Source organism: Streptomyces sp. CA-249302, from assembly GCF_050936785.1.
In the GTDB taxonomy this organism is placed as follows: Bacteria; Actinomycetota; Actinomycetes; order Streptomycetales; family Streptomycetaceae; genus Streptomyces.
In genome coordinates this window covers 3,815,073-3,929,203 of record NZ_JBNJMG010000001.1, presented here as the reverse complement: position 1 = coordinate 3,929,203, position 114,131 = coordinate 3,815,073, and the positions used below count along the sequence as shown (strand labels likewise).

Here is a 114,131-nt window from a genome sequence, read left to right as displayed (position 1 = left end):
GGCGACATACACCGTCTCCCTCAAGGGCGACCTGAAGGTCCCCACGGCCCCCGGTGTGACGACCGCGGCCGCCCCACTGCCCTCCTGGGTCTGGTGGCTCCCCCTGGCCGGCGCCCTGGTCGCCCTGGCCCTCCTCCTGACCAGCCGCCGCCGCACGACCACGGCCCCGCCCCCCGACCCGGCCCTCGCCGAAGTCCCGCTCCAGATCACGGACCTGAGCAAGCGGTACGCGAAGTCGGCGGACCGTTACGCGGTCCGGGACCTCTCCTTCCGCGTGGAGAAGGGCCAGGTCCTGGGCCTGCTGGGCCCGAACGGCGCGGGCAAGACGACCACCCTCCGCATGCTGATGGGCCTGATCAAACCCGACGCCGGCGAGATCCGCGTCTTCGGCCACGCGATCCGCCCCGGCGCCCCGGTCCTGTCCCGGGTCGGCGCGTTCGTGGAGGGCGCGGGCTTCCTCCCGCACCTCTCCGGCCGCGAGAACCTGGACCTGTACTGGCAGGCGACGGGCCGCCCGCCCGAGGACGCGCACATGGAGGAGGCCCTGGAGATCGCCGGTCTCGGCGACGCCCTGGCGCGCGCGGTCCGCACCTACTCCCAGGGCATGCGCCAACGCCTGGCCATCGCCCAGGCCATGCTCGGCCTCCCGGATCTCCTGATCCTCGACGAACCGACCAACGGCCTGGACCCGCCCCAGATCCGCGAAATGCGAGAGGTGATGATCCGCTACGCGGCAGCAGGCCGCACGGTCATCGTCTCCAGCCACCTCCTGGCCGAGGTGGAACAGTCCTGCACCCACTTGGTGGTCATGGACCGAGGCCGCCTGGTCCAGGCAGGCCAGGTGAGCGAGATCATCGGCTCGGGCGACACTCTGCTGGTCGGCCTGGCGACGGAGATCTCAGACCCGCTGCTGGAAAAGGTGGCGACCCTACCGGGCGTCGAATCGGCAACCCGAACCGACGGCGGCCTGCTGGTTCGGTTGGCTGCGACGTCCCTCAGGGGCGCGGGGAACTGCGCGACAAGCCACGACGAACCCGCAGACGCACCACAACACTCCGAGGCACTCACAGAGCGCACAAACGCAGCTGCCCTCCTAGTAGAACTCGTACGCCTGGAGATCCCAGTCGCCTCCCTCACCCCCCACCGCCGCCTCGAAGACGCCTTCCTGACCCTGATCGGAGGCTCCGCATGACCACCACCACACTCACCGAACGCACCGAAACAGCCTCCGGCTACAAGCCCACCCACACCCTCCCCCTCCGCGTGGAGCTGGCCCGCCAGCTGAAACGCCGCCGCACCCTGGTCATGGCCGGCATCCTCGCCGCCCTCCCCTTCGTCCTGCTGATCGCCTTCGCCATCGGCGGCACCCCGAACGGCCGCAACAACACCATCACCCTGATGGACACGGCCACCGCCTCCGGCGCCAACTTCGCCGCCGTCAACCTCTTCGTGTCGGCCGGCTTCCTCCTGGTCATCCCCGTCGCCCTGTTCTGCGGAGACACCGTCGCCTCGGAGGCCGGCTGGTCCTCCCTGCGCTATCTCCTCGCCGCCCCCGTCCCACGCGCCCGCCTCCTGTGGTCCAAGCTCGTCGTCGGCCTGGGCCTCAGCCTCGCCGCGATGATCCTGCTGCCGCTGGTCGCGCTCGCCGTAGGCACGGCGGCCTATGGCTGGGGCCCCCTCCAGATCCCCACCGGCGGCTCCCTGGACTCCGGCACGGCGGCCCAGCGCCTGCTGATCGTCGTGGCGTACATCTTCGTGTCCCAACTGGTCACCGCGGGCCTGGCGTTCTGGCTGTCGACGAAGACGGACGCCCCGCTCGGCGCGGTCGGCGGCGCGGTCGGCCTGACCATCGTCGGCAACGTCCTGGACGCCGTCACGGCCCTCGGCCACTGGCGCGACTTCCTGCCCGCGCACTGGCAGTTCGCGTGGGCGGACGCCGTCCAGCCCAATCTTCAGTGGTCCGGCATGATCCAGGGCACGGCGATTTCCATAACGTACGCACTCGTGCTGTTCGCCCTGGCCTTCCGCGGTTTCGCCCGCAAGGACATCGTCTCCTAGGTCAACGGAGGATCTCCCACCGGTCTCGACGGGCCATGATCGTGGCCGCTTCGAGATCCATCCGCAACGGTCCGTCACGCACGTTCCGGCCCCCCGCGCCGTCACAGTCACAGACGGCGACGTCCGTCGACCTACGTCAATCGACAAAGGGGGCACGGAAGATGGACCAGCGCGACCGAACACCCGAGCCGGGCACACCGCTCCGCCGCCGACGGCTGTGCGCCGCCCTCCTCGCCCTCACGGCGACGGGTGGCCTGCTCCTCACGGCGTGCAGCGCGAGCGACAACAGCAGCAGCTCCGCGGACCGTTCGAACAGGACCGGCGGCCTCCCGGCGCCGGCGCCGGACGCCACCTCGGCCGACGGGCAGCGCAGCATCACCGGCGACGAGAGCCGCTCACCCTCCGCCGACTACCTCTCCACCTTCGCCCTCGACGTGGACACCGCCTCCTACGGCTACGCCCGCCGCGCCCTGAACGACGGCCACCTGCCCGACCCGTCGACGGTCCGCCCGGAGGAGTTCGTCAACAGCTTCCGCCAGGACTACGAACGCCCCGACGGCAACGGCTTCACGGTCACCGTCGACGGCGCCCGTACCGACAGGTCCAGTTGGTCCCTGGTCCGAGTCGGCCTCGCCACCCGCGCCGCAGAGTCGGCCGACGACCGCCCGCCCGCAGCCCTCACCTTCGTCGTCGACGTCTCCGGCTCCATGGCCGAACCCGGCCGCCTCGACCTCGCGAAGAAGTCCCTCGACACCATGACGGACAAGCTCCACGACGACGACTCGGTCGCCCTGGTCACCTTCAGCGACAAGGCGAGGACGGTCCTGCCGATGACCCGCCTCGGCGACCACCGCGGCCGGGTCCACGACGCGATCGACGAACTGGAGACCCAGGACTCGACCAACCTGGGCGCGGGCGTCGACAAGGGGTACGCCACCGCCGCCGAGGGCCTGCGCGAGGGCGCCACCAACCGGGTGGTGCTCATCTCCGACGCCCTCGCCAACACCGGCGACACGGACGCCGACTCGATCCTCGAACGCGTCTCGCGCGAGCGCCGCGACCACGGCATCACCCTCTTCGGCGTGGGCGTCGGCAGCGACTACGGCGACGCCCTGATGGAACGCCTCGCCGACAAGGGCGACGGCCACACCGCCTACGTCTCGAACGACGCCGACGCCCGCAAGGTCTTCGTCGACCAGCTCCCGCAGAACATCGACCTCACCGCCCGCGACGCCAAGGCCCAGGTCGCCTTCGACCCCGAGACGGTCGCCGAGTTCCACCTCGTCGGCTACGAGGACCGCAAGGTCGCCGACGAGGACTTCCGCGACGACAACGTCGACGGCGGCGAGGTCGGCCCAGGTCACACGGTCACCGCCGTCTACGCCGTCCGCACCCGCCCCGGCGCCGACGGCCACCTCGCCACGGCGAGCGTCCGCTGGCTCGACCCCGACAGCCGCGCCCCGCACGAGGAGTCCGGCCAGCTGGAGACCGGCGACCTGCACGACGACGTCTGGACCGCACCGACCCGCTTCCAAGTCACCGCGGTGGCCGCCTACTTCGCCGACACCCTGCGCACCCACGACTCCGAGGCCGACAACGTGGGCTCCCTCCCCGGCAACCCCGGCCTCGACGAACTCGCCGAACACGCCCACGCGTTGGCGAACAGGACCGAGGACAAGGACGTCGACGACCTCGCCGAGGCCATCGACGAGGCGAGCCTCATGAAATGAGCCGTTCCCCATTGACGATTCCTTACCAGCGAGTAAGTTGTCCTGCCTGTCAGAGCCGACTGGGAGCCGTCATGGGCGTACGCAAGGATCTGCAACGGGCGAAACAGCGCGCCGACCTGGCGGCCCGCACCCGGGTCGAGGTCGTCAGGGACGAGCACGGCGTGGTGCGCGAGGCCCGCACCGCGCCGATGGCGCAGCGGCCCACCACCGGCAGCATCGCCGACCTCCCGTACACCAACGCGGCCGAGGCGCCGGACGCGGTGGTGCTGCGCCGTAAGCAACAGGGCACCTGGCAGCCCGTCACCGCCGCGGCCTTCGCCGATGAAGTCACCGCCGTCGCCAAGGGGTTGATCGCCTCCGGCCTCGAACCGGGCGGCCGGGTCGCCGTGATGTCCCGCACCCGCTACGAGTGGACGGTCCTCGACTTCGCGATCTGGGCGGCCGGCGGCCAGACCGTCCCCGTCTACGCCACCTCCTCCGCCGACCAGGTCGAGTGGATCGTCCGCGACTCGGGCGCCCGTTACGTCGTGACCGAGACCGCCGAGAACGCGGACACGGTGACCACCGCCACCGCCCGCCACCAAGACCCGCCCCGCATCTGGCAGTTGGACGCCGGCGCCCTCACCCGCCTCGCCCAACTCGGCCTGGACGTCCCGGACGAGGAGGTCACCAAGCGCCGTACCGCCCTCACCCCCGACACCATCGCGACCATCTGCTACACCTCCGGCACCACCGGCAAGCCGAAGGGCTGCGTCCTCACCCACGCCAACCTGCACGCCGAGGCCGCCAACACGGTCGAGCTGCTCCACCCCATTTTCAAGGAGGTCACCCGCCAGACCGCCTCCACCCTCCTCTTCCTCCCGCTCGCCCACATCCTCGGCCGCACCCTGCAGATCGCCTGTCTGATGGCCCGGATCGAGATCGGCCACTGCCCGAGCATCAAGCCCGACGAACTCCGGCCCGCCCTCAAGGAGTTCCGCCCGACCTTCCTGGTCGGCGTCCCGTACCTCTTCGAGAAGATCCACGACACCGGCCGCGCGACCGCCGAGAAGATCGGCCGCGGCGCCTCCTTCGACCGCGCGGACCGCATCGGCGTCCGCTTCGGACAGGCGTACCTGAACAGGTTCCTGGAGACCGGCAAGGGCCCCACCCCGGCCCTCTACGCCGCCTGGGCCCTGTACGACCTGCTGGTCTACCGCCGCGTCCGCAAGGAACTCGGCGGCCGCATGCGCTACGCGATCAGCGGCGGTTCCCCGCTCGACCGCAACCTCAACCTGTTCTTCTACGCCGCGGGGATCATCGTCTACGAGGGCTACGGCCTGACCGAGACCTCCGCCGCCGCCACCATCGTCCCGCCCCTGAAACCCCGCCCCGGCACCGTCGGCCAGCCGGTCCCCGGCACGGCGGTCCGTATCGCCGAGGACGGCGAGGTGCTGATCAAGGGCGGCATCGTCTTCGGCGCCTACTGGAACAACCCGGCCGCCACCGACGCCGTACTCCGGGACGACTGGTTCGCCACCGGCGACCTCGGCGCGCTGGACGAGGACGGCTACCTCACCATCACCGGCCGCAAGAAGGACATCATCGTCACCTCCGGCGGCAAGAACGTCGCCCCGGCCGTCCTGGAGGACCGGATGCGCAGTCGCTCACCGGTCGGCCAGTGCCTGGTCGTCGGCGACAACCGCCCCTTCGTGGCCGCCGTGATCACCCTCGACCCCGAGGCGGTCGCCCACTGGCTGTCCGTGCGCAGGCTCCCCGCCGAGACCCCGATGTCCGTGGTGGTACGGGACCTCCGCATCCGCGCCGAGGTGCAGAAGGCCGTGGACTACGCCAACGAGGCCGTCTCGCGCGCCGAGTCGATCCGCGCGTTCGCCCTGGTCGAGGGCGAGTTCAACGAGGAGAACGGGCTGCTGACCCCGTCCCTGAAGGTCAAGCGCCATGCCGTGCACGCGGTGTACGCGGACGAGATCGAGGCGCTGTACAAGAAGTAGCCCGGCATACGGGCGCACGGAAAAGCGGGCCGCCGAGGTGCTCGGCGACCCGCTTCCGCGGTGCTGCTGAGGTCAGCTGCCCTGGGCGCCGTTGCCCGACAGGACCGGGATGTTGTCCAGGATGTGCGACAGCGGCTCGTCGCCCTTGGCCTGGGTGGAGTTCTCGGTGCACTGCTGGTTCTGCGGGGCCGACAGGACCGGGATGTCCTGGACGCCGACGTTGACCAGGGCGAGGATGGACTGGGCGTTCACCTTCGCGGGCAGGCCGATGCAGGGCTTGTTGAGCGTGCCCTGGACGAGCGAGAGCTGGGGGCTCATGTCGCCGTGGGTGGCCTGGTTGCCGTACTTCTGGACGGCACCGTTGCCGTTGGTGGTGGTGACGCCGTCGTCGTTGCCGATGGCCATCGCCGGGGCGGCCGTGGCACCGACGACGGAGGCAGCGACGGCCGCGGCGGCCAGCAGCTTCTTCATGTTTCGTTCCCTTTCGGAGAGCGGACCCCGTTGCAGAGCCGCGTTTTGATCAACCCGCGCCGACCGGTTTGGTTGCGCTGTTTGCCCCGTTCGGCCTATCGCGTACTAAAAAGTGACGATGTTGAAGGCGGGCCGGCGAGCCGTCCGCGCAAAGCAGGCAGCGATGAAGGCATGCGAACGGGCCGCCGAGAACTCGGCGGCCCGCCGCGCGCGCTGGGAGGTCAGCTGTCCTTGGCGCCGTTGCCCGAGAGAACCGGGATGTTGTCCAGGATGTGCGACAGCGGCTCGTCGCCCTTCGCCTGGGTCGAGTTCTCGACACACTGCTGGTTCTGCGGGGCCGACAGGATCGGGATGTCCTGGACACCGACGTTGACCAGGCCGACGACGGACTGCACGTTGCCCTTGAGCGGCAGGCCGACACAGGGCTTGTTCAGCGAGCCCTGGATGAGCGCCATCTGCGGGCTCATGTTGCCGTAGGTGGCCTGGTTGCCGTAGATCTGCTCGGAGCCGTTGCCGTTGGTGGTGGTGACACCGTTGTCGTTGCCGATCGCGAGCGCCGGAGCGGCGGTGGCGGCCGAGACACCGGCGACGGAAGCGGCGATCGCCGCAGCAGCCATAACCTTCTTGATCACTTGCATGGTCCCTTCTGGAGTAACCCCGTCCACCGGAGCGACCTGAACAACTGGCACCGGCCCGCATGGTTGCTCCTGTTCACTCCAATGGCCCATGGAAATCCGGACGGGTGAAGTCGCGTCACCATTTCCCGGATCCCCGGTTGAGGTGGGAGCAGGAATGTGTGCCTCCGTCAGGAAAGGACCGGAGAAATGTTCAAGAAGGCAATGGCTGCTACGGCGGTCGCGGTCTCCGTCGTCGGCGTGTCGGCGACGATCGCCCCCCAGGCGCTGGCCATTGGCAACGACGGCGGCGTCACCACCACCAACGGCAACGGTGCCGCTCAGGTGTACGGCAACGGCGAGACCAAGGGCGCCATGAGCCCGCAGGCCTCGCTGGTCCAGGGCACGGCGAACAAGCTCTGTGTCGGTCTGCCCGCCAAGGCCGACGTGCAGTCCGTCGTCGGCATCATCGCCAACGTCGGTGTCCAGGACATCCCGGTCCTCTCCGCTCCGCAGAACCAGCAGTGCGCGGAGAACTCGACGCAGGCCAAGGGTGACGAGCCGCTGTCCCACATCGTCGACAACGTGCCGGTCCTGTCCGGGAACGGTGCCAAGGACAGCTGACGGCTGACCCCTCGTCAAGAGCCGCCCGGGCGGCCCGCCTTACTCATTCGGGCGGGCCGCCCGAGCTGTTTTCCTGATTTTCTCTACTCCGCCAGAGAAGCGTTTCTGCTCCTTGCGGGTCAAACTGGCAATTCAACACGGGGCGTTCGAGTGAATTATCCCGCGCCTCACGTTCCGTAGTTTCTTCGGCTGTCTATCCCTCGTTTTGCAGCCTGCAGGTCATGCAGTAGGGCGTGACCGCGGAGAAGGGATAGTTCATGAAGAAGACCGCCGCTGTCGTCGCGGGCATGATCATGGCCCTCGGCGTGGCCGCCCCGGCCTTCGCCGACGCCGACGCCCACGGTGCCGCTGTCGGCTCGCCGGGTGTCCTCTCGGGCAACGTGGTTCAGGTTCCGATCCACATCCCGATCAACGTGTGCGGCAACTCGGTCAACGTCATCGGCCTGCTGAACCCGGCCATCGGCAACGAGTGCGTCAACGACTGACGACTTAGCACTCACACACCAGCCGCCCGGCTGTGTCACGGCCGGCCTTGGACGTCTTGTCTCCTTCCAGGGCCGGCTTTTCCCACTTCTTCAAGCAGGAAGACAACGAGATTGCGACAGACCCTGAGCAGGGGAATGGTCGCGGCGGCCGCCGCGACGAGCATCCTGTCCCTGTACGGCGGCGCCCCCGCACTCGCCGACACGCACGCGGGCGGGGCCACCAAGGATTCACCGGGCGTCCTGTCCGGCAACAACGTCGCGGTACCCGTCGACGTCCCGGTCAACGCCTGCGGTGACTCGGTCGACGTGGTCGCCGCGCTCAACCCGACCTTCGGCAACTCCTGTGCGCACGACTCGGGTTCGGGCAAACACCGCTCGCACGAGATGTCGTACGACGACTACGGCTACGGCGATGACGACGACTCGGACGTCACCGGCTACGGCGATCACGGCTACGGCGATCACGGCTATGGCGACCATGGGTACGGCGACCACGGCGGCGGAGGCGGCGGGTACGGAGATCACACGCCCCCGGCGGTGAGCACACGCCCCCAGGTGGTGAGCACACGCCGCCCGGCGGCGGGCACACCCCTCCGGGTGGCGGTGAAAGCACGCCTCCCGGTGGTGGGCACTCCACGCCTCCGGGCGGTGGTGAGTCGACGCCTCCGGGTGGTGGGCACTCCACGCCTCCTGGCGGTGGTGAGTCGACGCCTCCCGGTGGAGGTCACTCCACGCCTCCCGGCGGTGGTGAGTCGACGCCTCCGGGTGGTGGGCACTCCACGCCTCCTGGCGGTGGTGAGAGCACGCCTCCCGGTGGAGGTCACTCCACGCCTCCCGGCGGTGGTGAGTCGACGCCTCCCGGCGGCGGGCACAGCACGCCCCCCGGTGGCGGAGAGACCACACCTCCGCAGCTGCCGCACACCGGCGGTGACGGAGGGGCTCTGCTCGCCGCGTCGGGTGCCAGTGCCGCGATGATCGTGGCCGGGGCCGTGCTGTATCGGCGGGGGCGGCGGGCTGCGGATCATCGGTAGTACGCCAGGTAGTACGCCAGGCAGTGCGACGGGTGCCGGACGGTTTCATGTCCGGCACCCGCGCCGGTTCTACAGGGTCCCGCCCCGCATGGGGACCGGCGCCGCCCCCGCCGTACGACCGCCGACGGACTGACGGCCGATCAGGCCACCGCGCGGCGCCGACCGCAGATGCCGTCGTACGCCCCTCACCAGCGCCCCCGCCGTATAAGTCGCCCCGTGCACGAAGCGCATCGCCGGGCCGTAGCCCGCGGCCGTCACCAGGCCCGCCATGAACAAACCGGGGTACGTCGACTCGAAGTCCCGCCCGACCTCCGGTGAACCGTCCGCCACCGTGCCCAGCGTGGCGCGCAGGTCGGGGGAGAGCAGGTCCAGGCGGTCGCAGGCCGCCGTGAAGCCCGTGGCGGCGATGACGTGTTCCGTCTCCAGGGGCCGGACCCGGCGGCCGGACCCCGCCGAGCGGCCCCTCGTCTCCAGACGTACACCTGCCGGCACCGCACGCGCCGCCGTGACCTCGTGGTCGAGGAGGACCTCGACGGCCGGCTCCACCCGGTCCCGTACCCACCAGGCGCCCGCCGGGCCGAGTGCGTTCGCCGCGATGCGGGCGCGGGTCGGTTCGGGGAGGCGGCGGAAGAGGCCGGGGCGTTCCGAGTAGAACCAGTTGCGCCAGCCGGGGCCCAGGCCGCTGTGCGGGGAGCGGGCCGACTTCCACCACGGGCGTTCCCACGGCGGCGGCACATCGTTCCAGACCAGGCGGTCGGCGCGGGCCAACACCCGTACCCGGGTGCCCTGTTCGGCGAGCAGGGCCGCCGTCTCCAGGGCCGCCTGACCACCGCCGATCACCGTGACGTCCTTGCCGTGGAAGCCCATCAGGTCGCTGTGGTGGCTGCTGTGCGAGACCAGGGCGGAGTCCAGGCCGCGCAGGGCCGCGGGGATCTCGACGAACGGCATCACCCCCACCGCCAGCGCGACCGAACGGGCGTGCAGCACCTCGCCGTCGTCCGTGACCGCCTCGAACCCGCCGGGGCAGGACGCCACCCGGGTCACCGTGCGCTCGTCGACCTCCGGGACGGCATGGCGGGCGAACCACAGCCCGTACTCGGCGAACATCTCCACCGGGATCGGCTCACCGTGCCGGGCGGTCACGCCCCGGCCCTCGCAGTAGACGTCCAGCCGCAGCCGGCCGCCCGGGTCCGAGAGGTTGGAGGCCCACGGCTCCGACTTCAGGAACATGCCCCGGGGCATGTGGTCGCGCCAGGAGGCCATGGGCCGCCCGAAGACACGCAGACGCAGCCCGGCGGCCGCGGCGTGGGACGCGATGGACAGGCCGTACGGGCCCGCGCCCACCACCAGCAGGTCGTACATCAGCAACTGCTCGCTTTCTCGTCGTCGGACAGGTCGGTGAGGGAGGGGGAGACGGGGGGTGCCTGGTGCACCACGTGCGGACGGGGCCGGCCGGTGGAGTCCGGGCGCGGGCCGCGCAGGCGGTCCAGGAGGCGGCCGGAGACGTGGCGCGCCCACAAGGTCCACAGGGCGCGGCCGGGGGCGCGGTCGTCGGGGGCTCGCCAGGCGAGCTCGCGGCCCGCGGGGGAGGGGCGCAGGGCGGCCAGGGGCGCGTAGTTCTCCACGACGAACTCGCGGTCGGGCAGCGGCGCCGAGACCGGCAGCGGACGGTGGGTCAGGTCCAGGTGCTGCGCGCGTACGACGTCCAGGCCGGAGCCGTCGGCGAAGAGGCGGAACTGGGCGCCGGGGCGCGGGTTGAAGTCGAGGAGGTGGTAGCGGCCGGTGGAGCCGCAGCGGCGGAAGTCGAGGTCGAGGATGCCGCGGTAGCCCAGCTCGGCGGTGAGGCGCTCGGCGAGGGCGGTGACCTGGGCGTTGGTCGCCCAGCGGCCCACCGCCGTCAGGCCCGCGCCGCGCGGCCAGGACCGCAGCTTGACGCCGGGTCCGCCGCCGCGGACGGCGCCCGCCCGGTCGACGTAACCGTGGAAGAACCAGTCGCGCTCGGGGCCCGGCGGCAGGAACGCCTGCAGCAGCAGTCGGCTGCCCGCCTCCTCGGTCCGCCGGTACAGCTCGCGCGCCTCCTGCGCCGAGCGCACCACGACCGTGCTGCGCAGGCCGGTCCCGGTCGGCACCAGCCAGGGGCGGCTCCACTTCGCCACCACCGGCAGACCGAGCCGCCAGGCGGCGCTCGCGGCCTGGGCGGGGCTGTCCGGGACCAGCGTCGGCGGGTGCGGGACGTCCAGGGCCGCGCACAGGTCGGCCAGCTCCGCCTTGTCGGCGACGTGCTCGGGCAGCGCGGTCGGCATCGCGGGCAGCAGATAGGCAGGGGCGAGTTCCTCGCGCAGCCGGCCCACCGCGACGGCGCTCGCGTCGTCCATCGGGATCAGTACGGCGGGGCGGGAGATCCGGGCGGCGACCCTTCGCAGCGATACGGCGATCTCGTGCGCGGATGAACCGGGTGGCGGCGGGGGATGCATCTGGCGTACAAATCGGGACCGGGAAACGGGACTTCCCGTGGAATCGGCGACCACATGCACGTCGACCCCCGCTCTGCCGAGCGAGCGCACGGCGCCGAGCGTGCCGTGGTGAAAGGGATTCCGGTCGATCCGCAGCAGAACTGCGGGAACCCGGATGTCAAACAGCGACACGGTCATCAATTTCTTCTCACTCGTTGGCCGTAACGGCGGTGGCGTAATTCCTGTTCATATGACTGAGTGTCAGTAACCGGATCTCAGTAACCGGATCTCAGAAAGGAGCGGGCATGGACCGAAAGAAACGACGTCCTCGGTCCCGTCGGCTGGCCGTCGTCGCGGCGACCGTCGCCGCGTCCGCCGTACTGGCCTCGGGTACGGGGTTCGCCTCGGGGGTGGTGCGGGTCGCCGACCCGCCCGCTCCGACGCCCACGACTCCCGCGCCCGCGGTCCCCGCGCAGCCGACTCCCGTCCCGCCGAAGCAGGACACTCCGGCCTTCGGGGCCTTCCTCAACTCCGACGGGCGGGGCGTGGCGAGCATGCCCGCGCTGAGCGCCTGGCTGGGCGGCGCCGAACTGCGCGTCGGGCACACCTATCTGCCCGGCAACAGCTGGACCGACATCGAGGGGCCCCCGGGCATCCTCAACGTGTGGGCGGACTGGCGGACCGAGAAGGCCGACCGGATGCTCGTCCTGAACGTGCCGATGCTGGACCGCAACGAGGACGGCGTCTCCGACTTCCGGGTGCGCTCGCTGCTCCGGCAGGGCGCGGCCGGCGCGTTCGATCAGCACTTCAAGGCCCTGGCCGAGCGGCTGGTCGAACTGAAGGTGCCGGACACGGTGATCGTGCTCGGCTGGGAGATGAACGGCACCACGTACACCTCTCGCTGCGGGCCGGACCCGGAGGCCTGGAAGAAGTACTGGAACAGGATCGTCACCACCATGCGTTCGGTGCCGGGCCAGAAATTCCGGTTCGACTTCACGCCGACCCGCGGCCGGGACGCCGTTCCCTGGACGCAGTGTTATCCGGGTGACGACACGGTCGACATCATCGGCATGGATTCGTACGACCAGCCGTCCGGGCTGACGTTCGATCAGCAGGTGAAAGAGCCCTACGGACTCCAGGAACACGTGGACTTCGCCAAAACCCACGGCAAGCCCATTTCCTATCCCGAATGGGGACTCTTCCGCAACGGCGACAACGCCGAATACATGAAGCGGATGCTCGCCTGGATGGACGAGCACAAACCGCTCTACAACACGCTCACCGACTACTGCCCGCACGGTGTGTGGCAGTGCGGGGCCAACCCGAAGTCGTCCGCGGTCTACCGTTCGGTCCTCTTCGGCCGCACAGACGACCCGACCCCGACTCCGACCCTGCCCCCGACTCCGGAGCCGACCAAGCCGACGCCCACTCCGACGCCGACCCCGACGCCCGTGCACCCGCCCAACTGCTCGCCGATCGACCTCGGTGACTGGGTCGAGTACTGGCTCGGCGGGAAGCTGTGCCTGCGCTTCGACTGGTGGTCGCGCAGCCGGTGAGCCCGGCGCGGTGGCGGCGGCCGGATCACGGTCCGCCGCCACCGCGCTCCCTCCACTTCCGCACGAGCTGCTTGCCCCGCCCGCGGGCGGCCACGTCACAGACGGCCGCCGCCAGCAGCGGGGCGGTGCGGCGCCGGGCCAGCAACAGCCGCTGGTTCACGACGGGTTCGGGCCGCCAGTGGTGTTTGTACGGCTCGTTCCCGCGCAGCAGGCTCAGCGTGCCGCGCGCATGCCGGGTGCACGCGTCGAGCAGCATCACCGCCACGTCCGCCTTGCGTTCGCGCAGACACGGATGGGCGCCGTACAGATAACCGCCCGCCAGGCACCGCGACAGCAGCGTCAGGTCGACGGCCACCACGTCCTCGTCGAGCCGGAATTCGGTGACCACCGCGTCCCCGGCGGCGACCATCGGCCCGACCGCCCGCACCAGGTGCGTGCCGAACCGCTCCCGCAGGTGCTCGGACGTCACCTTCCGTCCCTGCCACTGGAGTTGGTGGAGTTCCAGCAGCCGGCGCAGCGCCTTGTCCACCTCGTCGGGCTCGACCACGTGCCGCTCGACGCCGAGCGCGGAGAGCTTGCGGAGCTTGGCGCGCACCCGCTGGGCCTTCGCCGAGGGCAGGCGGGCGACCAGTTCGTCCATCGGTACGGCGGGCAGCTCCAGGCAGGTCGAGTCGGCCACCCGGCGGCGCGGCCCGCGCCAGCGGTCGTAGACCCGCTCGGCCGCCCCGCCCGGCCGCACCTCGCGCAGGTCGACGAGGGCGGTGCGGGCGCAGGCCGCGAGTCCCTCGGTGAGCGCGGCGACGGCCGGCTCGCCGCGCCCGTCGTCCAGCAGGACGTCCCCGTAGTCGGAGATCGCCCCGCCGAGCGGTACCAGCGCGGGCACCGGACGCCGTACGAGCATCAGCGGTGCGGCGCCTACGAGTTCACCGTCCTCCCGCACCAGGACCAGGCGCAGCCGGCCGGGACTGCCGTACGAGAGCCACCAGGAGTGCAGCCAGGCGTGGCTCTGGAACGGGGTCGCGGTGGCGCAACTGCCTTGCAGGCGGGCCCAGTCGGGGCCGAGTCCGGCGAAGGCGGTCTCGTCGGTGACGAGTTCGGTCGTGTACGTCACAGCTGGCCGTGGGCTTCGGCGGCGACGGCCGGTCCCGGCACCGGGGCCGGGCGCGCGGTCCCGCCGGTCGTGCGCCGGGGCCGGACCAGCAGCACAAGCCCGCCGAGCAGCCCGCCCGCGCTCGCGCCCACCAGACCGGTCACCGCCGGGGAGGCCGATGAGGGAGCGGTCGGCTTGGTGGCGCGGGCGAAGCTCTGGAGCTCGACGTGGGTGTCGTCCTTGGTGTCGTTCGCGTGCCGGGTCAGGGCACGGGAGACGGCGTTGGCCATGTCGGCGGCCAGGTCGGGGCGGGCGGAGGTGGCGGTGATCGCGACCATCGGCGCGTCCGGCGAGGTCGCCGTCTGCACGCTCGACTGGAGCGTCTTCACCGGAACCCCGGCCCACACCTGAGCGTCCCCGAGCACCGCGAGCTGGGTGGCGACCCGGCCGTATGCCTGCGCGAAGCCCAGCGCGGACGCCGGGTCGGACTTCGCGGTCGGTACGGCGACGACGTAACTGGTGGCCGTGTAGGTGGCCGGCTTCGCGATGCCGTAGCCGCCGCCGAGCAGGCCGCCGGCGAGGACGCCGGCCGCGAGCAGGGTCCAGGGCGGCAGGGTGCGGGCGAGGGCGGCCGGGCGGCGCGATGCGGTGGGGTTCTCGGTCATGAGGAACTGGCTCCCTGGAGTGACGGGGACGACGAAGGGGACACCGCGGCCGTGTACACGCCCATGAGCTGGGCGGCGCTGCGGGTGATGCAGTAGTGGCGGGCCGCGTCGGGGACGGTCCGCGGGCCCGGCTCGTGTGCGCGGGACGCGGCGATGGCCGCGGCGAACTCCGCTGCCCCGCCGGTGACTTGGCGGGCGGTACGGGCCGCGTGCGCGGGCAGGTCCTCGATCGCCGGGCAGGAGGTGTAGAGCACGGGCAGTCCGGCGGCCAGCGCCTCGACGATCGCCAGGCCGAAGGCCTCCTCGGGGGAGGGCGAGGCGAGCAGGTCCATCGCGGCGGCGAGGGAGGGCAGGTCGGGTCCGGGGGTGCCGTCCGGGACGTAGGGGCGTTCGCCCGCGAAGAGCACCCGGTCGGCGACGCCGGCCTCGTGGGCGGTGCGGCGCAGGAGGTTCTCCTCAGGGCCGCCGCCGACCAGCAACAGCCAGTGATCGTCCGGGAGCCCGGCGAGGGCGTGGATGAGGACGTCGAAGCGCTTGCCGGGTGCCAGGCGTCCGACGGCGCCGATGACGTACGCGTCTTCGGGCAGCCCGAGCCGGCGGCGGGTCCGGTGGCGGCGGACCGGGTCGAAGCCGAAGCGGGTCAGGTCGATGCCGTTCGGGACGACCTCGATCCGGGGGGCCGGAACGCCCCAGCGGCGGAGCCGGTCGGCGACCGTGGGGGAGACGGCGACGGTGGAGCGGCCCAGGCGCTCGCTGGCGAGATACAGCGAGCGCACCCCGCGCGAGAGCCTGCGGCCCTCCATCTGGGAGTCGCCCAGGGAGTGTTCGGTGGCGACGATCGCGCGGACGCCCGCGAGACGCGCGGCGAGGCGGCCGTAGACACAGGCGCGGTAGAGGTGGGTGTGCACGAGGTCGTAGCCGCCGGTGCGGATGAGGCGGGTCAGGCGGGGCAGGGCGGCCAGGTCGCGGTTGCCGGCCATGCCGAGGTGCACGACCCGGACGCCGTCGGCGACCAGGCCGTCGGCGACCGCGCCCGGGTTGGTGAGCGTCACGACGTCCGCCTCGACCGGCAAGTGCCGCAGCAGCAACCGGAGTTGCTGCTCGGCGCCGCCGACGCCGAGGCCGGTGATGACGTGCAGGGCGCGCACCTCAGACCCCCTCGACGGGGCGCCGGCGCAGCCGGTGCAGCCGGTGCTTGAGGAAGAGGCGTCCGGCGTGGTCGTTCTGGCCGATGTGCACGCGGGGGAGGGCGTGCGGGCCGTTGAGGGGGCCGGGGTCGATGGCGCAGGCGTAGGCGTAACCGGCGTCCCGGACGGCGTCCACCGCACGCTCGTCGATCGTGCCGTACGGGTAGCAGAACCCGGCGACCTGAGCGCCCGTCAACTCCTCCAGTACGGCCCGGCTTTCGTAGACCTCGGCCTCCAGCGTCGCGTCGTCCGCCTTCGTCAGGTCCAGGTGGGTGAGGCCGTGCGAGCCGATCTCGATGCCCTCGGTGGCCGCGTGCCGGATGCCGTCGGCGGTGAGCAGCGGCTTGCGCGGGCCCTGCGGGTCCCAGGCGTTGTCGCCGCCGAGCCGGCCCGGCAGGACGAAGAGGGTGGCGCCGTGGCCGTAGTGCCGGAGCAGCGGCAGGGCGTTGTCGACGAAGTCGGCGTACCCGTCGTCGAAGGTGAGCGCGACCAGGTCCCGCCCCTCGCCACGGGCCCGGGCGGCGAGCAGCTCGGCCATGGAGACGCCCCGCAGCCGCCGCCGGCGCAGCCAGCGCAGCTGCTTCTCCAGCCGCTCGGGCGTGACCGTGATGCGGTACGGGTCGTCGGAGCAGTCCCCCACGGAGTGGTACATCGCCACCCACGGGACGGGGCCCGGGGCGAGACGTCTGCCGGTGTCTACGGAGTCAACGGCCATGCGAGAGCCTTCGTGTGACGGTGCGTACGGAACGGAGTGCGGGAGTGAAACCCTCGGCGCGCAGAGCCACGCCGAGCAGGACGAAGACGGTGAGGACGGTGGCCGCGCCGGCCGCCAAGGCGGGCAGGGGGGACTCGGTCCGCAGGGCGGTCGCGTGTGCGACGAACGCCCCGGCGACCGTCGCGACCACCGCGGCGCGCACCGGCTTGGACAGCTCCGCCAGCACCCGGCGGGTGCGGATCGGGACGCTCCTGGGGCCCAGGCCGGCCAGCAGCAGGACGGCGGTGACGGTGATGCCGGTGGCGTTGGCGACAGCGATGCCGTCGACGCCCCAGGAGTGCACGGTCAGGGCGCCGATCCAGGAGGTCACGACGATGCCGGCGGCCATCGCGCCGACCGGGTACCAGGTCGGCCGCCCCGCCGAGAAGTACGACCGGACGAGCACCCCGACCAGCGTCTGGCCGAGCAGCCCGAGGGCGTACACCCGCATCACGCCCGCCGTCGCCGCCGTGTCCCTCGCGGTGAACGCGCCCCGCTGGAAGAGGAGTTCGACGATCTGCGGGGCACAGGCGATCACCGTGGCCGCACCGAGCAGCACCACACAGGCGGCCAGCGCGAGATCCCGCTCCACCCGGGTGCGGGCCGTCTCGGTGTCGCCCTCGGCCAGCGCCCGGGCCACCACCGGGAAGGTGACCGTGCACAGCATCAGCGACAGCACCATCGGCATCTGGGCGACCTTCTGCGCGTAGTTCAGATGCGAGATGGCACCGGCCGGGAGGTGCGAGGCGAGGAAACGCTCGATGAGGACCTGCGACTGCCGGCAGAGCGCGAAGAGGAGGACGGTGGCCACGAGCGCGAAGTCGATGGGGCGGGACCCGGACTCGGCAGGAGCCGCCACGCTGTCCTCGGCAGTGACCCGCCCCCGCAACTGCCGCCACAACGACGGCAGTTGTACGACGACCATCAGGCACCCGCCGACCGCCACCCCGGCCGCCGCCGAGCGCACGCCCCAGCGGCCGCCGAGCACGAACATCCCGGTGATGATGCCGGTGTTGTAGGCGACGTAGATCGCGGCGGGGGCGAGGAACCGGCGGTGGGCGCGGAGTGCGGCGCTGCAGTAGCCGGCCAGGCCGAAGCTGAGGACGCAGGTCGCCGTGAGGCGGGTGCAGTCGACGGCGAGCGCGGGGTCGGGCAGACCCGGGGCGAGGGCCTCGACCAGCTGCGGGGCGATGCCTACGAGCAGGGCGCCGACGGCGACGAAGGCCAGCGACAGCCGCGGCAGCGTGGCGCCGACCAGGGCCCGGACGGGGTCGCCCGGGGCGCCCTGGGCCCGGCGGGCCAGCGCCAGGCTGAACGCCGGGATCAGCGCGAAGGCCAGCCCGTCCTCGATGAGCAGCGTGGCCGCGAACTCCGGCACGGTCCAGGCGACCAGAAAGGCATCGGTGTCACTCCCGGCCCCGAACAACCGGGCCAACGCCTGGTCCCGCACCAGCCCGAGCAGCGCCCCGGCGACGGAGAGCACGGCGGTGACGAGGGTGGCCTTGGCGAGGAAGCGGCGGGAGACGGGGGCGAGTCCGGTGACGTCGTCGGTCCGGGCCCGCGCCGGAGGTACGGTCGCCGCACCTTCGGCACCGGCCCGCGGAGTCCGGGAGGGCGTCACCGTCATCGCGTCACGGCCTTCTCGGCGGGCTCGGGAACCGGGACCGTCGCCGCCGGAGTCTCCGGCCGGTCGGCCCCGACCAGCGACCACCAGGCCACCACCCCGAACACCACCGCCGTGAGCACGGTTGACGGCCCGCCGATGTCGGCGTAGGCGAAGTCGATCAGCTGCCAGATCAGCAGCCCGCACGCGACCAGCGCGCAGTCGAGGCCGGCCCCCGAGCCCCGCGCGCGCCACAACCCCCGCAGCCCGCACGCCAGGAGCACCAGCCAGCTGCCCGCCAGGGCGAGCAGGCCGATCAAGCCCTGTTCGGCGAGGACGAGGAGGTACATGTTGTGCGGGGAGAGCAGCGGCTGCTTTCGGTACGCCGCGCCCGCGCCCTCGGTGTCGCTGCCCGACGAGAGGGCCAGCGAGGCATGTCCGTCCCGGTACTCGGGGAAGCCCTTCAACCCGACGCCGGTGAGCGGCTGTTGGCGCCACATGCCGACCGCCGCCGCCCACATGGTGTACCGGTCGGTCACCGACTGGTCCGGCGCGTCCGTGACCTGCGTGATGCTGTCGATCCGCTCCTGAAGCATCGCCGAACCGACCCCGAAGCCCCCCACCAGCACCACGCCCGCCGCGACCGCGACCGCCGCCACCTTCAGCGCCCGCCGCAGCCCCGCCAGCACCAGCTGCACGGCGCAGGTGGCGGCGGTGGCGATCCACGCCCCGCGGCTGAAGGAGAGGGCGAGGGGGAGGAGCAGGGCCAGCGCGCAGGAGGCGGCAACCGCCCGCTGCCTTACGGAAGTCCGGCCCAGCGCCAGCCCCAGCGCGCACACCAGGCCGAAGGAGACGACCGTCGCCATGCCCATCACGTCCGTCGGCCCGAAGGTGCCGACCGCCCGGATCTCCTCGCCCTGGTACGAGGCGCCGGTCCCGGTGACGTACTGGTGGACGCCGATCGCGCCCTGCCAGCCGGCCAGGGCGACGAACGACCAGGCGAGGAGCCGGAAGTCGCGGCGGCCGCGGACCAGGAGGAGGACGGCCGCGGGGACGAGGACGAAGATCTGGAGGTAGCGGCCCATGCCGGTGATCCCCGCGCCCGGCGAGGACGCCCCCATCGCGGCGACCGCCAGACCCAGCACCGGCAGGCCCAGGACGGCCGCGGCCGTGCGGGACAGGGGGCGCCGGCGGTCCCGTACCAGCCGGATCGCGCAGTACAGCACCACCAGCGCGGAGACGGCGTCGGCCGGGCCCGCGCCGCTCTCCCCGGCGGGCGAGATCGGCAGGCCGAGCAGCACGATCACGGCGATCGCCGGGAGGACCGGGGGCCACTCGCGCGCCCGGGGCAGGGACAGTGCCTGGCTCATCGGCGGTCAGCTCCCCGTCGGACGCACGAGCGCGGCCGCGGTGCGCAGCAGGATGCAGATGTCCTGCCACAGCGACCAGTTGTCGATGTAGGCGTTGTCGAAGCGGGCTCGGTCCTCGATCGAGGTGTCGCCGCGCAGCCCGTTGATCTGGGCGAGCCCGGTGATGCCGGTCTGCATCCGGTGGCGGGCCGCGTAGCCCGGGTGGGTCTGGCTGAACTTGCCGACGAAGTACGGGCGTTCGGGCCGTGGGCCGACCAGGCTCATGTCGCCCCAGAAGACGTTCCACAGCTGGAGCAGCTCGTCCAGCGAGGTGCGGCGCAGGAAGCGGCAGAACCACGACATGCGGTGCTCGTCGGCCACGCTCCAGCGGGTCGCCGACTCGACCTCGTCGACCGGGCGGTGGGTGCGGAACTTCAGCAGCGTGAAGGGGCGCCCGTTCCGGCCGATGCGCTCCTGCCGGAAGACCACACCGGGCCCGTCGGTGACCCGCAGCCACACCGCGCACACCAGCAGCACCGGGCTGACCAGCAGCAACAGCGTGCCGGAGACCGCGATGTCCAGCGCCCGCTTGCCGCGGCTGCCGCGCCGGCGCCCGTACCCCATGTCGAGCCGCCGGCAGGCGAACCCGGCGAGCTGCTCCCGGCTCGCGTACGACGGGGAGTCCGCGTCGACCTCCCACACCGCGCACCCCGACTCGGCGAGCGCCCGCAGCAGCGGCCCCTGCTGGGTCCGTACCGACGGGTGTACGGCGAGCACGTCCCGTACGCCGTTCTGGATGAGCGCCCGCTGCACCTCCTGACCGGTCGTCAGGACCGGTAGCCCGTCGGCGCCGTCGGGGTGTTCGGCCACGATGCCGACCGGGAGCACTCCGCAGCGCGGATGGCGCAGGACGGCGGCCGAGACGCGCTGGGCGGTCGCCGCCGGGCCGATGACCAGGGCGGTGCGGGGGCGGCTGAGCAGGGCGGTGCGGCGGCGCCAGTGCGCCAGACCGCGGCCGGCGCAGCTCGCCGTGCACTGGAGCAGGAAGCCCACGACCAGGGTGTGGGCGGAGAGCGCGTGGTGGGGGGCGTACGCGGCGACGAGCGCCGCCAGCGCCATCCAGGCGACCGCGATCCGGCCGCAGACGGCGGGGAGTTCGTCGAGGACGCCGGGGGCCGGTCTCGGCGGATGCGGGCGCAGCAGCATCGACGCGGCGACCAGCAGGGCCAGCAGCAGCGGGCGGTGCTCGGCGCCCGCGAAGGCGACGGCGCCGAGCAGCGCGGCGACCAGGTCCGCGGCGAGCAGCGGCACCGGGGAGGCGGGCCGGGCCGGCGGGCGGCGGGCCGGGAACCGGAAACCGGCGGTGGTGCCGCGCGCGGGCATGACCGAGACGGGCGAGAATCCGAGATCCCGTGCTTGCCCACCGGGCGAGGGGACCGTACTTTCCGCAGTCACGAGTGGATGGACTCCCTGCACTCGGAGGGCACGGCGGGCATCGCGGACGCGTCGGCGAGCAGGTCGCGGTACACGCCCGCCACCGCCTCGGCCGCGTGCCGCACGTCGTGCGTGGACAGGACGTAACGGCGCCCCAGATGGCCGAGCGACTCGCGCAGCAGCGGATCGAGCAGCAGCGCGGCGACGGCGGAGGCGAGGTCCGTCGGTTCCCCGGGGGGCACCAGACAGTGCGACGCGAGCTCCGGCGGCAGGCTCTCGCGCGCCCCGTCCACGTCCGTCACCACCACCGGGCGGCCGCAGGCCATCGCCTCCAGGGGCGCCAGGGCCATGCCCTCCCAGCGGGAGGGGAGGACCACCAGGTCGGCGGCCTGGTACCAGGGGGCCGCGTCGGGGACGGCACCGGCGAGGATCACCGACTCCGGGGCGCGGGAGCGGAGTTCGGGCAGATCGGGGCCGTCGCCGACCAGCACGAGACGGGCGTCCGGCACCTTGTCGTGCACGGCGTACCAGGCGTCCAGCAGGACGTCCTGCCCCTTCTGCCGGCACAGCCGCCCGACGCACACCACCAGGGGCGCCGCCGGATCGACGTCGGGGAGGAGTGTCGCCCGTACGGTGTCCACCGCGGCGGGGTGGAAGCGCTCGGGGTCGATGCCGTTCGGCACGACCGCCCACCGGCCGGCGATACCGGCGCGCACGCCGGTCGCGCGCTCCGCCTCGCTCACGCACACCACCCGGGAGGCCCAACGCGCCCCCCACCGCTCCCACTTCAGCGCCAGCGCCGCCATGCCCCCGTCGACCGCCTCGAACGACCAGGCGTGCGGCTGGAACACCGTGGGGATCCGCCCGCGCACCGCCAGCCGCCCGGCCAGCCCCGCCTTCGCGCTGTGCGCGTGCACCAGATCGGGCCGTACGTCCTCGACCACGCGAGCCAGACGGCGTACCTCTCGAACGAGTGTCGGACCCGGCGAGCGGGTCGCCCGCCAGTGCCGTACGTCGGCGCCCAGCGACCGCAGTCCGGCCGCCAGCGGGCTCTCCGGACAGGCCACCGTGACGTGCAGGCCGGCCGCGAGCTGGGCCCGCGCCAGGTCCGTCACGACACGGGCGACCCCGCCGTCCACCGGCTGGGTAACGTGCAGGACCCGGGGCCGGGGGCCGGGTGGTGACTGGTGCATTGCGCGGTTTCCTCGCTCACGGGTAAGCCTCGGGACTGCCGGCGGGAACGCGCCTCACTGCTGTGCGTCGACGGCGACGAAGAGCGCCCCGGCCCACGCCGCGTCCCGCTGGGAAACGAGCCGGACGGCCAGCTGGTCACCACCGCGTCCCAGAGCCCCGCCGAGATCGAACACATCGGAGTCGTAGCCGAGCGTGTTCGAGTACGCCGGCTCGCGCCGGGCGGGAGTCGCGCCGGGCTCGGTGATCGTGGAATTCAGCACGTCGGCACCGGGGTTGGCGGAGTCGGTCAGCACGGTGGCGGCCCGGCCGCCGGTCGACACGGTGAGCGAGTCGCCCGTACGGCCGCGGTCGCCGTCGTACGCGACCAGGCCGGCGCGGCCGCCGGCGCCCTTGGGGATGCGCACCCCGCGCAGCGACAACTGCCGGCCGGCGCCCAGGGTGTCGAAGCCGTCCCAGAGGGCCAGTCGGCGCAGGGGCTCGGCCGGGTTCTCGTACGCCACGACCAGCGTCCAGCCGCCCCACGCCCCGGCGGCCGACCTGCCCATCGCCACGTTGACCTGCGCCACCGTGTACAGGCCCGAACGGCTCGCCTTCACCAGCTCGGTGACGTCCGCCGAGGCCTGGAAGGCGTCCGCGCCCTGGGCCACCCGGTGGCCGACCACCGTGTCCGCCAGCACCGCCTTGTACTCGCCGCCGGGCTCCGCGATCAGCACCCGTCCGTCGTCCTGCGGCGGCTTCTGCTCGCCCACCCGCAGGTTGCCGCCCCAGTACAGGCGCGCGTACGTCACCTGCGCGCCCTCCGGCAGCCGGAGTTCGGCGCGGGAGGAGTTGTAGGTGTTGGGGTCGCGGTCGACGTCGACGTAGAACATGTCGAAGTCGCCGTTGGCCGCGGTCGCGCCCTCACGGGCGGAGAGGCAGGACGGGGCGGCCTCGCGGGTGGTGACGGTGCGGCAGCTGATGGCCGAGTTGGCCGCGCGGACGATCCCGCCGTGCTGAAGCGCGTGGTAGCGCTCGGCGAACGGCAGGCGCTCGGCCTCGGGGGAGGGAGCGACCGGGGCGGCGGCACACACCGGAGCGCACAGCACTCCCAGGGCAAGAACGCCCACCGTCGCACGGCGCAGCAGCGGACCCGGGGAAATGCGCATGACCGGCCTTGCCCTTTCAGAGGTAATTCATGAATGCGATTGGCTGGCTATAGGGGTGGGTCGGGAGGTGCGCAACTGTAGTCGCTATCCGTATTAATGCGGAGAAACCGGGCAAGTGTGTCGGAATGGTGAAGCTCAGCATGTCGGGGGATCACCCCATTGGCGGCACAACCCACGCGGGCGTCACGCGTTGACACAGCGCCGGGCGTCCGCCCGGATGTTTGTGTCAACCCCCAAGGAGCACCTCTCCATGTCGCGTATCGCGAAGGGCCTGGTCCTTTCCTCCGCTGCCGTCGTGGCCGTCGCCGGCGGTGCCGGTATCGCCTCCGCCGACAGCGACGCGCACGGCGCTGCCGCCCACTCCCCGGGCGTGCTGTCGGGCAACGTCGTCCAGGTTCCGGTCCACGTGCCGGTCAACGTCTGCGGCAACACCGTCAACGTGATCGGTCTGCTGAACCCCGCGTTCGGCAACGAGTGCGCCAACGACTGACGTCGGCTGACGCGTTCGCCTCAGGCGCGCAACCCCTTTGCCGGCCGTCCTCCCCTGGTTCCTGCCACGGGAGGGCGGCCGGTTCGCGTTGCCCCGGATGGGCTACCGCTCGTAGTCGCTCGGTTGCAGGGCATGGTGAGCGCTTTCACGGTGGATACAAGGTCCCTCGCACCACCGAAAGGAACACCCATGCGTGCTCTGCCCGCACGGCGTATCGCGTCCTCCGCTCTCTGCGCCGCCCTCCTCGTCGGGATCGCCGCACCGGCCGCCGTCGCGGTCGACCGCGTCCCGGTCCGGGAGCAGCGCGTCAAGGCCGCGGCCGATGCGCCCGTCCCCGGCGCGGACGCGCTCCTCGCCCAGGTGAAGGGCCTGGGTGACCTCGGCACGGTCCTCACCCCGGTCACCGACCTGCTCAACGCGGTGCTCAAGGCGGACAACGGCCAGCTCCCGGCCGCCGACGCCGACTCGCTCGGCAAGGCCGTCACCGACGCCATCGCCAAGGTCACCGCCGCGGCCCCGGCCACCCCGGCCACGGCCGCGACACCGGCGACCCCCGCGACCCCGGCGCTGCCCAGCACGCCCGCGCTGCCGAGCACCCCCGCGCTGCCGAGCACCCCCGCGCTGCCGAGCACCCCCGCGCTCCCCAGCACGCCGGCCCTGCCCAGCACCCCGGCGCTGCCCACGCTGCCGTCCCTCACCCGGAGCGGCGACGACGCCAAGGCGCCGGCCGCCGACCTCAAGGGCGACGCGCTGGCCGCGCTCCAGAAGGCCGTCGACACGCTGCTGAAGGCGGTCACCTCCGGCGACGTCACCCAGGTCGTCCCCGCCGTCACCGGCGTGTTGACGGGCCTCGTCAACGTCCTCGCCGCCACCCTCCTCGGCGGCGGCCTGCCGGCCCCGAGCCTGGCCGGCCTGCCCGCCCTGCCGAGCCTCCCGGTGGCGGCCCCCGCGCTGCCCGTCGCCCCTCCCGCGCTCCCGGTCCCGCTGCCCACCGGATGACGTAGCGGCGGAATTCCGTACGGCCGTCGGGCCGATCCTTTCCGGGTCGGTCCGACGGCCTTTGTCGTGGGGTCATTCATATGAGGATGGGAAACGCCGATTAGACACACCGTTCATTCGGGTGGGGGCGCAGAAAGTTTCTGCTCACGGGGTTTCCGGTGCGGCCGTCAATCGTTGGGCACGTCGTCAGAATTCCCTCTGGTGACATGAGTTGCCGAAGAAAGGAACGCGATGAAGTCCCTGAAGGCTGCCGCCGTCGTTGCCGGTACCGTTGCCCTCGCCGGCGCCGCCGCGCCCGCGTTCGCCTACAACGCCTCCGACGTGACGCCCACCAGCCTCAACGGCGCTGTCAACACGCTCACCAGTGGGCACCTGGACCCGGTCGACTCGGCGATGCCGCTTCAGCACCAGTCGAACGCGCTCGACACCGAGAACAAGGACTCCCTGCTCAGCACCGTCAAGGGTGCGACCGCCGCGCTGAACAACAACGGCGGGCTGCTCGGCGGGCTTCCGCTCCAGCACTGAACTCCCGCTCGGCGTGGGCCGGTTCCGGATGTCGGGAACCGGCCCTCGGTGTTGTTCGACGCGCGTCCCTCGTTCGTGTGGACAGGGCGGGGGCGATCCCCCGGTCGGGTGAGAACGCGCCCGGCCGCCTTCCGAGGCGTCGATAAGGTCGCGCGGTGACCTCAACCTCAAGTGAAACCCGCCCCTTCAACGCCGCCGACCTGGGCACTCTCGTCGTCATGGCGTGGAGCGGCGAGGCCCCCGACGGCGACATGCCCTACCTCCTGGCCTACCCCCTCGGCGACGCCCCGGCCGGCCCCGAGGCCGCGTCGGCCGCCGTCGCCGGGCTGCTGAAGACGAGCGGTCTGCCGATCGGCGGGGAACTCGTCGACGCCGCCGCCCGGCCGAGCCTGCCGGTGAGCATGCTCGTCGAGGCCGGCACGGCCGTCGTCACCCTGCCGGGCTGCAACGCCCAGTGCACCCCGCCCCCGGAGTGGCTCGCCGCCGTCGGCGAACGCGGCTACGCCTACCTGGTGTTCACCACCCGCCCCTGGCCCGAGGCCGAGCCGGGCAAGCCCGTCGACCCGGAGGAGTTCGCCGCCTTCGCGGGCGCGGAGGAGACCCTCACCGCCGCCGCACACGTCGTCCTGCCGGCGCGCAAACTCCGCGGCTGACGGTCGTGGCCGCGGGAGCGCGCACCGGGGAGCGGACGCGCGCCGGGGGCGCCGGTGCCGGGTTCGCTCTGCTGCTGGTGATCACGGGCGCGGCCGGGCTGCTGGCCTCCTGGGTCATCACCCTCGACAAGTTCAAGCTGCTCGAGGACCCGAACTTCACCCCCGGGTGCAGCCTCAACCCCGTCGTCTCCTGCGGCAGCGTGATGAAGAGCGACCAGGCCTCGGCCTTCGGGTTCCCCAACCCGATGCTGGGCCTGGTCGCCTACGCCGTCGTGATCTGCGTCGGCGTCGGCCTCCTGGCGGGCGCCGCGTTCCCCGGCTGGTACTGGCTGGGCCTCGACGCCGGGTGCCTGTTCGGCGTCGGGTTCGTGTCCTGGCTCCAGTTCCAGTCGCTGTACCGGATCAACGCGCTGTGCCTGTGGTGCTGTCTGGCCTGGGTCGCCACGATCCTCATGTTCTGGTACGTGACCTCGTATGCCGTACGACGTCAATTCCTGCCCGCGCCAAGGTGGTTGAGGGAATTCCTCGGCGAATTCACCTGGGTGCTGCCGCTGTTGCACATCGGGATCGTCGGGATGCTGATCCTGACCCGTTGGTGGGACTTCTGGACAAGCTGACAACTGCTGCACCCGGGGGAATCTTGAACTGATGGCGTCGGCAGTCTCGTTACTCGGTACGCACGCAGAGCCCGCCGAAAACGCGAAAGGGACCGTACCCCTGATGAAGTCGACCACCCGAGGAACCATCGCCGCCGTCATCACGGGCGTCGCGGCCGCCATGGGCGCCGCCGCGAGCCCCGCCGCCGCGGTCGGCACGGTGCCCGTCCCCGTGCCGCTGGAGGGCGCCGAGCAGTCCCTCGGCATGGAACTGCCCAAGATCGGCGGAGAGATCCCGCTGCCGATGCCGGGCAAGCCCGACGGGCCCCGGTACGTCGAGGGCCGCCTCATCCCGGAGCACGTCCTGCCGCAGCTGCCGGTCACCGGCGGGCTGCCCGGCGCGGGTCTGCGCGCCCCCCTGCCGCACATCCTCGGCGACCAGTTCGACCACGTCGGTGTCGCCACCCCTGCCTCCGACCTGCGCACCCTCGCCCCCGGCCTGAACCTGGACGCTCCCCTGAGCCCGCCCAACCCCAACAACGGCCTCCCGGAGCCGAAGCTCCCCGAGGTGGGCGTCCTCGCGCCGGTGCTCCAGACGGTGCCGGCGGCCAACCTGGGCCTGGGCCCGGGTCTGTAGGCGCCGTACGACGGAAAGAACTCTGCGGGTCCGGGCCCTGGCGACGGTCCGGACCCGCCGTCATGTCCCATCTCCCCTTCTCTCCCTCGCCCCCTTCTCTCCCTCGCCTCTTCTCTCCCTCTCCCCTTCTCCTCGTCCTCTCTTGGCCGACCGATGGTGACCGTGCGGGCCCGAGGGCGGTTAGCGCTGCTGAGGATCGAACCCGAGCGCACGAGGAGCAAGCCATGGTTGTCAGCGCAGGCGGAGTGCCGGTGGGCGCGGAGCACGAGGCGACGAGACCGGGGACGCGGCGGGACGTGCTGCGCGGGCTGCTGGCCCCGGCCGTCGTGCTGGCCCTGGCCCCCGTCGTCGCCGCCTCCCGGCCCGCGCGCCGCGAGCCGCGCCCCGGTGAGGACGTCGCTTTCGACGAGACGTACCACGGCCGCCGTATCCAGGGATTCAGGACGACCGCCACCGAGGACGGCCGCGCCTTCGACGGCGAGCAGTGGCAGGTCACCGTGGACGGGCGCCCGCTGCATCTGATGCGCCGGGCCGACGGCACCTGGCTGAGCATGGTCGACCACTACCGCTCGTATCCGACGCCCCTGGAGGCGGCACGCGCGGCCGTCGACGAGATGGGGCCGGGGGAGCAACTGCGCGACATGGCGCCGGGGCCGATGAGCGGCGAGCGGATGGACATGGGGGGACACATCCACATGGGGGGCGACCATGGCGTACACGCGTAAGGACGTCAGCGCGCTGACGAGCGCCGAGAAACGGCGGTTCGTGAAGGCGATGCTGGAGGTCAAACGGCGTGGCCAGTACGACGAGTTCGTGCGGATGCACATCGAGTACTACACCTCCGACGGTGAGGACGGTCTGCGTACGGCGCACATGGCGCCGTCCTTCCTGCCCTGGCACCGGCGCTTCCTGCTGGAGCTGGAGAAGGCGCTGCGCAAGGTGGACCCGTCGGTGACCGTGCCGTACTGGGACTGGACCCGGGAGCGTTCGAAGACGGCCGTGCCCTGGACGAAGGACCTGCTCGGCGGCAACGGGCGCTCCTCGGACCACCAGGTGACCACCGGGCCGTTCGCCTACGCGGCCGGCAACTGGACCATCAAGGAGGGCATCACCGACGGGGAGTTCCTCACCCGGGACCTCGGACGTGCCCGCGACCCGATCGCACTGCCCACCAAGGACGAGCTGGAGTCGGCGCTGGCCGAGCCGGTCTACGACTACTCGCCCTGGGACTCCACGGTCACCAGGGGGTTCCGCAACCGGCTCGAGGGGTGGGGGACCGGGCGGGGCAGCGTCGCCTGGCGCAACCACAACCGCGTGCACCGCTGGGTCGGCGGCGCCATGCTCGGCGGCGCCTCCGTCAACGACCCCGTCTTCTGGCTGCACCACGCCTTCATCGACCTTCAGTGGTACCGCTGGCAGCGACGGCACGGGGGCGCCCGCTATCTGCCGGCCAACCCGCCGGGCCCCGGCGACGAGCAGCACGAGCGGATCGTGGCCCGGCGTCAGAAGATGCCGCCGTGGGACGTGACGCCGGACTCGCTGGAGGACGTGAGCCGGATCTACCGGTACGCCTGACCACCGGGTTCTCTGCTTCCGTACACGGGAAGAGCCCCGGCGCTCGAGGTGCCGGGGCTCTTTCTCGGGTGGGGAAGGCTCAGTTGCCGTACCCGTAGCCACCGTGCTTGTCGTGGTCGCTGACGTTGGCGCAGTGGTTGCCGAAGGCCGGGTTCAGCAGGCCGATCACGCTGACGGTGTTACCGCAGACGTTGACGGGGATGTGGATCGGGACCTGGACGACGTTGCCCGACAGCACGCCGGGCGAGCCGACGGCCTCGCCCTGGGCGCCCGCGTCCGCCATGGCCAGGCCGGCGCCGCTGACGACGACGGCACCGGTGCCGAGCGCGACGGCGGCGACCTTCGCGATGCGAGACATCACGTTCTCCTTTTGACTCGGGGAGTGCGCCGGCACCACTCGCCGCCGCACTCCCCCTTCAACGCGCCCGCTGACGGAGGGTCACGCCGTTCATCGGTGCATCACCCTTTTTGAACCCCTCATGACCACCCGGTCGAGTCAGCCGAGCCGCCGCACGGGTGTTCCGTCGAGGAACGCGCGAATGTCCGCCACGGCCTCTCCGTAGTACGTCTCGTAGTTCGCCCGTGAGACATAGCCCAGGTGGGGCGTGGCGAGCAGGCGGGGCGCGGTGCGCATCGGGTGGCCGGCGGGCAGGGGTTCGGCATCGAACACGTCCACGCCCGCGCCGGCGATACGGCCCTCGTGCAGGGCGGCGAGCAGGGCGTCCTGGTCGACGATCGCGGCGCGCGAGGTGTTGACGAGGTGGGCGGTGGGCTTGAGGAGGGCGAGTTCGGCGGGCCCGAGCAGTCCGCGGGTGCGGTCGCTCAGCGCCAGGTGGACGGTGACGAAGTCGCTGTCGGCCAGCAACTCCTCCTTGGACGCGGCGAGTCGGACGCCCACCTCGTCGGCGTACTCCTTGGTCAGGTTCTGGCTCCAGGCGCTGACGTGCATGCCGAAGGCGAGGCCGACGTGCGCGACCCGGCTGCCGATCTTCCCGAGACCGAGGATGCCGAGGTGACGGCCGTGCAGATCGGCGCCGACCGTCTGCTGCCAGGGGCCGCCGGAACGCAGGGCGTTGGTCTCCTCGACCAGGCCGCGGGCGAGGCCCAGGATCAGTGCCCACGTCAGTTCGACGGGCGGGGTCGAGGTGCTCGCCGTGCCGCACACGGTGACGCCGTGCGCCTCGGCGGCGGCGTAGTCGATGACGGTGTTGCGCATGCCGGAGGCGACGAGCAGCTTCAGCCGGGGCAGGCGGGCGAAGAGCGAGGCCGGGAAGGGAACGCGTTCGCGCAGGGTGACGACGATGTCGAAGTCGGCGATGGCGGCGGCCAGTTCGTCCTCGGTGCCGAAGTGCTCCGGGAAGGAGACGGTCTCCACCTCGCCGGCCACGGGTGACCAGTCGGCGAGCTCGGTCGCCACCTGCTGGAAGTCGTCGAGCACAGCACAGCGGAGCCGCACGGTGGGTCCCTTCGTCGAGGCGTTTCGGGGCAGATCAGCAATGGTGGCGTACGACGGGGGCGGGGGCTGTGTCGGGTACGGCAGCGGCGGTGAGCCCCGCTCGGGGAGCCCACCGCCGCTGTCGTCGTCGTACCGGCGTGTCACGCCCTAGCTCTTCGCCAGGCCGGCCGGCGTGTCCTCGCGGTGGGGTTCGCCGCCTGTCACCCGGGTGGTCCGCTGTCGCGGGGTGCGCAGCAGGACCGCGGCGACGAGGGCCGCGAGCAGGGCGAGGGTGCCGGAGACCAGGAGGCACAGGTGGAGGCCGTCGAGGAAGGCCTCGCCGAGGGCGCCGAGGGCGCGGCCCTGGTCGGCGCCGAGGTTCAGGCCGGCCGCGGCGCCCAGTCCGCCCTGGTCCACCGCCGAGGTGACGGTGGTGACGGTCGCCTGCGGGAGGCCGGCGGCGGTGAGGTGGCCGGGGAGGGCGTCGGTGGCCTTCGTGGTGAGCAGGGTGCCGAGGACGGCCGGGCCGAGGGCGCCGCCGACCTGACGGAAGGCGTTGTTGCCGGCGGCCGCCATGCCGGCCAGGTGGTGCGGCACCGAGGCGACCGCGGTGGCCGTCATCGGGGTGATGACGAAGCCGAGGCCCAGGCCGAGGAGGGCCAGCCGCCAGGCCAGGGAGCCGAAGGAGGTGTCGACGCCGATGCCGGTGAGGGCGAACAGGGCGCCGGCGCTGACCAGCAGGCCTCCGGTGATCAGGTAGCGGGGCTGGACGCGGTGCATCAGCCGGCCGGCGACCGGGCCCACCACCAGGCACACCGCGGTGACCATGAGCAGCCGGTAGCCGGCCTCCAGGGTGTCCAGCTGCTGGACCATGCCGAAGTAGAGGCTCAGGGCGAAGAAGAAGCCGATCAGCCCGAGGAAGGTGATCATCGCGACCAGGGTGGTGGCGGTGAAGCCGGGGCTGCGGAACAGGGACAGGTCCAGCATCGGGCTGCCGCTGCGCCGCTCGACCAGCACGAAGGCGACTCCGGCGGCGGCCGCGGTGAACAGGGCGACCAGCACCTTGACGTCCGTGAAGGACTCCGCGCCGCCCTCGATGACGCCGTAGACCAGTGCGGTGACGGCGAGCGCGGCGGTGAACTGGCCGGGCCAGTCGAGGCGTCGGGAGGCCGAGCCCGGGGCCCGGGACTCGGTCAGGCCGCGGGCCGCGACCGCCATCGCGGCGAGCGAGACGGGGATGGCCGGCAGGAACACCCAGCGCCAGGCGAAGTGGTCCAGGAGCACGCCGGCCATCAGCGGGCCGAGGGCGAGCGCCAGCATCAGGGCGGACGCCCACAACCCGACGAACTTGGCGCGCGCCCGGTGGTCCGGGACGACGTGGCTGATCAGGGCGAGGGTGGTGGGCAGCAGGGCGGCGGCGCCGAGCCCGGCGAAGGCCTGACCCACCCACAGCGTCTGGACGTTCTGCGCGCACAGGGCGACGGTCGCGCCGACGGCGGCGCTGGCGAGTCCGGCCTGGAAGACCTTCTTCCGCCCGTGGACGTCGCCGAAGACACCCGCGGTCAGGATCAGGGCGGCCATCGGCAGGACGAACGCGTCGGACACCCAGGACAGTTGGGAGGTCGAGGCATGCAGGGCCCGCTGGACGGCGGGCAGGCTGACCGAGACGGTGGTCACCGGCAGATAGGCGACGAAGACACCGACGCAAGCCATGACAAGCGTCGCCGCCCGCCGCTCGACCGGCGGGGACACCGAGGTCGTGACGTTCACTGGACTCTCCCTTGCGGTGCGAGGCACCGGGGACGGTTGATACGCCCGACATTTTCAGCCGAATCGGCGAGGAGACGCGGGCCAGGGGGCTGCGGGGCGGAGGAATCCGATGCGCGGGGGCGGAGGGGTGGGGAAATCCGACATCGGAGGGCGTGGCGGGCGATCGGAATCCGAGATCGTGGGGGCAAGGCGCTTGGCCCGATGGCGCCGCGCATCCGCGGAGAAAAGAAAAAGACCAGCGTCTCCGCTGGTCAGAGGGTATTTGCGCCCCCGGCAGGACTCGAACCTGCGGCCAAGCGCTTAGAAGGCGCCTGCTCTATCCACTGAGCTACGGGGGCCGGGTGTGTGGCCGCTGTCTTGGGTGCCCGGGTGTGGGCCGGTCCGTGACGTTGCCGGGGACAAGGATAGGGCTCCCGCATCCGTGTCCCTGTTGCTTCGCCTCCGTGGCTCGATGTGGAGGTTCAGTGAAGCGGTCCTGATAATCGCAGGCAGGTACGAATCGTGCATCGCTTTTGGCCGCTCACGCCCCGGGTGTTGTGCACTCGTTATGCCTGGACTGTGCCCGCGTCCCAGTCATCCCTTCCGTCCCTTGTGTCCGGTCGGCGCGCAGACATGCTCATATGCTTCAGAATTCCCCTAAAATTGGGCATTCTTCGCATGTGGTGACCTTGGACGTACGGCCTCAGCTGCTCGACGCACTCTCCGCCCTGCGCGACCGTGTCGCCGCCGCACGCTTCCCGCTGCCCCTGGCGGGGGCTCCACGCGCGCGTGCCAACCGCGACGAACTGCTCGCTCAGCTAGACGATTACTTGGTGCCCCGGTTGAGGGAGCCCGAAGCACCCCTCCTGGCTGTCATCGGGGGATCGACCGGCGCCGGCAAGTCGACCCTCGTCAACTCCCTTGTGGGGCGGCGGGTCAGCGAGGCCGGCGTGCTGCGCCCGACCACGCGGACGCCCGTGCTGGTGTGCCATCCGGAGGACCATCACTGGTTCAGCGGGATGCGCGTGCTGCCCGACCTCACGCGCGTGTGGGTGCCCCAGCAGGACGGCGCGGAGGATCTGCTGCTGCCCGGGGAGGACCCCGCGCGCGTGCTGCGCGTCGAGACCGCCGACACCCTGCCGCGCGGCCTCGCCCTGCTCGACGCGCCCGACATCGACTCCCTGGTCGCCGACAACCGCGTCCTGGCCGCCGAACTCGTCTGCGCGGCCGACATCTGGGTCATGGTCACCACCGCCGCGCGGTACGCCGACGCGGTGCCCTGGCATCTGCTGCGCACCGCCAAGGAGTACGACGCCACCCTGGTGACGGTGCTCGACCGGGTGCCGCACCAGGTCGTCTCCGAGGTCTCGCGCCAGTACGGCGCCCTCCTCACCAAGGCGGGCCTCGGCGACGTACCCCGCTTCACCGTGCCCGAACTGCCCGAGTCCGCCTGGGGCGGCGGGCTGCTGCCGGCCACCGCCGTGGCGTCGCTGCGCACCTGGCTCGTACACCTGACGCAGGATCCGGCGGCGCGGCAGCACGTCATGGCTCGTACCGCCTACGGGGTGCTCAATTCGCTGAAGGCGCGGATGCCCGAACTCGCCAGTGCCGCCGCCGCGCAGTACGCGGCGGCCCTTCGGCTCACCTCCGCCGTCGACGGGGCGTACGACAGCGAGCACGCGCGCGTGCGAGGGCGGTTGCAGGCCGGGGCCGTACTCGCCGGGGACGCGCTGAAGCGGTGGCGCGCGTTTCCGGTGGACTGCGACGCCGGGGAGCTCCTGGACGCCCTCACGGAGAGCCTGGCCGCGCTGCTGCTGTGCGCCGTGACCGCCGCCGACGAGCGCGTGGACGAGGCCTGGCGGCGCGAACCCGCCGCGGGCGCCCCGGAGCTGGCGGGGCGCGACCCGTCGCTGGAGAGCGCCGAGCACCGTATCGGGATGGCCGTACGGCGGTGGCGGCGGGAGCTCGAGGAGTACGCCGAGGAGGAGGTGCGCGAGCTCGACCGCAGTGTCGCGCCCGATCCCGAGGTGGTCGCCGCCCTGGTGGCCACCGCGTTGCTCGGCGGACGCCGGGCGCGTTCGGCCGGCGAGGGGCTCGCGGAGCGCATCGGCGCGCACGGGGCGCTGCGGTTGCGCGACCGGGGCGGACGGCTGCTCACCGAGCACCTGGACCAGGTGATGAACACCGAACGGGAACGCCGGCTCGCTCCCCTCGACGCGCTCGACGTCCACCCCGAGCCGCAGGCCGAACTCATCGCCGCGCTGTCCGTACTGCAGAAGGAGAGGTGACTGGTGACCGCCGTCACTGACCAGGACCACACCGAGCACGCCGATCACACGGGGGACGCGGTGACCGAGAACGACGACGACAGCGGAAACGGCCACACCAAGGACGCGATTTCCGGGAACGGCCCCCTTGGGGACGGCACTTCCGAGGCCGCGCACCCCGATGCGCCGGACGCCTCGGAGGCCCCTGAAGGGCCCGAACGCGACGACCACGCGCGCGTGGAGGGCGGTAAGACCTCCATGGACGCCACGGACTCCGTGGACGCCACGGACTCCACGGAGGCCACGGATTCCGCGGACCCCTGGGACGACGGGCTCATCGCCCGGCGCGTGACCGAAGGGGCCGCCGCCGAGCACGCGGCCATGGTGGAGGCCCGGGGCCACAACGCGCCGCCCGCGGCCCCGCTCGCGTACGACGGACACCTGCGCTCGCGCCTCGACGCCCTGCGCGAACTGGTCGGGCTCTCCCGCACCCGGCTCGACAGCCGCACCCTCGCCGAGGCCGGCCGGGTCCTGGACGAGGCGGCGGCGCGGCGCAGGCTCTCCGGGCAGCACACCGTGGTCGCCATCGCGGGCGCCACGGGCAGCGGCAAGTCGCAGCTCTTCAACGCGCTCGCCGGGGTGGCGATTTCGGAGACGGGCGTACGACGGCCCACCACGGCCGCGCCCATCGCGTGCAGCTGGAGCGACGGCTCCGCGAGCCTCATCGAGCGGCTCGGCATCCCGCCCCGGCTGCGCAGACGCCCGCTGCAGAGCGCCGAGGCGGAGGCGCAGCTGCGCGGGCTCGTCCTGATCGACCTGCCCGACCACGACTCCGCCGCCGTGCAGCACCGCGAGCACGTGGACCGCATCCTGGCCCTCGTCGACGCCGTCATCTGGGTCGTCGACCCGGAGAAGTACGCCGACGCCGTGCTCCACGAGCGCTATCTGCGGCCCATGGCGGGACACGCCGAGGTCATGTTCGTCGTCCTGAACCAGACCGACCGGCTGCCCGGCGAGGCCACCGAGCAGGTCCTCGACGACCTGCGGCGGCTGCTCGACGAGGACGGGATCGCGCTCGGCGAGTACGGCGAACCGGGCGCCACCGTGCTCGCGCTGTCCGCGCTCACCGGGGACGGCGTCGGCGAACTGCGCGAGGTCCTCGGGCAGTTCGTGGCGGAGCGCGGCGCTCCGGCGCGCCGGATCTCGGCTGACCTGGACACCGCCGCTGCCGGGCTGTGGCCCGTGTACGCCACCCGGCGGCGCACCGGCCTCAGCGAGGAGGCGCGGGACGAGTTCGCCGCCCGGCTCGCGGACGCGGTGGGCGCCACGGCGGCCGGCGAGGCGGCCGAGCGCGCGTGGCTGCGCAACGCCAACAAGGCCTGCGGGACGCCCTGGCTGCGGCTGTGGCGCTGGTACCAGGACCGGTACGAACCGGCCACGGGACGGCTGCCGTTGCGGGCGCAGGCCGACGAGGAGGCCACCGCCCGCCAGCGGGTCGAGCAGGCGGTACGGACGCTCGCCGACCGGGCCTCGGCCGGACTGCCCGCACCCTGGGCGCAGGCGGTGCGCGAGGCGGCCGTACGCGGATCGCAGGGGCTGCCCGAGGCGCTCGACGACCTGGCCGCACGGGCCGGACTGCCACCGGGGCGGCCGCCGCGACCGGGCTGGTGGCCGGCCGCCGTACTCGCCCAGGCGGCCATGACGATCCTCCAAGTCGTCGGCGGGCTTTGGCTGTTGGGGCAGATCATCGGGTTCATGGCGCCGAACCTCGGCGTGCCGGTACTGCTGATGGTGACCGGAATCGTCGGCGGCCCGCTGGTCGAGTGGAGCTGCCGGATGGCGGCGCGGGGGCCCTCCAGGCGGTACGGCATGGACGCGGAACGGCGGTTGCGGGAGGCGGCCGCGGGCTGCGGGCGGGCCCGGGTGCTGGATCCGGTGGCGGCGGAGCTGCTGCGGTACCGGGAGGTGCGGGAGCAGTACGGGCGGGTCGTGGGGGTGGGCGCCACGTAGGCGCCCCGTGGGCCCCGTAGAGGCCTGTGGCGGTGACGGTGGCTCACTCGTCCGGGTGATGGAGTTTTCCACAGGCGGGCGGTGGTCCACAGGGCTCAGCGGGCTCGGCCCGACGGAGGCAGTCTGGCGGTGCGGCGATCACGGAGCACGTGGTCGCCGCGGCAGACGCAGCCGTACGGGACGGGCCCGTACGCATGTCCGCCCGGCCTCGGCGGCCGGGTGAGGGAGGGGTTCGCGATGAACGAGACGATCGTCTGTGCCGTGGGCAACGTGGCGACGCGGCCGGTGTACCGGGATCTGGCCTCGGGACCGTCCGCGCGGTTCCGGCTGGCGGTGACCTCGCGCTACTGGGACCGGGAGAAGAGCGAGTGGACCGATGGCCACACCAACTTCTTCACGGTGTGGGCCAACCGGCAGCTCGCCGTGAACGTGGGGGCCTCGCTCGATGTGGGCGATCCCGTGATCGTGCAGGGCCGGCTGAAGGTGCGCTCGGACATCAGGGAGGGGCAGAACTGGACCTCGGCTGACCTCGACGCGGTCGCCATCGGCCACGACCTCGCGAGGGGCACGTCGGCCTTCCGGCGGGCGAGCAAGCCGGAGATGGGTATGGCGGGGTCGGCGACCCGGCCCGAGCCCAACTGGGAGACACCGCCAGGGGGTTCGGATCCGGCGGTTGTCCAACAGGAGCCGGAGCCCGCTGCGGTGGCGTGATGTCAGACAGTGCCCCGAGCTGACCGGACTGCGGCTTATCGACGAATGCGCTCCGAACGACCCGGTGGATTTGTCGATAAGCCCTGCTCACGGGCCGTGTTGGCGATAACGATTCCGAGTCGGATCTGTTGTCCGACGGTATGACCGGGAAGCGGGGTGCGCCCGCGTCCATAGGATGCCGGGCAAAGCTCTCGTGGCTCTCGGGGCTTCTGATTCTGCCGGTGGGACCGTAACCCCCCACGTCAACGGGTCCTGCTCGAAGGGGAATTTGGTGTTTGCTTCGTTCTCTGCGTTGTCGCCGCGCAGGCGAGGGGCGGCCCGCCTCGCCGCCGTGACCTGGGTGTCCGGGCTCGTCGCCGCCGGTGTGCTCGCCGGGGCCGGGTCGGCCGTCGCCGAGGAGACGACACAGAGCCAGGGCGGGGCGACCGCCACGATAGGCGGCCTCAAGACGTACGGGGAGGCCGTGATCCACGGCGACACCGGCGACCAGCAGGTCTCGGCGGGCCTGTTCGAGATGTCCGTCGACGGGGGCGGCACCCTGCAGACGTACTGCGTCGACCTCCACAACCCCACCCAGCGGGACGCCAAGTACCACGAGACGCCCTGGAGCGGGACCTCGCTGGGGGCCAACAAGGACGCCGGCCGGATCCGTTGGATCCTGGAGAACTCCTACCCGCAGGTCAACGACCTCGCCGCGCTCGCGAGCAAGGCGGGCGTGCGGGGCGGGCTGACCGAGCAGGACGCGGCGGCCGGTACCCAGGTGGCGATCTGGCGGTACTCGGACGGGGCGGACGTCGACGCCGTGGACCCCCAGGCCGAGAAGCTCGCCGACTACCTCCAGAAGAGCGCCGCCGACGTGGCGGAGCCCAAGGCCTCACTCACCCTCGACCCGCCCGCCGTCTCCGGCCACCCCGGCGAGCTGCTCGGCCCGGTGACCGTACACACGAACGCGGCCGGCGTGACGCTCACGCCGCCGGCCGACGCGGCCATCACGGGCGTACGGATCGTCGGCAAGGACGGCAAGCCGCTCACCTCGGCGGCCGACGGCAGCCAGGTCTTCTTCGACGTGCCCGAGGACACCGCGGCGGGCTCGGCCGAGCTGACCGTGCAGGCCTCCACCACCGTGCCGGTCGGCCGGGCCTTCGCCTCCGAGAGCCGCAGCCAGACGCAGATCCTGGCCGGATCGAGCGAGTCGACGGTGTCGGCGACGGCGAGCGCGGCCTGGGCGAAGAAGGGGGCCATACCGGCCCTGTCCGCGGCGCGGAACTGCGCGAAGAGCGGGGTCGACATCACCGCGGCCAACCAGGGCGACGAGCCGTTCACCTTCGCGCTGATGGGGGCCGAGTACAGCATCCCGGCGGGCGGGTCGAGCACGGTGACGATCCCGCTCCAGGAGGACCAGGCGTACGACTTCACGATCACGGGGCCGGGCGGGCTCGAGAAGCGGTTCACCGGGATCCTCGACTGCAAGACGCAGGCCAGTGAGGGCGGCGACGCGGTCCAGACGCTCAGCGAACCGAGCCCGGCCACGGTGGGCGGCACCACCGACGACACCAACCTCGCCGCGACCGGCGGCACCAGCGCGACGCCGCTGATCGCGGGGGTCGCCATCGGGCTGGTGGTGATCGGGGGCGCGGCGCTGGTGCTCACGGGGAAGAAGGAGACGTCGGCGGGGGAGTGAGCCTTCCCCGTGCGTCCATGCCGGGCCCGGGGCTCGGGGCGGCCGTCCGCGCGCTCGGCCAAACGCGTGCGGATCGGCGGCCACGATGGGCAGGATGAGGCCATGACCAAGTCACCGGTACTGCCTGGGGACAACGTCCCGTCCATCCTCTCCCTCTGGTCGCACGACTCGGTACTGTCGATCGGCTCGGTGGGCTCGGTCCTCTCCATCGGTTCCGTCGGCTCGGCCCTGTCCATCGGCTCGATCGGCAGCGCCCTCTCCGTGGGCTCGATCGGATCGGCGCTGTCCCTCATCTCGGCCGGCTCCTGGCTGAGCAAGGGTTCCGTGCTCTCCGCGCACTCCCAGTGGTCGATCCTGTCCTGGCGCTCGTCGCGCGCCTTTCGCTCGGCCGGGGCGGTCGGGGCCGCGGGTGCGGTGGCGGCCGCCGCTCTGCTGCTCGCCCGCCGTACGGCGGGCGGTGACGACTGACAGGGGCGGACACGCCCCCTCGGGGCGACTGGCGCGAGTGCCGGACCGAAGACACCGCAAGCGGCCGTCTACGGCTGGACTCGGTCGAACAGCGCGAGCGCTTCGGTGGGGTCCGGGCTCACGAGGCGTTCCAGGCCGGCCGTCGTGATCTTCGCCCACTTGCCGGCCCGTACCCACATCTGTTCCTCGAAGGCGCGGACGGCCTCGTCCAGATCTTCGGGGCCGGTGGCGATGGACTCGGCGAGTTCGGCGCCTTCCAGCATCGCGAGGTTCGCGCCCGCGCCCAACGGGGGCATCAGGTGGGCGGCGTCGCCCAGGAGCGTCACGCCGGGGACGTGGGCCCAGGTGTGGGACACGGGCAGGACGTGGAAGGGGCGGTGGGTGAACGCCGTGCCACGGCGGAGGAGGTCGAGGACGGGCGCGGCCCAGCCGTCGAACAGGGCCAGCAGGCTCGATCGCACGGCCTCGACGTCGGCCAGGTCCAGGTCCGCGTGCCAGTCCAGAGGCGCGCGGAACTTGGCGTAGACCTTGACGTGGCCGCCGCTGTTGCGCTGGGCGACGAGGGAGCGGTTCACGCCGTACGCGGCCACGGAACCGTCGCCGATCAGCCGGGCGAGGTCGGGGTGGCGGGTGTCGACTTCGTCGAGGCTGGTCTCGACCGAGGTGACGCCGGTGTAGTGCGGCGTCGCCGATGAGACGGCCGGGCGGATCCGGGACCAGGCGCCGTCCGCGCCGACCACGAGGTCGTACGTCTCCTGCCGCCCGTCCTCGAAATGGACCCGCACGCCGTCCCGGGTCCCCGGCACCACCCTCGTGACGCCCCGGCCCCACTGGACGTCGAGAGGGCCGCGCAGCAGGTCGCGGAGTTGCCGGCGGTCGATCTCGGGATTGGCCTGTTCGTCCGGGCGGGGTCGCCAGTCGCGCAGGACGGTCCCGTCCGTGTCCAGGATGCGCATGGCCTGCCCCTCGGGGCGGGACAGCGCCCGGAACTCCTCGAGCAACCCCGCCTTGCCCAGAGCGAGTTGGCCCAGCTCTTCGCGCAGGTCCAGCGTGCCGCCCGGGGGACGGGCGTCGGGCGCGGGATCACGTTCGAGGACGGTGACGGGATGGCCGTGGCGGTGCAGGACACGGGCGAAGGTGAGGCCGGCGGGACCGCCCCCGACGACTGCGATGCGCTCTCTCATGGCGATACACTGTATCGAAAAGGTACGGCGTATCCCAGCGGTACGGTGTGGGCATGACTGTGTGGGACCGGCCGGAGCCGCCGACTCGCCCCGTGCCGCTCGACCGGGAGCGGATCGTCGCCGCCGCCGTCGCGCTGGCCGACGAGGGCGGGCTGGAGGCGGTGTCGATGCGCAAGGTCGCCGCCCGGCTGAACGCCGGCCCGATGCGGCTGTACGGATACATCTCCACCAAGGAGGAGCTGTTCGACCTCATGGTGGACGAGGTCCAGGCCGAGATCATCCCCGAGGAGCAGCCCGGTGACTGGCGGGAGGCGCTGCACACCCTCGCCCACCGCACCAGGCAGACCGCCCTCCGCCACGAATGGCTGGCCGACCTGCTCGGCGGCCGCCCGGCCCTGGGTCCGAACGGCCTCGCCGTCGCGGAGGCCACGCTGACCGCCCTCGACGGCCTCGCCGACATCGACACCGTCATGCGCGCCGTGGAGACCGTCAGCGCCTACTCCACCGGCGCGATCAGACGCGAGATCGCCAACCTGCGCGCCGAGCGCGCCACGGGCCTGTCCAAGCACGACTGGCAACGCGCCTCCGGCCCGTACCTGACGCGCATGCTGGCCACGGGCCGCTTCCCGGCGGTGAGCAAGCTCGTGTACGACGGCACGGACGTGGACGCCGGAACGTCCTTCACGACCGGCCTGGACTGGGTCCTCCACGCGGTGGCCGCGAAACTCACCCGGCCCTGATTGTTCTTGGAAGCGAAACCGCAGGTCAGGGGCGGCTCGTCATACGCGTTTCCGTCCGGGGATGGACGTACGGCAAGATGGGGTGTATCTGCCCACTGCCTGATTTCAAGCTGCCGGACGGTTTCTCTTGGCTGAGTACATCTACACCATGCGCAAGACGCGTAAGGCGCACGGCGACAAGGTGATCCTTGACGACGTGACGCTGAGCTTCCTGCCCGGCGCGAAGATCGGTGTGGTCGGGCCGAACGGTGCCGGCAAGTCCACCGTTCTGAAGATCATGGCGGGGCTGGAGCAGCCGTCGAACGGCGATGCCTTCCTGTCCCCCGGGTACAGCGTCGGCATGCTCCTCCAGGAGCCCCCGCTCGACGAGTCGAAGACGGTCCTGCAGAACGTGCAGGACGGCGCCGCCGAGATCATGGGCAAGCTGCACCGGTTCAACGAGGTCGCCGAGCTGATGGCGACCGACTACTCGGACGCGCTCATGGAGGAGATGGGCAAGCTCCAGGACGACCTGGACCACGCCAACGCGTGGGACCTGGACACGCAGCTGGAGCAGGCCATGGACGCCCTGGGCTGCCCGCCCGGCGACTGGCCCGTCACCAACCTCTCCGGTGGTGAGCGCCGCCGCGTCGCCCTGTGCAAGCTGCTGCTCGAGGCTCCCGACCTGCTGCTGCTCGACGAGCCCACCAACCACCTGGACGCCGAGTCCGTGCAGTGGCTGGAGCAGCACCTCGCCAAGTACGCCGGCACCGTCGTCGCCGTGACCCACGACCGGTACTTCCTCGACAACGTCGCCGAGTGGATCCTCGAGCTCGACCGCGGGCGCGCGCACCCCTACGAGGGCAACTACTCCACGTACCTCGACAAGAAGGCCTCCCGCCTCAAGGTCGAGGGGCAGAAGGACGCCAAGCGGGCGAAGCGGCTCAAGGAAGAGCTCGAGTGGGTGCGGTCCAACGCCAAGGGGCGGCAGGCCAAGTCCAAGGCGCGGCTGTCCCGCTACGAGGAGATGGCCGCCGAGGCGGACAAGATGCGGAAGCTGGACTTCGAGGAGATCCAGATCCCGCCGGGCCCCCGGCTGGGCAGCGTCGTGGTCGAGGTCAGCAACCTCTCCAAGGCGTTCGGCGAGAAGGTCCTCATCGACGACCTCTCCTTCACGCTGCCGCGCAACGGCATCGTCGGCGTCATCGGCCCGAACGGCGCCGGCAAGACCACCCTCTTCAAGATGATCCAGGGGCTGGAGACGCCGGACTCCGGTTCGATCAAGGTCGGCGAGACCGTCAAGATCTCGTACGTCGACCAGAGCCGCGAGAACATCGACCCGAAGAAGTCGCTGTGGGCCGTCGTGAGCGACGAGCTCGACTACATCAACGTCGGCCAGGTCGAGATGCCGAGCCGCGCGTACGTCTCCGCCTTCGGGTTCAAGGGCCCGGACCAGCAGAAGCCGGCCGGCGTCCTCTCCGGTGGTGAGCGCAACCGCCTCAACCTCGCGCTCACCCTCAAGCAGGGCGGCAACCTGCTGCTCCTCGACGAGCCGACCAACGACCTCGACGTCGAGACCCTGTCCTCGCTGGAGAACGCGCTGCTCGAGTTCCCGGGCGCGGCCGTGGTCGTCTCCCACGACCGGTGGTTCCTGGACCGGGTCGCCACGCACATCCTCGCCTACGAGGGTGAGTCGAAGTGGTTCTGGTTCGAGGGCAACTTCGAGTCGTACGAGAAGAACAAGATCGAGCGGCTCGGCCCGGACGCCGCGCGTCCGCACCGTGCCACCTACAAGAAGCTGACCCGGGGCTGATCGATCTTGCGTCACGTCTACCGCTGCCCGCTGCGCTGGTCCGACATGGACGCCTACGGCCATGTCAACAACGCCGTCTTCGTCCGGTACCTGGAGGAAGCCCGTATCGACTTCCTCTTCCGTCCGGAGAAGGACTTCAAGCAGGGGTCGGTCGTGGCGCGCCACGAGATCGACTACAAGCGGCAGCTCGTCCACCGGCACCACCCGGTCGACATCGAGCTGTGGGTCTCGCAGATAAGGGCCGCGTCCTTCACCATCAGCTACGAGGTGAAGGACGACGACCTGGTCTACGTACGGGCCTCGACGGTCGTCGTGCCGTTCGACTTCGAGGCCCAGCGCCCGCGCCGGATCACCTCCGAGGAGCGGGAGTTCCTGGAGGAGTACACGGACGACGAAGAGGAGGAGGCCGTCGCCGCATGACGGTGCTCCACCTTGCCGACGAGGGGGAGGCGGCGGACCTCGCGGCCTTCCTCTCCCGGCTGCTCCACTACGACCGTGGAGCGGCGGTACGTGTCCAGGCGGCCGGCACCGCGCTCGCCGTCTTCGGACGGCCGCCGTCCTTCGAGGTGCTGGCGATCCGCGCGGTACGGCTGGCGAAGCCGTACGAGGACGGGCTGGACGTCACACTCGACGTGACCGTGTCCGCCGGTGAACTCCTGGAGACGGTCGAGGAGTCGGCGGCCACGGCCGTCGTGCCGGGGGCGGTGACCGGGCCGCCGTGGGCGGGCGTGCTGCCGCCGCGGGGCGGCTGGCGGGCCGAGCCCGGGCTGCCCGCGCCGGACGCGCTGCGGGCGATGGTCGGGGTGGCCGTCGCCGAATTCCGGTCCCGGACGCAGGAGTTGGCGCCCGAGGGGCGTACCCGGGCCGAACTCGACCGGATCGGGCGGGACATCTGGTCCCGGACGGTCGGGGACACCCACCTGCCGGTACGCGCCGTGCACGCGGCGCAGTCGCTCGGGTTCCTGCGGGGCGGGGAGTTGGCGTTGTTCTCGTCGGGGGCGTGGCTGCGGCTGCGTACGGCCTACGGGTCGATCGCCGTACGGCGGGCGGGGCTCGGGGCGTTGGACGTCAGCGTGCGCTGACCGGTCTCACCCCTGCTCGCTGTCGTCCGGCCATACGGCGATGTGGTCCGGCTCCAGTTCCAGGGCGACGCGGTCCTTCATGCCCAGTGCCTCGGTGTACTCGGCGGGGAGTTGGAGGCGGCCGGCCCGGTCGAGCATGGCGTACTCGCGGGCGACCATCGTCTCGTGGCCGGTCGTCTCGTCGACCTCGCTGCGGCGCAGGACCTCCGTGGAGGTGCGGCCGTCGCGGATGGCCACCGTGCGGCGCACCTCGCCGGCCACGGCCTGGTCGTGGGTGACGATCACGATGGTGGTGCCGAGGCGTTCGTTCGCGGTGCGGAAGGCGGCGAAGACCTGTTCCGCGGTGTGCGAGTCGAGTTCGCCGGTGGGTTCGTCGGCGAGGAGGACGGCCGGGTTGTTCGCGAGGGCCACGGCGATCGCCACGCGCTGCTGCTGGCCGCCGGACATCTGGTGCGGGCGGCGGTCCCGGCAGTCGGCGATCTCCAGCAACTCCAGGAGTTCCAGGGCTCGTTCGGACTGGGTGCGGCGCGAACTCCGGCCGCCGGCGAGCTGCATCGGGAGGGCGATGTTCTGGGCCGCTGTGAGGTAGGGGAGCAGGTTGCGGGAGGTCTGCTGCCAGACGAAGCCGACGGTGGTCCGGCGGTAGGTCAGGCGGTCCTTCGCGGACATGGTGAGGAGGTCGCGGCCTGCCACCCGGGCCGCGCCGGCGGTGGGGGTGTCGAGGCCGGCGAGGATGTTCATGAGGGTGGACTTGCCGCTGCCGGACGCGCCCACCAGGGCCATGAGTTCGCCCTCGCGGACCAGGAGGTCGAGGCCCTGGAGGGCTTGGACCTCGATGCCGTCCGTGGTGAAGATGCGGACCAGGCGGTCGCAGGTGATGAGGGCGTCATGGCCGTAGGTGGGGCGGTTGCGGGCGGTCGTCGCACGGGCCGCCAGGTCGGCGAGGGTGGGGTTGGTCGTGGTCATCGGGGTGTCTCCTGGATGGGGACTCGTCGGCTACGGCTCATCGCGCATCTCCCGCTCTCAGTTCGGCGACCGCTCCCTGTCGTCCCGTCCACCACGCCTGGACCCCCGCGACTCCCACCGTCACCAGCACGATCGCCGCCGCCGGTAGCGCCAGCGACATCGCGTCCGTCCGCAACACCGCCTCCCCGGCCTCGGTCCGGTGCGCGGCCAGGGCGATCGTCGTCACGTCCACGCCCGGGGAGAGCAGACGGATCGTCGCCCAGCCGGTCAGGGCACCGCCGGCTGCCGCCAGAGCCGCCTGCGGGAGGGACTCCAGGATGAGCAGGCGGCGGCCCTGGGCGCGGGTCAGGCCCATGGTGCGCAGGCGGGCCAGCAGGGCCGTGCGTTCGGGGGCCGCTCTGAGCAGGGAGAGGAGAAGGGCCAGTACGGCGTAGCCGGCGCCCGCCGCCACCGCCGCCGCGTAGACCCGTTCCGCGCCCGACTGGAGGGGCGAGTCGCCGTAGCGGGCGCGTTCCGTGGAGCGGAGTTGGATCTGGGCCGAGGTGCCTGCTGCCTCGCGCAGGGGGGAGAGCCTGAGGTGGGAGCCCGTGAGGAGGAGGGCGGACGGGCGGGCCGCACGCGGGGTCAGGATCGCGCGGTTCACCACCAGGAAGTCCGCGCCGATCACCGCCGGCGTGCGGTCCACGACCTTGGCGATGCGGACCGTGATCGTACTGCCGTCCTCCAGGCGCACCGGGAAGGAGCGCGTCCCGTAGCGGGAGGCCACGGACGGGGAGGCCAGGGCCGGTTGGGGGTCGGTGGCCGCGTGCTTCGTCAACTCGCCTGCGGCGAAAGCCCCGAGACCCGTCCGTGCCGCCAACTCCGCGTAGTCGTCCGGGTTCACGCCCGCCACCGGGACCGTGTGTTCCCCGTCCCCCGGCTTCGACTCGTACGAGAGGCTCACCGCCGACACGGCCCGCACGCCCGGCGTCCGGCGGATGCGGTCGGGCAGGTCCGTCGGCAGCGGTACCGGGGTCTCGACGCGGGCGTCCGCGCCGACGGCGAAGAGGGCCGCGCGGTCGCGGGCCTCGTGGACGCCGGCCAGGACCGAGCCGCCGAAGGCCGCCGTGGTGAGCGCGGTCAGCAGGGCCAGCAGCGGCAGCACCGCGGAGGCGGAGGTGCGGCCCGCGCGGGCGAGCGACAGATGGGTCACCGTGCCGCGCAGGCGGGCGGCCGGGCGGGCCAGGGCTCGCAGTGGGAGCGGGTAGAGGCGGATCAGCAGGAGCGCCGCGACCGTCGCCGTCAACACCGGGGCCAGGGAGGAGAGTTGGCCGCCGGAAGTGCCCGTGCGGCGCAGGGTCTCCACCGCGCCGAGGGCGACGACCACCAGGGTCAGCTCCGCGACCGTGCGGCGCCGGGACGGTCGTACCGTCGAGACGTCCGCGCGGGCGGCGTGCACCCGTACCGACCGGTGCACCACCGCGGCGCGGAGGGGGAGGGCCGCGCAGGCGACGAGGGTGACCGCGGTGGCCGCCGCGGTCGCGTGGACGGCGCGTTCCGTGGGGACCGCGAGCAGGGCGAGGGCCAGGCCCACGGCCCAGGCGGGGACGGCGACCACCGCCGTCTCGGCGAGCAGGCGGACCGCGAGGCCCCGCAGGGACGCGCCGCGGGCGCGGAGCAGGGCCAGTTCGGCGGCGCGGCGGTCGGCGGCGAGGCCGGCCGCCATCAGGAGTACGACGGCCGCGACCGTGCCGGTGCCGAACGCGGCCACGGCGACCAGCGGCCGGACCTTCCCGCGCAGCGCGCCGTAGGTGTCCAGCACGTCGTCGAGGTAGGTGGTGACGTTGGTGGACTGGTCGGTGGCCGCGCGGAGCCTGCGGGTGTCGGGGCCGGTCTCCATGGAGGCCACCGCGGACTTCAGGTCGTCCAGCTGGTGGGAGCGCAGGGCGGAGGTGGCGGGCGCCAACTGCCAGTAGCGCTGCGGGTCTCCGGCCGTACCGAGCAGCGCGGGGGCCGCGTCGGGGGCGAGCAGGAGGGCGCCGAGCCAGTAGTAGAAGTCGGTGTTCGGGACCGGGATCAGGTTGGGGGTGTGCAGGAGCTCGTGGGTGGCCCAGTAGGCGCCGGCGGGGTCGCGCGGGGTGACGATGCCGGTGACGCGGACGGCGAGCGGGGCGCGGCCCGAGCCCGGTACGTGGATCACCGAACCGACCTTGATGTGCAGCGACTTGGCGGTCTCGGCGCTGACGGCCGCCTCCACCTCCGTTGTCACGGCGGTCACTTGGCCGTCGGCACGGGGCAGCCGGCCGGCCCTGACGGTCGCGTGCGCGGCCAGCCCCTCCTGGGCGATCAGCTCCAACTGCGCGGGCAGTCCGTACGGTTGGGGAAGGAAAGGGTCGGGTGCCTTCTGGGGGTTGGCGGTGCGCACCCCGTACGTCGACTGGGCGCGGTCGGCGACGAAGGGGCGCCGGAGAGCGGCGAGGACACTGGCGTAGTGCGCGTCGAGCGCGGCGGGGCGCAGGGCGTTCTCCCGCATCCGCTGGGACAGGAGCGGGTCGGGCTGCTGGGCGTACACGGTCAGGCTGGTGTTGAGGGGGTGCGCCTGTTCGACGGCCTTCCGCAGCCCCGCGTCCTCGTACCGGTCGACCGCCCGCGGGAACGCCCCCGCGAGACACGCGGTGAGCGCCACGAGCAGCGCCAGCGCGGCAGCGGCGGCCGGGGCGGTGCGCAGCCGGGTGCGGATCCAGGGCGCCGGTACCTGGTTCACGTCACTCGCCCCCCTGATCCCGCAACGACACCACCGGATCCCCCCGCCGCACCGCCAGCCCCACCGTCACGGCCAGCGGCGCGAGAGCCACCGCCGCCAGGAGTACGGCGGCCGTGGAGACCGGGAGTTCGACCAGCACCGTCGGAACCGGGCGGGTGGCCTGGGCGGTCAGGACGATCAGCGGGATCACCGCCCGCGTGAGGACCGTACCGAGGGCCGCGCCCACCAGCAGCGCCAGCGCCACCAACACGCCCTGCTCCACGGCGATCATGCGGGCCAGCCGGCGGCGTGGGGCGCCCAGGGCGCGCAGCACCGCGAGTTCGGAGCGCCGCTCCCGCAGGGACCCCGCCGCGCTCACCGCGAAACCGACCGCGGCCAGTGCCGCCGCCACCCCGGCCGCCGCCGCGAACGCCGCCTCCGGGCCCGCGCCGAACGGATCGTCCCGCAGCTGCGCGGCCGTCTCGTCCCGCACCACGACCTGCTCGGGATCCACGTCGGGCAGTGCCCGCAGCGCCGCCGCGACTGACGCCGACCCGCCCGGCGCGGTCCGCAGCCACCACTCCGTCGGCGTGACCCCCATGCCGTACCGCGCCTCCAGCACCCGGTTCAGGGACCGCAGATCGACCAGCAGGGCACCGCCGTCGGAGTCGCCGGTCGTCGGCAACTGCCGTACCGCCCGCAGGATCCGCACCGGCACGACCTGTCCGCCGACCGTCACGTCCACCCGGTCCCCGACGCGGGCGGCGGCCGAGGTGAGGAAGCGGTCGGTGGCGAGGCCGGTGATCTCGGGCGCCTTGGGCTGGGCGACCTGCACCCGTACCGTCACCAGCGAGACGGTCCAGGAGTCCCCGGCCGGCTTGAACCCCGTGCCGTACGAGACCGTCGGCGGCCCGGAGTCACTCACCTTCGGTTTGGTCGCCGCGGCCCGCGGGTCCGTCGAGGACACCGTGCCGTCGACGTGCGTGGCCGCCGTCCAGTCCGCGGGCAACTGAAGCCGCCGTACCGCACCTTGGGCGTCCACCGCCGTCAACTCGCCCAGGGTGAGACGGTGTTGTTCCGGGCGGTCCAGTGGCTGGGGCATGACCAGCTGGATGCCGGTGAGGGTGAGCGGGCCGCCGGCGACGCTCATGGTGAGCGTGTGCGGCCGTCCGTCGCTGGGGAGTTGGCCGGCGCGCAGCTCGTACGGGGTGCCGTAGGAGTCCTCCACGGTGGCCGTCACGTCCGCCGTCGTCATCCCGGGGCCGGTGTCGCTGCGCAGGGTCGCCGTCAGCCGCAGCCGGGCCGTGTGCCCGGGGACGGCAGCCCCGGCCGCCTGCGCCTTCGGGCCGAGCGAGGCGAGCAGCGGCCGTACCGGCTCGGAGGACAGGTCCCGGCGCATCAGGACGGTGTCCGTGGCGTGTGCGGTGTCCAGGGCCAGCAGGGCGCCGGTACGGCTGCCGGACAGGGGCAGTTCGGCCCGTACGGCGGGCGCGATCCCGCTCACGTGCGGGACGGCCGCGTAGGTCTCCGTGCGGCCGACCCCGCCGTCGCCGGCACCGAGGACGCGGACCGGCGCGCCCGCGGTGAAGTCGGCCTGGTCGTCCTGCGAGCGTTCCCAGGAGGCGCCCTGGCCGATCGCGAGCATGCCGAGGGCGACCGCGAGGACCAGCAGCAGCACCGGGCCCGCGCCGCGCATCGGACGCCGGCTGAGCTGCCAGCCCGCCAGCGCCGCCGTGAGGCCGCGCCCGCCGGCCGCCCGGCGCTCGGCGAGCCGCGCCACCAGCGGCAGCAGCCGCAGCGTCAGCACCGTCCCGGCGAGCAGCGCGAGGGCGGGGCCGCGACGAGGAGCGGGTCCACGCCCAGGGTGCCCGACCGGTCGCCGCTCACGGCGCCGGAGGTGTGGCTGCTCAGCTGCCAGTAGGCGACCGCGGCCACGGCCAGCAGGCCCAGGTCCGCGCCCGCCCGCACCGACCCGGGCAGCGCCCGTGCCCGGCCCGGCCGGAAGCCCTCCACGGTCAGCGCGGGCAGCGTCACCGCCAGCGCGCAGCCCAGGGCCACCCCCGCTGCCACCAGCCACACCCCGAGCCGCCCGCCGGCCGGCACGTCCAGGCGCAGCCCGATCCGGGCCAGCGCCCCGTGTCCGGCGAGCAGCCGGGTCAGCGGCCCCGACAGCAGCGGCGCGCAGACCAGCGCGGGCACCGCGAGGAACAGCGCCTCCAGGGCGGCGAGCGCGGCGATACGGGAACGGGAGGCGCCGCGTGCCCGCAACACCCGTGTCTCACCGGTGCGTTCGGCGCTCAGCAGCCGGGCGACGAGGAGCAGCGCGGAGCCGGCGAGGAGCGCCAGCTGGAGGGCGACGATCAGCAGGGTCGAGCGGGAGACGAGGAGCGAGCGCCGGACGCGGTCCAGGACGTCGGGCAGGCCGGTGGTCACGGCCGTCGAGCCGCTCAGCGCGGGCTGCTTGCGCAGGGCGGCGGCGCCGGAGCGGGCCGCCTCGCGCAGCTCGCCGATCCGTCCGGTCGACAGGGTGGCGAAATCGGCCGAGGCCAGCCACGCCGACTGCCCCGCGCTCACCCGGTCACCGGCCACGACACTCGGGGCGGCGAGCAGGGGGCCGTACGTCGTGAAGCTGAGCGTGCGGACACCCCGGCCGCCCAGGTCGTCCAGGCGCCAGTACGGGTCGTTCGGTGCCGTCGGCCGGTACAGGCCGACCAGCGTGACCTGCACCTTCGGGCCGTCGAAGCGGTCGGTGAGGGTGAGGCGGGCGCCGGGCTTCAGGCCGAGGCGCCGGGCGGCGTTCTGCGGGAGGGCCGCCTCGACGCGGCCCGCGGCGGCCGTGGGCAGCCGCCCGTCGACGATCCGCACCTGCGCCCGGTCCAGCGCCGCGAGGTAGGTGAGGTCCGGGTCCCCGGAGCGCTGGGCGGGCGACTGAAGCGAGCGGGGGAGGGAGTACGGGCCGGAGCGCACCAGCGTCCGCACGGAGACCGGCAGCCCGTCGAACGTCCGCCGCGCAGCCTGTCGTACGGCCGTGTCCGCGGCCTTGCGCCGGTCCGCGGGAAGGTCGGCCTTGACGATCAGCGAGCTGTCGGCGGCGTTCTCGCCGTCCCGCAGGGAGTGGCGCAGGGCGGCGTCGCCGATCGCGCCGGAGTAGGCGGTGAGGGTCGCGAGGACGGCCGTGGTCAGCAGGACGGTGAGCAGCGCGGCGGCCAGCAGCAGACGGTGTGCGCGGGCACGGAGCAGCACGAACCTCGCCACCCCACCGAACGCTGACACCCCGACCCCCCGTGGTCGTCCAGATGTTGTCCAGACCTCCGGGCGATGTTGTCAGACGTGAGGGGCGACTTGTAAGCGCTTGTGGACCGGCCTTGACCGGATTGTGACCGGAATCCGGCGACGGACGACCGGAATCCGCACGTCATTCATGTCAGTCGGGAGTGTTGACCATCGAGGCCGCGGCATACGTCAGATAGCGCCACAGCTGTTCCTCGTGCTCCTCGGACAGACCGAGCTCGTCGACGGCGTCGCGCATGTGCCTCAGCCAGGCGTCGTGCGCCTCGCGGTTCACGGTGAAGGGGGCATGGCGCATCCGCAGGCGGGGGTGGCCGCGGTTGTCGCTGTACGTCGTCGGGCCGCCCCAGTACTGGATCAGGAACAGCGTGAGCCGTTCCTCGGCCGGCCCGAGGTCCTCCTCGGGGTACATCGGCCGCAGGACCGGGTCCTCGGCCACGCCCTCGTAGAAACGGTGGACGAGCCGACGGAAGGTCTCCTCCCCGCCGACCTGCTCGTAGAAGGTCTGCTCCTGAAGCGTGCCGCGCCGAATCTCTTTCACGCCCTCCATGGTGTCAGACCGGGGGAACGAGGACTTGAGGCTTAGGACCCCTGTACTCGCCTCAGCTCCCGTCCCGCAGCACAGTGGACGTATGGGCGCGCACGCTCTCGGCAAGGACCTGGACCGGCTCGCCGCCTCGGCGCGGGCGGGGCTCGTGCGGGAGATCGGGGCGAGTGGGGTGTGGGACGACGATCCCGTGTGGCGGGAGGCGTTCGAGGCGGTGCCCCGGCATCTGTTCGTGCCGTACTACTACGTCGGGGTCATGGGCGGCTACGAGCGGCGGTGGGGGGAGAGCCCGGATCCGCGGACGCGGGAGCAGTGGATGCGGGGTGCGTACGCCGACGCCCCGCTCGCCACCCGGCTGCGCGACGGCGAGCTGGTCTCCTCCAGCAGCCAGCCGTCGCTGATGGCGAAGATGCTGGTCGAGCTGCGGGTGGCGGACGGCGACCGGGTGCTGGAGATCGGGGCCGGCACCGGCTACAACGCCGCGCTGCTCGCGCATCGGCTCGGCGACGACGACCTCGTCACCACCATCGACCTGTACCCCGACATCACGGAGGCCGCCCGGCGCCACCTCGACGCCGCCGGCCACCACCCCGCCGTCATCACCGGCGACGGCGCCCGCGGAGTCCCCGAGCGCGCCCCCTTCGACCGCGTCATCGCGACCTGCACCCTGACCTCGGTCCCGTCGGCCTGGATCGCCCAGTGCACCCCGGGCGCCCGCATCCTCACCCCGCTGGCCACGGGCCTGCTCGCCCTGACCGTCCACGACACCGACCACGCGGAGGGCCGCTTCCTGCACACCCCGGCGTACTTCGTCCCCCTGCGCGGCGACACCCGCCCCGAGCCGGAACCGGCCCACCTGGGCGGCATCCCCCGCCACGCCCGCGACCACGAACTCTTCCGCTTCCTGCTGACCCTGACCCGAGGCAGCCTCGACCCACAGGAGGCCTACGCCCTGTGGGAGCGCGAGGGACAACCGCAGCGGGAGCGTTACGGCATCACCGTGGGCGCCGATCAGGAGTGGGCATGGCTGGACGACCCGGAGGGGCCGTACATCTGGCCCCTCCGATGAAACCGGCGGTGCGGCCTAGCCCCGCCGAATGGTGATCGTCGTCCAGGCCCCCACGTGCACCCGGTCGCCGTCCTGGAGGGGCACCGGCACGAAGGGCTGGATCGGCTCCTCGGAACCGTTCACCGTCGTACCGTTCGTCGAGTTCTGGTCGACGACCGCCCAGCTGCCGTCCGGCTGCTGGACCAGCACCGCGTGCTGGTGCGAGACGCCCGGGTCCTCCGGCGGCACCGCCAGGTCGATGTCCGGGGTGTCACCGGTGGAGTGCCGGCGGCGCCCGATGGTGATCTGGTTGCCGGAGAGCGTGCGCTGCTGCTCGGGCGAGTACGCGGGCAGGTTCAGGCCCGCGGCCTCGGGCCCCGAGCGCTGCATCATCGCCATGAAGTACTCACGGTCGGGACCGATCGTCGCCGTCCAGGTCGCCGGACCGGCCGCCTGCGGGAAACCGCCGCCGGGCGGCGCCTGGGTCGAGCCGGGCTGGGGGTAGCCGTAACCACCGCGCTGACCGGGACCGCCGGGACCGCCGGGCGCACCGGGGCCGGACGACGGCGGGGAGATCACCCAGTCGTCCTCACCGCCACCGAAGGACGGACCGCCCTGCGCCGGCCGCTGGGTCTCCTGCGGGAACCCGGGCGGGGCCGCCGGACCGGCCTGCTGGAAGGCCGACGGGAGCCCACCACCGGGACCGCCGGGACCGACGCCCGGACCGCCGGGGCCGATGCCGGGACCGCCGGGACCGCCGGGTCCACCAGGGCCGCCCGCGGTCGGCGTCGGGCCGGGCGGGGGCGGGACCGGGCGGGACGGGTCCGCGCCGAAGCCGGACGGGGCGCCGCCCGGGCGCGGGTCGTTGCCGTAGCCCTGCGGCGGGCCGCCGGGACGCGGGTCGTTCCCGAAGCCGCCCTGCTGACCGCCGCCGGGGCGCGGATCGTTGCCGTAACCCTGCGGCGGGCCGCCCGGACGGGGGTCGTTGCCGTAGCCCTGCGGCGGGCCGCCGGGACGCGGGTCGTTGCCGTAGGGGCCGCCGCGGCCGTCGTTGCCGAACGGGGGCGGGCCGGAGGGATCGTTGCCGAAGGGCGGGATCGGCTCGGCGGGGCGGTTCATCTGCGAGGGGCGGGAGCTCTGGTACTCGTACGAGTCACCGCCGCCGTACGACGGACCCGGCTGCTGCTGGTAGCGCACGTTCGGGGCCGGCGGGCGCGGGGCGGCCGGGGTGTACGAGGTCGCCGTGTTGGTGAGGAAGTTCCACCGGCACTCCTCGCAGAAGGGCGCACCGCCCTCGCGGGGCGTGCGGCACTGCGGGCACAGCTCGGGCTCCGGGTCCGGCACCGAGGACAGGTGCGGACGGCCGCCGGGCTGGCCACCGGGGCCGGGCGGCGGGAAGCCGTAGCCACCGCCGGGCGGCGGCGGGGGAGGGGGCGGAGGTACGGCACCGGCCATGCGGTGACCGCAGACCTCGCACCAGTCGTCGGAACCCGACTGGTGTCCGTTCGGGCAGGTCGGCATGTCGGCGCGTCCCCCTCTCCTTCAAGGTCCTGCTTGGGCGGTACTGGCGGTACTCATGTCACTTCTTTACACGAACAGTCTTTGTGGACCGTGTCTCGAGAGTCATCTCGTCCGCATCCTCGACCTTCGCCTTCAGTCGCACAGTACCCGTCGCGGCGTCGACCACGTCCACCACCTTCGCAAGCAGTTTCGCAGTATCCGCGTTCCCGGAGGCGCTCGCGAGCTGAACGGCCCGGCCCAGTTTGGCCGTTGCTCCGTCGAAATCGCCCGCTTTGCGAAGATCCAGCCCTTGTTGGATGGCCTGTGCCAGTTCGGCCTGCCCGGTGTAGTGGGCGACCTGAGGGTTGATCGACGTCGAGGCGGTCATGTCGTCGGTCCACACGGCCCTTACGAGGCCCTGGGCGCCGAGGTTCTCGGCGGTGCCGTCGGGCCGCGGGACCACGAGGGAGACCCGGGCGGCGAGCATCTCCTGGCCGAGGCCGGCGGCCGGGACCTCGACGCAGACGTGGTAGTCACGGGACTCGTCTCCCCAGGAGCCGGTGGGGTAGTCCCCGGCGCGCGGCCCGGCCTCGGTGCGGCGGTCGGTCAACTCCTCGACGGTGGGCGCGACTTGCTTGACGAACTTGATGGTCGTGCCGACCGGCGTCCACACCCGCAGCGCGACGTCGGAGACCTCCTTGCCCATCGCCGTCTCCATCATCCGCGTGAAGTCGGCGGCGAGGCCGGCCGGGTCGGCGACGATGTCGGCGGTGCCGAGCAGCGCGGAGGCGATCCCTGTGACTTCTTTCACTTCCCAGTCGGTGCCCACGCCCCGTGCGTCACAGGTGAACCGTCCGGCACAGGAGTCCAGGGCCGCCTTGAGGTCGGTCGGCGACTCGTGCTCGTTGCGGCCGTCGGTGAGCAGGATGCCGTGCCGGATCGCGACGTCCGCGGACGACAGCAGCCGGTCGGCCAGGCGCAGCCAGGTGCCGATGGCGGTGCCGCCGCCCGCGCTGAGCTTGCGCAGCGCCTGTTTGGCCTGCTCCCGGGTGGTGGCGTCGGCGACCGCGACCCGCCCGTTGCCCGGGTAGACCTCCTTGGCCACGTGCGTCCCGCCGATCACCGCGAAGTGCACCCCGTCACGCAGGGTGTCGATGGCGGCGGCCGTCGCGTCGCGGGCGTTGCGCATCTTGGTCGGCGGGTAGTCCATCGAGCCGGAGCAGTCGACCATGACGGCCACGGCCGCGGACGGTCCCTGTCCGTGCGAGTACAGGTGCGGTGCCGTGCTCGCGCTGCCGATCGTGCCGCCCCCGGTGGCGGTCACCGTCACGATCGCGTTGACCTCGCGGCCGCCCTCCGGCAGGTACTCGTTCTGGTACACGTCCATCGAGAACTGCGGCACGTTGGACTTCGAGAAATTGGCCATGCCTACTCAAATCCCCCTCGAAAACCCCGCGATCGCGGGGTGACGACTGTGTGCGGACCGGTCCCCTCCGATCCGCCGAGGCCTCCCCGTCGTATCCGGCCTCAGGCCGATCCTGCCCCCTGAGGCACGGCGGGGAACGGCACGACGGCCACTGTTACGTTGTCGTGGCCCCCGCCGTCCAGCGCGTGACCGACCAGGACCCGGGCGCTGTGCAGCGGACGTACGGCCGCGTCGTGCGGTACGACCTCGGCCATCTCCTCGGCCGCCTCCGCGTAGTTCCACAGCCCGTCCGTGCACACCACCACTACACCCGGCCGGTCCGGCTTGAAGGAAGCGGTGTGCGGCTCCAGTTCGTAGGCGTCCGCGCCGAGCCAGCCGGTGATCGCGTGGGCGCGCTCGTCGGCGTACGCCTCGGCCTCGTTCATCAGGCCCGCGGAGACCATCTGCGCGGCCCAGGAGTCGTCCTCGGTGAGCCGGGCCGGGGGTGAGCTGCGGTCGACCGGGACCCAGTAGGCGCGGCTGTCGCCGACCCAGCCGACGATCAGCAGGCCGGTGGTGACGACCGCGCCGACGATGGTGCAGGCCGGGGCGTTCTGGTGCGGGGCGTGCTCGCGGGCCGTGGCGGGCTCGGTGGCCAGCGCGTTGACGGCCTGCGAGGCGGCGACGATCGCGTCGTGCATCGCCTGCTGCGGGTGCGTGCCGCGCGGCAGGGCCGCGAGCAGCGACTCGGTGGCGGCGCGGGCGGCGGCCAGTGAGGCCTCGTCGGGGCGGGTCGCCGAGGAGACGCCGTCGCAGACGATCGCCACCGAGACGGGGGAGCCGTCCGGCAGGCCGGCGGTGCCGATGCCGAAGGCGTCCTCGTTGCGGTGGTGCCGCAGGCCGCGGTCGCTGACGGCGGCCAGCGGGCCGCATTCCTGCTCCATGTGGTCGCGCTCCCGCGGTTGGGCGTGCCCGCAGTTCTCGCAGTAGCCGTCGTTGTCCACCCGCCCCGCGCGGCAGGCCACGCAGAGCTTGGCGCCCTCGGGCGAGGACAGGTCGGCGACGCGTGGATCGGGGGCCTGCAAGGGGTACTCGTCCGGCTCCGGCGGACGGTCGAAGCGCACGCCGGAGGCCGGGGAGACCGGCGAGCCGGTGGGCGGCCGCTCCGGCGGCAGCGGGATCCCGCCGGAGTCCGTCCCGGGCAGGTCGGCCGGCAGATGCGCGGCCACCGGGGCGCCGTCGGACCGGGGCGCGACGGGCCAGGCCACGCCGTCCGCGTCCGGCGCCAGGTCCGCGCCGTTCAGCGCGATCGTCGGGTGGTCGTCCGGCCGTGGCGGCACCGCGGACAGGTCGTATCCGCACGCACCGCAGAAACGGTCACCCGACTCGAGCGGCCATTCGCAGCTCGGGCAGGCGGACAACTGGGGCATCTGCGACATCAACTACACCCACGTCCGGGGGCGGTAACGATTGGCACGTTCCACCAGGTCGATCCTCTCCTCGCCGCCCGTCGCCAGCCGGGCCAGCGTGCGGTACGAACGCTCCAGGCCGAAGCGGAGTCCCCGCTCGTCCAGGTCGCTGCCGAGCAGCCCCCGCTGCTCCGCCGGCGTGGAACCCCGGCCCCCGGAGAGTATCCAGTCCAGCGCGCAGCCGAGGACCTCGGCCGACAACTGCTCCCGGCGAGCCGGGTCCAGACCGTACGAGTCCAGCGCCTCGACCTGCCCGGCGGCGGCCGTCAGATCCTCCAGGAAGGGCGCGTCCGCGGGCGCCGCGGTGCGCTGCCGCAGCCGCGCCCGTACGGCGGCCACCCGGGCGCCCGTGTAGTGGATCGACGACTCCGGCACCGACTCCAGCGTCTGTACGGCGGCGCGCCGGTCCCCGGCCGCGAGCTGGACCCGGGCCAGCCCGAAGGCGGTGCTCACATAGCTGGGGTCGGTCGACCAGACCAGGCGGTAGTACTCGGCCGCGTTGTCCAGCTGGCCCAGCACCTCCGCGCACAGGCCGAGCGCCAGCTTGGGCGCGGGCTCGCCGGGGAAGGCGTCGTAGATCGCGTCGAAGGCGAGCGCCGCGTTCTCGTGGTCGCCGGTGACCAGCGCGGCCACGCCCCGGTACCAGACCACCCGCCAGTCGTCGGGCCGTTCGTCCTCCAGCGTGCCGAGCGAGGTGAGCGCCGCCTCGGAGTCGCCGTTCTCCAGCCAGGCCCGGATCTGCCTCAGCCGCGTCTCCACCGAGGGCGCCGGGGCCGCCGAGAGCGCGCCGAGCAGTTCGGCCGGCGCGGTGGTCATCAGGCCCGCCAGGAAACCGGCGTTCGGGTCGGTGGGGTCGACCCTGGGGACGGGCAGCGCGAGGGCGGCGGTGGGGGAGTTGACGTGCTTGACGAGGGCGGGGGTGCCGTCGGGCGTGGGAACGCCGGCCGATCGCTCGGCGGCAGCGGCGGCGAGTTGGCCGACGGAGGACGAGGTCCCCGGAGCCGCCGACAGGTTGCGCCGGCGTACGTACCTTGCGCCCAGCCGCGACACGTCCCCCTCGAACTTCGGGAACAACTCCGTGTCGGTGACCCGCAGTTCGGGCCCGAACAGGGTGGACAGGGCGGGCCGCGCCCGGCCCGTCTGAAGCGAGACGACCTCCCGCAGCACGCCCGTCAGCTGCTCCGCCATCTCCTGCGCGGAGGCGAAGCGGCGGGCCGGGTCGGGGTCGGTGGCGCGGACCAGGAGGCGGTAGAAGGACTCGTACTGGCGGAAGACCTCGATGTTGTCCGGGTCGGGCAGCGAGTCCACGAAGACGTTCGTGTAGCCCTGGAAGTCGAAGGTCATGACGGCCAGCGTGCGGGCGACCGTGTAGAGGTCGGACGCCACCGACGGGCCGACCTCGGCGACCTCCGGCGCCTGGTAGCCGACCGTGCCGTAGATGGCCGACTCCTCGTCGTCCATTCTGCGCACCGCGCCCATGTCGATGAGCTTGAGCTGGTCCTCGGTCTGGATGGCGTTGTCGACCTTGAAGTCGCAGTACAGCAGGTTGCGGCTGTGCAGGTGGCCGAGGGCTTCGAGGGCCTCGATGCCGTACGCGCAGGCCTGCTCCACCGGCAGCGGGTCCCGCTTGCCGCCGGATGTACGGCGGTCGTTGGCGATCTCCTTGAGGGACTTGCCGCCGACGTACTCCATGACGATGTAGCCGTCGAGGGAGCCGGTGCGCTGGTCGAGGTGCTCCACGAAGTTGTAGATCCGCACGATGTTGGCGTGCTCGATCTCCGCCAGGAAGCGCCGCTCGGAGATCGCCGCCGCCATCGCGTCCTGGTCGCCGGTGTCGAGCAGGCCCTTGAGGACCACCCAGCGGTCGGCGACCGCCTTGTCCACCGCGAGGTAGATCCAGCCGAGCCCGCCGTGCGCCAGGCAGCCCGCGACCTCGTACTGGCCGTGCACCACGTCCGCGGCCTTCAGCTTCGGCACGAAGGAGTACGGGTGCCCGCACTTGGTGCAGAAGCCTTCTGTACGGCCGGTCTTCTCACCGCGTGAACGCCCCACCGGCGCCCCGCAGTCGGAGCGCGAGCAGAACCGCTTGCGCTCGGGCACCTCAGGGTTCTCCAGCACCATCGCGCGCGGGTCGGGCCGCGGCACGTCCGGCACCTGGACCAGGCCCGCGCCGAGCCGCCCGCGGGAACTGGTGTTGGTGCTGGAACCGGAGCTGCGCACCGACACCGAGCGGCCCGTCGACCTGCCCGACAGCGACCGCGAGAGGCGTCCCGACACCGAGCGCCGGGACTTCGACGACTGCGAGGACGTACGGGAGCTGGGGCGGCTGCCCGTGCGTGAACTGCCGCTGCCCGCCGAGTCCTTGCCGTCGCCGGAGGTCCCGGCGGACGACGAGCCCGCCACCCCGTTGACGGACACGACCGGCGCGAGGCCGCAGGTGTCGCAGTACAGCTCGCCGCCGCCCATGTCCTCGTACGACCCGTCGCAGCCGGGCCGCTGACAGGGCTGTTCCGCCTGACTCATGACGCTCTCCCCCCTGTGTCGCTCACGCTCCCGGCCCCCTACGGTCCTCGGGCCCGCCCTGGTCCGGCACGCGTGGGCCGCCGAGCACCTCGGCGGCCGCCCGCTGGTAGCGCAGCACGGCCTGTTCGGCGACGCGCAGGTCGCAGGGCGCGCTCCACAGCATCCGGCGGGCCGCGTCGTACCGCTCGATCAGGAACGGGTCCTCGGCGTGCCCGAGCCGGGCCATCTTCGCCTTGTACGCGTCGAGGCGGCCGCGCAGCTCCGCGCGGACCGCGAGTGGCTGGGTGACCGCGGTCAACGACTCGCGGGCGCGCAGCAGTTCGTCCTCCGCCTTCTGCTCCAGGGACTCCAGGAGCGGGGACAGGCGGTGCCACTGGGCGTGTCTGCGGTACTCGGCGGCCGTCGCCAGCTGCTCCTGCAGCACGGTCGGCGGACCGCTGACCACCGGCACCTCCGTCGCCGCGATCTTCGCCAGCACCTCGCCGCGCGCGGTGCGCGCCTCGGCGAGGGTGCGGTCGGCGCGGGAGAGCACGTCCCGCAGCTTCACCAGCCGCTGCTCGGCGTCCTGCCGGACGGTGAGCACGGCGTCGATCTCCCGGCGCACGTCCTCCAGGGCGCGCGCCTCACGGTCGTACACCGTGGTGTCCGGGCGGCCGCCGCCGGGCGCCGAACTGCCCTGCGCGGGCAGCCAGTACGTGAGCGGGTCGGAGACCACCTGCTCGCGCAGGCTGGTCAGGGTGCGGGTGATGCGCTCCAGGTCGTCGCCGGAGGGGTGTTCGCCGGGGCGCACGCCGACCGAGTGGGCGAGCTTGCGGGTGCGCTGGAGCTCCGCGGCCAGTAAATCGATCCGGGCGGGCAGCGCCGACCAGACGGCGTCGGCGGCGACGACCATGTCCAGGCTCGACGCGTACAGGTCGTTCATCAGCTCGACCAGGGCGGCCAGCGAGAACTGCTCGCTCAGCTTGCCCGGACCACCGGTCAGCGTCGGCACGTTCGCCGTCGCCGTGGTCGAGCCGGCGACCGTGACGGACGCGCCGCGCAGCAGCTCGGTCAGCTCCACCAGGTCCTCGCGGCTGGACCAGCGGCGCCGGGCCCGGATCTCCCGGGCGGCCCGCAACGCGTCCGTGTACGCGTCGAAGTAGGCCCACAGCAGCGTGATCGACGCCTCCGCGGCCGTCCAGCGCTCCTTGGTGGTCCCGGTGAGCTCGGCGCCTTCGAGGAGTCTGCGGCCCGCGTGGTCCTGGAGGGCGAGGAGTGAGGTCTCGATCGCCTCGTGCTCCGCGCCGAGCCGCGCCAGCGCACGGTCCACCTCGTCCCGGTCCATCACCGGCCCGGCGGGGTCCGTGACGCCCATCGATCACCTCTCGCTGCTGTCGTGTGCCGTTATTCGTCCGTGGTCAGTTGATGATCGGTCACTTGTAGTGTGCTTCGGGAGGGGTCGCCGAGGCCGACTTCTTGCCGTCCAGGTCCATGGTGGGGTGCAGCCAGGTCCGGTACGAGTCCGCCCAGCCGCCGTCCTTGATGTAGTTCTCCAGGGTCCGGTTGACCTGGCGTACCAGATCGGTCGAGCCCTGCTTCATCGCCACGCCGTAGTACTCGTCCGTGAACACGGGGCCCTTGAGCTCCACCGTCGGGTCCTGCGCGGCCTGGCTCGCGGCGAGCGCGCCGTCCGTCACCACCGCGTCGACCTCGCCGAGCTGCAACTTCACCAGGCAGTCGAGCTGGTTGGGGACGACGGTCCTGATGTCGGTGGAGGCGGGGATCCGGTGGCCCTTGTCCGCGACCAGGTTGTCGAGGGCCGTCGAGGTCTGTGCCGAGCAGACCCGCTTTCCGGCAAGGGACTTGTCGTATCCGGTGATCGTCGAGTTCTTGGGCGCGAGGACCTGCTGGCCGGTCTTGAAGTAGGGCGCGGAGAAGGCCACGTCCTTGAGCCGGTCGCAGGTGATCGTCATGGTGCGCACCACCATGTCGACCTCGCCGCCCTTGATGGCGTCGATACGGCGGCTGGTGGGGATGGCCTTGAAGGTGACCTTGGCCGGGTCGCCGAGGATGTCGCCGGCGATCCGGTGGGCGAGGTCGATGTCGAAGCCCTCCAGCTCGCCGTCGGCGTTGTTGGGGTCGAGGTAGCCCCAGCGGTAGCTGTTGGTGTCCACGCCGACGACCAGCCGGCCCCGCTCCTTGATGGCGTCGACGTTCTTCGTGTCGCCGCTGCCGCCGGACGGCGACAGGCTCTGGTCCTGCGGGTACTCGCCGTTCGGGCACTTCTTCTCCACGGCGGCCTGGAGCGCGTGGGTCAGGCGCCCGCCGCCGCTGCCCGTGGCGCCGCCCGCCCCGCTCGCCCCGGTCCGGGGCAGCAGCAGGACGAAGGCCAGCGCGAGGGCGCACACGACCGCCATCGCGCCCACACCTCCCCAGCCCCGCAGACGGTGTGCCAGACGTGGTGCGCTCATCCTCCCGCCCCCTCTCACCGGTACTCCGACAGCCTGCGCCCGATGCCGAGCACCGCGCCCGCCGCGCCCAGCACCGCGAGGATCGCGGCGCCGTACGGCAGTCCGGTCAGCGCGTCCCGACCACCGGTCGCCGCATCCTCGAACTCGCCCTGCTCATGGTCGAGGGCCTTCACCAGCGCCGCGTCGACGTTCTCGAAGCACACGCTCGTCGGATCCTTGCCGACGCCGATGACCTTGTCGCGGGCCTGCTGGTACGAGCCCGCGTCGCTCATCTTCTGCGCGACGCCGTGGCGGTCCTTCCACGCCTTCATGAAGCTGTTCGCGTCCGTCACCGGCTTCTTGCCCGCCGAGTCGTCGGCGAGGGAGCCGGCCCGGTCGAGCTTGGCGGCGAGGTCGGCGATCTGGGTGTCGTAGCCGACGGCGTAGGCGTCCTTCTGCTCGTCACCGACCTTCGTGGTGTCGGCGCCGCGGCGGATCAGGGCGAGGTTCTCGTCGCTGCGCGCGGTCAGGGACGCGATCCGGGCGTCGTGCAGGACGTTGAGCGAGCGGACGCCGTGGTCGTAGGAGTCGTTGAGGCCCACGCGGGCGACGGTGTGGCCGACCGCGATCCAGAGCAGCACCACCACGGAGACCGCGGAGGCGGTGACCAGGCCGTGGTTGAGCACCCGGTTGGTGCGCAGGTAGTTGCGCCGCTGCGCCCAGGCCAGACCGGCCAGGGCGATGACACCGAGGCCGGCGGCCGCCCACGGGAACGACTTGGCGTCCGCGTAGTCGGCGTCCAGCCGCTGGTTCTCACGCTCGTAGAGGCGCTGCGCCTTCGGCAGCATCTCCTGCTGCATCGTCTCGTTCGCCGCGCGCAGGTAGGCGCCGCCCACCGGGTAGCCCAGCCGGTTGTTGGCCCGGGCCGTCTCGACCAGGCCCTTGTACGTCGGCAGCAGCTTGTTCAGGTCGGCGATCGTCTTCGCCGACTCCGACCCGGCCTTGGAGTTGGCGGCGGCCGTGACCAGCTTGGCCGCGGCGTTGTCGATGTCCTTCTGGTACTGCTCCCGCATCGCGGGCTTCTCCTGCGGGCCCGCGAGATAGCCGCTGGCCGCGGCGGTGTTGGCGTCGGCCAGCGAGCTGTAGATGTCGGCCGCGGCGGAGCTGAGCGGCTGGCTGCTGTTGAGGACGTCGTCGGCGGCCGAGGCCCGGTCGGTCATCTGCCAGGCGGCGACCGCGCCGAAGGCGACGACGAGCAGGGCCAGCAGGGCTCCGATGATGCGCAGCCGCCCCGGTTCGGTGGTGGCCGCCGCGCGCAACCGGTCGACGCCCTCGGCGAAGGCGGTACGGCGCCTCGGGCCGGCCTCGGGAACAGCCGCGGGGCCCGGCGCGGTGGGGGAAGCGGGCGGGCCGGGCTGGGGCGGGACGACGGGCACCTCGGGCACGCTCGAACCCGGTGGCGCCGCGCTGCTCTTCGGCGGGTGTGTCACTGTTGACCTCCCCCATGGTCATCCGTCGCCGCAAGTATCGCGCCCGGCACCGACATCCGCACCGGCCTTCGCTGGATCTTGATCGGATCGCAGCGCGACGGCCGGTACGGAACGCGGTGTCGTAGCCGGTATACCGGCACGACGCGACGCCCGCAGCACCCCCCTGCCCATGAATACGCCATGGGAATCCGTTCGGTTCCCTGGGGGTCACCCTTCGAAGTGGGCCCGCAGTCTCTCGTGCACCTCCGTCCCCGCACCCACCCGGTCGAGCCCCAGCAGCGCCGCCCCCAGCACCGGGCTCGCCGTCACCACCCGGGCCACCGCCTTCGGCGCCCGCGCGGCCAGCAACTCCCTTATACGGTCGTTGAGTTGAGGATGCTGGGCGGCCAGCACCCCGCCGCCCAGCAGGACCGGAGTCTCCTCCTCCAGCAGGTCGAGGCGGGTCAGCGCGACCGTCGCCATCGCCACCACCTCGTCCGCGAGCCGGTCCACGATGGTGCGGGCGACCGGGTCGCCGCCGGCCGCCGTTTCGAACAGCACCGGCGTCAGCTCGTGCCGCCGGACCGGCGCCACCTCCTCCAGGTGCAGCGCCTCGATCAGCCCGAGCATGGTGTCGTGGCCGAAGTGGGCCGGCAGGGTGCGGGCGAGGGCCGTACCCTCGCCGCGCCCGTCCTCCGCGCGCGCGGCGTGCCACAGCGCCTCCTCCGCCAGGCCCCAGCCGCCGCCCCAGTCACCGGAGATACGGCCGAGCGCGGGGAAGCGGGCGGTGCGGCCGTCGGGGCGCATACCGACGCAGTTGATGCCGGCGCCGCAGACCACGGCCACGCCCCGGGGTTCGGTGATGCCCGCGCGCAGGATGGCGAAGGTGTCGTTGCGGACCTCGGTACTCGCGCCCCACGCGCGCGCGTGCAGCGCGGCGGCCAACTGCTCCTCCTCGAAGGGGAAGTCGGCGTTGGCGAGACAGGCGGAGACGTGCTCGGCCGACTTCACCCCGGCGGCGGCGAAGGCGCGCCCCACCGCCTCGGCGAGCGCGTCCACCGCCGTCTCCACGCCCACCACGGGCGGCCGGAAGCCTCCGCCGCGGCTCGTGGCGAGGACGGTGCCGTCGGCCGCCACGACCGCCACGTCGGTCTTGCTGTTGCCCGCGTCGACGGCGAGGACACGTGCGGTCATGCCCACGCGAGATGCTCCTGGTTGTGCGCGATCAGTCGGTCGGTGAGGGCCTCGGCGTACTCGTACTGGCCGATCAGCGGATGGGCCAGCAGGGCCTTGAACACCCGGTCCCGGCCGCCCCGCAGGGCCGCCTCCAGGGCCAGGTCCTCGTAGGCGGTGACGTTCGCCATCAGCCCCGCGTACAGCGGATCCACGGCGGGCACGGGCAGCGGGGTCGCCCCCTTCGGACCCACCGCCGCCTGCACCTCGATCACCGCGTCGTCGGGCAGGAAGGGCAGCGTGCCCCGGTTGTAGGCGTTCACCACCTGGTACGTCGATCCGCCCCCGCCCAGCAGCGCGGCCGCGAGGTCGACGGCCGCCTCCGAGTAGTAGGCGCCACCCCGCTTGCCGAGCAGCGCGGGCTTCTCGTCGAGCTCCGGGTCGCCGTACATCTTCAGCAACTCCCGTTCCATCTCGGCCACTTCGGCGGCCCGGGACGGCTTCGTGCGCAGCTCTCGTACGACCTCGTCGTGGGCGTAGAAGTAGCGCAGGTAGTACGACGGGACGACACCCAGCCGGTCGACGATCTCGCGGGGCAGCCGCAGGTCGGCGGCGATCGCGTCGCCGTGCTCGGCCAGCAGCTTGGGCAGCATGTTCTCGCCCTCGGGGCCGCCGAGGCGGACGCCGGTCTCCCAGGTGAGGTGGTTGAGGCCGACGTGGTCCAGGTGGACGTCGGCCGGCGAGACGCCGAGCAGGTTCGCGAACTTGCGCTGGAAGCCGATCGCCACGTTGCACAGGCCGACCGCCCGGTGACCCGCCTGGAGGAGGGCGCGGGTGACGATGCCGACCGGGTTGGTGAAGTCGATGATCCAGGCGTCCGGGTTGGTACGGCGCACCCGTTCCGCGATGTCGAGGACGACCGGGACCGTGCGCAGCGCCTTGGCGAGGCCGCCCGCACCGGTCGTCTCCTGGCCGACGCAGCCGCACTCCAGCGGCCAGGTCTCGTCCTGCTCACGCGCCGCCTGCCCGCCGACGCGGAGCTGCAGCAGCACCGCGTCGGCGCCCTCGACGCCCTCGTCCAGGTCGGAGGTCGTCACGATCCGGCCGCTGTGCCCCTGCTTGGCGAAGATGCGCCGGGCGAGCCCGCCGACCAGCTCCAGGCGCTCGAACGCCGGGTCGACGAGTACGAGTTCCTCGACGCGCAGGGTGTCGCGCAGCCGGGCGAAGCCGTCGATGAGTTCGGGTGTGTAGGTCGAGCCTCCGCCGACCACGGTGAGTTTCATACCTTGTTAACCCTTCACTCCGGTGAGCGTGACACCCTCGACGAACGCCTTCTGGGCGAAGAAGAACACGAGGATCACGGGGGCCATGACCAGCACGGTCGCGGCCATGGTGAGGTTCCAGTCGGTGTGGTGCATGCCCTTGAAGGACTCCAGGCCGTAACTCAGCGTCCAGGCGCCCGGGTTCTCCGAGGCGTAGATCTGGGGGCCGAAGTAGTCGTTCCAGGCGTAGAAGAACTGGAACAGGCCGACGGCCGCGATGCCCGGTTTGGCCATGGGGATCACGACCTTGAGGAGGGTCCACAGGTCGCCGCAGCCGTCCACCCTCGCCGCGTCCAGGTACTCGTTCGGGATGGTCATCAGGAACTGACGCAGCAGGAAGATGGAGAACGCGTCCCCGAACGCCATCGGGATGATCAGCGGCCACAGCGTGCCCGACAGGTCCAGCTGCTTCGCCCAGAACAGGTACATCGGGATGATGATCACCTGTGGCGGCAGCATCATCATCGAGATGACCAGCATCAGGGACAGGTTGCGGCCCCGGAAGCGGAACTTGGCGAGCGCGTACGCCACCGGGATCGACGACACGACTGTCAGGACTGTTCCCAGTCCCGCGTAGATCAGCGTGTTCTTCCACCAGGTCAGGAAGCCCGGGGTGTCGAAGACCTTCTTGTAGTTGCCCCACTCCCAGGTGTGCGGGATCAGGTCCCGGCTGAGTGCCTGGGTGTCGCTCATCAGCGAGGTCAGGAACACGAACACGAAGGGGAGGACGAAGAAGAGCGCGGCCGCGACACCGAGGGAGTGGATCGCGACCCACTCAAGGAGCGACTTGCGGCGGGCGGTGCGCTCGGCGGGGGAGACCGGTGCCTTCAACTGCACGGGCTTGTCCAGCACTTGGGCCATGGTCAGTCACCTGCCAGGTTGAGACCGCCCCGGCGCCGCATCAGGAACGCGGTGAACACCATGGACAGGACGAACAGGACGAGGGCGACGACACACGCCGAGCCGTAGTCGAAGCGCTGGAAGCCGAGGTTGTAGACCAGCTGCGGGAGGGTGAGGGTCGACTTCTCCGGATAGCCGGGCTCGAACTGGGTGCCCGCGCCCTGGATCACGCCCGAGGCGACCTTCCCCGCGATGAGTGGCTGCGTGTAGTACTGCATCGTCTGGATCACGCCGGTGACCACGGCGAACATCACGATCGGCGAAATGTTGGGAAGGGTTACGAACCGGAACCGCTGCCACGCCGAGGCGCCGTCCAGCTCGGCGGCCTCGTACTGCTCCTGGGGTACGTCGAGCAGCGCGGCCATGAAGATGACCATCAGGTCGCCGATGCCCCACAGGGCGAGCAGGGTGAGGGCCGGCTTGGACCAGGTGGGGTCGTTGAACCAGCCCGGGGCCGGGATGCCGACCTTCTCCAGGATCGAGTTGACCGGGCCCGTGCCGGGGTTGAGCAGGAAGGCGAAGGCCATCGTGGCGGCCACCGGCGGGGCGAGGTAGGGCAGGTAGAACAGGGTGCGGAACACCCCCGTGCCGGTCTTGATCTTGGTGATGAGCAGTCCGACGCCGAGGCCGAAGACGACCCTCAGGCTCACCATGACCAGCACCAGCCACAGGGTGTTGCGCAGGGCGGGCCAGAAGTAGGGGTAGTGCTCGAAGACGTAGGTCCAGTTCTTCGTCCCGCTCCACGTCGGCGGCTTGAAGCCGTCGTAGTGCATGAAGGAGAAGTAGACCGTCGAGATCAGCGGGTACGCGAAGAAGACCGCGAAGCCGATCAGCCAGGGCGACATGAAGGCGAGGTTTCGAAGCGCCGATTTACGGCGCTTCGACGCCAGGGTGATCGTTGCCATTACTTCGCCTGCGCGATGTCCGTGTCGATCTGCGCGGCCGTCTTCTTCAGGCCGGACTTGAGGTCGGTCACCTTGCCGCTCTCGTAGTCGTAGCCGAAGTTCTGGATCGTCGCGAGGTACACACCGCCGTTGATGGAGGCGGGGGAGGTGGTGGAGTCCGGGTTCGCGGCGATGTCCAGGAAGGTCTTGAAGCGCGGGTCGTACTTCAGCTTCGGGGACTTCAGGGCGGCCAGCGTGGAGGGCACGTTGTGGATGGCGTTGGAGAAGTTCACCACCGCGTCCGTGTCCGTGGTGATGTACTTGACGAACTCCCAGGCCGCGTTCTGCTTCTTGCTGTTGGCGGCGATGCCGGCGATGGTGCCGGTGATGTAGCCCTTGCCGTACTGGCTCGCCTGGTCGTCGGGGACGGGCAGCGGGGCGACGCCGATGTCGAACTTCGGCTTGGCCGCGAGGGCCATGCCCAGGCGCCACTCGCCGTCGAGCTGCATGGCCACCTGGCCGGTCTGGAAGGGGTGCTTGACGCCCCACTCGTCGCCGAGGGTGGAGCGGTAGGTCTCCAGCTTTTTGTAGCCGCCGAGTTCGTCGACCAGCTTCTTCTGCAGCTCGAAGCCCGCGGTGAACGCCGGGTCCGTGGCCAGGTCCGACTTGCCGGCCTTGTTGAAGTACGTCGGCGAGAACTGCGCGAAGTAGTGCTCGGTCGTCGTCTCCCAGCCGTGGTAGTTCGGCATGAACCCGAGCTGCTTGTACGTGTCGCCCTGGGTGATCGTCAGCTTCTTCGCGTCGGTCTCGAACTCGGACCAGGTCTTCGGCGGGCTCTTGATGCCGGCCTTCGCGAACGCCGTCTTGTTGTAGTAGAGCCCGTACGCGTCACCGAGCAGCGGCACCGAGCAGCGGTTGCCGTCGAACTGGGTGTACTCGTTCATCGCCTTCGGGAACGTCGTCTCCGGGTCGATGCCGTCCTTCTTGAAGAAGGGGTTGAGGTCGACCAGCGCGCCCGACGAGCAGAACTTGCCGACGTTGTTGGTGGTGAAGGAGGAGATGACGTCCGGGGCCTTGTCGCCGCCCGTGCGCAGCGCCTGGTTGATCTTGTCGTCGGTCATGTTGGCGACGACGTTCACATGGATGTTGGGGTGCGCCTTCTCGAACCCGGCGACCAGGTCGTTGACCGCCTTGGTCTCGGAGGCCGCGCTCCAGGCGTGCCAGAAGTTGATCGTCACGTCCTTGGAGGCGTCGTCGGACGCGCCGGACGAGGACTGGCCGGTACAGGCGGTGGCGAGAAGGGCGAGGGAGGCGGAGGCGGCGAGAGCGACGGCGGCTCGCCGGGACACTCCCTTCCGGGACGCTCCGGGTATGACGTTCCAGGACTTTTCGGGCATGACGAGGTCTCCCAAGTGCGCGGCAGGGCATGGCGAGGGGAAGCGGGCGAGGGGGGTGGGGCTGTGCGGGTGGGGCTTATGGGGTGCGGGACACGGCGGTGTCGTTGCGAGGGTTGCGGAGGTGTCAGCGCGAGGTGTCGAAGACCTCGTCGCGGGTGGTCGCGAGGGCGCTCTCCAGGGCGCCCCGCAGCACGGGGTGTTCGTGGACGTCGCCGACCACCAGCCGGGGCCGGGAGGCGGCCAGCTCCTCCAGCTCGGCCTGGACGAGTGCGCGCAGCAGCTCGCCGCCGGCCGTCAGGGAGGCGCCGCTGAGGACGACGAGTTCGGGGTCGAGGACGGAGACGAGGGAGGCGAGACCGGTCGCGAGCCGGGTCGCGTAGAGCTCCAGGAGCTTGCGGCCCAGGACGGTGTCCTCGGCGGCGGCCCGGGCGACGAGGGCGGCGGCGACCTCGGCGTAGGGGCCGTTCGGGATGTTCCCGATGCCGAGTTCACGGGCGAGGTGCGGGACGGCCTGGGAGCCGGCCAGCTCCTGGTAGCCGCCACTGTTGGCTTTGGTCACCTGCCGCACGAGCGGTGCTCCGGGAACAGGAAGGAAACCCACCTCTCCCGCGCCGCCGGTCCAGCCGCGGTGCAGCCGGCCGCCGAGGACCAGGGCGGCACCGAGGCCGCCCTCGTTCCACAGCAGCACGAAGTCCTCGTGGCCGCGGGCCGCGCCCAGCCGCTGTTCGGCTACGGCGGCGAGGTTGACGTCGTTCTCGTACTCCACCGGCATCGGCAGCGCGGCGGCCAGTTCGTCGAGCAGGGCGGGGGTGTGCCAGCCCGGGAGGTGGGAGGCGTAGCGCAGCCGGCCGGTGTTGGGGTCGAAGGCGCCGGGGGTGCCGATGACGAGCCGGTGGACGTCGTCCCGGGCCAGGCCCGCCGCCTTCACGGCACCGTCGAGGGCGTCGGTGACCTGCCGGACGACGGGCTGGGTGGGCCGCCGTCCGGGGGTCTGGAGCTCGAACGACCCCACCGTGCGGCCGGTGACGTCGGCGACGGCGGCGAGGATCCGCTCGGGGGTGACGTCGAGCCCGGCGGCGTACGCGGCCTTCGGGTTGACCTCGTACAGCTGGGCGTTGGGGCCGGGGCGTCCCTCGGTGGTGCCGGTGGCGAGGACGAGGCCGGCCGCTTCGAGGCGGGCCAGGAGCTGGGAGGCGGTCGGCTTGGAGAGGCCGGTGAGCTTGCCGATCCGCGTGCGGGACAGTGGCCCGTGCTCCAGGAGGAGGTCCAGGGCGGCGCGGTCGTTCATGGCGCGCAGGACGCGCGGGGTGCCCGGCGTACCGGCGGATCCTGCCATGTGGGTCGACACCTGCCTTTCGACTGCCCAGCTTCTCAGTGACCAGGGACGTTAGTCCATCCGCCGATCACCGATCGATCACTGTTAGGAAAGTTTCCTATTGGCTGGAAAGGAACGTAAGCCCGGGGCGAACCGGGCGTCAATAGAAACCGCCCCCGAGGCAACAGACTCGTTACCTCGGGGGCGGTAGGGGCCGGGTGTCGGTAAGGCTGACTAATCCTCGTACTTCGGCGGGTCGACCTCGACGTAGTCACCGGTGGAGGTCTTGGCGCCGGTGGTGGACGTACCGGCGAACTTGAACCGGTAGTAGCCGTCCTTGGAGGCCTTCACGGTGGTGGACAGCGCGCCGCCACTACCCGACTTCACCGTCTTGACGGTCGTGTAGGTGTCGCTGTTGCGGGCCCGGAACTGGAGCAGCACGGACTGCCCCTTGTAGCCCGAGTACTTGACGGTCTCCCAGTTGGCGCGGGTGAGCTTGCCCTTGACGGTGAGGGTCTTGCCCTGGACGGCCGGCTCCGGGGTGGCGTTGGTGGTGAGCTTCGCGGCGCGCTTGATCTGGGCGGTGCCGAGCGGGCCCCACAGGTCGTAGCCGTAGTCGAAGCTGATGTGGCCGTCGGAGTCGTCGGTGTCCTGGTCGACGTGGGCGTAGAAGCCGGCCGCCTTCCAGGTGGTGGCGTCCGCGGCCTCGTACAGGCTGTCCTCGGGGTCGATGACCAGCGTCTCGGTGCAGGCCTGGGTGACCGTGGTGTCGGTCGTGGCGGTGGTGGTGCAGGTGGGCGCGGCCTCGGGGTCGACGCCGTTGCTCATGTTCTTCAGCGTGCCGCGGTAGATCGTGACGCCGGCGAAGTTCGTCTTGTAGTCGACCGTGAAGTCGGCGGGCCGGGTCCAGGTGTACGTCACCGGGACCTTCACGGTGGCGGTCGTGCCGACGACGATCGCCTTGCCCTTGTTCACCACGACGTCGGAGAAGGTCAGGTCAGGGCTGGTGGCGGCCGACGCGACGGGCGCGGCCAGGCCGGTGAGAGCCAGGGCGCCGGACAGGGCGGCGCCTATGGCGAGCTTTCTCATGCGTTTCCCCAATTCGAGACGGGCCCCTGGGCGTAAGCGCTCCAGAACAAGGGCCCGCTGTGAGGTTGACCTTAGGTGGCGAGAAGGGGTGGCCGGAATGCGATCATCCTGTGAAAACGATGAAGGTTCGGATACGGGTGGGGCGGATGAGCAGGGCGGTACGAGGTGGGGCGTTGGCGCTGCTGGTGTGCGTGACGGTGGGGGCGTGCGACGCGGGTGGTCGCGCCCAGACACGTGCCGTGAAGTCGCCTTCCGTGACGGCGACTTCGTGCGCCGAAGGGACCATCCACTGGGGGAGCTCGACGAGGGAGTGGCAATTGGTCGCGGTGTCCCCGGTGGTGAAAGTGAGCGACTCGGACGGCTGGGTGACGTACCCCCTCGTCCCCGTACGGACCTTCGAGCCTCGGGTCGAGGTGAGCGACCCGAGCGTGTCCGCGCGGCGGGTCTACGCGGAGCTGGCCGAGCGGGTGGGCATGGGCAGCGAGGGTCGATTCGTACAGGCCGAGGCGGTCCGGATCCTCCAGTCGAGCTTCACCGTGGACTGCCCCGGGAGCACCACGACACCGGTGTACGGCAGCGTGACTCCCTACGGTGGCAGCGCGGGCGCCTCACTCCAGTGCGGCGTGGATCCCGCGAAGGAAGGCGGCGACGAGGCCTGGATGAAGGAGGCCTACGAACTGACCTGCGGCCGGATCTGACCGTGCCTCAGCTCTCCAGGAACGGCGCGGTGTCCAGGGTCGGGTAGGGCGCCGGGAGCGGGAGGGGCGCGCCGAGGTCGACCTTGGTGTCGGTGTCGTAGTAGGCCTCGGTGGGGTCCTCGCCGGGGAGGACCGGGTCCGTGTAGCAGTGGGCCGTCTTGGAGTGGCGGTCGATGAGGACGTAGACGGGGATGCCGGCGGCGGCGTAGGTGCGTAGCTTGGGGCCGGTGTCCGCCCAGTGGTTGGATGACGTGACCTCACCGACCAGGGCGATCATGTCGACGGGGTACCAGCCCTTGTTTGCCTTGCGATACGACTCGTCGAGTTCGGAGGCCTTGCGGCGGCGGACGTAGAAGTCGGGGACGACCAGCCCGAGCGTGCCACCGTCCTTGTTGGCGGCGCGGTAACCGTTACCCATGCCCACGAGCCGGAAGCCGGCAGCGCGGAACTGGAAGCTCAGCTCGAATGCACCGTCGTTGTGGTTGTCGTTCGGTTGCGGCGGCACGACGACCGTCCCCTCGACGTACTCGGGTCGAATCGGCATCGGCGACGCCTCTTCGATCGTCCTCAACAGGTCGATGGGGTCCACCTGCGGCATGACCGGCTCCATGATTGGCTCCGCGCTCATCACTCGGTCTCCTTGTCGGACTGATGCCAGGCTAAGCCCGCACCGGGTGCCCCGGCAGAACGATGGGGCACCCAGCGCGCCCTCGGCGCCGGAATGCCCCGCCCGTTCACTCGAACGAGTGTGCTGAACCGTTCCGCTACTTCCCGGGCGCCGACGCCCGCTGCTGCACGATCGGCGAAGCCGCCGCCGACTGCGGGGAGTCCGGGTTGGAGTGGGCCGACGGGGACGCGACCGCCGCCGTGAGGTCGTCGGGCTCCTCCTCGCCCAGGGGAGCCGTCGCGCCGCCCACGATGCGGATGTTCGCCGCGTCGAAGGCCCGCTTGACGCGCCAGCGGAGTTCGCGTTCGACCGTCAGGGACTTGCCGGGCATGGTCTTCGCCGAGACCCGGACGACCATCGAGTCCAGGAGGACGCTGTCCAGGCCGAGGACCTCGATCGGGCTCCACAGGAGCTCGTTCCAGGGGTCCTCCGCGCTCATCTTCTCCGCCACCTCGTCCAGCGTGGACTTGACCTTGTCCAGGTCCTCGTTCGCCTTCACCGTGACATCCACGCCGGCCGTGGCCCAGCCCTGGGAGAGGTTGCCGATGCGCTTGACCTCGCCGTTTCGGACGTACCAGATCTCACCGTTGTCGCCGCGCAGCTTCGTCACGCGCAGGCCGACCTCGATGACCTCGCCGGAGGCGACGCCCGCGTCGATCGTGTCGCCGACGCCGTACTGGTCCTCGAGGATCATGAAAACGCCGGAGAGGAAGTCGGTGACGAGGTTGCGCGCGCCGAAACCGATCGCCACGCCCGCGACACCGGCGGAGGCCAGCAGCGGGGCCAGGTTGATCTGGAACGCGCCCAGGATCATCAGCGCCGCGGTGCCCAGGATCACGAAGGACGCGACCGAGCGGAGGACGGACCCTATCGCCTGCGAGCGCTGACGGCGGCGCTCGGTGTTGGCCAGCAGACCGCCCAGCGTGGTGCCGTCGACCGCCTCGGCGGTGCGGGTCATCCGGTCTATGAGCTTGGTGATCGCCCGCTGTACGACCGCTCTGAGAATCCCGGCGATCACCAGGATCAACAGCACCCGCAGGCCGATCGCCAGCCAGGTCGACCAGTTCTGTTCGACCCAGCTCGCGGCGTTGGTCGCACTCTCCTGGGCGTCCTGGAGCGAGGGGACCGCCGGGGTCGTCGACTCCGAGGGGGTCGGCGACGGCGACGAACCGGCGGCCAGTAGGACGGCGGGCAAGGACACGGCAGGTACCTCCAGGTGCAGCGGTCCGCCCTCCGGCACGTCGACCCGGCCAGGGTCGCGTCGGTCAGGTCACGAAAAGGTCACCGGACGGGCAGGCCCACCACACTATCGGGGCACGGTGTGCGAATCCTTGCCGTCTTCTGAGGAGGGACCGTGCGCACCCCGCGATGAGCAGGTGGGATAAACCCGAGGCCCTCCGGGGGATGAATCAGATGTGGTCGAAAACACTCCCAGCCCGTTACCGGGACATGGTGGCGCTTCCACCAGGCAAGAGGGGAGACTGACTACAGATCGTCCCGGCGCGAGCCACGCGCCGCCGACGCCCAAGGAGGCATCCGTGCCGCATGTCCTGGTCCTCAACGCGTCGTACGAGCCACTCGGCGTCGTACCGCTCCGCCGCGCGCTCGTCCTCGTCCTGGAGAACAAGGCTGTCTCCCTGGAGGAATCCGGCGCCTTCATGCACAGCGCAACCGTCACAGTCCCCGCACCAAGCGTGGTCCGGCTCAAGCGATTCGTCCGGGTTCCCTATCGGGGGCCCGTTCCTCTTACCCGGCGGGCGCTCTTCGCGCGCGACGGGGGCCGGTGCATGTACTGCGGTGGCGTCGCAACCAGCGTCGACCATGTCATTCCGCGCAGCCGCGGGGGCAAGCACGTATGGGACAACGTGGTGGCCTCGTGCCGCCGCTGCAACCACGTGAAGGCCGACCGACATCTGTTCGAGATCGGCTGGCGGCTGCGCCACAAACCGGCACCACCGACCGGCCTCGCCTGGCGCATCATCGGCACCGGGCATAGGGACCCGCGCTGGCTGCCGTACTTGCAGCCGTACGGCGCGGAGGCAGCCATGGCCCGGATCGACGGCATTTCCGCCTGACGATCCGGGCCTTCGCACACCCCCGGTGAGGGGGCCTGCGGGCACAGCGTCGCCCGGCCCCGGGAGCCCTCCGTACTCCCGGGGCCGGACCGTCATGCGTAGCGCAGCTCCGCGGGGCGGACCGAGCGGCGCAGGAGCGGGAGCGAGGTCGCCGCCGCGAGCAGACAGGCCGCGTAGACGGCGAAGGGGACCAGCAGCGCGGTGAACGGGACGGGCACCGACATGTGCTCCGAGGTGGCCGAGCCGTACCAGATCCCGATCGCCAGGCCGCCCACGCCCGCCGCCGCGACCGCCGGCGCCAGCGGCAGCGCGGTCTCCAGGAGCATCGCCCGGGCCAGTACGCCGTGCGGCACCCCGGCGGCGGCCTGCGCGGCCAGCCCCCGGCGCCGGGTGGCGAGCGATTCCGCGGTGCCGACGGCGAGCGCGGTCAGGACCAGCGCGAGGGCGACCAGGACCGCGGCGGCGGTCAGGCCGAGGCCGCTGGTGTAGAAGGAGAGGTCCGTCCCCAGTGAACCCTCGCGGCTCGACCTGTGCAGGTCCGCGAGCAGCACCTCCCGTACTCCCGTGAAGCCCGAGGCGACGACCGTCACCAGCAGCACCGCGGCGTGTGTACGGGCCGCCGCCCACGGGTCGTCGCGCAGCCGTTCCGCCGCGATCAGCAGCTCCGGGCGGCGGGCCCGGGCGGCGAACCCCTCGCCCAGCTGCCGGGCCGAGGCGCCGGTCAGCCACACCGACACGGCACCGGCCAGCAGACACATGGCGAAGACCGTGAACGGGCCGAGCGCGAAGTCGACGGGGTTGCCGAAGAAGGGCGTCGTCGCGATGTACAGCGCCAGCAGCACCAGCAGCCCGGTCGCCACCCGGAAGAGCCGGCCCGGTCCCGCGGCCGGCCGCACCCGCCGTATCCAGCCCAGCGGCGAGGCCACCACCCGGCGCAGCGCCACCGCGCTGACCACCGCGCCCAGCACCGGCACCAGCACGGCCACCAGGACCATGCCCGCCGAGGACAGCGGATCGGGGTGGTGCCAGAGGGCGAGCAGCGTCGGTACGGCGACCAGCGTGGCCGCCGCCGAACCCACCAGGCACGCCAGTCCCGACTCCAGCGCCGCGATCCGCCGCACCTGCCCCGGCGTCGCCCCCGCGAGTCGCAGCCCGGCCAGCCGCCGGTCCCGGTGCACCGCGCCGATCCGCGCGCACTGCCCGAGGAACCCGGCCACCGGGATGAGCAGCAGCATCAGCGCGACGATCACCCCGGCACGGGTCCCCGGCTCGTCGAGCAGCCCGGCGCCGACGGTCACCTCGTGGTGCCCCTGCAACGGCAGCAGCGCGGCCACGACCAGCCCGATCCCCGTCGCCAGCGCCGCCCCCACGGCGGTGAGCAGCACCCGCCACCACTCCCGCTGGTCCGAGCCGCGCGTGAGCAGCCAGGCGAGCCGCAGATCGGCGCTCATACGGCGGCCTCCGTGGAGAACTCCGGTGCCACGGTGCCGTCGCTCAGCCGCACCTCGCGGTCCGCGTACGCCGCGACCTGCGCGTCGTGGGTGATCAGCAGCACCGCCGTGCCCGTCTCCCGGGCCGTGTGGGTCAGGGCCGTCATCACCTGTTCGGTCGCCAGGGAGTCCAGCGCTCCCGTCGGCTCGTCCGCGAAGACCACCTTCGGGCCGGTGACCAGCGCTCGCGCCAGTGCCGTGCGCTGGGCCTGCCCGCCGCTCATCTCGCCGGGCCTGAGCGCCTCCTGCCCGCGCACCCCGAACCGCTCAAGCCACTCGCCGGCCCGCGCCTGGGCCTCCGTGCGGGAGGTGCCCGCGAGCATCAGCGGCAGGGCGACGTTGTCGAGGGCGGTCAGTTCGGGGATCAGCTGGCCGAACTGGAACACCACCCCGAACTCGGTCCGGCGCAGCTCGCTCAGCCGCTTCTCCGGCAGCGCGTCGAGGCGCTCCCCGGCATAGCTCACCGAGCCCGCGTCCGGGCGGACGATGCCCGCCAGGCAGTGCAGCAGCGTCGACTTCCCGCTGCCGCTGGCGCCGGTCACGGCGAGGATCTCGCCGGCCGCCAGCTCCACCGAGGCACCGCGCAGCGCCTCGGTCCTGCCGTGCGCCTTGGCGAGGTCACGGGCCGCCAGGAGCGGCACCGTGCTGTCTGGGCTGTCCCCGTTGCTCATGCTGCGTCGACCTCCGCGGTCAGGGTGGTGAGCCGGTCCGCCGTCGTGGTCATCCAACGGAGGTCGGCGTCGAGGTGGTTGAGGGCGTAGTCCGCCGAGAGGACGGTCGCGAGATCGGCGCCCTTGGCGGTCTTCACCGCCGTGAGCTGCCGCATCCGCGCCATGTGCGCGGCGCGTTGGGCGGCCAGATAGGCCCCCGCGTCGCCGCCGGACAGGATCGAGACGACGACCTTGGCGAAGATCTCGTTCGTCACGAACGGGGCCGGCGGGGCGATCTCCCCGGCCCAGCGCGCCAGTTCACGCGAGCCGTCCTCGGTCGAGCGGTACGTCGTGCGCTCCGGACCGCCGTCCGAGTCCGTGCCCTCGACCAGCGCGAGGCCGTCCCGGACCAGGCGCTGGAGGGTCGTGTAGACCTGCCCGTAGGCCAGCGGACGGGCCTGTGGGAACCGTTCGTCGTGCCGCCGCTTCAGGTCGTAGCCATGGCTCGGCCCCGAGGCGAGCAGCCCCAGCAGGATGTGGCGGGTGCTCATGCCGATCATTATGCACTGGATACATGTACTGAGTGAATAGTGGGATCCGGCGCCCTGTGCGGCCGAAGTTGACGCAGAATGTGAGGAGAGGCACGTAGTTCCATCCGGTACGTCTGCCTCCGCGCCCGCTGGGTAGGGCTGCGGTAACCCTCAAGGTCGCCGTACTCACGAAGGAGGCCCCTCGTGGCCGCACCGGCACACCCCCTCTCCAAACGCGAGGCGCAGCTGCCGCCCCTCGAACCCGAGCCGCACTTCTGCGTCTTCAGCGCCGAGGGCGCCTGCGCCGAGATCCCCCTGACCAGCGAGCCGCCGCTGCCCGACGCGGAGCCCCTCACCAGTGAGCCGCCGCTCGCCGACGCGGCGCCGCTCACCAGCGAGTCGGCGGCCCCCGAGCCGGATCCCTCGGTGCCGTAGATGGCGGCGCAGGGGCCGGCCGAACCGCCCTCCGAGGAACTGTCCCGGCTCGCCGAGCTGCACGGCGTCGCCACTTCCTACAGCCCCTCCCCGGACCGCACGGTCGCGGCCTCGGCCACCGCCGTCACCCTCGCGCTGGCCGCCCTCGGCGTCGACACGGCTACCGCGGACGCGGCCCGCGCCGCACTCGCCGCCCGCGAACGCGAGACGGCCGAGCGGCTGCTGCCGCCGACCGTGGTGCTCTGGAGCGGCGATACGTCCCCTGCCCTCACCTCCCTCCCGTCCGGCACCCGGCTGCACATCGAGACCGAGCAGGGCGAGACGCGCGCCTCCGCCGATCAACTCCCGTCCGGCGTCCACCGTTTGACGGCCGCCGCACCCGACGGCCGTACCGCCGCCGCCCACCTGGTCGTCGCCCCCGCCCGGCTGCCCACGCCCACCGCACGCTCGTACGGACTCCTCGTCCAGCTCTACTCGCTGCTCTCCGGGCGCTCCTGGGGCATGGGCGACCTGGGCGACCTGAGTGAGCTCACCGCCTGGGCCGGCCGTGCCCTCGGCGCCGGGTTCGTCCAGGTCAACCCGCTGCACGCGGCCGTGCCCGGCGCCCCCACCGACCCGTCCCCCTACCGTCCCTCCTCCCGCCGCTTCCCCGACCCCGTGCACCTGCGCGTCGAGGACGTGCCCGAGTACGCGTACGTCAGGGAGCCGGAGAAGGTACGGGCCCTGCTCGAACGCGCCGACCGGCTGCGCGAATCGGTCCTGGAGAAGGGTGCGTTGATCGACCGGGACGCGGTGTGGGAGCTCAAGCGGGAGGCGCTGGAGCTGATCCGCGAGGTACCGCTCGGGCCCGGGCGGCGCGCGGCCTACGTCGACTTCCTCGCCGAGGCGGGCGAGGCGCTGGAGGACCACGCCACCTGGTACGCGCTGGCGGAGGTGCACGGCTCCGACTGGAGTCGGTGGCCCGAGCCTCTCCGTGATCCGCGTTCGGCCGAAACCGCCCGTGCGCGAGGGGAGTTGATGGACCGCGTCGACTTCCACTGTCGGCTCGCCTGGCTCACCGACGCCCAACTCACCGACGCCCAGCGGGTCGCGCGCGAGGCCGGGATGCCGGTCGGGATCGTGCACGACCTCGCGGTGGGCGTGCATCCGGACGGCGCCGACGCGTGGGCGCAGCAGGAGTACTTCGCCGCCGGGATGTCGGTGGGCGCCCCGCCGGACGCCTTCAACGCGCGGGGCCAGGACTGGGGCCTGCCGCCCTGGCGCCCGGACCGCCTGGCCGCGTCGGGCTACGAGCCGTACCGCCGCCTGCTGCGCGCCCTCTTCCGGTATGCCGGCGCCCTGCGCATCGACCACGTCATGGGCCTGTTCAGGCTCTGGTGGGTGCCGCAGGGGCATCCGCCCACGGAGGGGACCTACGTCCGTTACGACGCCGAGGCCATGCTCGCCATCCTGGTGCTGGAGGCCGCGCGCGCCGGGGCCGTCGTCATCGGCGAGGACCTGGGCACCGTGGAACCGGGCGTGCGGGAGAAGCTGCGCGAGCGCGGGGTGCTGGGCACCTCCGTGCTGTGGTTCGAACGGGACTGGGACGGCGACGGCCGCCCGCTGCCGCCGGAGTCCTGGCGCGCCGACTGCCTCGCCACCGCCACCACCCACGACCTGCCGCCCACCGCGGCCCGCCTCACCGGCGAACACGTCGAACTCCGCGACCGGCTGGGCCTGTTGACCCGCCCCCTGGCGGAGGAACGGGCGGAGGCCGCCGCCGACACGGGGGAGTGGCTGGCCGTACTGACCCGCCTCGGCCTGCTGCACGGCACGGGCGGCGCGCACGGCACTCCGTCGGAGGAGGCCGAGATCCAGGCCGTCCACCGCTTCCTGCTCCGCACCCCGTCCCGCATGCTCGGCATCTGGCTCCCGGACACGGTCGGCGACCGCCGCCCGCAGAACCTCCCCGGCACCTGGGACCAGTACCCGAACTGGCGCCTGCCGATCGCGGACGCGGAGGGCCGACCGGTGACGCTGGAGGAACTGGCGAGATCGCCCCGGCTGCACGCCCTGCTGGAGGTGCTGCGCCGGCCGGACAGCTGAGGGGCGGCCCCGCGGGGCACCCTCTTGCGCACCGTTTCCAGAGACTGAGTGGGAGTGAGTCCTGTTGCCAGGAGTCGTGCTCAGCCGAACGCCCCGAACGGTGTTGGGCGTTCTGGTCCACCGCGTTCTCGCCGCAGCCGGGCGGCACGGATCGTGTCCGTGGTCCGGGGGTCGTGGCGAGAGGTCTTCGTGGTGAGGGGTTTCTGCCAGTGCTGGGCGCCCCAGCGGCTGGTGTAGGCCGGATCGACGGCGACGACGGGGATGCCGAGTTCGGCGGCCATGGACATCAGCCGGGAGCGCAGCCGGGAGGTGGGCAGGCCGGAGATCAGCTTGCGGAAGCGCTTCTTGCGGCCGTGCTTCTCACGGGTCTTCTCCGTGGTGAAGTCGAGGTCCGCTACCGCGATCGCGAGGTGGTCGGCGTTGGTGTCCACGCCGACCACCCCGTTCGCGCGGGCCGCCTCCAGCGGCACGTCCCCACTGATCGTGGCCGGCCTCCGTGATGCTGCCCGCCCAGCGCGCGGAGGACTCCCCGGTCAGGGCCCGCTTGCGCTGCGCCCACGCGTCACTGTCGTGCGCAGGCCCGGCCGCACACCGCGCCTTCAGATCACGGGCGGCCAGCGTTCCCAGCAGATCACCAACCAGGCGCAGCTCCTTCTCGTCGGCGGACGTCAGACCCTTCAGCCGGTCGCGAACCGCCACCCCGGACGGTCCGGGCGCCACGAACGACGCCGCCACCTCCCGCAAGCCGCCCACCCCGTCACCCCCACGGCCGAAGAACCCTCCGACACCAGAAACGACCGACCCCCACCAAGGTCACGCATTCGACTGAAGAACACCAGTTTCCCTACCAGGACCCGCGAATCCCCGCGGCCGGGACAGTCATCCGTACACGCCGGAGCACGCCTATGAGCGGTCGGCAGGCGACAGTTCCCGACCCCGGGCGAGCGCCCCGAACCGGCGTTGGATACTTTGACCTCGTGGACAAGAAGAACGCCCTGCGCGCCGGCGCCCTGGCCGCCGGTACGACGCTGATGATGCTGCTCATGACGTCCCCCGCGCTCGCCCTGACGCGCGACGACGGCGACGACCCCGGCAAGGGCCTGAGCGTCGTCGAGACGCTGAGCCTCTACGTCGTGGCCCCGCTCGCGCTGTTCGGGATCATCGCGGGCCTCGTGATGGTCCTCGACAAGTCCAAGGACCGCCAGCCGAAGGCCAAGGCGAAGGCCTGACCTCACGTTCTCGCGAGGGCGCCCGCCCCGCCGCACGTACGCGTTCTCCGGTACGGCGGTGAGGTGGGCGCCCTTGACGTGCTTCAGGGGGTCTTCGGGGGCGTGCTCGGCGCCGTCAGGGGCTCGGCGCCGTCAGGTACCGCTGGATCGTGGGGCCCAGCCATGCCACGATCTCGCCCCGCCCCAGTGCCATGACCGGCTGTAGCCGCAGCACATAACGGGTCAGCGCCAGCCCCAGCACCTGCGTCGCCGCGAGCGCGGCCCGCGTCGGCACCTGCTCCGGGTCCGGGCACACCAGCCGGGTCACCGGCAGCAACTGGTCCCGGAAGACCCGCTGCATCCGCTCCGCCCCGGCCTGACTGGTCGCGCCGACCCGGAGCAGTGCGGTGAGTTCGTCGTTCTGCTCCCACACGTCGAGGAAGTGCGCGACGAGCGCCCGGCCGACCTCGTCCCGGGGCATCGAACCCAGGTCGGGGAGTTTGAGGTCGACCGTGACGGCCGCGGCGAACAGGCCCTCCTTGTTGCCGTAGTAGCGCATGACCATGGACGGGTCGATGTTCGCGTCCTTGGCGATGGCGCGGATGGTGGCCCGCTCGTACCCGTCGGCGGCGAAGCGCTCGCGGGCCGCGGCGAGGATCGCGTTACGGGTGGTGTCGGAGCGGCGACGGGGGCCGCCGGAACCGGAGTCGTCAGTGCCGTTCATACCTACGAGCGTATGCCAACGCTTGTGGGCCAACAAGTGTTGACTTGGCTGGGGCGGCGGCGCTAACTTCGTCAACAAGCGTTGGCAAACAGTTGTTGACCAACAGTTGTTGACCAACAGTTGTTGGCATCAGGAGGAGGCTCCCCATGAACTCCCACCCCACCCCCGCTCCCACCGCCCCCGTGATCGTCGTCGGCTCCGGCCCCGCCGGCCTCCTGCTCGCCGGCGACCTCGCCACCGCCGGTGTCCACGTCACCCTCATCGAGAAGCGCCCCCACAAGATCAGCAACCTCTCCCGGGCCTTCGTCCTGCACGCCCGCACCCTGGAGCAGCTCGACGCCCGCGGCCTCGCCGACGAGCTCGAGGCCGCCGGCCGCCCCCTCGACCGGCTCCGCCTCTTCACCCGCCTCTCCGTGGACCTCACGACGCTCCCCTCCCGCTTCAACCACCTCCTCGTCATCCCGCAGTACGAGGTGGAGAAGGTCCTGGAGCGGCGGGCCGTGGAGGCGGGCGTGGAGTTCCGGTACGAGACCGAGATGACCGGCCTGGCCCAGGACGCGGACGGCGTCACGGTCGAGGTCCGCGGCCCCGGCGGGGCGGCGGAGAGCCTGCGCGCCGACTATGTGGTCGGCACGGACGGCATGCGCAGCGCCGTACGCACGGCCATCGGTCTGCCCTTCCCGGGCAAGTCCGTCATCCGCTCCGTCGTCCTCGCGGACGTCCGGCTGGCCGAGGAGCCGGAGTCGCTGCTCACCGTCGACACCGTCGGCGACGCCTTCGCCTTCCTCGCGCCCTTCGGCGACGGCTACTACCGCGTCATCGCGTGGAACCGCGCCCACGACGTCCCCGACAGCGAGCCCCTCGACTTGGAGGAGGTCAAGGAGGTCACCCGGCTCGCCCTCGGCCGCGACTACGGCATGCACGACGCCCGTTGGCTCTCCCGCTTCCACAGCGACGAACGCCAGGCGCCCGCCTACCGCGTGGGCCGGGTCTTCCTCGCCGGCGACGCCGCGCACGTGCACACCCCGGCCGGCGGCCAGGGCATGAACACCGGCCTCCAGGACGCGGCCAACCTCGGCTGGAAGCTGGCGGCCGTGGTCCAGGGCCACGTGGGTGCCGCCCTCCTCGACACCTACCAGGCCGAACGCCACCCCGTCGGCAGGTCGGTGCTGCGCAGCAGCGGCGGCATCGTCCGCATGGCCATGGCCAAGCGCCCCTGGACGCTGGCCCAGCGGGCGGTCCTCACCGGCATCCTGAACACGGTCGCGCCGGCCCGCCGCAGGATGACCGAGCGGCTCACCGGCATCGGCTACCGGTACCCGGCCCCGCGCGGCGCCCACCGCCTCACCGGCACCCGCGTCCCGGACGTCAGGCTGCGGAGCGGCCGCCTCTACGAGGCCCTGCGCGGCGGCCACTTCGTCCTGATCACCCCGGAGCCGCACGAGGACCAGAGCCTGCGCAAGGACCGCCTGGACGTACAGCAGTGGGCGAGCGACCGCCGCACGACCGTCCTGGTCCGCCCCGACGGATACGTGGCCTGGGCGGCGGACGCGGCGGACACCGAGACGATCGAGCGGGCGCTCGCCACGCATGTGGGCTGAAGAGCCCCGGTGCTAGTGCAGCGGCTTTTGGGTGCTCGCCAGCAACTCCCTCAACAGGTCGGCCAGTTGGTCGGCCTGTTCGGCGTTCAGGGCGGACAGGGCCTCTGTCTCGGCGGCCAGTCCGGCGCCGACCGTCTCGTCGATGAGGTGCAGGCCCTTCTCGGTGAGGGTGACCTGGAGGCCTCGGCGGTCGTGCGGGTCGGGGGAGCGGCGGAGGAGGTCGGCGCGTTCCAGTTTGTCGAGGCGGCCGGTCATGCCGCCCGTCGTGAGCATCAGGGTCGCCGAGAGCTGGCGGGGCGAGAGGGCGTAGGGCTCGCCCGAGCGGCGCAGGGTGGCCAGGACGTCGAACTCGCCGCGGGAGATCCCGAAAGGCGCGTACGCCTTCTCCATACGGTCGCCCATGGCGCGGGAGAGGCGGAAGATCCGCCCGAAGACCTCCATCGCCTTGGTGTCGAGGTCGGGCCGCACCTCGGCCCACTGCTCGACGATCGCGTCGACGGGGTCGCCTGCGGGCTGGGGGCGGGGGCTCGCGTTCATGGGGGGAGTATCCGTCGCCGACCGGTCGGTCGCAAGAAAGTGACTTGATGGAAAGTAGATCACTGGAAAGTAGCTTGCCTAAAAGTTGCTTAGCGCTAAGCTAATTCTTATGAACCGATCCGCGACCGTCCTGCTGACCGCCCTCGCCCCCGTCTCCTGGGGCACCACCTACGCGGTCACGACCGAGTTCCTCCCGGCCGACCGCCCCCTGTTCACGGCCCTGACCAGGGCGCTTCCCGCCGGGCTCGTGCTGCTGGCGGTGGCCCGGGTGCTGCCGCGCGGTGCCTGGTGGTGGAAGTCGGCCGTTCTCGGCGCGCTGAACATCGGCGCCTTCTTCCCGCTGCTGTTCCTGTCCGCGTACCGCCTGCCCGGCGGGATGGCGGCCGTCGTCGGGTCGGTCGGGCCGCTGTTCGTGGTCGGGCTCTCGGCGCTGCTGCTGGGGCAGCGGCCGACGGGGCGGGCGGTGGTCGCCGGGGTCGTGGCGGCGTTCGGCGTCAGTCTCGTCGTACTGAAGGCGGCCGGTGCGCTCGATCCCGTCGGTGTCCTGGCCGCGTTCGCGTCGGCGGCCTCGATGTCGACCGGCACGGTGCTGACCAAGAAGTGGGGCCGGCCCGAGGGGGTGGGCCCGCTCGCGCTCACCGGCTGGCAGCTGACCGCGGGCGGCCTGCTGATCGCGCCGCTCGCCCTCCTCGTCGAGGGCGCGCCACCCGCGCTGGACGCTCCTGCGATCGGCGGCTACCTCTATCTCGCCCTCGCCAACACGGCCGTCGCCTACTGGCTCTGGTTCCGCGGCATCGGCAGCCTCACCGCCACGCAGGTCACCTTCCTCGGCCCGCTCTCTCCGCTGACCGCGGCGGTGGTCGGCTGGGCGGCCCTCGGTCAGGCGCTCACTCCGGTCCAACTGGTGGGCATGGGGCTGGCGTTCGGGGCGACGGTGGCCGGGCAGCTGAGGGTCGGGGCGGCTCGTGGGTCCCGTCGATTGTTCAGTTCAGCTGAAGGTAATGGTCGAAAAGATTCGATGGACGTGACAGGTTCGGCGCTGCGACGGTAGGTGAACTGGGATCACCGGGATCACCGGGATCACCCACCACCGAAAGGACCCCATTGACTGCCGTCCTCGACCGGACCGCCGCCCCACGTGACGTCATGGCCCGCAACGCGCCCCTCCTCGGACTCGCCCTCGCCGCCCTGGCGACCGTCGTCTGGTCCGGCAGCTTCGTCACCTCCCGGGCGCTGCACGACAGCGTGCCGCCGGTGCAGCAGGCGTTCTGGCGGTGGCTGGTGGCGTTGGTGGCCGTGGCGCCCTTCGGGGCTCGACAGGCCTGGCAGCAACGGAAGTTGATACGGCGTCACCTCGGCTTCGTACTGCTCGTCTCGCTTCTCGGGGTGACCGTCTACAACACCCTTGTGAACCAGGCCGGGTTGACGACCCCGGCCGCCAACATGGGCATGATCATGGCCGCTTCGCCGGTGCTGATGGCGGGCTTCGAGCGGGCGGCGGGGGTACGGCTGGGCGGACGCCGGGTCGCCGGGCTGCTGACGGCCTGTGCGGGGGTGCTGCTGCTGGTGGGCGGCGGGGCCGGGTTCGCGGCGGGTGACCTGTGGATGATCGCGGCGGCCTGTTGCTTCGGCTCGTACAGCGCGCTGCTGCGGCGCCGACCCGCCGGGCTCGGCGGTACGGCCTTCCTGTTCGCCACCTTCCTGTTCGGCGTCGCCCTGCTGCTGCCCGCCCAGGTCGTGAGCCTGGCCGTGCAGGGCGGCTTCACCCCGACCACCGGCACCGTGCTGCCCCTCCTCTACGTCGGCATCGCCTCTTCGGCCGTTGCCTTCTTCGCGTGGAACAAGGCGATCGCCCTGATCGGCCCGACCCGCGCGGGAGTCGTCTACTACCTCCAGCCGGTGTGCGTGGCGCTGCTGTCGTGGGCGGTGCTCGGGGAGGGGGTCGGATGGAGGCAGATGCTGTGCATGGCGCTGATCCTCGGTGGGGTGGGGCTGGGCGCCGCGGGATAGGTTGCGGCCATGGTCGACTGGGACATCCGGAAGCTGCGGATTCTGCGGACGCTCGGGGAGCGGGAGACCGTGACCGCGACCGCCGAGGCGCTGCGCATGACGCCCTCGGCGGTGTCGCAGCAGCTGTCCAACCTCGCTCGGCAGCTTGGTGTGCCCTTGCTGGAGGCGCGGGGGCGGCGGGTGCGGCTGACGGACGCGGCGCGGCTGGTGCTGCGGCATGCCGAGGCCGTGTTCGAGCAACTGGAGCGGGCGGACGCGGAGTTGGCGGCGTATGCGCGGGGTGAGGTGGGGGAGGTGCGGGTCGGTGCCTTCTCGACGGCCGTACCGGCTCTCGTGGTGCCTGCGGTACGGGCGCTGCGCTCGGCCCACCCCGGCGTGACCGTGCGGGTACGGGAGGCCGAGGCCGGCCAGGCGTACGAGCTGCTCGCCGCCGGGGAAGTCGACCTCGCGCTCTCCCTCGCCGCGCAGGCACCCACGGCCGCCGACCCCCGCTTCACCCGCGTCCCGCTCCTGGCCGACCCGCTCGACGTCGCCCTGCCCCACGACCACGCCCTTGCCTCCGCCGACGGCCTGCGACTGGCCGACCTCGCCGGGGAACCGTGGATCTTCGGCGGCAGCGGCCCCTGGTCCGACATCACCCGCACGGCCTGCGAGGCGGCCGGGTTCAGCCCGGTGCAGGGGCATTCGGCGGCCGGCTGGACGGCGATCCTGGCGATGGTGGAGGCCGGGATGGGGGTGGCACTGGTGCCGCGGACGGCGGTGGTGGGGAGGCCGGGCGGTGTGGCGTTGCGGGAGCTGACCGTGGACCGGCCGCTGCGGCACGTCGTGGCCGCCGTGCGGAAGGGCGCCGAGGAAGGGGCGGCGGTGGGGCGGGTGTTGGAGGCGCTGCGGGAAGCGGCCGGAGCTGGTTCCTGAAGTACCGGAGCTGGTTCCTGAAGTACCGGAGCTGGTTCCTGAAGTACCGGAGCTAGTTCTTGAAGTAGTGGCCCTCTTCCAGGTCCTCCAGCAGTTCCGGTCCCGTCGGGTCCCAGTCCAGCCACTTCCTGGTCAGCGTGTTCGACGCGGGTACGTCGAGGCCGACGACGTGGCCAAGCCAGCCGAAGTGGGCCGCCGCCTCCTCGGGGGCGATGGAGCGGACCGGCAGGTCGAGGTGGCGGGCGATGACCGTGGCGATGTCGCGGAACGGGATACCCTCCTCGGCGACCGCGTGCAGACGGCTGCCCGCCGGGGCGCCCTCCAGGGCGAGCCGGACCAGGCGGGCCGCGTCCGTGCGGTGCACGGCCGGCCAGCGGTTGGCGCCGTCGCCGACGTGGGCCGCGAAGCCCTTCTCGCGGGCGATGCCGATCAGCATGTGCACGAAGCCGTGGTCGCCCAGGCCGTGCACGGTCGGCGAGAAACGGACCGACGCCGAGCGCACCCCGCGGTCGGCCAGCGCGACGGCCGTGCTCTCGCTCCGCCCGCGGACCTCCCCGAACGACCCCGGTGCGGGCGTGTCCTCCTCGGTGACGACCCGACCGCCCTGGAGCAGGGCCGTGCCCGAGGAGATCACGAAGGGCTTGTCCGAGCCCTCCAGCGCCGCCCCGATCGTCTCGATGACCCGCAGGTCGGCCGCGCACGCGGCGGCGAAGTCGAAGTCCGCCGAGAAGTCGTGGATGAAGGCGTGGTGGGCAACGGCGTCGGCCGAAGCGGCCGCCTCGGCGAGCCCGGCCGGATCGGCGAGGTCCCCGCGGTGCACGTCGGCCCCGGCGGCCGTCAGCGCCGCCGCGGACGTGTCCGAGCGGGCCAGGCCGGTCACCTGGTGCCCGGCGTCGAGGAGTTCACGGACCACGGCGGAACCGATGAAACCGGTGGCGCCCGTGACGAATACACGCATGGTGCGGCCCTTCGGAAGGGGGTGAGTGGGTGTGCCTCCATCCTGCGGAGGGGGCGGTCGCCGCGTCCAAAGCCTGTTCCGCATGGCGCAATACGGTTCGGGCATCACCACAGGTGAGAAAGGTGAAGGCGGTGAGTACGCTGGAGGCATGGCTGACCTCGACCTCCGACTGGTCCGGTACTTCACCGCCGTCGCCGAGCACCGGCACTTCGGCCGCGCCGCCGAGGCCCTGCACATCACCCAGCCGTCCCTGAGCCGGCAGATCGCGAGCCTGGAGCAGCAGGTCGGCGCCCGGCTGCTGGACCGCACCCCGCGCGGCACCCGGCTCACCGAGCCCGGCGAGGTGTTCCTGCGCCGTGCGCGGGCGCTGCTGCGCTCCGCCGAGCAGGCCGCGGCCGAGGCCCGGGCCGCCGCCGAGCCCAGCCGGTTCACCGTCGGCTTCACCAGTGGCCTGTTCGTCACCGCGGCCGTGCGCGAGCTGCGGCGCAGGCATCCCGAGGCCGAGGTGCGCAGTATGCACCTGCACTGGGACGAGGCGCGCACGGCCCTGCTCGAACGCCGGGTGGACGTGGCCGTGACCCGACTGCCCTTCACCACCGACGAGTTGGAGGTGACCGTCCTCTACGACGAGCCCCGGGCCGTGGTGGTCCCCGTCGGTCACCGCCTGGCCGGCAAGGAGTCCGTCACCGTCGACGACATCGCGGACGAGCCGATGCCCCGGATCGTCGGCGCCGACCCCGCCTGGGCCGCCTTCTGGCGGATCGAACCCCGGCCGGACGGCCGCCCGGTGCCCGAGGGCCCCGAGATCCGGGACCTGGAGGACAAGTTCGAGGTCGTCGCCGCCGGGGAGGCCCTGGTCATCACGGCCAGTCCGACCGGCGTACGGCTGCGCCCCGATCTCACCTCCGTACCGCTGCACGGCGTGGAGCCCAGCCAGGTCGCCCTGGCCACCCGGGCCGGCGACCGCAGCCGTCTGGTGGCCGCGTTCCGCAAGGTCGCCCGAACCCACCTCACCCGGCCGACCGAACCGGACTGACCGGAGCTCCCCTCCGGCCTTCGTACCGCGATAGCGTCACTCCGTCCCCGCGTGACGCGAATCCCGGACCTCCGGAGGTGCCCGTGGTCGCCGACCTCTGTGCCGGCTGCGGCAGACCGCTTCCCGAGCGGACCGGCCGCAAGGGCCGCAGCTCCCTGTACTGCTCGGCCGCGTGCCGGCAGAAGGCGTACCGGGAGCGCAAGGGGGCCGGGCCCGGCGTGGAGGGGCTGATCGAGGACATCGGGCGGCGGGTGAAGGAGCTCGTGCCGCAGCCGGCCTCCGTCCTCTACTCCGGCGTGACCGAGCTGTCGGCCTCCGTCGCCCGGCTCCGCCGGGTCGCACGGGTGGCCCGGGACAGCGCCAACGATTCCGTCACGCACCCGCCCGTTACGGAAAACGCCGCCACAGCGGACCTCGTGACGGAAAACGCCGTCACAGCAGACGTCGTTACGGAAATCCGCGGCGCGGAAACCGTCACCGAGGCCGACTTCGCCGCCCTCACCGAGTCGCACCGCCGCGAGATCCAGGTCCACTGCTACCGCATGACCGGCTCCTACGACGACGCCGAGGACCTGGTGCAGGAGACGTTCCTGCGCGCCTGGCGGGCCCGGGACGGCTTCGAGGGGCGGGCCGCCGCCCGTACGTGGCTGTACCGCATCGCCACCAACGCCTGCCTCGACTTCCAGCGCCGTACCGCCCGCCGCCCGCAGCGCTACGAGCCGATCCCCGGCATGAACCACGGCACCGGCGAGCCGCCCGCCCGTATCACCTGGCTCCAGCCCTACCCCGACGAGGAACTGCCCTCCGCGGAGCGGCAGCCGGAGGCCGCGGCCGTCTCCCGGGAGACCCTCGAGCTGGTCTTCCTCGCCGCCATCCAGCATCTCCCGCCCCGCCAGCGCGCCGTGCTGGTCCTGCGGGACGTGCTCGGGCTGAGCGCCGCCGAGACCGCCGAGGCCCTCGGCCTGACCGTGGCCTCCGCCAACAGCGCGTTGCAGCGGGCCCGCCCCACCCTGCGCGACCACCTGCCCGGACCGCGCGCCGACTGGCGCGCCGCCGAGCCGACGGAGGCCCAACGGGCCGTCCTTCAGGCCTACATGACCGCGGCCGAACAGCTCGACTTCGGCGCGATGACCGACCTGCTCGACAAGGACGTACGGCTCACCATGCCGCCCAACCCGTTCTGGTTCACCGGCCGGGACGCCCTCGTCGAGTTCCTGCGGCCCACCCTCGACCCCGCGTCCCCGATGTTCTTCGGCCACTGGCGCCACCTGCCCGCCCGCGCCAACGGCCAGCTGGCGGCCGGGGGTTACGTCCGCCGGCCCGGTACGGCCGTCTACCGCGCCCAGGTCCTGGACGTGCTCCGCTTCGACGCGGACGACCGGATCGTGGAGATCACGTCCTTCGAACCGCACCTGTTCCCGTCCTTCGGGCTGCCGCTGAAGCTGTGACCGATGAGCGTCCGGGGAGCCGTGCGTCTGTATGACCGACCGATACGGAACACGGAACACGCTTCCGAAGACGCAAGCAGATGCGAGGAGATCACCATGCTGCTCACCGACAAGACCGCGATCGTGTACGGCGCCGGCGGCTCCCTCGGCGGTGCGGTCGCCCGTGCCTTCGCCGCCGAGGGCGCCCGGGTCCACCTGGTCGGCCGGACCCGGGAGACCCTGGAGGCGGTGGCCGCGGACATCAAGGACGCCGAGGTGGCCGTCGTCGACGCGCTCGACGAGGCGGCCGTGGAGGAGCACCTCGCCGGGGTCGGGGACATCGACATCTCGTTCAACCTGGTCACCCGCGGTGACGTCCAGGGCGCCCCGCTCACCGACATGGCCGTCGACGACTTCCTGCGGCCCGTGGTCAACGGCGTCCGCGCGAACTTCATCACCGCCCGGGCCGCCGGCCGCCGCATGGCCGAGCGCGGCTCCGGCGTCATCCTCACCCTCAACAGCGGCTCCGCACACGGGAGTCCGATGATGGGCGGTACGGGACCGGCGGACGCGGCGATCGACACGCTCGTGCGCAACCTCGCGATCGAGCTGGGCCCGCGTGGCGTGCGGGCGGTGGGGCTGTGGGCGGCCGAGGTGCCGGAGACCTTCACCGTCGAGAAGCTCTCCGCGGTCAACCCGGCCATCGACGAGGGCGCCGTCCAGGGCATCGTCGACAACCTCGCCACGATGCGGATGACCCGCCGCAACCCCACCCTCGCCGAGGTCGCCGCGACCGCGGTCTTCCTCGCCTCCGACCACGCGGCCGGGATGACCGGCACCTTCGTGAACGTGACCGGCGGGATGGTCGTGCGCTGACGGTAGGACGGACGGAAGGGCGCCCGGAGCGATACCGGGCGCCCTTCGTCGTCGTACGAACGAGTGTTACTGCTGCGCGTCGGCCGCCTGGGCCTTCAGCGCGCGCTCGACACCCGCGCGGGACTCGGAGACCAGTCGGCGCAGGGCCGCGCTGGGCTCGTTGGCGGCCAGCCAGGCGTCCGTCTTGTCGAGGACCTCCTGGGAGACCTGGATCGACGGGTAGAGGCCGACGGCGATCTGCTGGGCCATCTCGTGCGAGCGGGAGTCCCAGATGGTCTTGACCGTCTCGAAGTACTTGTCCGTGTACGCCGCCAGCAGCTCGCGCTGGTCGGTCTGGACGAAGCCGCCGATGACCGCCTCCTGGACGGCGTTCGGGAGCTTGTCGGACTCGACGACCGAGGCCCAGGCCTCCGCCTTCGCCTCCTCGGTCGGGCGGGCGGCACGGGCGCTGGCCGCGTGGCGCTCACCCGCTGCCGTCTTGTCCCGCTCGTACTCGCCGGCGATCTCCGCCTCGTCGAACCGGCCGACACCGGCGAGCCGCTGTACGAACGCCCAGCGCAGCTCGGTGTCGACGGCCAGGCCCTCGATCGTCTGCGAACCGTCCAACAGGGCGTCGAGCAGGTCCAGTTGCTCCGGCGTACGGGCGGTCGCCGCGAACGCCCGCGCCCAGGCCAGCTGGTGGTCGCTGCCGGCCTCGGCGGACCGCAGGTGCGCGAGCGTCGCGTCGGTCCAGCGGGTCAGCAGGGCCTCGCGGGCGGCCGGGTCGGCGTACAGGTCGATGGCGAGCTTGACCTGGCGGTGCAGCGACTGCACGACACCGATGTCGGACTCCTTGCCGATGCCCGACAGGACGAGGGAGAGGTAGTCGCGGGTGGCGAGTTCGGCGTCCCGGGTCATGTCCCAGGCCGAGGCCCAGCACAGGGCGCGCGGCAGGGAGGACTCGAAGTCGCCGAGGTGCTCGGTGACGAACGTGAGGGACTGCTCGTCGAGTCGGACCTTGGCGTAGGACAGGTCGTCGTCGTTGAGGAGTACGACGGCCGGACGGCGCTTGCCCACCAGCTGGGCCACGGCGGTGAGTTCACCGTCGACGTCCAGCTCGACACGCTCGTCGCGCACCAACTTGCCGGAGTCGGAGTCGAGTTCGTACAGGCCGACCGCGATGCGGTGTGGGCGGAGGGTTGGCTCACCCTTCGCGCCGGCCGGGAGGGCGGGGGCCTCCTGACGGATGGCGAAGGAGGTGATGACACCGTCCGCGTCCGTCTCGATCTCCGGGCGGAGGATGTTGATACCAGCCGTCTGGAGCCACTTCTCCGACCAGTTCTTCAGGTCCCGGCCGGAGGTCTCCTCCAGCGCGCCCAGCAGGTCGGACAGGCGGGTGTTACCGAACGCGTGGCGCTTGAAGTACGCCTGTACGCCCGCGAAGAACTCGTCCATGCCGACGTACGCGACGAGCTGCTTCAGGACGCTCGCGCCCTTGGCGTACGTGATGCCGTCGAAGTTGACCAGGACGTCGTCGAGGTCGTTGATCTCGGCCATGATCGGGTGGGTGGACGGCAGTTGGTCCTGCCGGTAGGCCCACGTCTTCATGGAGTTGGCGAACGTTGTCCACGAGTGCGGCCAGCGCGACTCGGGGTGGTACGACTGGCAGGCGATCGACGTGTAGGTGGCGAACGACTCGTTCAGCCACAGGTCGTTCCACCACTCCATGGTGACCAGGTCGCCGAACCACATGTGGGCCAGCTCGTGCAGGATCGTCTCCGCGCGCACCTCGTACGCGGCGTCCGTCACCTTGGACCGGAAGACGTACTGGTCGCGGATGGTCACCGCGCCCGCGTTCTCCATCGCGCCCGCGTTGAACTCCGGCACGAACAGCTGGTCGTACTTCTTGAACGGGTACGCGTAGTCGAACTTCTCCTGGAACCACTCGAAGCCCTGTCGGGTGACCTCGAAGATCGCGTCGGAGTCGAGGAACTCGGCGAGCGAGGGCCGGCAGTAGATGCCCAGCGGCACGGACTGCCCGTCCTTCTCGTACACGCTGTGCACCGAGTGGTACGGGCCGACGATCAGCGCGGTGATGTACGAGGAGATCCTCGGCGTCGGCTCGAAGACCCAGGTGTCGTCCTTGGGCTCGGGCGTCGGCGAGTTGGAGATGACGGTCCAGCCGGACGGGGCCTTCACCGTGAACTGGAAGGTCGCCTTGAGGTCCGGCTGCTCGAAGGACGCGAACACCCGGCGGGCGTCCGGTACCTCGAACTGGGTGTACAGATAGGCCTGTTGGTCGACCGGGTCGACGAAGCGGTGCAGTCCCTCACCGGTGTTGGTGTACGCGCAGTCCGCGACGACCCGCAGGACGTTACGGCCCTCCAGCAGGCCCGGCAGCGCGATCCGCGAGTCCTGGAAGACCTCGGCGGGGTCGAGCGGGTCGCCGTTGAGGGTCACCTCGTGGACGGTCGGGGCGACCAGGTCGATGAAGGACTCGGTGCCGGATTCGGTCACGTCGAAACGCACCGTGGTCACGGACCGGTAGGTACCGCCCTCCTGCGCGCCGGAGAGGTCGAGATCGATCTCGTACGAGTCAACGGTGAGCAGCTTCGCCCGCTGCTGCGCCTCTTCGCGAGTCAGGTTTGTGCCAGGCACGCGGTCATCTCCTCGTTATGTGTGGGTTCGGCCATCCTTCCACGTGAGGGTGGGGAGGGCGACGAGGGTTTTCCCGATGGATCTCCGATCGGCGCGGCCGGAGTGCCGCGTCCGATTCCCGCCGGTGGCCCGGGTCCTCCCGCGCCACTCTGGAACACATGACGACCTGCACCGCACGGCCCATCGACCCGTCCGCCCTCAAGGAACTGCGCACCGCCGACGACGCCGGCCGCCCGCCGTCCCCCTTCACCGACGACGAGGGCGGCGCCCCACTCCGCTGCTGTCTGCGCCGCAGCGAGCCGGGGGAGCGGATCGCCCTCGTGTCGTACGCGCCGCTGCGGCGGTGGGCGGCCGAGTCGGGCGCCGAGCCCGGGGCCTACGACGAGCAGGGCCCCGTCTTCATCCACGCCGAGGAGTGCGACGGCCCCGACCCCGAGGGCCACCCCTTCCCCGGCGCGCACCGCACGGTCCGCCGATACTCCGCCGACGGGCACATCCTCGGCGGCGAACTGGTGGACACGGCCGACGACGAGGCCTTCCGGAACGCCTTCGACGACCCGTCCGTGGCACTGGTCCACGTCCGGGCCGTCGAGTACGGGTGCTTCCTGTACGAGGTGCGCAGGGACCGCTAGCCCCGGGCTCAGCCGCCCACCGAGATCGTCCAGGAGCCGTCGGCGCCGATGCGCAGTACGCCCGGGCCCTGGACCGGGGCCAGGACGTCGAGTCGGCCCACCTCGTTGACGAGGAGCTCGATGTCGTCCGGCCAGTCGGGGTTGCCGGTGGGGGTGTGGTGCCAGGCGGTGAAGTTGCTCTCGCCCTGGTGCGTGAAGGACAGCACGCCCGCGGGGCCCTCGTACACCAGCAGATCGGGGCCCTGCCCGTGGAGGGTGTGCGCCAGCCGCCGGGCGTGACAGAGCGGCAGCACCCGCAGGGTCCATGGCTTGTCGGCCTCCACGCTCAGGGAGAGCGGGCGGTCGTGCGGGACGGTGGCCAGGGTGCGGCCGTGCACCTCGTCCTCGTACGCGTCGAGGAGCAGCTCGTCGGTGCGGCCGTACTCGTCGCAGGAGTACACGGTGACCGAGATGCTCCTGCGGCACTCCACCTCGACGACCACCCGGCAGCCGGGCGGCATCGACGGCGGACAGACGACACGGTGCTTGCCGGTGGCCTGGTGGACGAAGGGCGGGAACTCGACCGCGAGGTCGGGGAGGGGGCTGCCCTGGACCTGTGCCGGAGGCGGTACCGGCATCGGCGGTGCCGGCGGGACCTGTGGCGCCTGCTCCTCCTCCACCGAGATGCCGAAGTCCGTGGCGAGGCCGGCGAGGCCCGAGTCGTAGCCCTGGCCGACCGCGCGGAACTTCCAGCTGCCGTTCCTGCGGTAGAACTCGCCGAAGACGAAGGCCGTCTCCGTGCTCGCGTCGGTGATCGCGAAGGAGGCGATCGGCTGCCCGGCCGGGAGGGCCACCCGGATGTCGAGCTGCGGTATCTGCCCGAACCGGCCCCCGTCGGCGGACGCGGAGACCACGACCCGGTCGACGGCGGGCTCCACGGCGGCCAGGTCGAGCCAGATCCAGTCGGCCGTGCCCCCGCCCGTGCCCTCCCCCTTGCCCAGATGGCGCACGGTGCCCGAGGGATGCGCGGGCTGGTTGTAGAAGACGAGGTCGGCGTCGGACCGCACCCGGCCCGTCGCGTCCAACAGCAGAGCCGAGACGTCGACGTCCGGGACACCTGGCCCGTGCTGCCAGGACACCGCCACCTGAAGGGTTTCCGTGGGAACGGGCAGATTGCTGCCCTTGGCCATCTGGGTCATGGCGTGATCTTCACACGAAGACCACGCCCGTGTGACCCGTTCGGACGACCGGAACGACCGCTACCGGTGTCAGCCCTTGAGCTCGGCCGCCACCAGCTCCGCGATCTGTACGGCGTTCAGGGCCGCGCCCTTGCGGAGGTTGTCGTTGGAGACGAACAGGGCGAGGCCGTTGTCGACGGTCTCGTCGCGGCGGATGCGGCCGACGTAGGACGGGTCCTGGCCGGCGGCCTGGAGCGGGGTGGGGATGTCGGAGAGCTCGACGCCCGGGGCCTTCGCGAGCAGCTCGGTCGCGCGCTCCGGGGAGATCGGGCGGGCGAAACGGGCGTTGATCTGGAGGGAGTGGCCGGCGAAGACCGGGACGCGCACGCAGGTGCCGGAGACCTTGAGCTCCGGGATCTCCAGGATCTTGCGGGACTCGTTGCGCAGCTTCTGCTCCTCGTCGGTCTCGTTCAGACCGTCGTCGACGAGGTTGCCCGCGAAGGGGAGCACGTTGAAGGCGATGGGGCGCTTGTAGACGCCGGGCTCGGGGAAGTCGACCGCGGAGCCGTCGTGGGTCAGCTTGTCGGCGTCGGCGACGACCTTCTGGGTCTGGCCGTGCAGCTCGGCCACGCCCGCGAGGCCGGAGCCGGACACCGCCTGGTAGGTGGCGACGACCAGCGCTTCGAGGCCGGCCTCGGCGTGCAGCGCCTTCAGGACCGGCATCGCGGCCATCGTCGTGCAGTTCGGGTTGGCGATGATGCCCTTGGGGCGGTCCGCGATCGCGTGCGGGTTCACCTCGGAGACGACCAGCGGGACCTCGGGGTCCTTGCGCCAGGCCGAGGAGTTGTCGATCACGACGGCGCCCTGCGCGGCGACCTTCTCGGCCAGCGCCTTCGAGGTCGCGCCGCCCGCGGAGAACAGCACGATGTCCAGACCGGAGTAGTCGGCCGTCGCCGCGTCCTCGACGGTCACGCCGTCCAGGACCGTCCCCGCCGAGCGGGCCGAGGCGAACAGGCGCAGCTCGGTGACCGGGAAGTTCCGCTCGACGAGGATCCTGCGCATGACCGTGCCGACCTGACCGGTGGCTCCGACGATTCCGACCTTCACGGCGACTCCCTCTAGGTGTTCTCTGCGTGTCCGCGGCTTTTCCATCATGCGGCCGACCCGGGTCCGCCTGTCCAATTCTTTGCGCTGCATGCCCGAGGAGTGGGACGCCGCGGGGTGTGACGTACGCCTCGGTGAAAACTCCCGGCGTGATCGCCGAACGTTTCCGTGCGCCCCGGCGTCGTAGAGGAAACGCGGTGAGGGGGGTGGCTTGTGCTGCGCAGAAAGGCCCGCCGGGCCCAGGAGGACGATCACGGGGATCCTCTGGACGCGGCCCAGGAACGCCGGGTGCGAGCGGTGCTCGCGCTGGGCGGGGTGCCGCAGACGGACCTGCCGGACGGGGTGCAGCAGGTCCGTCTGCGGCTGCTGGAGCGGGCGGCGAAGGGGTACGAGGCCCCGCGTGACGTCTCCGCGTGGGCGGCCGTCGTCGCCTCCAACCTGGCCATGGACTGGCACCGCGCCAGGAAGCGGCAGGAGCGGCTGGGGGAGCGGCTGTCGTCGCTGCGCCAGCACGAGCAGCCCTCCGGCGAGGACACCAGCGTGCTCTCGCTGGCCGTCGCCCAGGGCCTGGACGAGCTCCCCGACGCCCAGCGCCAGGTCCTCGTCCTGCGCTTCTACGCCGATCTGCCGGTCCGCTCGATCGCCGCGGAGCTCGGCGTCCCCGAGGGCACGGTCAAGAGCAGGCTGCACACGGCGGTACGGGCCCTGCGCGCCCGCCTGCACGAGGACGAGGTGGTGTGAGATGACCGCCGGACACGAGACCCACGGGGACTACGACGGCACCGACGCGCTCATGGCCGCGATCACCGGGGAGCCGCTGCCGGACGGCGCCGACGCGGCGTTCCGCGCCGAGCACCGCGCCGCCGAGGCCGATGTCGCGCTGCTGCGGGCACAGCTCGGGATCATCGGGGACGCACTGGCCGAGGAGCGGCCACAGCGGACGACGGCTCCGGTACGACGGCCACACGGCCGGCGTCCACGGCGGACGGCCCCCCGCGCGCCACGGAACCGGCGTGCCGTGCGCAGGTTCGCCTTCGCGGGCCTCGCCGTGACCGCCGTCGGGGGAGTGTTCTCCGGGATGATCTGGCTGGTCGGGCAGGCCGGAGGCGGCGCCGGCGACTCGAGCGCGAGCAGCGCGGACGCGGGCGGCAAGGCGGCGGCATCCGCGGCGGCCGGCTCCCCCTTCTCCAGCCCCGGCTACCTCGCCTGCACCCGCCTGGTCGCCGAGGGCGACGTCACCGGCGTGCAGCGGGTGGCGGGCGACGCCGGCCGGGAGCGGATCACCCTGCACGTGACCCGCTCGTACAAGCCGGAGAAGACGAAGCCGGACCTCACCCTGCTGATCGACGAGGAGGCCCTGCCCACCCCTCTGCGCAAGGGCGACCACATCCTGGTCGCCGTCCCGCGCCACACGTCCACCCCGGACTACGTCCTCACCGGCGAGCAGCCCATCGCCCGCGAACGGGCCGCGCTGGCAAGGGCGTTGCCCGAGTCGGCGTCCGTCGCCTGCGAATGAGCGAGGGCGGGCGCCCCATGGACGCCCGCCCTCACCGCCGTACGACCAACGACTACGGCGTGACCTTCTCGATCTTCACGCTGCCCAGGCCCGCGACCGTGCCGTTCGCGTTGACCAGCTGGACCTGGCCGAAGAACTCACGGCCCTCCGGCGCGGCCGCCGCGGCGGTGACGTTCGCGGCGACGGTCGCCGAGGCGCCCGTGCCGAGCTGTACCGGCGTCGACTCGTCGACCGTGACGGTGCCCAGGGCGGCGGAGAAGAACACGTCCTGGTAGTCGTACGCGGTGGAGCCGGCCGGGACCGAGTAGCCCGCGACCTCGATGGTGTACGTACCGGCGGCCGGCGAGGCGATGGAGACCGCCTCCTCCGAGTCGCCGTCGGCGGAGCTGCCGACGACCGTGCCGGCCGCGTTCTTCACCGTCAGGTCGAGGTCGGCGGAGGTGTCCGAGACGTTGCCGATGGCGACGTCCAGGGACTTGGCGCCCTCCGGGACCACGACCGTGGTGGTCTGGGTCTCGCCCTCCTTGATCGTCGGACGGGCCGACTTGGCGGAGCCGAGCGGGCCGCCGGCCAGCTTGCCGTCGATCGCGGCGAGCGTGTTCGTCACCTTCCAGGAGACGGCGGCCGGGGTGCCGACCTTGGCCTCCGGGACGGTCACGGTCTCCGGGTCGAAGGCCGCGCCGTAGACGGCGACGTTCAGCTTGTACGGGTTGTCGAGCAGCGGCGAGGTGCGGCGCGACTCGACCTCGATCTCCCAGACGCCGGCCTGCGGGTCCGCGTACGAACGCACGTCGGGCCGGCAGCCGTTGCCGTCGAGGTAGTTCGGGTAGCAGTACGGGGTACCGGAGTTGTCGACCGGGACGCCGTACGGGTGGATGGCGATGAACCGGGTCTGGCTCTTGTCCTTCAGGCCGCCGATCGCGACCTCGAGGGACTTGGCGCCCGCCGGGACGGTCACGAAGTACGACTGCGTGCTGTTGCGCTGCACGGTGTTCGACGCGGACCAGGTGTACTTGACCGGCGCCGAGACCACGACGGTGGTGAGGATCTGCTTGTCGACGCCCTCCGTCTTCGGGTCGTCGACCTCCAGGATCGCGCTCTTGAGGCCCGCGGAGCGCGGGTTCGCCTGCACCTTCACCGTCACCGGCTGGTTCAGCGGCAGCTTCACCTCGTCCTTGCCGACGATCCGGAAGGTGTGGCCGGCGTTGTTCTCGAAGGACAGCTCGTGCCGAACGGCCTTGTCCGCACCGGAGGTCCGGGTGATGGTGACGTCGTAGGTCTTCTTGTCACCGGCCTTGAGGCCGCCCTCGCGGTCGTAGAGGCCGGTTCCGAAGCCCGGCGTCTTCAGCGCGTAGTCGATCGCGGTGTCGACCGGCGCCTTGACGGTGTAGTCGTGGGCGGTGGCGCCGTCGCGGATCGAGTCCCAGGCGTCCACGATGTCGATGAGGCCCGCACCCTCCTCGTACGCCTGAACGCCCTTGATGTGCTTGGCGGTCGAGGTGAGAGCCGTGCGCAGGGTGGCGGGCGTCAGCTCGATCTTCTTCTGCTTGGCCGCGCTCAGCAGCAGCGCGGACGCGCCCGCGGCCTGCGGGGACGCCATCGAGGTGCCCTGGAGCATCGAGTAGCCGGCCGGCAGCGTGTAGCCCGCCTCGGCGACCGGCGAGCCCGGCAGCCAGGTCTGCGTGGTGTTGATGGAGGCGCCCGGCGCGGACAGGGTCGGCGTGAAGCCGCCGTCCTCACGCGGGCCGCGCGAGGAGAACGGCATCATCTGGTACGACCTGGTCACCTGGGAGCCGTAGTTGGACGCCCAGGTCTCCTTGGAGATGGTCGCGCCGACCGAGATGACCTTGTCGGCGAGACCGGGGTCGCCGATGGTGTTCGCGCCCGGCCCGGAGTTGCCCGCCGAGATGACGAGCTGCACGCCGTAGGTGTCGATGAGGCGCGTGTACAGCTCCGCACGGGCGTTGTTGCCGTCGTTCAGCGCCGGCAGACCGCCGATCGACATGTTCACGATGTCGACACCGCGGTTGACGACCAGGTCGATCATGCCCTCGGTGAGCGCGACGTTGGTGCAGCCGCCGGTCCAGGTGCAGGCACGGGACGAGACGATCTTCGCGCCGGGGGCCGCGCCGTTCATCTTCCCGCCGAACAGGCCGTTGGCGGAGGTGATGCCGGCGACGTGCGTGCCGTGCTCGGACTCGATGACGCCGATGTTGACGAAGTCCCGCTTCTGACCGACCCAGTCGCCGCCGTACGGGTCCATCGGCACGTCCTTGCGGATCTGCACGACGAACGGCTGGCGCTCCACGACGTCGGTGGACGGGTTGTCGGTCCCGAAGTAGCCGACCTGGTAACCGTCCTTGTACGGCTTCATCGGCGCGTCGTCCGAGAAGTCGAAGTTGTTGTTCAGGTCGACACGGACGGTCCCGGCGGCGGCGTCGTACAGCACGCCCCAGCTGTCGGTGGTGTCCCCGTCCCGGTTCGCGTCACCCGCCGCGTCGCCACCGGCGGTGTACGACTCCTTGAACGTGCTGACCTGGTACGACCCGGCGGGCGCCGTCCAAGTCCGGCCGCTGTAGGTGAAGGTGGGGCCGGAGACACCCGTGAGCATCGGCCGCCAGGTGGCGTCGCTGTCGACGATCGGGTCGGTCGAGGTCACCCAGTCGACGATCTTCCGCTCGCCGGTGGTGGTCTTCTGCAGCGCCGGGTGGCCGAGGTCCACGCCCGAGTCGAGGATGCCGATGGTGACACCGCGGCCGTCCGCCTTCGGGTGGTCCTGCACGAAGTCGACGGCGCCCGTCTCGAAGGACGGGTTGTACGGGTTCTCGGCGGGCGTCTTCTTGCCGGGGGCCGGGTAAGTGGCCGTCGCCGACGCGGACTTGGCGGTGCTCGTGGCGCTCGGGTCGTCGAGCGGTATCTCCTCGCGCAGGTCGATGCCGTGCACGGAGGAGAGCTTCGCGGCGGCCGCGATGGCCGAGTCGGCCTTGCCGGTGGGGACGGTGGCGCGGACGTAGCCGAGCTTGTCGTAGGTCCGGCCGACCGAGCCGCCCTTGACCGCGTCCAACTCCTCGGCGACCTGCTCGGTCTGCCCGGGAGCGGTGGCGATCATCATCGTGACGTTCTTGTCGCCGTCGGCCTTGGCCGCGGCGAGCAGGTCCGCGTCGTCCGAACCGAGCTTGTCGTCGGCGGACTTGACGCCGCCGTCGGTCGGGGCGGTGGCGGAGGGACCGTCGGCGGAGAAGGCCATGGGTATCGGCCCGGCCGCGGAGAGCGCGGCGACGAGACCGGCGGCCACGGCTATCCGGGCCACGCGTCTCTGGGGGGTGAGGGTCATCGGCATCCCTTGTAGGAAAAGGAGCGTGCGTGAACAGCCGCACCTTTACGCAAGGGACAGTTGTTTGGGAAGTGTTGACCGAAACGAGATGGATGTATGGGGAAAACCCGCGATGGGCTTTAGCCGTATTGCCCCTGTATAAGGGCAAATTGCTTCCCTTTTCAACTCTCCTTCGAGCGCGCGTAGTGCCGGGACGCCTTTGCCCGGTTCCCGCAGGCCGCCATGGAGCACCAGCGGCGCGTGCCGTTCCGTGAGGTGTCGAAGAAGTGCAGGATGCAGGACTCGTGGGCGCAGCCGCGGATGCGGTCGGGGGCGGTGGAGAGCAGCTCCAGATAACTCCGGGCGGCGAGCCAGGCGGGCGCCCAGGAGGGGTCCCCGAACTCGGGCAGCTCGCCGGGCCCGTCGGGGGTGAGCGTGGCCCGGATCCGCCCGTGCCCGAGCACGGCGTCGACGGCGGCCACGTCCTCCCCGTCCACCGCTTTCCTCAGCGCGTCGCGCGCCTGGCGGAGGTGGCGCAGCATCGCCTCGTCGGCGGCGTGATCCAGCCCGTTGGCGTCGAGCCACACGGCCAGCCCGTCGACGTCACGGAGCAGATCCTGTACGACCCCCTCCTTCATCCACCGCGTGTTGAGCAGATCGAGCGCGAGCGGCTCACCGGTGAGGGGGCGCGGGTCGAGGGCGGTGGGCATGAGGATCTCCTTCCGGCTAACCGTCAAAGATTACGTGACCGGTTGACGCACTCGAATTCTAACCGTTAACCTGACTTAGAAGGGTTAAGCATGCCGTCGGTACCGACGTCTCGAAGGGGAACCCCATGACCTTGCGCACCGGCCACACAGGCCTGAACGTCACCGACCTCGACCGCTCGCTCGCCTTCTACCGGGACGTCCTGGGCTTCGTCCTGGTGGGGGAGGGCAAGGAGGAGGGCAGGCGGTACGCGTTCCTGGGCGACGGCGAGCGACTCGTCCTCACGCTCTGGCAGCAGGCGACGGGCGGATACGACGGCGACCGGGCCGGCCTGCACCACCTGGCCCTGGAGGCGGACTCGATCGAACGGGTCCGGCAGTACGAGGAGGCACTTCGGGCGTACGGCGCCGAGTTCGCGTACGAGGGAGTGGTGGCCCATCGCGAGGGCGCGGCCTCGGGCGGCATCTTCTTCCACGACCCCGACGGGACCCGCCTGGAGATCTCGGTGCCGAGCGGCGCGGAGGGGGCACCGGTCCCGGTCGACTCGGCCCCCACCTGCGGTTTCTTCTAGCCATGTCCAGGCATTCCGTGTATCACGAGGGCTCCCGGGCGCTCCAGGACCGCGTGGGCGTCCGCGACACGGCCGACCACGTGGGCCGGGCGATCGGAGACGGGATCAAGCCGGTCGCCGCGGCTTTCCTGGAACTCCAGCCCCTGCTGGTACTGGGCGCGGCAGACCCCGGGACGGGCCGGGTGTGGGCGTCCCCGATGACGGGACCACTCGGTTTCGTACGGGCGACGGGCCCGCACCAGATGTCGGTGGCGGGCGGTGTACGGGCAGCGGACCCCTTGTCGTCGGCGCTGGCGACGCAGGGCGTACAGGTCGGCACGATCGCCCTGGACCCGCGCACCCGCCGCCGCATGCGCCTGAACGGCCGGCTCCGGCCCACGGCGAGGGGGCTGGCGATCTCGGCGGACAGGGTGTTCTCGAACTGCCCGAAGTACATCCAGCGGAGGGAGTCGTACGAGGTGGTGGCGGGCCGGGGCACGGCTGACCCTCGGCACGCCGCCGAACTCACGCCGGCACAGGCGGAGTTCATCGCATCCGCCAACACGTTCTTCATCGCGACGGTGCACGGGGGCGGGACGGACGTCAGCCACCGGGGCGGCAACCCGGGCTTCGTACAGGTCGACTCACCCCACGACCTGAGCTGGCGGGACTACCCGGGCAACTCCATGTTCCTCACGCTCGGCAACATCCGCTCCGACTCCCGGGCCGGCCTGCTGTTCCTGGACTGGACGACGGGCACGACGCTGCAACTGACGGGCGAGGCGCGGACGTCGTTCGGCCGGGACGGGGAGCGCAGGGTGCTCTTCGAGCTGACGGAGGCGATCGAGACGCCTTCGGCGCTCCCGCTGCGCTGGTCGGCGCCCGAATACTCGCCTGCGAATCCGGTCCCGGCGGACTAACGTCCGCGTGTGCGAAGGAAATTGAGGGTGGCGGCCTACGCCGTGTGCGTTCGCGACGACCAACTCCTGCTGGCCCGCGGGATCGACGAGCAGGGGGAGCCGGAGTGGACCCTGCCGGGGGGCGGGATGGAGCACGGTGAGGACCCTTACGACACGGTGCTGAGGGAGGTGGACGAGGAGACGGGCTACGAGGTGGAGATCACCGGTCTCCTCGGCGTCGACTCCCTGCGCCGCACCTTCCCGTACCACTTCCGCCGCGCCTTCCCCCGCGTCTTCCGCCGGACCACGGATCACCACGCGCTCCGCCTGGTCTACGAGGCCCGGGTCACCGGCGGCGACCTCCGTTTCGAGGTGGGCGGCTCCACGGACCTGGCGGCATGGCATCCGCTGGAGGAGGTGGAGACCCTGAACCGGGTCGGGCTGGTGGACACGGGGCTGGCGCTGTGGCGGAAGCGGCCGGCCGCGGGGCACTTGGAGCCCCACCCCTACCCCGGAAAGTGAACACTCCGTAACCGCCCCCCGTCCGCCCGAAGCACGCTCGCGGACGCACAGGGTCCTCCTAGATCCACGTACGGTGATCGGCGTTGCGCGTTGCCGTCTCGTTCACGCGCAGGTCATTCCCGGTGCCAAGCATCCAGAGCGAGCGGGTTCTTCGCGGCAGCGAAACGCCCGCGACCCTGCCGACGCGTTCGCACTCGGGGAGACCGCGCCATGTCGCGCATACGCTCTGTCGCCGCCACCACTCCGGCGATCAACCGCCGTACCGTCCTCGCCGCCACCGGCGCCGCAGCCGTCTCCGCGGGTGTCGGCTACGCCCTGCGGCCCACCGACAGCCAGGCCGCCACCACCGCGAGCGAGGCCCACGAGGCCACCGTGGCGCACTCCCGGCGGGTCGCGGCGCCCCTCGCGCCCTACACCAGGGGCACCACCCTCGCCACGGTCGCCGCCCCGCGCACCAGCACGCCGTACCGCCGGCTCGGCGACGGCCCCGGCTGGTCCCGCGTCGTGCGCAGCGAGCTCGCCGCCCCCAAGTCGGGCCGCGCGGGCCGCCGTACCGCACTCGCGGCCTTCGTGCAGCTCACCGACCTGCACCTGATCGACGCCCAGCACCCGATGCGGCTGGAGTACCTGCGGGCCACCAACCCGCACTCCTGGCGGCCGCACGAGGCGCTGACCGTGCACGGCGCGGTGTCGCTCGTGGAGCGGATCAACGCCCTGCGCGGCGCCCCGGTCACCGGCTCGCCGCTGCACTTCGCCATGACCACCGGCGACAACACGGACAACAACGCCAAGTCCGAGCTGGAGTGGTTCCTGAAGATCATGAGCGGGGGGAAGATCAGCCCCAACTCCGGTGATCCGCGGCACTACGAGGGCGTCCAGAACAGCGGACTCAAGCTGTACTGGCAGCCCGACTCCACCGTCCGCGACGGCGACAAGCAGCTCGGCTTCCCGCACCTCCAGGGCTTCCTGGCCGCCGCGATCCGCGAGGTCCGCAGCCCCGGCCTCAACCTGCCCTGGTACTCCACCGTCGGCAACCACGACGCCATGCCGCTCGGCTGCTACGGCCACGGCGACTCCTGGCTCGCCGAGTACGCCGTCGGCGGCAAGAAGCTGATGTCCCTGTCCGTGGCCGACTCGAAGAAGCTCCAGGCCCACATCAGCGCCGGCGACGACCCCAAGGGCCTCGCCTTCCGGGACCTCCTCAAGGCGCACACCCGCGACATGCGTTCGGTCACGCCGGACGACAAGCGCGCGCCCTACACCCCGGCCGACTACGTCAAGGCCCACCTCGACCCCGCATACCGCGGTATCGGGCCCGTCGGACACGGCTACTCCACCGCCAACCTCGACGCGGGCACCCAGTACTACACCTTCCGGATCTCCGACGACGTCATCGGCATCAGCATCGACACCACCGACCCGGGCGGCCACTACGAAGGCTCCATCGGCACCGCCCAGTTGAAGTGGCTCGACAAGCAGCTGACGGACAACAAGGACTCGCACGCCATCGTCTTCAGCCACCACACCAGCAAGACGATGGACAACACGAATCACGTCGACCCGGCCCGGCCGAACGAGCGGCGGCACGGCGGCCAGGAGGTCGTCGCCCTGCTCGCCAGCCACGCCAACGTCCTGGCCTGGGTGAACGGCCACATCCACCGCAACGACATCACCCCGCACTCGGCCCCCGACGGCCGTTCCTTCTGGGAGATCTCCACCGCCTCGCACGTGGACTACCCGCAGCTCGCGCGTGTCATCGAGATCGTCGACAACAAGGACGGCACGCTCTCCCTCTTCACCACCCTGATCGAGTCCGCGGCCCCGCACCGCACCGACTTCGCCGACCTCACGCAGACAGGCCTCGCCGCCCTCTACCGCGAGCTCTCCTACAACGCCCCCGGCGCCAGCAAGGTCCTCGGCGGCGACCCCGACGACCGCAACACGGAACTGGTCCTCAAAAAGGGCTGATTTCCGGTCATCCGGCCCACAGTGCGGCAACCTCCGCGCTGTGGGCCGGGTCTGTCTCCCCCGACCGGGCTCAGCCATGAGCAGGTAGGACAAGGGGGAAGACATGAAGGTACGTACGATCCTGGTCGCGGCGACGGCGATCGTGCTGTCGGCCGCACTGGGCGGGCCCGCCCTCGCGGCGCCACCCGTCAGCACGGACCACGACGCGACCCGGCGGGCCGTCGAGGCCGTGGTGAAGAGCGGCGTCCCCGGGGTGACGGCCACCGCGCAGGACGCGCACGGCACTTGGTCGACGACCGCCGGCGTGGGAGACATCAGGACCGGCAGGTCCCGGTCCCCGCACGACCGTTACCGGGTCGGCAGCATCACCAAGACCTTCGTGGCCACCGTGCTCCTCCAACTGGAGGCCGAGGGCAGGCTGTCGCTGGACGACACCGTGGAGAAGTGGCTGCCGGGCGCCGTCCACGGCAACGGCCACGACGGCAGCCGGATCACCGTCCGCCAACTCCTCGGCCACACCAGCGGAATCTTCAATTACACGGAGGACGACGAATTCGGCCGCGAGTACTTCACGAAAGACGGCTTCCTCCGGCACCGCTACGACCGCAAGTCCCCGGAGGATCTTCTCGCGTTCGCCATGTCCCACAAGCCGGCTTTCGAACCGGGCACGTCCTGGGGCTACTCCAACACCAACTACCTGCTCGCCGCGATGGTGATCGAAAAGGCCACGGGCCACGCCTACGGCACGGAGATCCACGACCGTCTCATCGCCCCGCTCCGGCTGACCGGCACCTCGGTCCCCGGCACCCGGGTCACCCTCCCGCAGCCCAGCAGCCGCGCCTACTCCAAGCTCGCGGAATCGACGACGGGACCGACGTACGACGTCACCACCCTCAGCCCGACCCTGGCCGCCGGGTCCGGCGACATGATCTCCGACAACGCCGACCTGAACCGCTTCTACCGGGCCCTCCTCGGCGGCGCCCTGCTCCCGCCGTACCAGCTCGAGGAGATGAAGACCACGGTCCCGACGGGCGGCCCCGGCACGGCCTACGGCCTCGGCCTCGGGGTCCACACCCTCTCCTGCGGAGTCCAGGTCTGGGGCCACGACGGCGGCATCCACGGGTCGAACTCGGATGCCGTGACGACGGCGGACGGCCGGCATTCCCTCGCGTTCAACTTCAACGGGGACTGGACGGGGGATGACGCCTCGGTGATCGAGGCGGAATTCTGCGGTAAATGACCTACAGGTAGCGCCTGTAATCGAGGAGACCCCGACACGAAGCGCCGAGTTAATCCGTACGCAATATTCATGCCGCCTCATATCGGCTAACCCGGACTTCACGGGGATGGCTCGATTTGTGCAAGGCGGGTGGTCGGATGCGCACGCGGCGCGGACTGCACGTGCTCTCGGTCTACGAGGGCTTCTTCTCCGGCGGGGCCCGGATCGTCCACAGCGATGTCGTAATGGGACTTCAGGAGGGTGGCCAGCATCATCGCGTGCTGAGCATCCACAGCGAGGTGCACCGGGAGGCCACCCGGCAGCGCATGGAGAGCGACGCCTGCTACCGGTCGCTGACCGCGGCCGGAGTGGGTGTCGCCTCCCTGGGCCGGGTCTTCCCCGCAAGCGGTGATCCGGCCAGCTTCACCGGCCCGGAGCTGGCCGATACCGCGCGGGCCACCGCCGACGCGGACGTCATCCTGTCCCTCAAGGAACAGCCCCTCCGACTTCTCAACCAGTCGGGCCTGCCGCGCCGCCCGGTCGTGGTCTGCCTGCACCGCTCCGACCCGGAGAACCAGGGCAGCGCCCTCGACGAACTCAAGGCGGCCATCGCCGACGGCACGGTCGTCGCGTGCGTGTGCTGCGCCGAGTCCACCCGGGCCGCCTACCAGGCCGCCGGCATCCCCGCCGAGCTGCTCCACGTCATCCCGAACGGCGTCGACCTCGAGAGATTCCGCCCCGACCCGGCCCGCCGGCTGGCCCTGCGCACCTCCCTCGACGTCCCCGTCGACGCCCCGGTCGTCGTCTTCGCGGCCCGCTACGACGCGATGAAGAACATCCCGCTGTTCCTGCGCTCGGCACGCGCCTGGCTCGACCGCGAGCCGGAGGGCCACGTCCTGATGTGCGGCGCGGGCATGACGGCTGCCAACCCGGGCCTGGACGCGGACATCGAGACCGCGTTCGGGGCCGAACCGGGGCCGGCGAACCGCCTCCACCGCCTCGGCGTCCGCCACGACATGGAGCACGTGTACGCCGCCGCCGACGTGGTCGCCCTCACCTCCTCCTGGGGCGAGGCGGCCCCGCTGTGCCTGGTCGAGGGCATGATGTGCGGCGCCGTACCGGTCTCCACGGACGTCGGCGACAGCGCGGCGATCGTCGCGGGCCACGGCTTCGTCACCCCACCGGACCCGGACTCCATCGCGACGGCGTGGACGGAGGCGGTCGCCTCCCGCACCGACCTCACCTCCGCCCTCGAAGCCAGCCGCGAACGCTTCAGCCGCACCCGCATGATCGCGGCATACGCAGCCCTGATCGACGGCATCCACCTCCGCACGACCATGCCCCCGGCCCTCCCGGAGCCCCTCTGACCGCCGCATGTAGCAGAGGAGTTGGAGACCGGGCACGACTACGGCGGTGACTGGAGCGCCCATGGGACCTGGGGGCGGAGCTGTTGTAGCCGCGCAAACCAGGCTGGTTGTTCCAGGTTTCCAAGCCGTCGGAATACAGGCGTCATGCTCCGTGTAGTAGGCACACCTCGATGACTTCACAGCGGCCGGCTCACATCGCGTTGTCAGTGGGGGCGGGTTGAATGGGGGCATGTCTGTTGTCGAGGTGATTCGGCGGCTGCCTGCGATATCTGTGGTTCGGGATCGCGGGCGGGCCATGGCCATGCTGGATGCCGTCATGAGTCCTGAATGGGACTCGCGGCACTACTCGTTCGACTCGCGCTGGTCGCCCACGGAGGAGATGGCGTCCATGCGGGACGGGTGTGGGAACGAGTACTCGGTCGTGTTCTCGGCGGCGGGGGCGTATGCCCGTGGGTTCGATCACGAGTCGCCGATGTCGCCTTACGGGCACGAGGATCATGAGACCCGGCCCGGACTCTTCGACGGGCTGCCCGAGGTGTTCCGGGCGTATGTCACCGAGCCCGCCTTCAGCGCCGAGGACGGCGGCAGCGCCGAGTGGCTCTTCGATGTGCTTGCCGACGGCCGGCCCGGGGCCTACCAGGAGTTCGCCGAGGAGTACTACGAGAGGGCGGTGGACATCGACGCCGTACGACATGTGTATGCGTTGCGCCCGCTGACGCGGGGCGTCGTCTCGGCGCTGAACCCGACCGCCGACCTGGCCGGACTCGCCGAGGACATCGCGGAGATCGGATATCCCGTATAGGCGTGCCCAGCGCCGGCCCATCACTGCTCCTGCTTCTGTTCCCTCGATCACCGCGATGCTGGGCACGTCGTCCGGCACGGCCAGAGCAGGTGAGCGCAGGGCCTGGTTCCAGTCGGTGGCCTGTAGCCCGGCCACCAGCTCCGCGGATGGGAGGCCGGACAGTGCCGTCGCGCAATCGGCTCGCTCGGCGACGGCGGAACTCAAGAGCTGGACGGCCGATCTCGAACTGCTCTCGCGCCGGCTGGACGACATGACCGGCGGAAGGGACTCCACGCGCGGTCGGGCCGTGATCATGACGGGACGGCGACGAGTCGGGAAGTCCCGGCTCGTCCAGGGACAAACGTAGAACGGGTATTACGTAGGTTGAATCCACGTCAATGCGAGGAAGGGCCGCCGGTCCCCCTCCGACCGGCGGCCCCTCCCCTTCCCCCCTGATCCCGCCCCGGTCCGTCACTACCGGGGCAGCACCACGACATACGCGGCCGGGTCTCGGTCGCCGGACGCCATGAGCGCCGTGCGGACCACCGCCGCCTGTTGTTCCGTTCCGTCCCGGAGTTTCTTCGGGGTGATGTAGACGACCGTGATGCCGAGCCGCTCCAAGGTCTCCCGCTTGCGGGCGTACTCCGACCACATCGCGTCCTCGTCCTGGCGGGGGGCGCGGGTGTCCAGTTCGACGGCCACGGCCTGTTCCGGCCAGTAGGCGTCGAGGCCGCCGAGGTGGGGGCCGCCGGGGAGGCGGAGGTCGACGTTCCAGACCGGGTCGGGGAGGCCGTGGTCGTGGACCATGCGGTAGAGGCGGTCCTCGGCGATCGCGCGGCCCTCGGCGAGCAGGGAGTCCACGGCGTCCACGACATGCGGGCGGCTGAGCAGTTTCGCCGCGTTCAACTCCCGTACCACCGAGGCCGGTTCGCAATGGCCGCCGCGTACCGCCTCGGTCAGCAGCCGGCGTACCGCCCCCGCGTCGGAGAGCTCGGAGACCGCGTCGGCCAGCGCGCGCGGCACCGGGGCGATCGGAACTCCCGTCACCTGCTGGGGAGTCGGGAGGGTGGGGGTGCGGACGATTCTGGCGCAGCCTGTCGAGCGGAGGCGGCGCAGGCGGGGGACCAGGACGTCGATCTTCTCGATGGACAGGAGCGGGGGCGCGGAGGTGAAGCCGTGCAGGGTGAGGGCCGCCAGGCCCGTGATCATCGCCTCCGCGTACACCGCGCGGTGCGGCGAGTCGGCGGCCGGCTGGGCCGGCACACCCGGCGTCGACTCCCGGGCCGCGTACATCAGCACCGCGTGCAGCCGCTCCTCGCTGGTCGGCGGGCCCGGGTGGAGCAGGAACACACCCGGGAGGATCTGCTGCCACGGGCCGTCGGGCCGGCACTGCTCGGTCATCTCCGCGGACGAGACGCCGTGCGAGCGGAGCTGGGCCGTGGTCAGCACCCTCCGGTGCACCTCGGAGAGGTGGCGCAGGGGGCGGGGGGAGGCCGGGGGGAGCGGGGAGCGCGGGGTGTTGTGGTTCATGCTTCGGGGTTTTCCGCGCCCGGAGCGGCCTTTAACCGCTGTTACAGGCCCGTCGACAAATACGGACAAGACGGCACTAAAGGACGGGTGTTCGGGTGCCGATAGGGCACGGAAAACCCCTGGTCCGATCGGGTGGGACCAGGGGTTACGGGTGTTATTGACCGGATTCCGTAACGGTCACTGCCGGCTCAGTCGTTGGCCAAAGCCTGGGCCCGCAGCGCCCGCGCCAGATCGTCCCGCGCCTCCAGCACCAGCCGCCGCAGCGCGGGCGCCGAACCCTCGTGCGCCGCGAGCCACGCGTCCGCCGCGTCCAGCGTCCCTCGCGCCTCGCCATCGGCCGGCCAGGCCGGGAACAGACCCCGTACGACATCCATGCCGATCTGGATCGACCGCTCCTGCCACAGCCGCTCGATCACCTCGAAGTACTTCGCCGTGTACGGCGCGGTCAGCTCCCGCTGGGAGGGCTGGGCGAAGCCCGCGATCGTCGCCTCGACCAGCGCGTTGGACAGCGCGTCCGACTCGACGACCTGGGCCCACGCCTGCGCCTTGACCGCCGCGGAGGGGCGGGCGGCCAGGCAGCGGACCTGGTGGCGCTTGCCGGACGCCGTGTCGTCACGGGCCAGTTCGGCCGCGAGGACCGCCTCGTCCGCCGCCCCGTGCGCGGCCAGCGGCTCCAGGAACGCCCAGCGCAGCTCCTGGTCGACCTCGAGCCCGTCGACCTTCTCGGTGCCGTCGAGCAGGGCCCGCAGCAGCGCCAGGTCGCCCGGCGCGGACGCCACCGACGCGAAGAAGCGGGCCCAGGCCAGCTGGTGCTCGCTGCCCGGTTCGGCCGCCCGCAGATCCCGCAGCGCGACCGAGGACAGGAGCTCCTCGCCGGCCGGACGCCAGGCCGGTGGCGCGTAGTTGACCAGCGCCGAGTTCGCCCACGCGTGCAGCATCTGCACCACGCCGATGTCGGACTCGCGGCTGGCGAACCGCGTGACGAGGTCCACGAAGCCGGCCGCGGGCAGCAGCGCGTCCCGGGTCAGGTTCCACAGCGCCGACCAGCACAGGGCGCGGGCCAGCGGATCGGTCATCGCGCCGAGGTGCTCGCGCAGGGTGGCCAGCGAGGTCTCGTCGAAGCGGATCTTGCAGTACGTCAGGTCGTCGTCGTTGACCAGGACCAGCTCCGGCGCCTCGGCACCGGCCAGCTCCGCGACGACCGTCCGCGGCCCGTCGACGTCGGTCTCGGTCCGCGCGTAACGCTCCAGCGCCCCGGACGCCGTACGCCGGTACAGCCCCAACGCCACGCGGTGCGGCCGCAGTTCGGGGTGAGACTCGGCCGCCTCCTGGAGCACGGCGAGCTCGGCGATCCGACCGTCCGCGTCCAACACCACCTGCGGGGTGAGGGAGTTGACGCCTGCCGTCTGGAGCCACGACCGCGACCAGGCTCCCATGTCCCGCCCGCTGGTCTCCTCCAGGACCGACAGCAGGTCACCCAGTCGCGTGTTGCCGTACGCGTGCCGCTTGAAGTAGCGCCGCGCGCCCTCCAGGAACGCGTCCTGGCCGACGTACGCCACGAGCTGCTTCAGTACGGAGGCGCCCTTGGCGTAGGTGATGCCGTCGAAGTTGAGCTTCGCGTCCTGGAGGTCGCGGATGTCGGCGGTGATCGGGTGGGTGGAGGGGAGCTGGTCGGCCCGGTACGCCCACGCCTTGCGGCGGTTGGCGAAGGTGATCCAGGCGTTCTCGAAGCGGGTCGCGCCGACGTTGGCGAAGGTGCCCATGAAGTCGGCGAAGGACTCCTTCAGCCACAGGTCGTCCCACCACACCATGGTGACCAGGTCGCCGAACCACATGTGCGCCATCTCGTGCAGGATGACGTTGGCCCGGCCCTCGTAGGACGCCTGCGTCACCTTGCCGCGGAAGATGAACTCCTCGCGGAAGGTGACCAGTCCCGGGTTCTCCATCGCGCCGAGGTTGTACTCGGGCACGAACGCCTGGTCGTACTTCCCGAAGGGGTACGGGTAGTCGAAGTGGTCGTGGAAGAAGTCCAGCCCCTGCTTGGTGACGAGGAAGACGTCGGCCGAGTCGAAGTAGGGCGCGAGGCCCTTGCGGCAGAGGGCGCCGAGCGGGATCTCCAGCTTGGTGCCGTCCTCGAAGGTGCGCGTGTACGAGTCCGTGACGTAGTGGTACGGGCCTGCCGTGACGCACGTGATGTACGTCGAGATCGCCTTCGTCTCCGCGAACCGCCACACGCCGTCGGCCAGGTCGCCGGCCCCGTTGCTCCACACCGTCCAGCCCTCCGGCGCCCGCACCTCGAAGCGGAACGGGGCCTTGAGGTCGGGCTGCTCGAAGTTGGCGAAGACGCGGCGGGAGTCGGCCGGCTCGTACTGGGTGTAGAGATAGACCTCGCCGTCCTCCGGGTCGACGAAGCGGTGCATGCCCTCGCCGGTGCGCGAGTAGGCGCACTGGGCGTCGACGACCAGCTCGTTCTCCGCGGCCAGGTCCTCCAGGAGGATCCGGGAGCCGTCGAAGACCTGACCGGGGTCCAGATCCCGGCCGTTGAGTGAGACGGAGGTCACACTCGGGGCGATCAGATCGGCGAAGGTGGCGGCGCCGGGCTCGTTGGAGCGGAAACGGATCGTGGTGACGGACCGGAAGGTACGAGGACCGTCCCCGCTCTCGTCGCCCACCGCCGAACGCAGGTCCAGAGACACCTCGTACCCGTCGACGGACAGCAGGGCGGCCCGCTCCCGGGCCTCGTCACGGGTCAGATTCTCACCGGGCACGGGCGGTACTCCCTCGACTGGCGTTCGGCATGTGGACAGGCCCGATCCTGCCATGTGCACCTGA

General features: G+C 71.8%; 99 protein-coding genes, 1 tRNA gene and 1 pseudogene (1 of these 101 only partly in view). 49 read left to right on the top strand and 52 right to left on the bottom strand.

All coding sequences use genetic code 11. The features are described from left to right. The 4 genes from ACQEWB_RS17575 to ACQEWB_RS17560 all read left to right on the top strand — a co-directional run. On the top strand, window positions 1-1,192 hold the final stretch of the coding sequence (locus ACQEWB_RS17575) for a CocE/NonD family hydrolase (protein ID WP_432831942.1). Its footprint begins 1,541 nt before the window's first position; only the last 1,192 of its 2,733 coding nucleotides appear in the window; its start codon lies off the left edge, out of view; its stop codon occupies window positions 1,190-1,192. Further along, a complete protein-coding gene (locus ACQEWB_RS17570) occupies window positions 1,189-2,058 on the top strand; it encodes an ABC transporter permease (protein ID WP_432831940.1) in 870 nt (289 codons plus the stop codon). The genes ACQEWB_RS17575 and ACQEWB_RS17570 overlap by 4 nt, the downstream gene beginning before the upstream one ends. Window positions 2,059-2,219: 161 nt before the next feature. Continuing rightward, entirely contained in the window at window positions 2,220-3,788 is a 1,569-nt protein-coding gene (locus ACQEWB_RS17565; RefSeq protein WP_432831938.1) for a YfbK domain-containing protein, read from the top strand. Between the two features lie 71 nt (window positions 3,789-3,859). Next, a complete protein-coding gene (locus ACQEWB_RS17560; protein ID WP_432831936.1) occupies window positions 3,860-5,779 on the top strand; it encodes an AMP-dependent synthetase/ligase in 1,920 nt (639 codons plus the stop codon). 72 nt (window positions 5,780-5,851) lie between these two features. On the opposite strand, the gene ACQEWB_RS17555 is transcribed toward ACQEWB_RS17560, so the two are convergent. Beyond that, window positions 5,852-6,250 (bottom strand): rodlin, encoded by a 399-nt coding sequence (locus ACQEWB_RS17555; RefSeq protein ID WP_432831934.1) that lies wholly within the window; start codon window positions 6,248-6,250, stop codon window positions 5,852-5,854. Window positions 6,251-6,471: 221 nt separating this feature from the next. After that, window positions 6,472-6,882, bottom strand: coding sequence for a rodlin (locus ACQEWB_RS17550; protein WP_432831932.1), 411 nt, complete (start codon window positions 6,880-6,882; stop codon window positions 6,472-6,474). Window positions 6,883-7,074: 192 nt separating this feature from the next. Here ACQEWB_RS17550 and ACQEWB_RS17545 point away from each other — a divergent pair, with 192 nt between their 5' ends. From ACQEWB_RS17545 to ACQEWB_RS17530, 4 genes are all read left to right on the top strand, one after another. After that, complete coding sequence (locus tag ACQEWB_RS17545; protein WP_432831930.1) at window positions 7,075-7,488, top strand: rodlin; 414 nt, start codon at window positions 7,075-7,077, stop codon at window positions 7,486-7,488. A 257-nt stretch (window positions 7,489-7,745) separates the two neighbouring features. Continuing rightward, window positions 7,746-7,973, top strand: coding sequence for a chaplin (locus ACQEWB_RS17540; RefSeq protein WP_432831928.1), 228 nt, complete (start codon window positions 7,746-7,748; stop codon window positions 7,971-7,973). Window positions 7,974-8,084: 111 nt separating this feature from the next. Then, window positions 8,085-8,948 carry a chaplin gene (locus ACQEWB_RS17535; RefSeq protein ID WP_432831927.1) on the top strand — a complete coding sequence of 288 codons (864 nt, stop codon included), beginning with the start codon at window positions 8,085-8,087 and terminating at the stop codon, window positions 8,946-8,948. Further along, window positions 8,915-9,004, top strand: a complete 90-nt coding sequence (locus ACQEWB_RS17530) for a hypothetical protein (protein ID WP_432843865.1) — start codon at window positions 8,915-8,917, stop codon at window positions 9,002-9,004. The genes ACQEWB_RS17535 and ACQEWB_RS17530 overlap by 34 nt, the downstream gene beginning before the upstream one ends. Window positions 9,005-9,073: 69 nt before the next feature. Here ACQEWB_RS17530 and ACQEWB_RS17525 read toward each other — a convergent pair whose 3' ends face one another. Continuing rightward, a complete protein-coding gene (locus tag ACQEWB_RS17525; RefSeq protein WP_432831926.1) occupies window positions 9,074-10,366 on the bottom strand; it encodes an NAD(P)-binding domain-containing protein in 1,293 nt (430 codons plus the stop codon). Further along, entirely contained in the window at window positions 10,366-11,655 is a 1,290-nt protein-coding gene (locus ACQEWB_RS17520; RefSeq protein WP_432831924.1) for an ATP-grasp domain-containing protein, read from the bottom strand. Before ACQEWB_RS17520 ends, ACQEWB_RS17525 begins: the two co-directional genes overlap by 1 nt. A gap of 107 nt (window positions 11,656-11,762) precedes the next feature. Here ACQEWB_RS17520 and ACQEWB_RS17515 point away from each other — a divergent pair, with 107 nt between their 5' ends. Further along, window positions 11,763-13,013, top strand: a complete 1,251-nt coding sequence (locus ACQEWB_RS17515; RefSeq protein WP_432831922.1) for a glycoside hydrolase family 26 protein — start codon at window positions 11,763-11,765, stop codon at window positions 13,011-13,013. Window positions 13,014-13,038: 25 nt separating this feature from the next. Here the strand turns inward: ACQEWB_RS17515 and ACQEWB_RS17510 are convergent, their stop codons facing one another. Genes ACQEWB_RS17510 through ACQEWB_RS17470 form a run of 9 tightly spaced genes read right to left on the bottom strand, consistent with a single transcriptional unit; the run spans window position 13,039 to window position 23,434 of the window. After that, on the bottom strand, window positions 13,039-14,124 hold the full coding sequence (locus tag ACQEWB_RS17510; RefSeq protein ID WP_432831921.1) for a GNAT family N-acetyltransferase: 1,086 nt from the start codon (window positions 14,122-14,124) through the stop codon (window positions 13,039-13,041). After that, window positions 14,121-14,768 (bottom strand): lipopolysaccharide biosynthesis protein, encoded by a 648-nt coding sequence (locus tag ACQEWB_RS17505; protein ID WP_432831919.1) that lies wholly within the window; start codon window positions 14,766-14,768, stop codon window positions 14,121-14,123. Before ACQEWB_RS17505 ends, ACQEWB_RS17510 begins: the two co-directional genes overlap by 4 nt. Beyond that, window positions 14,765-15,916 carry a glycosyltransferase gene (locus tag ACQEWB_RS17500; RefSeq protein ID WP_432831917.1) on the bottom strand — a complete coding sequence of 384 codons (1,152 nt, stop codon included), beginning with the start codon at window positions 15,914-15,916 and terminating at the stop codon, window positions 14,765-14,767. Before ACQEWB_RS17500 ends, ACQEWB_RS17505 begins: the two co-directional genes overlap by 4 nt. 1 nt (window position 15,917) lies before the next feature. Beyond that, window positions 15,918-16,670 carry a polysaccharide deacetylase family protein gene (locus ACQEWB_RS17495; RefSeq protein ID WP_432831915.1) on the bottom strand — a complete coding sequence of 251 codons (753 nt, stop codon included), beginning with the start codon at window positions 16,668-16,670 and terminating at the stop codon, window positions 15,918-15,920. Next, window positions 16,660-18,336, bottom strand: a complete 1,677-nt coding sequence (locus tag ACQEWB_RS17490) for a lipid II flippase MurJ (protein ID WP_432831913.1) — start codon at window positions 18,334-18,336, stop codon at window positions 16,660-16,662. The genes ACQEWB_RS17495 and ACQEWB_RS17490 overlap by 11 nt, the downstream gene beginning before the upstream one ends. Further along, on the bottom strand, window positions 18,333-19,682 hold the full coding sequence (locus ACQEWB_RS17485) for an O-antigen ligase family protein (RefSeq protein ID WP_432831911.1): 1,350 nt from the start codon (window positions 19,680-19,682) through the stop codon (window positions 18,333-18,335). The genes ACQEWB_RS17490 and ACQEWB_RS17485 overlap by 4 nt, the downstream gene beginning before the upstream one ends. Before the next feature lie 6 nt (window positions 19,683-19,688). Beyond that, window positions 19,689-21,116: an exopolysaccharide biosynthesis polyprenyl glycosylphosphotransferase gene (locus ACQEWB_RS17480; RefSeq protein ID WP_432831909.1), complete on the bottom strand. Its 1,428-nt coding sequence runs from the start codon at window positions 21,114-21,116 to the stop codon at window positions 19,689-19,691. Next, entirely contained in the window at window positions 21,113-22,288 is a 1,176-nt protein-coding gene (locus ACQEWB_RS17475) for a glycosyltransferase (protein ID WP_432831907.1), read from the bottom strand. The genes ACQEWB_RS17480 and ACQEWB_RS17475 overlap by 4 nt, the downstream gene beginning before the upstream one ends. A gap of 54 nt (window positions 22,289-22,342) precedes the next feature. Beyond that, window positions 22,343-23,434 (bottom strand): DUF3344 domain-containing protein, encoded by a 1,092-nt coding sequence (locus ACQEWB_RS17470; RefSeq protein WP_432831905.1) that lies wholly within the window; start codon window positions 23,432-23,434, stop codon window positions 22,343-22,345. Between the two features lie 250 nt (window positions 23,435-23,684). On the opposite strand from ACQEWB_RS17470, the gene ACQEWB_RS17465 reads away from it, so the two are divergent. The 8 genes from ACQEWB_RS17465 to ACQEWB_RS17430 all read left to right on the top strand — a co-directional run bounded on the left by ACQEWB_RS17465 (window position 23,685) and on the right by ACQEWB_RS17430 (window position 28,909). Next, on the top strand, window positions 23,685-23,924 hold the full coding sequence (locus tag ACQEWB_RS17465; protein WP_432831903.1) for a chaplin: 240 nt from the start codon (window positions 23,685-23,687) through the stop codon (window positions 23,922-23,924). Between the two features lie 189 nt (window positions 23,925-24,113). After that, window positions 24,114-24,923 (top strand): hypothetical protein, encoded by an 810-nt coding sequence (locus tag ACQEWB_RS17460; RefSeq protein WP_432831902.1) that lies wholly within the window; start codon window positions 24,114-24,116, stop codon window positions 24,921-24,923. A gap of 231 nt (window positions 24,924-25,154) precedes the next feature. Then, window positions 25,155-25,448: a hypothetical protein gene (locus ACQEWB_RS17455; protein ID WP_242758928.1), complete on the top strand. Its 294-nt coding sequence runs from the start codon at window positions 25,155-25,157 to the stop codon at window positions 25,446-25,448. 155 nt (window positions 25,449-25,603) lie between these two features. Next, window positions 25,604-26,101 carry a DUF5949 family protein gene (locus ACQEWB_RS17450; protein ID WP_432831901.1) on the top strand — a complete coding sequence of 166 codons (498 nt, stop codon included), beginning with the start codon at window positions 25,604-25,606 and terminating at the stop codon, window positions 26,099-26,101. 5 nt (window positions 26,102-26,106) lie between these two features. Continuing rightward, window positions 26,107-26,718: a vitamin K epoxide reductase family protein gene (locus ACQEWB_RS17445; RefSeq protein ID WP_432831900.1), complete on the top strand. Its 612-nt coding sequence runs from the start codon at window positions 26,107-26,109 to the stop codon at window positions 26,716-26,718. 103 nt (window positions 26,719-26,821) lie between these two features. Beyond that, the gene (locus ACQEWB_RS17440) at window positions 26,822-27,334 is read left to right on the top strand and encodes a hypothetical protein (protein ID WP_432831899.1); all 513 of its coding nucleotides are present in this window, start codon (window positions 26,822-26,824) and stop codon (window positions 27,332-27,334) included. Window positions 27,335-27,558: 224 nt separating this feature from the next. After that, the gene (locus ACQEWB_RS17435; protein WP_432831898.1) at window positions 27,559-28,059 is read left to right on the top strand and encodes a tyrosinase cofactor; all 501 of its coding nucleotides are present in this window, start codon (window positions 27,559-27,561) and stop codon (window positions 28,057-28,059) included. Next, on the top strand, window positions 28,043-28,909 hold the full coding sequence (locus tag ACQEWB_RS17430) for a tyrosinase family protein (protein WP_432831897.1): 867 nt from the start codon (window positions 28,043-28,045) through the stop codon (window positions 28,907-28,909). Before ACQEWB_RS17435 ends, ACQEWB_RS17430 begins: the two co-directional genes overlap by 17 nt. A 79-nt stretch (window positions 28,910-28,988) precedes the next feature. On the opposite strand, the gene ACQEWB_RS17425 is transcribed toward ACQEWB_RS17430, so the two are convergent. From ACQEWB_RS17425 to ACQEWB_RS17410, 4 genes are all read right to left on the bottom strand, one after another. Beyond that, the gene (locus ACQEWB_RS17425; protein ID WP_432831896.1) at window positions 28,989-29,267 is read right to left on the bottom strand and encodes a chaplin; all 279 of its coding nucleotides are present in this window, start codon (window positions 29,265-29,267) and stop codon (window positions 28,989-28,991) included. 138 nt (window positions 29,268-29,405) lie between these two features. Continuing rightward, complete coding sequence (locus ACQEWB_RS17420; protein ID WP_432843863.1) at window positions 29,406-30,365, bottom strand: D-2-hydroxyacid dehydrogenase family protein; 960 nt, start codon at window positions 30,363-30,365, stop codon at window positions 29,406-29,408. Window positions 30,366-30,512: 147 nt separating this feature from the next. Continuing rightward, on the bottom strand, window positions 30,513-32,114 hold the full coding sequence (locus tag ACQEWB_RS17415; RefSeq protein WP_432831895.1) for an MFS transporter: 1,602 nt from the start codon (window positions 32,112-32,114) through the stop codon (window positions 30,513-30,515). A 265-nt stretch (window positions 32,115-32,379) separates the two neighbouring features. Next, window positions 32,380-32,452, bottom strand: a tRNA-Arg gene (locus ACQEWB_RS17410). A 321-nt stretch (window positions 32,453-32,773) separates the two neighbouring features. On the opposite strand from ACQEWB_RS17410, the gene ACQEWB_RS17405 reads away from it, so the two are divergent. The 5 genes from ACQEWB_RS17405 (at window position 32,774) to ACQEWB_RS17385 (ending at window position 39,230) form a co-directional block, all read left to right on the top strand. Continuing rightward, on the top strand, window positions 32,774-34,381 hold the full coding sequence (locus tag ACQEWB_RS17405; protein WP_432831894.1) for a dynamin family protein: 1,608 nt from the start codon (window positions 32,774-32,776) through the stop codon (window positions 34,379-34,381). 237 nt (window positions 34,382-34,618) lie between these two features. Then, window positions 34,619-36,370, top strand: coding sequence for a GTPase (locus ACQEWB_RS17400; RefSeq protein ID WP_432843861.1), 1,752 nt, complete (start codon window positions 34,619-34,621; stop codon window positions 36,368-36,370). Window positions 36,371-36,607: 237 nt separating this feature from the next. Continuing rightward, a complete protein-coding gene (locus tag ACQEWB_RS17395; RefSeq protein ID WP_432831893.1) occupies window positions 36,608-37,081 on the top strand; it encodes a single-stranded DNA-binding protein in 474 nt (157 codons plus the stop codon). A gap of 271 nt (window positions 37,082-37,352) precedes the next feature. After that, on the top strand, window positions 37,353-38,762 hold the full coding sequence (locus tag ACQEWB_RS17390) for a Cys-Gln thioester bond-forming surface protein (protein WP_432831891.1): 1,410 nt from the start codon (window positions 37,353-37,355) through the stop codon (window positions 38,760-38,762). A 102-nt stretch (window positions 38,763-38,864) separates the two neighbouring features. Further along, complete coding sequence (locus ACQEWB_RS17385) at window positions 38,865-39,230, top strand: hypothetical protein (RefSeq protein WP_432831890.1); 366 nt, start codon at window positions 38,865-38,867, stop codon at window positions 39,228-39,230. Window positions 39,231-39,298: 68 nt separating this feature from the next. Here the strand turns inward: ACQEWB_RS17385 and ACQEWB_RS17380 are convergent, their stop codons facing one another. Next, complete coding sequence (locus ACQEWB_RS17380; RefSeq protein WP_432831889.1) at window positions 39,299-40,414, bottom strand: FAD-dependent oxidoreductase; 1,116 nt, start codon at window positions 40,412-40,414, stop codon at window positions 39,299-39,301. Window positions 40,415-40,467: 53 nt separating this feature from the next. Here ACQEWB_RS17380 and ACQEWB_RS17375 point away from each other — a divergent pair, with 53 nt between their 5' ends. The 4 genes from ACQEWB_RS17375 (at window position 40,468) to ACQEWB_RS17360 (ending at window position 44,028) form a co-directional block, all read left to right on the top strand. Beyond that, window positions 40,468-41,154 carry a TetR/AcrR family transcriptional regulator gene (locus ACQEWB_RS17375; RefSeq protein ID WP_432831887.1) on the top strand — a complete coding sequence of 229 codons (687 nt, stop codon included), beginning with the start codon at window positions 40,468-40,470 and terminating at the stop codon, window positions 41,152-41,154. A 127-nt stretch (window positions 41,155-41,281) separates the two neighbouring features. After that, window positions 41,282-42,946: an energy-dependent translational throttle protein EttA gene (gene ettA, locus ACQEWB_RS17370; RefSeq protein ID WP_432831885.1), complete on the top strand. Its 1,665-nt coding sequence runs from the start codon at window positions 41,282-41,284 to the stop codon at window positions 42,944-42,946. Window positions 42,947-42,952: 6 nt separating this feature from the next. After that, complete coding sequence (locus ACQEWB_RS17365) at window positions 42,953-43,366, top strand: acyl-CoA thioesterase (RefSeq protein ID WP_432831883.1); 414 nt, start codon at window positions 42,953-42,955, stop codon at window positions 43,364-43,366. Next, window positions 43,363-44,028, top strand: coding sequence for a hypothetical protein (locus tag ACQEWB_RS17360; protein ID WP_432831881.1), 666 nt, complete (start codon window positions 43,363-43,365; stop codon window positions 44,026-44,028). Before ACQEWB_RS17365 ends, ACQEWB_RS17360 begins: the two co-directional genes overlap by 4 nt. A 6-nt stretch (window positions 44,029-44,034) precedes the next feature. Here ACQEWB_RS17360 and ACQEWB_RS17355 read toward each other — a convergent pair whose 3' ends face one another. From ACQEWB_RS17355 to ACQEWB_RS17340, 4 genes and pseudogenes are all read right to left on the bottom strand, one after another. Further along, window positions 44,035-44,994 (bottom strand): ABC transporter ATP-binding protein, encoded by a 960-nt coding sequence (locus ACQEWB_RS17355; RefSeq protein WP_432831879.1) that lies wholly within the window; start codon window positions 44,992-44,994, stop codon window positions 44,035-44,037. Window positions 44,995-45,031: 37 nt separating this feature from the next. Beyond that, window positions 45,032-47,737 carry an ABC transporter permease gene (locus tag ACQEWB_RS17350; RefSeq protein ID WP_432831877.1) on the bottom strand — a complete coding sequence of 902 codons (2,706 nt, stop codon included), beginning with the start codon at window positions 47,735-47,737 and terminating at the stop codon, window positions 45,032-45,034. Window position 47,738: 1 nt separating this feature from the next. Further along, a pseudogene (locus tag ACQEWB_RS17345) lies at window positions 47,739-50,971 on the bottom strand (FtsX-like permease family protein). 169 nt (window positions 50,972-51,140) lie between these two features. After that, on the bottom strand, window positions 51,141-51,554 hold the full coding sequence (locus tag ACQEWB_RS17340) for a globin (RefSeq protein ID WP_242761294.1): 414 nt from the start codon (window positions 51,552-51,554) through the stop codon (window positions 51,141-51,143). Window positions 51,555-51,636: 82 nt separating this feature from the next. Between ACQEWB_RS17340 and ACQEWB_RS17335 the strand changes: the two genes are divergently transcribed. Further along, entirely contained in the window at window positions 51,637-52,620 is a 984-nt protein-coding gene (locus ACQEWB_RS17335) for a methyltransferase domain-containing protein (RefSeq protein ID WP_432831874.1), read from the top strand. Between the two features lie 15 nt (window positions 52,621-52,635). Here ACQEWB_RS17335 and ACQEWB_RS17330 read toward each other — a convergent pair whose 3' ends face one another. The 14 genes from ACQEWB_RS17330 to ACQEWB_RS17265 all read right to left on the bottom strand — a co-directional run bounded on the left by ACQEWB_RS17330 (window position 52,636) and on the right by ACQEWB_RS17265 (window position 71,474). Further along, window positions 52,636-54,120, bottom strand: a complete 1,485-nt coding sequence (locus ACQEWB_RS17330) for an FHA domain-containing protein (protein ID WP_432831872.1) — start codon at window positions 54,118-54,120, stop codon at window positions 52,636-52,638. A gap of 58 nt (window positions 54,121-54,178) precedes the next feature. Further along, on the bottom strand, window positions 54,179-55,525 hold the full coding sequence (locus ACQEWB_RS17325; protein ID WP_432831870.1) for a vWA domain-containing protein: 1,347 nt from the start codon (window positions 55,523-55,525) through the stop codon (window positions 54,179-54,181). Between the two features lie 101 nt (window positions 55,526-55,626). After that, window positions 55,627-56,946 (bottom strand): PP2C family serine/threonine-protein phosphatase, encoded by a 1,320-nt coding sequence (locus tag ACQEWB_RS17320; protein ID WP_432831868.1) that lies wholly within the window; start codon window positions 56,944-56,946, stop codon window positions 55,627-55,629. Continuing rightward, window positions 56,947-59,496, bottom strand: coding sequence for a tetratricopeptide repeat protein (locus ACQEWB_RS17315; RefSeq protein WP_432831866.1), 2,550 nt, complete (start codon window positions 59,494-59,496; stop codon window positions 56,947-56,949). It abuts the gene before it with no gap. A gap of 22 nt (window positions 59,497-59,518) precedes the next feature. Further along, complete coding sequence (locus ACQEWB_RS17310; RefSeq protein ID WP_432831864.1) at window positions 59,519-60,850, bottom strand: hypothetical protein; 1,332 nt, start codon at window positions 60,848-60,850, stop codon at window positions 59,519-59,521. A gap of 58 nt (window positions 60,851-60,908) precedes the next feature. Continuing rightward, entirely contained in the window at window positions 60,909-61,946 is a 1,038-nt protein-coding gene (locus ACQEWB_RS17305; protein ID WP_432831862.1) for a glutamate ABC transporter substrate-binding protein, read from the bottom strand. A 14-nt stretch (window positions 61,947-61,960) separates the two neighbouring features. Beyond that, entirely contained in the window at window positions 61,961-63,415 is a 1,455-nt protein-coding gene (locus ACQEWB_RS17300) for a hypothetical protein (protein ID WP_432831860.1), read from the bottom strand. Window positions 63,416-63,622: 207 nt separating this feature from the next. Next, window positions 63,623-64,594, bottom strand: a complete 972-nt coding sequence (locus ACQEWB_RS17295) for an N-acetylglucosamine kinase (protein WP_432831858.1) — start codon at window positions 64,592-64,594, stop codon at window positions 63,623-63,625. Next, entirely contained in the window at window positions 64,585-65,850 is a 1,266-nt protein-coding gene (locus ACQEWB_RS17290; protein WP_432831856.1) for a 6-phospho-beta-glucosidase, read from the bottom strand. Before ACQEWB_RS17290 ends, ACQEWB_RS17295 begins: the two co-directional genes overlap by 10 nt. Window positions 65,851-65,856: 6 nt before the next feature. After that, window positions 65,857-66,750: a carbohydrate ABC transporter permease gene (locus ACQEWB_RS17285; RefSeq protein ID WP_432831854.1), complete on the bottom strand. Its 894-nt coding sequence runs from the start codon at window positions 66,748-66,750 to the stop codon at window positions 65,857-65,859. 2 nt (window positions 66,751-66,752) lie between these two features. Beyond that, window positions 66,753-67,694: a carbohydrate ABC transporter permease gene (locus tag ACQEWB_RS17280; RefSeq protein ID WP_432831852.1), complete on the bottom strand. Its 942-nt coding sequence runs from the start codon at window positions 67,692-67,694 to the stop codon at window positions 66,753-66,755. Then, a complete protein-coding gene (locus tag ACQEWB_RS17275; RefSeq protein WP_432831850.1) occupies window positions 67,694-69,070 on the bottom strand; it encodes an ABC transporter substrate-binding protein in 1,377 nt (458 codons plus the stop codon). The genes ACQEWB_RS17280 and ACQEWB_RS17275 overlap by 1 nt, the downstream gene beginning before the upstream one ends. 124 nt (window positions 69,071-69,194) lie before the next feature. Further along, a complete protein-coding gene (locus ACQEWB_RS17270) occupies window positions 69,195-70,406 on the bottom strand; it encodes an ROK family transcriptional regulator (RefSeq protein ID WP_432831848.1) in 1,212 nt (403 codons plus the stop codon). 213 nt (window positions 70,407-70,619) lie between these two features. Next, a complete protein-coding gene (locus ACQEWB_RS17265) occupies window positions 70,620-71,474 on the bottom strand; it encodes a hypothetical protein (RefSeq protein ID WP_432831846.1) in 855 nt (284 codons plus the stop codon). A gap of 317 nt (window positions 71,475-71,791) precedes the next feature. On the opposite strand from ACQEWB_RS17265, the gene ACQEWB_RS17260 reads away from it, so the two are divergent. Next, entirely contained in the window at window positions 71,792-72,172 is a 381-nt protein-coding gene (locus tag ACQEWB_RS17260; protein WP_432831844.1) for a hypothetical protein, read from the top strand. A 7-nt stretch (window positions 72,173-72,179) separates the two neighbouring features. Here the strand turns inward: ACQEWB_RS17260 and ACQEWB_RS17255 are convergent, their stop codons facing one another. Continuing rightward, entirely contained in the window at window positions 72,180-72,800 is a 621-nt protein-coding gene (locus ACQEWB_RS17255; protein WP_432831842.1) for a Uma2 family endonuclease, read from the bottom strand. 136 nt (window positions 72,801-72,936) lie between these two features. Then, on the bottom strand, window positions 72,937-74,040 hold the full coding sequence (locus tag ACQEWB_RS17250; protein ID WP_432831840.1) for a mechanosensitive ion channel family protein: 1,104 nt from the start codon (window positions 74,038-74,040) through the stop codon (window positions 72,937-72,939). Between the two features lie 337 nt (window positions 74,041-74,377). Here ACQEWB_RS17250 and ACQEWB_RS17245 point away from each other — a divergent pair, with 337 nt between their 5' ends. Further along, window positions 74,378-74,914, top strand: a complete 537-nt coding sequence (locus ACQEWB_RS17245; protein WP_266514508.1) for an HNH endonuclease — start codon at window positions 74,378-74,380, stop codon at window positions 74,912-74,914. A 92-nt stretch (window positions 74,915-75,006) separates the two neighbouring features. Here the strand turns inward: ACQEWB_RS17245 and ACQEWB_RS17240 are convergent, their stop codons facing one another. From ACQEWB_RS17240 to ACQEWB_RS17230, 3 genes are read right to left on the bottom strand one after another with little or no spacing between them, the layout of a single operon-like run. After that, the gene (locus ACQEWB_RS17240) at window positions 75,007-76,365 is read right to left on the bottom strand and encodes an FtsX-like permease family protein (RefSeq protein WP_432831837.1); all 1,359 of its coding nucleotides are present in this window, start codon (window positions 76,363-76,365) and stop codon (window positions 75,007-75,009) included. Continuing rightward, window positions 76,362-77,075, bottom strand: coding sequence for an ABC transporter ATP-binding protein (locus tag ACQEWB_RS17235; RefSeq protein WP_432831835.1), 714 nt, complete (start codon window positions 77,073-77,075; stop codon window positions 76,362-76,364). The genes ACQEWB_RS17240 and ACQEWB_RS17235 overlap by 4 nt, the downstream gene beginning before the upstream one ends. Continuing rightward, the gene (locus ACQEWB_RS17230; protein WP_432831833.1) at window positions 77,072-77,605 is read right to left on the bottom strand and encodes a PadR family transcriptional regulator; all 534 of its coding nucleotides are present in this window, start codon (window positions 77,603-77,605) and stop codon (window positions 77,072-77,074) included. Before ACQEWB_RS17230 ends, ACQEWB_RS17235 begins: the two co-directional genes overlap by 4 nt. 183 nt (window positions 77,606-77,788) lie before the next feature. Between ACQEWB_RS17230 and ACQEWB_RS17225 the strand changes: the two genes are divergently transcribed. Together ACQEWB_RS17225 and malQ are read left to right on the top strand one after the other, a co-directional pair. Beyond that, window positions 77,789-78,019 carry a hypothetical protein gene (locus tag ACQEWB_RS17225; protein WP_432831831.1) on the top strand — a complete coding sequence of 77 codons (231 nt, stop codon included), beginning with the start codon at window positions 77,789-77,791 and terminating at the stop codon, window positions 78,017-78,019. Continuing rightward, complete coding sequence (gene malQ / locus ACQEWB_RS17220) at window positions 78,020-80,104, top strand: 4-alpha-glucanotransferase (RefSeq protein WP_432831829.1); 2,085 nt, start codon at window positions 78,020-78,022, stop codon at window positions 80,102-80,104. It abuts the gene before it with no gap. Window positions 80,105-80,184: 80 nt separating this feature from the next. Here malQ and ACQEWB_RS17215 read toward each other — a convergent pair whose 3' ends face one another. Continuing rightward, window positions 80,185-80,574 (bottom strand): hypothetical protein, encoded by a 390-nt coding sequence (locus tag ACQEWB_RS17215; protein WP_432831827.1) that lies wholly within the window; start codon window positions 80,572-80,574, stop codon window positions 80,185-80,187. Window positions 80,575-81,081: 507 nt separating this feature from the next. Here ACQEWB_RS17215 and ACQEWB_RS17210 point away from each other — a divergent pair. Beyond that, window positions 81,082-81,333, top strand: coding sequence for a hypothetical protein (locus tag ACQEWB_RS17210; RefSeq protein ID WP_432831825.1), 252 nt, complete (start codon window positions 81,082-81,084; stop codon window positions 81,331-81,333). Window positions 81,334-81,448: 115 nt separating this feature from the next. Here the strand turns inward: ACQEWB_RS17210 and ACQEWB_RS17205 are convergent, their stop codons facing one another. Further along, complete coding sequence (locus tag ACQEWB_RS17205) at window positions 81,449-82,036, bottom strand: TetR family transcriptional regulator (protein ID WP_432831823.1); 588 nt, start codon at window positions 82,034-82,036, stop codon at window positions 81,449-81,451. A 146-nt stretch (window positions 82,037-82,182) separates the two neighbouring features. On the opposite strand from ACQEWB_RS17205, the gene ACQEWB_RS17200 reads away from it, so the two are divergent. Continuing rightward, window positions 82,183-83,637, top strand: coding sequence for an FAD-dependent monooxygenase (locus tag ACQEWB_RS17200; RefSeq protein ID WP_432831821.1), 1,455 nt, complete (start codon window positions 82,183-82,185; stop codon window positions 83,635-83,637). A gap of 12 nt (window positions 83,638-83,649) precedes the next feature. On the opposite strand, the gene ACQEWB_RS17195 is transcribed toward ACQEWB_RS17200, so the two are convergent. After that, entirely contained in the window at window positions 83,650-84,174 is a 525-nt protein-coding gene (locus tag ACQEWB_RS17195) for a MarR family winged helix-turn-helix transcriptional regulator (RefSeq protein WP_432831819.1), read from the bottom strand. Between the two features lie 109 nt (window positions 84,175-84,283). Between ACQEWB_RS17195 and ACQEWB_RS17190 the strand changes: the two genes are divergently transcribed. From ACQEWB_RS17190 to ACQEWB_RS17180, 3 genes are all read left to right on the top strand, one after another. Next, window positions 84,284-85,225 carry an EamA family transporter gene (locus tag ACQEWB_RS17190; RefSeq protein WP_432831817.1) on the top strand — a complete coding sequence of 314 codons (942 nt, stop codon included), beginning with the start codon at window positions 84,284-84,286 and terminating at the stop codon, window positions 85,223-85,225. A 95-nt stretch (window positions 85,226-85,320) separates the two neighbouring features. Then, complete coding sequence (locus ACQEWB_RS17185) at window positions 85,321-86,184, top strand: DMT family transporter (RefSeq protein WP_432843859.1); 864 nt, start codon at window positions 85,321-85,323, stop codon at window positions 86,182-86,184. A 9-nt stretch (window positions 86,185-86,193) separates the two neighbouring features. Then, the gene (locus tag ACQEWB_RS17180) at window positions 86,194-87,099 is read left to right on the top strand and encodes a LysR family transcriptional regulator (protein WP_432831815.1); all 906 of its coding nucleotides are present in this window, start codon (window positions 86,194-86,196) and stop codon (window positions 87,097-87,099) included. A gap of 52 nt (window positions 87,100-87,151) precedes the next feature. Here the strand turns inward: ACQEWB_RS17180 and ACQEWB_RS17175 are convergent, their stop codons facing one another. Then, window positions 87,152-88,057, bottom strand: a complete 906-nt coding sequence (locus ACQEWB_RS17175) for an SDR family oxidoreductase (RefSeq protein ID WP_432831813.1) — start codon at window positions 88,055-88,057, stop codon at window positions 87,152-87,154. Between the two features lie 148 nt (window positions 88,058-88,205). Between ACQEWB_RS17175 and ACQEWB_RS17170 the strand changes: the two genes are divergently transcribed. From ACQEWB_RS17170 to ACQEWB_RS17160, 3 genes are all read left to right on the top strand, one after another. Next, entirely contained in the window at window positions 88,206-89,093 is an 888-nt protein-coding gene (locus tag ACQEWB_RS17170; RefSeq protein WP_432831811.1) for a LysR substrate-binding domain-containing protein, read from the top strand. An 83-nt stretch (window positions 89,094-89,176) separates the two neighbouring features. Continuing rightward, window positions 89,177-90,541: a sigma-70 family RNA polymerase sigma factor gene (locus tag ACQEWB_RS17165; RefSeq protein ID WP_432831809.1), complete on the top strand. Its 1,365-nt coding sequence runs from the start codon at window positions 89,177-89,179 to the stop codon at window positions 90,539-90,541. Between the two features lie 96 nt (window positions 90,542-90,637). After that, window positions 90,638-91,396 carry an SDR family NAD(P)-dependent oxidoreductase gene (locus tag ACQEWB_RS17160; RefSeq protein WP_432831807.1) on the top strand — a complete coding sequence of 253 codons (759 nt, stop codon included), beginning with the start codon at window positions 90,638-90,640 and terminating at the stop codon, window positions 91,394-91,396. A 66-nt stretch (window positions 91,397-91,462) separates the two neighbouring features. Here the strand turns inward: ACQEWB_RS17160 and pepN (ACQEWB_RS17155) are convergent, their stop codons facing one another. After that, window positions 91,463-94,033 (bottom strand): aminopeptidase N, encoded by a 2,571-nt coding sequence (gene pepN / locus ACQEWB_RS17155; RefSeq protein ID WP_432831804.1) that lies wholly within the window; start codon window positions 94,031-94,033, stop codon window positions 91,463-91,465. 158 nt (window positions 94,034-94,191) lie between these two features. On the opposite strand from pepN (ACQEWB_RS17155), the gene ACQEWB_RS17150 reads away from it, so the two are divergent. Continuing rightward, a complete protein-coding gene (locus ACQEWB_RS17150; protein ID WP_432831802.1) occupies window positions 94,192-94,665 on the top strand; it encodes a DUF1203 domain-containing protein in 474 nt (157 codons plus the stop codon). 8 nt (window positions 94,666-94,673) lie between these two features. Here the strand turns inward: ACQEWB_RS17150 and ACQEWB_RS17145 are convergent, their stop codons facing one another. Beyond that, window positions 94,674-95,843 (bottom strand): TerD family protein, encoded by a 1,170-nt coding sequence (locus tag ACQEWB_RS17145; protein ID WP_432831800.1) that lies wholly within the window; start codon window positions 95,841-95,843, stop codon window positions 94,674-94,676. 69 nt (window positions 95,844-95,912) lie between these two features. Further along, window positions 95,913-96,929: an aspartate-semialdehyde dehydrogenase gene (locus ACQEWB_RS17140; protein WP_432831798.1), complete on the bottom strand. Its 1,017-nt coding sequence runs from the start codon at window positions 96,927-96,929 to the stop codon at window positions 95,913-95,915. 210 nt (window positions 96,930-97,139) lie between these two features. Here ACQEWB_RS17140 and ACQEWB_RS17135 point away from each other — a divergent pair, with 210 nt between their 5' ends. Both ACQEWB_RS17135 and ACQEWB_RS17130 read left to right on the top strand, forming a co-directional pair. Next, window positions 97,140-97,667, top strand: a complete 528-nt coding sequence (locus ACQEWB_RS17135) for an RNA polymerase sigma factor (RefSeq protein WP_432831796.1) — start codon at window positions 97,140-97,142, stop codon at window positions 97,665-97,667. A gap of 1 nt (window position 97,668) precedes the next feature. Then, window positions 97,669-98,442, top strand: coding sequence for a hypothetical protein (locus tag ACQEWB_RS17130; RefSeq protein ID WP_432831794.1), 774 nt, complete (start codon window positions 97,669-97,671; stop codon window positions 98,440-98,442). 52 nt (window positions 98,443-98,494) lie between these two features. Here ACQEWB_RS17130 and ACQEWB_RS17125 read toward each other — a convergent pair whose 3' ends face one another. Continuing rightward, window positions 98,495-101,776, bottom strand: coding sequence for a S8 family serine peptidase (locus tag ACQEWB_RS17125; RefSeq protein WP_432831792.1), 3,282 nt, complete (start codon window positions 101,774-101,776; stop codon window positions 98,495-98,497). A 161-nt stretch (window positions 101,777-101,937) separates the two neighbouring features. After that, entirely contained in the window at window positions 101,938-102,465 is a 528-nt protein-coding gene (locus ACQEWB_RS17120; RefSeq protein WP_432831790.1) for a CGNR zinc finger domain-containing protein, read from the bottom strand. A 125-nt stretch (window positions 102,466-102,590) separates the two neighbouring features. Here ACQEWB_RS17120 and ACQEWB_RS17115 point away from each other — a divergent pair, with 125 nt between their 5' ends. The 7 genes from ACQEWB_RS17115 (at window position 102,591) to ACQEWB_RS17085 (ending at window position 109,790) form a co-directional block, all read left to right on the top strand. Beyond that, the gene (locus tag ACQEWB_RS17115) at window positions 102,591-103,034 is read left to right on the top strand and encodes a VOC family protein (protein WP_432831788.1); all 444 of its coding nucleotides are present in this window, start codon (window positions 102,591-102,593) and stop codon (window positions 103,032-103,034) included. A 2-nt stretch (window positions 103,035-103,036) separates the two neighbouring features. After that, window positions 103,037-103,933, top strand: coding sequence for a pyridoxamine 5'-phosphate oxidase family protein (locus ACQEWB_RS17110; RefSeq protein ID WP_432831786.1), 897 nt, complete (start codon window positions 103,037-103,039; stop codon window positions 103,931-103,933). A gap of 9 nt (window positions 103,934-103,942) precedes the next feature. Further along, entirely contained in the window at window positions 103,943-104,434 is a 492-nt protein-coding gene (locus tag ACQEWB_RS17105) for an NUDIX hydrolase (RefSeq protein ID WP_432831784.1), read from the top strand. 210 nt (window positions 104,435-104,644) lie between these two features. Beyond that, the gene (locus ACQEWB_RS17100; protein WP_432831782.1) at window positions 104,645-106,402 is read left to right on the top strand and encodes a TIGR03767 family metallophosphoesterase; all 1,758 of its coding nucleotides are present in this window, start codon (window positions 104,645-104,647) and stop codon (window positions 106,400-106,402) included. A gap of 103 nt (window positions 106,403-106,505) precedes the next feature. Beyond that, window positions 106,506-107,642: a serine hydrolase domain-containing protein gene (locus ACQEWB_RS17095; RefSeq protein ID WP_432831780.1), complete on the top strand. Its 1,137-nt coding sequence runs from the start codon at window positions 106,506-106,508 to the stop codon at window positions 107,640-107,642. 161 nt (window positions 107,643-107,803) lie between these two features. Continuing rightward, the gene (locus tag ACQEWB_RS17090) at window positions 107,804-108,988 is read left to right on the top strand and encodes a glycosyltransferase (protein ID WP_432843857.1); all 1,185 of its coding nucleotides are present in this window, start codon (window positions 107,804-107,806) and stop codon (window positions 108,986-108,988) included. A 316-nt stretch (window positions 108,989-109,304) separates the two neighbouring features. After that, complete coding sequence (locus ACQEWB_RS17085) at window positions 109,305-109,790, top strand: hypothetical protein (RefSeq protein WP_432831778.1); 486 nt, start codon at window positions 109,305-109,307, stop codon at window positions 109,788-109,790. A 453-nt stretch (window positions 109,791-110,243) separates the two neighbouring features. On the opposite strand, the gene ACQEWB_RS17080 is transcribed toward ACQEWB_RS17085, so the two are convergent. Further along, window positions 110,244-111,299: a hypothetical protein gene (locus tag ACQEWB_RS17080; RefSeq protein ID WP_432831776.1), complete on the bottom strand. Its 1,056-nt coding sequence runs from the start codon at window positions 111,297-111,299 to the stop codon at window positions 110,244-110,246. A gap of 188 nt (window positions 111,300-111,487) precedes the next feature. Then, entirely contained in the window at window positions 111,488-114,067 is a 2,580-nt protein-coding gene (pepN, locus tag ACQEWB_RS17075; protein WP_432831774.1) for an aminopeptidase N, read from the bottom strand. Window positions 114,068-114,131: the final 64 nt, after the last annotated feature.

What these genes read in the sequence shown, in the direction of transcription:
- ACQEWB_RS17570 (WP_432831940.1), top strand. Translation starts at nt 1,189, where the DNA reads ATGACCACCACCACACTCACCGAACGCACCGAAACAGCCTCCGGCTAC.
- ACQEWB_RS17565 (WP_432831938.1), top strand. Translation starts at nt 2,220, where the DNA reads ATGGACCAGCGCGACCGAACACCCGAGCCGGGCACACCGCTCCGCCGC.
- ACQEWB_RS17560 (WP_432831936.1), top strand. Translation starts at nt 3,860, where the DNA reads ATGGGCGTACGCAAGGATCTGCAACGGGCGAAACAGCGCGCCGACCTG.
- ACQEWB_RS17555 (WP_432831934.1), bottom strand. Translation starts at nt 6,250, where the DNA reads ATGAAGAAGCTGCTGGCCGCCGCGGCCGTCGCTGCCTCCGTCGTCGGT.
- ACQEWB_RS17545 (WP_432831930.1), top strand. Translation starts at nt 7,075, where the DNA reads ATGTTCAAGAAGGCAATGGCTGCTACGGCGGTCGCGGTCTCCGTCGTC.
- ACQEWB_RS17540 (WP_432831928.1), top strand. Translation starts at nt 7,746, where the DNA reads ATGAAGAAGACCGCCGCTGTCGTCGCGGGCATGATCATGGCCCTCGGC.
- ACQEWB_RS17525 (WP_432831926.1), bottom strand. Translation starts at nt 10,366, where the DNA reads ATGTACGACCTGCTGGTGGTGGGCGCGGGCCCGTACGGCCTGTCCATC.
- ACQEWB_RS17520 (WP_432831924.1), bottom strand. Translation starts at nt 11,655, where the DNA reads ATGACCGTGTCGCTGTTTGACATCCGGGTTCCCGCAGTTCTGCTGCGG.
- ACQEWB_RS17515 (WP_432831922.1), top strand. Translation starts at nt 11,763, where the DNA reads ATGGACCGAAAGAAACGACGTCCTCGGTCCCGTCGGCTGGCCGTCGTC.
- ACQEWB_RS17505 (WP_432831919.1), bottom strand. Translation starts at nt 14,768, where the DNA reads ATGACCGAGAACCCCACCGCATCGCGCCGCCCGGCCGCCCTCGCCCGC.
- ACQEWB_RS17495 (WP_432831915.1), bottom strand. Translation starts at nt 16,670, where the DNA reads ATGGCCGTTGACTCCGTAGACACCGGCAGACGTCTCGCCCCGGGCCCC.
- ACQEWB_RS17490 (WP_432831913.1), bottom strand. Translation starts at nt 18,336, where the DNA reads ATGACGGTGACGCCCTCCCGGACTCCGCGGGCCGGTGCCGAAGGTGCG.
- ACQEWB_RS17485 (WP_432831911.1), bottom strand. Translation starts at nt 19,682, where the DNA reads ATGAGCCAGGCACTGTCCCTGCCCCGGGCGCGCGAGTGGCCCCCGGTC.
- ACQEWB_RS17475 (WP_432831907.1), bottom strand. Translation starts at nt 22,288, where the DNA reads ATGCACCAGTCACCACCCGGCCCCCGGCCCCGGGTCCTGCACGTTACC.
- ACQEWB_RS17470 (WP_432831905.1), bottom strand. Translation starts at nt 23,434, where the DNA reads ATGCGCATTTCCCCGGGTCCGCTGCTGCGCCGTGCGACGGTGGGCGTT.
- ACQEWB_RS17465 (WP_432831903.1), top strand. Translation starts at nt 23,685, where the DNA reads ATGTCGCGTATCGCGAAGGGCCTGGTCCTTTCCTCCGCTGCCGTCGTG.
- ACQEWB_RS17460 (WP_432831902.1), top strand. Translation starts at nt 24,114, where the DNA reads ATGCGTGCTCTGCCCGCACGGCGTATCGCGTCCTCCGCTCTCTGCGCC.
- ACQEWB_RS17455 (WP_242758928.1), top strand. Translation starts at nt 25,155, where the DNA reads ATGAAGTCCCTGAAGGCTGCCGCCGTCGTTGCCGGTACCGTTGCCCTC.
- ACQEWB_RS17440 (WP_432831899.1), top strand. Translation starts at nt 26,822, where the DNA reads ATGAAGTCGACCACCCGAGGAACCATCGCCGCCGTCATCACGGGCGTC.
- ACQEWB_RS17435 (WP_432831898.1), top strand. Translation starts at nt 27,559, where the DNA reads ATGGTTGTCAGCGCAGGCGGAGTGCCGGTGGGCGCGGAGCACGAGGCG.
- ACQEWB_RS17430 (WP_432831897.1), top strand. Translation starts at nt 28,043, where the DNA reads ATGGCGTACACGCGTAAGGACGTCAGCGCGCTGACGAGCGCCGAGAAA.
- ACQEWB_RS17425 (WP_432831896.1), bottom strand. Translation starts at nt 29,267, where the DNA reads ATGTCTCGCATCGCGAAGGTCGCCGCCGTCGCGCTCGGCACCGGTGCC.
- ACQEWB_RS17400 (WP_432843861.1), top strand. Translation starts at nt 34,619, where the DNA reads ATGGACGCCACGGACTCCGTGGACGCCACGGACTCCACGGAGGCCACG.
- ACQEWB_RS17395 (WP_432831893.1), top strand. Translation starts at nt 36,608, where the DNA reads ATGAACGAGACGATCGTCTGTGCCGTGGGCAACGTGGCGACGCGGCCG.
- ACQEWB_RS17385 (WP_432831890.1), top strand. Translation starts at nt 38,865, where the DNA reads ATGACCAAGTCACCGGTACTGCCTGGGGACAACGTCCCGTCCATCCTC.
- ACQEWB_RS17380 (WP_432831889.1), bottom strand. Translation starts at nt 40,414, where the DNA reads ATGAGAGAGCGCATCGCAGTCGTCGGGGGCGGTCCCGCCGGCCTCACC.
- ACQEWB_RS17375 (WP_432831887.1), top strand. Translation starts at nt 40,468, where the DNA reads ATGACTGTGTGGGACCGGCCGGAGCCGCCGACTCGCCCCGTGCCGCTC.
- ACQEWB_RS17360 (WP_432831881.1), top strand. Translation starts at nt 43,363, where the DNA reads ATGACGGTGCTCCACCTTGCCGACGAGGGGGAGGCGGCGGACCTCGCG.
- ACQEWB_RS17355 (WP_432831879.1), bottom strand. Translation starts at nt 44,994, where the DNA reads ATGACCACGACCAACCCCACCCTCGCCGACCTGGCGGCCCGTGCGACG.
- ACQEWB_RS17340 (WP_242761294.1), bottom strand. Translation starts at nt 51,554, where the DNA reads ATGGAGGGCGTGAAAGAGATTCGGCGCGGCACGCTTCAGGAGCAGACC.
- ACQEWB_RS17335 (WP_432831874.1), top strand. Translation starts at nt 51,637, where the DNA reads ATGGGCGCGCACGCTCTCGGCAAGGACCTGGACCGGCTCGCCGCCTCG.
- ACQEWB_RS17330 (WP_432831872.1), bottom strand. Translation starts at nt 54,120, where the DNA reads ATGCCGACCTGCCCGAACGGACACCAGTCGGGTTCCGACGACTGGTGC.
- ACQEWB_RS17325 (WP_432831870.1), bottom strand. Translation starts at nt 55,525, where the DNA reads ATGGCCAATTTCTCGAAGTCCAACGTGCCGCAGTTCTCGATGGACGTG.
- ACQEWB_RS17315 (WP_432831866.1), bottom strand. Translation starts at nt 59,496, where the DNA reads ATGAGTCAGGCGGAACAGCCCTGTCAGCGGCCCGGCTGCGACGGGTCG.
- ACQEWB_RS17310 (WP_432831864.1), bottom strand. Translation starts at nt 60,850, where the DNA reads ATGGGCGTCACGGACCCCGCCGGGCCGGTGATGGACCGGGACGAGGTG.
- ACQEWB_RS17305 (WP_432831862.1), bottom strand. Translation starts at nt 61,946, where the DNA reads ATGAGCGCACCACGTCTGGCACACCGTCTGCGGGGCTGGGGAGGTGTG.
- ACQEWB_RS17290 (WP_432831856.1), bottom strand. Translation starts at nt 65,850, where the DNA reads ATGAAACTCACCGTGGTCGGCGGAGGCTCGACCTACACACCCGAACTC.
- ACQEWB_RS17285 (WP_432831854.1), bottom strand. Translation starts at nt 66,750, where the DNA reads ATGGCCCAAGTGCTGGACAAGCCCGTGCAGTTGAAGGCACCGGTCTCC.
- ACQEWB_RS17280 (WP_432831852.1), bottom strand. Translation starts at nt 67,694, where the DNA reads ATGGCAACGATCACCCTGGCGTCGAAGCGCCGTAAATCGGCGCTTCGA.
- ACQEWB_RS17275 (WP_432831850.1), bottom strand. Translation starts at nt 69,070, where the DNA reads ATGCCCGAAAAGTCCTGGAACGTCATACCCGGAGCGTCCCGGAAGGGA.
- ACQEWB_RS17270 (WP_432831848.1), bottom strand. Translation starts at nt 70,406, where the DNA reads ATGGCAGGATCCGCCGGTACGCCGGGCACCCCGCGCGTCCTGCGCGCC.
- ACQEWB_RS17265 (WP_432831846.1), bottom strand. Translation starts at nt 71,474, where the DNA reads ATGAGAAAGCTCGCCATAGGCGCCGCCCTGTCCGGCGCCCTGGCTCTC.
- ACQEWB_RS17255 (WP_432831842.1), bottom strand. Translation starts at nt 72,800, where the DNA reads ATGAGCGCGGAGCCAATCATGGAGCCGGTCATGCCGCAGGTGGACCCC.
- ACQEWB_RS17240 (WP_432831837.1), bottom strand. Translation starts at nt 76,365, where the DNA reads ATGAGCGCCGATCTGCGGCTCGCCTGGCTGCTCACGCGCGGCTCGGAC.
- ACQEWB_RS17235 (WP_432831835.1), bottom strand. Translation starts at nt 77,075, where the DNA reads ATGAGCAACGGGGACAGCCCAGACAGCACGGTGCCGCTCCTGGCGGCC.
- ACQEWB_RS17230 (WP_432831833.1), bottom strand. Translation starts at nt 77,605, where the DNA reads ATGAGCACCCGCCACATCCTGCTGGGGCTGCTCGCCTCGGGGCCGAGC.
- malQ (WP_432831829.1), top strand. Translation starts at nt 78,020, where the DNA reads ATGGCGGCGCAGGGGCCGGCCGAACCGCCCTCCGAGGAACTGTCCCGG.
- ACQEWB_RS17205 (WP_432831823.1), bottom strand. Translation starts at nt 82,036, where the DNA reads ATGAACGGCACTGACGACTCCGGTTCCGGCGGCCCCCGTCGCCGCTCC.
- ACQEWB_RS17200 (WP_432831821.1), top strand. Translation starts at nt 82,183, where the DNA reads ATGAACTCCCACCCCACCCCCGCTCCCACCGCCCCCGTGATCGTCGTC.
- ACQEWB_RS17195 (WP_432831819.1), bottom strand. Translation starts at nt 84,174, where the DNA reads ATGAACGCGAGCCCCCGCCCCCAGCCCGCAGGCGACCCCGTCGACGCG.
- ACQEWB_RS17190 (WP_432831817.1), top strand. Translation starts at nt 84,284, where the DNA reads ATGAACCGATCCGCGACCGTCCTGCTGACCGCCCTCGCCCCCGTCTCC.
- ACQEWB_RS17185 (WP_432843859.1), top strand. Translation starts at nt 85,321, where the DNA reads ATGGCCCGCAACGCGCCCCTCCTCGGACTCGCCCTCGCCGCCCTGGCG.
- ACQEWB_RS17180 (WP_432831815.1), top strand. Translation starts at nt 86,194, where the DNA reads ATGGTCGACTGGGACATCCGGAAGCTGCGGATTCTGCGGACGCTCGGG.
- ACQEWB_RS17175 (WP_432831813.1), bottom strand. Translation starts at nt 88,057, where the DNA reads ATGCGTGTATTCGTCACGGGCGCCACCGGTTTCATCGGTTCCGCCGTG.
- ACQEWB_RS17170 (WP_432831811.1), top strand. Translation starts at nt 88,206, where the DNA reads ATGGCTGACCTCGACCTCCGACTGGTCCGGTACTTCACCGCCGTCGCC.
- ACQEWB_RS17160 (WP_432831807.1), top strand. Translation starts at nt 90,638, where the DNA reads ATGCTGCTCACCGACAAGACCGCGATCGTGTACGGCGCCGGCGGCTCC.
- ACQEWB_RS17150 (WP_432831802.1), top strand. Translation starts at nt 94,192, where the DNA reads ATGACGACCTGCACCGCACGGCCCATCGACCCGTCCGCCCTCAAGGAA.
- ACQEWB_RS17145 (WP_432831800.1), bottom strand. Translation starts at nt 95,843, where the DNA reads ATGACCCAGATGGCCAAGGGCAGCAATCTGCCCGTTCCCACGGAAACC.
- ACQEWB_RS17130 (WP_432831794.1), top strand. Translation starts at nt 97,669, where the DNA reads ATGACCGCCGGACACGAGACCCACGGGGACTACGACGGCACCGACGCG.
- ACQEWB_RS17125 (WP_432831792.1), bottom strand. Translation starts at nt 101,776, where the DNA reads ATGACCCTCACCCCCCAGAGACGCGTGGCCCGGATAGCCGTGGCCGCC.
- ACQEWB_RS17120 (WP_432831790.1), bottom strand. Translation starts at nt 102,465, where the DNA reads ATGCCCACCGCCCTCGACCCGCGCCCCCTCACCGGTGAGCCGCTCGCG.
- ACQEWB_RS17115 (WP_432831788.1), top strand. Translation starts at nt 102,591, where the DNA reads ATGACCTTGCGCACCGGCCACACAGGCCTGAACGTCACCGACCTCGAC.
- ACQEWB_RS17110 (WP_432831786.1), top strand. Translation starts at nt 103,037, where the DNA reads ATGTCCAGGCATTCCGTGTATCACGAGGGCTCCCGGGCGCTCCAGGAC.
- ACQEWB_RS17100 (WP_432831782.1), top strand. Translation starts at nt 104,645, where the DNA reads ATGTCGCGCATACGCTCTGTCGCCGCCACCACTCCGGCGATCAACCGC.
- ACQEWB_RS17095 (WP_432831780.1), top strand. Translation starts at nt 106,506, where the DNA reads ATGAAGGTACGTACGATCCTGGTCGCGGCGACGGCGATCGTGCTGTCG.
- ACQEWB_RS17085 (WP_432831778.1), top strand. Translation starts at nt 109,305, where the DNA reads ATGAGTCCTGAATGGGACTCGCGGCACTACTCGTTCGACTCGCGCTGG.
- ACQEWB_RS17080 (WP_432831776.1), bottom strand. Translation starts at nt 111,299, where the DNA reads ATGAACCACAACACCCCGCGCTCCCCGCTCCCCCCGGCCTCCCCCCGC.